Source organism: Micromonospora sp. RP3T, assembly GCF_003027925.1.
Lineage (GTDB): Bacteria > Actinomycetota > Actinomycetes > Mycobacteriales > Micromonosporaceae > Micromonospora.
This window is the reverse complement of record NZ_PYPS01000003.1, coordinates 57672-173014: the sequence shown is the minus strand read 5'-3', so window position 1 is coordinate 173014 and position 115343 is coordinate 57672. Positions and strand designations below refer to the sequence as shown.

91 protein-coding genes, 1 pseudogene and 2 riboswitches (2 of these 94 cut by a window edge) are annotated in these 115343 nt (G+C 73.0%); of the genes and pseudogenes, 47 read left to right on the top strand and 45 right to left on the bottom strand.

What is annotated here, in order from left to right; translation table 11 throughout:
• A protein-coding gene (gene yicI, locus C8054_RS04185) for an alpha-xylosidase (protein WP_107155370.1) crosses the window boundary here: on the top strand, window positions 1-310 show its 3' portion. Its footprint begins 1931 nt before the window's first position; only the last 310 of its 2241 coding nucleotides appear in the window; its start codon lies beyond the left edge, outside the window; the stop codon is at window positions 308-310.
• Window positions 307-1707: a GH1 family beta-glucosidase gene (locus C8054_RS04180; RefSeq protein WP_107155369.1), complete on the top strand. Its 1401-nt coding sequence runs from the start codon at window positions 307-309 to the stop codon at window positions 1705-1707. The genes yicI and C8054_RS04180 overlap by 4 nt, the downstream gene beginning before the upstream one ends.
• A 12-nt stretch (window positions 1708-1719) precedes the next feature.
• On the opposite strand, the gene C8054_RS04175 is transcribed toward C8054_RS04180, so the two are convergent.
• Window positions 1720-2547, bottom strand: coding sequence for an SAM-dependent methyltransferase (locus C8054_RS04175; RefSeq protein ID WP_107155368.1), 828 nt, complete (start codon window positions 2545-2547; stop codon window positions 1720-1722).
• 382 nt (window positions 2548-2929) lie between these two features.
• Between C8054_RS04175 and C8054_RS04170 the strand changes: the two genes are divergently transcribed.
• Window positions 2930-3862, top strand: a complete 933-nt coding sequence (locus tag C8054_RS04170) for a LysR family transcriptional regulator (protein WP_107155367.1) — start codon at window positions 2930-2932, stop codon at window positions 3860-3862.
• Window positions 3859-4779 (top strand): serine hydrolase, encoded by a 921-nt coding sequence (locus tag C8054_RS04165; protein WP_107155366.1) that lies wholly within the window; start codon window positions 3859-3861, stop codon window positions 4777-4779. The genes C8054_RS04170 and C8054_RS04165 overlap by 4 nt, the downstream gene beginning before the upstream one ends.
• Here C8054_RS04165 and C8054_RS04160 read toward each other — a convergent pair.
• From C8054_RS04160 to C8054_RS04145, 4 genes are all read right to left on the bottom strand, one after another.
• On the bottom strand, window positions 4776-4994 hold the full coding sequence (locus C8054_RS04160) for a hypothetical protein (protein WP_107155365.1): 219 nt from the start codon (window positions 4992-4994) through the stop codon (window positions 4776-4778). The two genes, C8054_RS04165 and C8054_RS04160, sit on opposite strands and share 4 nt — an antisense overlap.
• Window positions 4991-5896, bottom strand: a complete 906-nt coding sequence (gene bla, locus C8054_RS04155; protein WP_107155364.1) for a class A beta-lactamase — start codon at window positions 5894-5896, stop codon at window positions 4991-4993. The genes C8054_RS04160 and bla overlap by 4 nt, the downstream gene beginning before the upstream one ends.
• Window positions 5897-6095: 199 nt before the next feature.
• Complete coding sequence (locus C8054_RS04150) at window positions 6096-7400, bottom strand: hypothetical protein (protein ID WP_146179863.1); 1305 nt, start codon at window positions 7398-7400, stop codon at window positions 6096-6098.
• A 203-nt stretch (window positions 7401-7603) separates the two neighbouring features.
• Window positions 7604-10228: a tetratricopeptide repeat protein gene (locus C8054_RS04145; RefSeq protein WP_233219488.1), complete on the bottom strand. Its 2625-nt coding sequence runs from the start codon at window positions 10226-10228 to the stop codon at window positions 7604-7606.
• Between the two features lie 424 nt (window positions 10229-10652).
• On the opposite strand from C8054_RS04145, the gene C8054_RS04140 reads away from it, so the two are divergent.
• From C8054_RS04140 to C8054_RS04110, 7 genes are all read left to right on the top strand, one after another.
• On the top strand, window positions 10653-11825 hold the full coding sequence (locus C8054_RS04140; protein WP_146179862.1) for a ThiF family adenylyltransferase: 1173 nt from the start codon (window positions 10653-10655) through the stop codon (window positions 11823-11825).
• Window positions 11822-13021, top strand: coding sequence for a hypothetical protein (locus C8054_RS04135; protein WP_107155360.1), 1200 nt, complete (start codon window positions 11822-11824; stop codon window positions 13019-13021). The genes C8054_RS04140 and C8054_RS04135 overlap by 4 nt, the downstream gene beginning before the upstream one ends.
• A gap of 49 nt (window positions 13022-13070) precedes the next feature.
• Window positions 13071-16466 carry a S8 family serine peptidase gene (locus tag C8054_RS04130; RefSeq protein WP_146179861.1) on the top strand — a complete coding sequence of 1132 codons (3396 nt, stop codon included), beginning with the start codon at window positions 13071-13073 and terminating at the stop codon, window positions 16464-16466.
• 101 nt (window positions 16467-16567) lie between these two features.
• Window positions 16568-17881 (top strand): serine/threonine-protein kinase, encoded by a 1314-nt coding sequence (locus tag C8054_RS04125; protein WP_107155358.1) that lies wholly within the window; start codon window positions 16568-16570, stop codon window positions 17879-17881.
• Window positions 17882-17966: 85 nt separating this feature from the next.
• Window positions 17967-19757, top strand: a complete 1791-nt coding sequence (locus tag C8054_RS04120; protein WP_107155357.1) for an extracellular solute-binding protein — start codon at window positions 17967-17969, stop codon at window positions 19755-19757.
• A gap of 106 nt (window positions 19758-19863) precedes the next feature.
• Window positions 19864-20712: a CoA ester lyase gene (locus C8054_RS04115; protein WP_107155356.1), complete on the top strand. Its 849-nt coding sequence runs from the start codon at window positions 19864-19866 to the stop codon at window positions 20710-20712.
• Between the two features lie 87 nt (window positions 20713-20799).
• Window positions 20800-22266 (top strand): dihydroorotase family protein, encoded by a 1467-nt coding sequence (locus tag C8054_RS04110; RefSeq protein ID WP_107155355.1) that lies wholly within the window; start codon window positions 20800-20802, stop codon window positions 22264-22266.
• Window positions 22267-22337: 71 nt separating this feature from the next.
• Here the strand turns inward: C8054_RS04110 and C8054_RS04105 are convergent, their stop codons facing one another.
• From C8054_RS04105 to C8054_RS04085, 5 genes are all read right to left on the bottom strand, one after another.
• The gene (locus C8054_RS04105; protein ID WP_107155354.1) at window positions 22338-23693 is read right to left on the bottom strand and encodes an FAD-dependent oxidoreductase; all 1356 of its coding nucleotides are present in this window, start codon (window positions 23691-23693) and stop codon (window positions 22338-22340) included.
• A complete protein-coding gene (locus C8054_RS04100) occupies window positions 23690-24787 on the bottom strand; it encodes an amidohydrolase family protein (RefSeq protein WP_107155353.1) in 1098 nt (365 codons plus the stop codon). Before C8054_RS04100 ends, C8054_RS04105 begins: the two co-directional genes overlap by 4 nt.
• Window positions 24784-25758, bottom strand: coding sequence for an aminopeptidase (locus C8054_RS04095; protein ID WP_088643360.1), 975 nt, complete (start codon window positions 25756-25758; stop codon window positions 24784-24786). The genes C8054_RS04100 and C8054_RS04095 overlap by 4 nt, the downstream gene beginning before the upstream one ends.
• On the bottom strand, window positions 25755-26561 hold the full coding sequence (locus C8054_RS04090; RefSeq protein WP_107155352.1) for an acetoacetate decarboxylase family protein: 807 nt from the start codon (window positions 26559-26561) through the stop codon (window positions 25755-25757). Before C8054_RS04090 ends, C8054_RS04095 begins: the two co-directional genes overlap by 4 nt.
• A 118-nt stretch (window positions 26562-26679) precedes the next feature.
• The gene (locus C8054_RS04085; RefSeq protein ID WP_146179860.1) at window positions 26680-27720 is read right to left on the bottom strand and encodes an amidohydrolase family protein; all 1041 of its coding nucleotides are present in this window, start codon (window positions 27718-27720) and stop codon (window positions 26680-26682) included.
• 97 nt (window positions 27721-27817) lie between these two features.
• Here C8054_RS04085 and C8054_RS04080 point away from each other — a divergent pair, with 97 nt between their 5' ends.
• The 3 genes from C8054_RS04080 to C8054_RS04070 are packed head-to-tail and all read left to right on the top strand — an operon-like array spanning window position 27818 to window position 31447.
• Window positions 27818-29536, top strand: coding sequence for a thiamine pyrophosphate-binding protein (locus tag C8054_RS04080; RefSeq protein ID WP_107155350.1), 1719 nt, complete (start codon window positions 27818-27820; stop codon window positions 29534-29536).
• A 4-nt stretch (window positions 29537-29540) separates the two neighbouring features.
• Window positions 29541-30461, top strand: coding sequence for an isocitrate lyase/PEP mutase family protein (locus C8054_RS04075; protein WP_107155349.1), 921 nt, complete (start codon window positions 29541-29543; stop codon window positions 30459-30461).
• The gene (locus C8054_RS04070) at window positions 30458-31447 is read left to right on the top strand and encodes a D-2-hydroxyacid dehydrogenase (protein WP_107155348.1); all 990 of its coding nucleotides are present in this window, start codon (window positions 30458-30460) and stop codon (window positions 31445-31447) included. The genes C8054_RS04075 and C8054_RS04070 overlap by 4 nt, the downstream gene beginning before the upstream one ends.
• Window positions 31448-31525: 78 nt before the next feature.
• Here C8054_RS04070 and C8054_RS04065 read toward each other — a convergent pair whose 3' ends face one another.
• From C8054_RS04065 to C8054_RS04045, 5 genes are read right to left on the bottom strand one after another with little or no spacing between them, the layout of a single operon-like run.
• On the bottom strand, window positions 31526-32119 hold the full coding sequence (locus tag C8054_RS04065) for a cysteine hydrolase family protein (protein ID WP_107155347.1): 594 nt from the start codon (window positions 32117-32119) through the stop codon (window positions 31526-31528).
• Window positions 32089-33996 carry an ABC transporter ATP-binding protein gene (locus tag C8054_RS04060; RefSeq protein WP_107155346.1) on the bottom strand — a complete coding sequence of 636 codons (1908 nt, stop codon included), beginning with the start codon at window positions 33994-33996 and terminating at the stop codon, window positions 32089-32091. Before C8054_RS04060 ends, C8054_RS04065 begins: the two co-directional genes overlap by 31 nt.
• Window positions 33983-34897 (bottom strand): ABC transporter permease, encoded by a 915-nt coding sequence (locus C8054_RS04055; protein ID WP_107155345.1) that lies wholly within the window; start codon window positions 34895-34897, stop codon window positions 33983-33985. Before C8054_RS04055 ends, C8054_RS04060 begins: the two co-directional genes overlap by 14 nt.
• Complete coding sequence (locus C8054_RS04050; RefSeq protein WP_107155344.1) at window positions 34894-35823, bottom strand: ABC transporter permease; 930 nt, start codon at window positions 35821-35823, stop codon at window positions 34894-34896. Before C8054_RS04050 ends, C8054_RS04055 begins: the two co-directional genes overlap by 4 nt.
• A gap of 13 nt (window positions 35824-35836) precedes the next feature.
• A complete protein-coding gene (locus tag C8054_RS04045; RefSeq protein ID WP_107155343.1) occupies window positions 35837-37438 on the bottom strand; it encodes an ABC transporter substrate-binding protein in 1602 nt (533 codons plus the stop codon).
• Window positions 37439-37610: 172 nt separating this feature from the next.
• Between C8054_RS04045 and C8054_RS04040 the strand changes: the two genes are divergently transcribed.
• Complete coding sequence (locus C8054_RS04040; protein WP_158273803.1) at window positions 37611-38786, top strand: MFS transporter; 1176 nt, start codon at window positions 37611-37613, stop codon at window positions 38784-38786.
• Window positions 38787-38810: 24 nt separating this feature from the next.
• Here the strand turns inward: C8054_RS04040 and C8054_RS04035 are convergent, their stop codons facing one another.
• The 6 genes from C8054_RS04035 to C8054_RS04010 form a co-directional block, all read right to left on the bottom strand.
• Window positions 38811-39668, bottom strand: a complete 858-nt coding sequence (locus tag C8054_RS04035; RefSeq protein WP_158273802.1) for an amidohydrolase family protein — start codon at window positions 39666-39668, stop codon at window positions 38811-38813.
• A gap of 40 nt (window positions 39669-39708) precedes the next feature.
• Window positions 39709-41094, bottom strand: a complete 1386-nt coding sequence (locus C8054_RS04030) for a phenylacetate--CoA ligase family protein (protein ID WP_107155340.1) — start codon at window positions 41092-41094, stop codon at window positions 39709-39711.
• 46 nt (window positions 41095-41140) lie between these two features.
• The gene (locus C8054_RS04025; protein WP_233219487.1) at window positions 41141-41941 is read right to left on the bottom strand and encodes an IclR family transcriptional regulator; all 801 of its coding nucleotides are present in this window, start codon (window positions 41939-41941) and stop codon (window positions 41141-41143) included.
• 83 nt (window positions 41942-42024) lie between these two features.
• Window positions 42025-43470 carry an MmgE/PrpD family protein gene (locus C8054_RS04020; RefSeq protein WP_107155339.1) on the bottom strand — a complete coding sequence of 482 codons (1446 nt, stop codon included), beginning with the start codon at window positions 43468-43470 and terminating at the stop codon, window positions 42025-42027.
• Window positions 43467-44312: a cyclase family protein gene (locus tag C8054_RS04015; RefSeq protein WP_233219486.1), complete on the bottom strand. Its 846-nt coding sequence runs from the start codon at window positions 44310-44312 to the stop codon at window positions 43467-43469. Before C8054_RS04015 ends, C8054_RS04020 begins: the two co-directional genes overlap by 4 nt.
• Window positions 44309-45526, bottom strand: coding sequence for a CaiB/BaiF CoA-transferase family protein (locus C8054_RS04010; RefSeq protein ID WP_107155439.1), 1218 nt, complete (start codon window positions 45524-45526; stop codon window positions 44309-44311). Before C8054_RS04010 ends, C8054_RS04015 begins: the two co-directional genes overlap by 4 nt.
• 217 nt (window positions 45527-45743) lie before the next feature.
• Between C8054_RS04010 and C8054_RS04005 the strand changes: the two genes are divergently transcribed.
• The 6 genes from C8054_RS04005 (at window position 45744) to C8054_RS03980 (ending at window position 50752) form a co-directional block, all read left to right on the top strand.
• Window positions 45744-46514, top strand: coding sequence for an N-acyl homoserine lactonase family protein (locus C8054_RS04005; RefSeq protein WP_107155338.1), 771 nt, complete (start codon window positions 45744-45746; stop codon window positions 46512-46514).
• Entirely contained in the window at window positions 46507-47475 is a 969-nt protein-coding gene (locus C8054_RS04000) for an LLM class flavin-dependent oxidoreductase (protein ID WP_107155337.1), read from the top strand. The genes C8054_RS04005 and C8054_RS04000 overlap by 8 nt, the downstream gene beginning before the upstream one ends.
• Before the next feature lie 105 nt (window positions 47476-47580).
• On the top strand, window positions 47581-48675 hold the full coding sequence (locus C8054_RS03995; RefSeq protein WP_158273801.1) for an ABC transporter substrate-binding protein: 1095 nt from the start codon (window positions 47581-47583) through the stop codon (window positions 48673-48675).
• Window positions 48660-49439, top strand: coding sequence for an ABC transporter ATP-binding protein (locus tag C8054_RS03990; RefSeq protein WP_199199519.1), 780 nt, complete (start codon window positions 48660-48662; stop codon window positions 49437-49439). The genes C8054_RS03995 and C8054_RS03990 overlap by 16 nt, the downstream gene beginning before the upstream one ends.
• 3 nt (window positions 49440-49442) lie before the next feature.
• Complete coding sequence (locus C8054_RS03985; protein ID WP_107155335.1) at window positions 49443-50267, top strand: ABC transporter permease; 825 nt, start codon at window positions 49443-49445, stop codon at window positions 50265-50267.
• Window positions 50268-50278: 11 nt separating this feature from the next.
• A complete protein-coding gene (locus C8054_RS03980; RefSeq protein ID WP_107155334.1) occupies window positions 50279-50752 on the top strand; it encodes a RidA family protein in 474 nt (157 codons plus the stop codon).
• 43 nt (window positions 50753-50795) lie between these two features.
• Here the strand turns inward: C8054_RS03980 and C8054_RS03975 are convergent, their stop codons facing one another.
• The 3 genes from C8054_RS03975 to C8054_RS03965 all read right to left on the bottom strand — a co-directional run bounded on the left by C8054_RS03975 (window position 50796) and on the right by C8054_RS03965 (window position 56508).
• Entirely contained in the window at window positions 50796-51638 is an 843-nt protein-coding gene (locus C8054_RS03975; protein ID WP_107155333.1) for a hypothetical protein, read from the bottom strand.
• A gap of 180 nt (window positions 51639-51818) precedes the next feature.
• Entirely contained in the window at window positions 51819-53255 is a 1437-nt protein-coding gene (locus C8054_RS03970; RefSeq protein ID WP_146179858.1) for a hypothetical protein, read from the bottom strand.
• A gap of 637 nt (window positions 53256-53892) precedes the next feature.
• The gene (locus tag C8054_RS03965; RefSeq protein ID WP_107155331.1) at window positions 53893-56508 is read right to left on the bottom strand and encodes a CHAT domain-containing protein; all 2616 of its coding nucleotides are present in this window, start codon (window positions 56506-56508) and stop codon (window positions 53893-53895) included.
• Between the two features lie 179 nt (window positions 56509-56687).
• On the opposite strand from C8054_RS03965, the gene C8054_RS03960 reads away from it, so the two are divergent.
• The 3 genes from C8054_RS03960 to C8054_RS03950 all read left to right on the top strand — a co-directional run bounded on the left by C8054_RS03960 (window position 56688) and on the right by C8054_RS03950 (window position 59200).
• Complete coding sequence (locus C8054_RS03960) at window positions 56688-57998, top strand: S8/S53 family peptidase (RefSeq protein ID WP_233219485.1); 1311 nt, start codon at window positions 56688-56690, stop codon at window positions 57996-57998.
• 130 nt (window positions 57999-58128) lie between these two features.
• Window positions 58129-58764 (top strand): RNA polymerase sigma factor, encoded by a 636-nt coding sequence (locus C8054_RS03955; RefSeq protein WP_107155437.1) that lies wholly within the window; start codon window positions 58129-58131, stop codon window positions 58762-58764.
• Window positions 58739-59200 (top strand): hypothetical protein, encoded by a 462-nt coding sequence (locus C8054_RS03950; protein ID WP_107155329.1) that lies wholly within the window; start codon window positions 58739-58741, stop codon window positions 59198-59200. The genes C8054_RS03955 and C8054_RS03950 overlap by 26 nt, the downstream gene beginning before the upstream one ends.
• 151 nt (window positions 59201-59351) lie before the next feature.
• Here the strand turns inward: C8054_RS03950 and C8054_RS03945 are convergent, their stop codons facing one another.
• Window positions 59352-60380 (bottom strand): hypothetical protein, encoded by a 1029-nt coding sequence (locus C8054_RS03945; protein WP_146179857.1) that lies wholly within the window; start codon window positions 60378-60380, stop codon window positions 59352-59354.
• 345 nt (window positions 60381-60725) lie between these two features.
• On the opposite strand from C8054_RS03945, the gene C8054_RS03940 reads away from it, so the two are divergent.
• The gene (locus C8054_RS03940; protein WP_107155327.1) at window positions 60726-61115 is read left to right on the top strand and encodes a peptidase inhibitor family I36 protein; all 390 of its coding nucleotides are present in this window, start codon (window positions 60726-60728) and stop codon (window positions 61113-61115) included.
• A gap of 48 nt (window positions 61116-61163) precedes the next feature.
• Window positions 61164-62102 carry a hypothetical protein gene (locus tag C8054_RS03935; protein ID WP_107155326.1) on the top strand — a complete coding sequence of 313 codons (939 nt, stop codon included), beginning with the start codon at window positions 61164-61166 and terminating at the stop codon, window positions 62100-62102.
• A 1-nt stretch (window position 62103) separates the two neighbouring features.
• On the opposite strand, the gene C8054_RS03930 is transcribed toward C8054_RS03935, so the two are convergent.
• Both C8054_RS03930 and C8054_RS03925 read right to left on the bottom strand, forming a co-directional pair.
• On the bottom strand, window positions 62104-64923 hold the full coding sequence (locus C8054_RS03930; protein WP_255562943.1) for a BTAD domain-containing putative transcriptional regulator: 2820 nt from the start codon (window positions 64921-64923) through the stop codon (window positions 62104-62106).
• 137 nt (window positions 64924-65060) lie between these two features.
• Window positions 65061-65798, bottom strand: a complete 738-nt coding sequence (locus tag C8054_RS03925; RefSeq protein WP_107155324.1) for a DUF899 domain-containing protein — start codon at window positions 65796-65798, stop codon at window positions 65061-65063.
• 861 nt (window positions 65799-66659) lie between these two features.
• On the opposite strand from C8054_RS03925, the gene C8054_RS03920 reads away from it, so the two are divergent.
• The 5 genes from C8054_RS03920 to C8054_RS03900 all read left to right on the top strand — a co-directional run bounded on the left by C8054_RS03920 (window position 66660) and on the right by C8054_RS03900 (window position 73715).
• Window positions 66660-67901, top strand: a complete 1242-nt coding sequence (locus C8054_RS03920) for an MFS transporter (RefSeq protein ID WP_107155323.1) — start codon at window positions 66660-66662, stop codon at window positions 67899-67901.
• Window positions 67902-67904: 3 nt separating this feature from the next.
• Entirely contained in the window at window positions 67905-69710 is a 1806-nt protein-coding gene (locus C8054_RS03915; protein WP_107155322.1) for an alpha/beta fold hydrolase, read from the top strand.
• 265 nt (window positions 69711-69975) lie between these two features.
• Window positions 69976-71901, top strand: a complete 1926-nt coding sequence (locus C8054_RS03910; RefSeq protein ID WP_107155321.1) for a RiPP maturation radical SAM C-methyltransferase — start codon at window positions 69976-69978, stop codon at window positions 71899-71901.
• Between the two features lie 41 nt (window positions 71902-71942).
• Window positions 71943-72581 (top strand): DUF5825 family protein, encoded by a 639-nt coding sequence (locus tag C8054_RS03905; protein WP_146179856.1) that lies wholly within the window; start codon window positions 71943-71945, stop codon window positions 72579-72581.
• Window positions 72582-72737: 156 nt separating this feature from the next.
• The gene (locus C8054_RS03900) at window positions 72738-73715 is read left to right on the top strand and encodes a hypothetical protein (protein WP_146179855.1); all 978 of its coding nucleotides are present in this window, start codon (window positions 72738-72740) and stop codon (window positions 73713-73715) included.
• Window positions 73716-73931: 216 nt separating this feature from the next.
• On the opposite strand, the gene cobA is transcribed toward C8054_RS03900, so the two are convergent.
• The 14 genes and pseudogenes from cobA to bluB form a co-directional block, all read right to left on the bottom strand.
• Window positions 73932-75557, bottom strand: coding sequence for a uroporphyrinogen-III C-methyltransferase (cobA, locus tag C8054_RS03895; RefSeq protein WP_107155318.1), 1626 nt, complete (start codon window positions 75555-75557; stop codon window positions 73932-73934).
• Entirely contained in the window at window positions 75554-76150 is a 597-nt protein-coding gene (locus tag C8054_RS03890; protein WP_107155317.1) for a precorrin-8X methylmutase, read from the bottom strand. Before C8054_RS03890 ends, cobA begins: the two co-directional genes overlap by 4 nt.
• Window positions 76147-77247: a HoxN/HupN/NixA family nickel/cobalt transporter gene (locus C8054_RS03885; protein ID WP_233219483.1), complete on the bottom strand. Its 1101-nt coding sequence runs from the start codon at window positions 77245-77247 to the stop codon at window positions 76147-76149. Before C8054_RS03885 ends, C8054_RS03890 begins: the two co-directional genes overlap by 4 nt.
• The gene (locus C8054_RS03880; protein WP_107155315.1) at window positions 77244-77441 is read right to left on the bottom strand and encodes a DUF362 domain-containing protein; all 198 of its coding nucleotides are present in this window, start codon (window positions 77439-77441) and stop codon (window positions 77244-77246) included. The genes C8054_RS03885 and C8054_RS03880 overlap by 4 nt, the downstream gene beginning before the upstream one ends.
• A complete protein-coding gene (gene cobJ / locus C8054_RS03875) occupies window positions 77429-79183 on the bottom strand; it encodes a precorrin-3B C(17)-methyltransferase (protein WP_107155314.1) in 1755 nt (584 codons plus the stop codon). The genes C8054_RS03880 and cobJ overlap by 13 nt, the downstream gene beginning before the upstream one ends.
• Window positions 79171-80382 (bottom strand): annotated as a pseudogene (gene cbiE / locus C8054_RS03870) (precorrin-6y C5,15-methyltransferase (decarboxylating) subunit CbiE); the annotation flags it as partial. The pseudogene cbiE and the gene cobJ, both read right to left, overlap by 13 nt.
• Entirely contained in the window at window positions 80382-81533 is a 1152-nt protein-coding gene (locus C8054_RS03865; protein ID WP_107155313.1) for a cobalt-precorrin-5B (C(1))-methyltransferase, read from the bottom strand. The gene C8054_RS03865 and the pseudogene cbiE, both read right to left, overlap by 1 nt.
• A complete protein-coding gene (gene cobM, locus C8054_RS03860) occupies window positions 81530-82369 on the bottom strand; it encodes a precorrin-4 C(11)-methyltransferase (RefSeq protein WP_107155312.1) in 840 nt (279 codons plus the stop codon). Before cobM ends, C8054_RS03865 begins: the two co-directional genes overlap by 4 nt.
• Window positions 82366-83154 carry a precorrin-2 C(20)-methyltransferase gene (gene cobI, locus C8054_RS03855; RefSeq protein WP_107155435.1) on the bottom strand — a complete coding sequence of 263 codons (789 nt, stop codon included), beginning with the start codon at window positions 83152-83154 and terminating at the stop codon, window positions 82366-82368. The genes cobM and cobI overlap by 4 nt, the downstream gene beginning before the upstream one ends.
• A complete protein-coding gene (locus C8054_RS03850; protein WP_107155434.1) occupies window positions 83151-84512 on the bottom strand; it encodes a cobyrinate a,c-diamide synthase in 1362 nt (453 codons plus the stop codon). The genes cobI and C8054_RS03850 overlap by 4 nt, the downstream gene beginning before the upstream one ends.
• Window positions 84509-85120, bottom strand: a complete 612-nt coding sequence (cobO, locus tag C8054_RS03845) for a cob(I)yrinic acid a,c-diamide adenosyltransferase (protein WP_107155311.1) — start codon at window positions 85118-85120, stop codon at window positions 84509-84511. The genes C8054_RS03850 and cobO overlap by 4 nt, the downstream gene beginning before the upstream one ends.
• A 60-nt stretch (window positions 85121-85180) precedes the next feature.
• A complete protein-coding gene (locus C8054_RS03840) occupies window positions 85181-87478 on the bottom strand; it encodes a VWA domain-containing protein (protein ID WP_107155310.1) in 2298 nt (765 codons plus the stop codon).
• Entirely contained in the window at window positions 87475-91143 is a 3669-nt protein-coding gene (cobN, locus tag C8054_RS03835; RefSeq protein ID WP_107155309.1) for a cobaltochelatase subunit CobN, read from the bottom strand. The genes C8054_RS03840 and cobN overlap by 4 nt, the downstream gene beginning before the upstream one ends.
• 335 nt (window positions 91144-91478) lie before the next feature.
• A riboswitch (cobalamin riboswitch) is annotated at window positions 91479-91608 on the bottom strand.
• Window positions 91609-91861: 253 nt separating this feature from the next.
• On the bottom strand, window positions 91862-92503 hold the full coding sequence (gene bluB / locus C8054_RS03830; RefSeq protein ID WP_107155308.1) for a 5,6-dimethylbenzimidazole synthase: 642 nt from the start codon (window positions 92501-92503) through the stop codon (window positions 91862-91864).
• Between the two features lie 34 nt (window positions 92504-92537).
• Window positions 92538-92741: riboswitch (cobalamin riboswitch) on the bottom strand.
• Between the two features lie 333 nt (window positions 92742-93074).
• On the opposite strand from bluB, the gene C8054_RS03825 reads away from it, so the two are divergent.
• Window positions 93075-93758, top strand: coding sequence for an HAD family hydrolase (locus tag C8054_RS03825; RefSeq protein WP_233219482.1), 684 nt, complete (start codon window positions 93075-93077; stop codon window positions 93756-93758).
• A 77-nt stretch (window positions 93759-93835) separates the two neighbouring features.
• On the opposite strand, the gene C8054_RS03820 is transcribed toward C8054_RS03825, so the two are convergent.
• On the bottom strand, window positions 93836-94012 hold the full coding sequence (locus tag C8054_RS03820) for a Trm112 family protein (RefSeq protein ID WP_255562938.1): 177 nt from the start codon (window positions 94010-94012) through the stop codon (window positions 93836-93838).
• Window positions 94013-94337: 325 nt separating this feature from the next.
• Between C8054_RS03820 and C8054_RS03815 the strand changes: the two genes are divergently transcribed.
• The 11 genes from C8054_RS03815 (at window position 94338) to C8054_RS03765 (ending at window position 102948) form a co-directional block, all read left to right on the top strand.
• Window positions 94338-95258 (top strand): LLM class flavin-dependent oxidoreductase, encoded by a 921-nt coding sequence (locus tag C8054_RS03815; protein ID WP_199199518.1) that lies wholly within the window; start codon window positions 94338-94340, stop codon window positions 95256-95258.
• A gap of 69 nt (window positions 95259-95327) precedes the next feature.
• A complete protein-coding gene (locus C8054_RS03810; RefSeq protein WP_233219481.1) occupies window positions 95328-95633 on the top strand; it encodes a cupin domain-containing protein in 306 nt (101 codons plus the stop codon).
• 4 nt (window positions 95634-95637) lie between these two features.
• Window positions 95638-96144 carry a thiamine pyrophosphate-binding protein gene (locus C8054_RS03805; RefSeq protein ID WP_233219480.1) on the top strand — a complete coding sequence of 169 codons (507 nt, stop codon included), beginning with the start codon at window positions 95638-95640 and terminating at the stop codon, window positions 96142-96144.
• On the top strand, window positions 96144-96728 hold the full coding sequence (locus tag C8054_RS03800; RefSeq protein ID WP_107155304.1) for a hypothetical protein: 585 nt from the start codon (window positions 96144-96146) through the stop codon (window positions 96726-96728). The genes C8054_RS03805 and C8054_RS03800 overlap by 1 nt, the downstream gene beginning before the upstream one ends.
• Window positions 96725-97774 (top strand): hypothetical protein, encoded by a 1050-nt coding sequence (locus C8054_RS03795; protein ID WP_107155303.1) that lies wholly within the window; start codon window positions 96725-96727, stop codon window positions 97772-97774. Before C8054_RS03800 ends, C8054_RS03795 begins: the two co-directional genes overlap by 4 nt.
• Window positions 97758-98156, top strand: coding sequence for an NUDIX domain-containing protein (locus tag C8054_RS03790; RefSeq protein ID WP_107155302.1), 399 nt, complete (start codon window positions 97758-97760; stop codon window positions 98154-98156). Before C8054_RS03795 ends, C8054_RS03790 begins: the two co-directional genes overlap by 17 nt.
• A 54-nt stretch (window positions 98157-98210) precedes the next feature.
• Entirely contained in the window at window positions 98211-98762 is a 552-nt protein-coding gene (folE, locus tag C8054_RS03785) for a GTP cyclohydrolase I (RefSeq protein WP_107155301.1), read from the top strand.
• Between the two features lie 93 nt (window positions 98763-98855).
• On the top strand, window positions 98856-100706 hold the full coding sequence (locus C8054_RS03780; RefSeq protein WP_158273799.1) for an adenosylcobalamin-dependent ribonucleoside-diphosphate reductase: 1851 nt from the start codon (window positions 98856-98858) through the stop codon (window positions 100704-100706).
• A gap of 60 nt (window positions 100707-100766) precedes the next feature.
• Complete coding sequence (locus C8054_RS03775) at window positions 100767-101462, top strand: class I SAM-dependent methyltransferase (protein WP_158273798.1); 696 nt, start codon at window positions 100767-100769, stop codon at window positions 101460-101462.
• Complete coding sequence (locus tag C8054_RS03770) at window positions 101459-101947, top strand: Maf family protein (RefSeq protein ID WP_107155298.1); 489 nt, start codon at window positions 101459-101461, stop codon at window positions 101945-101947. The genes C8054_RS03775 and C8054_RS03770 overlap by 4 nt, the downstream gene beginning before the upstream one ends.
• Window positions 101948-102018: 71 nt before the next feature.
• Window positions 102019-102948: a carbohydrate kinase family protein gene (locus C8054_RS03765; protein WP_233219479.1), complete on the top strand. Its 930-nt coding sequence runs from the start codon at window positions 102019-102021 to the stop codon at window positions 102946-102948.
• 99 nt (window positions 102949-103047) lie between these two features.
• On the opposite strand, the gene C8054_RS03760 is transcribed toward C8054_RS03765, so the two are convergent.
• A complete protein-coding gene (locus tag C8054_RS03760; RefSeq protein WP_107155296.1) occupies window positions 103048-103500 on the bottom strand; it encodes a hypothetical protein in 453 nt (150 codons plus the stop codon).
• Between the two features lie 86 nt (window positions 103501-103586).
• Between C8054_RS03760 and C8054_RS03755 the strand changes: the two genes are divergently transcribed.
• The 3 genes from C8054_RS03755 (at window position 103587) to C8054_RS03745 (ending at window position 112346) form a co-directional block, all read left to right on the top strand.
• Window positions 103587-109412, top strand: coding sequence for a HEAT repeat domain-containing protein (locus C8054_RS03755; RefSeq protein WP_107155295.1), 5826 nt, complete (start codon window positions 103587-103589; stop codon window positions 109410-109412).
• A 137-nt stretch (window positions 109413-109549) separates the two neighbouring features.
• Window positions 109550-111007 (top strand): SDR family oxidoreductase, encoded by a 1458-nt coding sequence (locus C8054_RS03750; RefSeq protein WP_107155294.1) that lies wholly within the window; start codon window positions 109550-109552, stop codon window positions 111005-111007.
• A 358-nt stretch (window positions 111008-111365) separates the two neighbouring features.
• Window positions 111366-112346, top strand: a complete 981-nt coding sequence (locus C8054_RS03745) for a hypothetical protein (RefSeq protein ID WP_146179854.1) — start codon at window positions 111366-111368, stop codon at window positions 112344-112346.
• Between the two features lie 54 nt (window positions 112347-112400).
• On the opposite strand, the gene C8054_RS03740 is transcribed toward C8054_RS03745, so the two are convergent.
• Window positions 112401-113306 carry a phytanoyl-CoA dioxygenase family protein gene (locus tag C8054_RS03740; RefSeq protein ID WP_107155292.1) on the bottom strand — a complete coding sequence of 302 codons (906 nt, stop codon included), beginning with the start codon at window positions 113304-113306 and terminating at the stop codon, window positions 112401-112403.
• An 83-nt stretch (window positions 113307-113389) separates the two neighbouring features.
• Between C8054_RS03740 and C8054_RS03735 the strand changes: the two genes are divergently transcribed.
• Entirely contained in the window at window positions 113390-114310 is a 921-nt protein-coding gene (locus C8054_RS03735) for an AraC family transcriptional regulator (protein ID WP_146179853.1), read from the top strand.
• An 18-nt stretch (window positions 114311-114328) separates the two neighbouring features.
• Here C8054_RS03735 and C8054_RS03730 read toward each other — a convergent pair whose 3' ends face one another.
• Window positions 114329-115343, bottom strand: partial view of an alpha-amylase family glycosyl hydrolase gene (locus C8054_RS03730; RefSeq protein ID WP_107155290.1) — the 3' portion only. It continues 614 nt past the right edge of the window; only the last 1015 of its 1629 coding nucleotides appear in the window; its start codon lies beyond the right edge, outside the window; the stop codon is at window positions 114329-114331.

Genomic DNA, 115343 nt, shown 5'->3' with positions numbered 1-115343 from the left:
CGGGCCGGCCTGGGTGACCGAGAAACACGAGTACGACAGCCTGCCGGTGCTGGTCCGGCCCGGCGCGGTCATCGGGTTCGGGGCGCGCTCCGACCGGCCCGACTACGACTGGGCCGACGGGGTGGAGCTGCGGCTCTACGCCCCGGCGGAGGGGCAACGGCAGCGGGTCCGCATCCCGTCGCCCGACGGGGGGCCGGGCGCGGAGTTCGAGGTGGGCTTCCGCGATGGCGTGGCGACCGCCGAGCTGGTGGCGGGCGAGTCGTCGGCGCACCACTGCGTGGTGGCCGGTACGGAGAGGACGCAACGATGACGGCACGAGACTTCCCGGAGAGCTTCGTCTGGGGTTCGGCGACGGCGGCGTACCAGGTCGAGGGCGCGGCCACCGAGGACGCCCGCGGCCCGTCCATCTGGGACACCTACAGCCACACCCCGGGGCGTACGCTGGGCGGCGACACCGGGGACGTGGCCGCCGACCACTACCACAGGTGGCCGCAGGACCTCGACCACATCGCCGGGCTGGGGCTCGGCGCGTACCGTTTCTCGATCTCCTGGCCCCGGGTGCAGCCCGGCGGTTCCGGCCGGTTCAACGCCGCCGGCCTGGACTTCTACTCGCGGCTGGTCGACGGCCTGCTGGAGCGCGACATCCGACCGGTCGCGACCATGTACCACTGGGACCTGCCGCAGGAGCTGGAGGACGCCGGCGGGTGGCCGGCGCGGGAGACCGCGCTGCGCTTCCAGGAGTACGCGTCGGGGATCGTCTCGGCGCTCGGCGACCGGGTGCACACCTGGACCACGCTCAACGAGCCCTGGTGCTCGGCGTACCTGGGTTACGCCTCCGGCGTGCACGCGCCCGGCCGCACCGAACCGGCGGCCGCGCTGGCGGTGGTGCACCACCTGAACCTGGCGCACGGCCTGGCCGGACGGGTGGTCCGGGAGCTGGCGCCGAGCGCCGAGCTGTCGGTGACGCTGAACCTGCACGTCGTACGCGGCGCGTCCGGCTCGGCCGCCGACTCCGAGGCGGTCCGGCGGATCGACGCCCTCGCGAACCGCGCGTTCCTCGGCCCGATGCTGGACGGGGCGTACCCGGCCGACCTGCTGGCCGACACCGCCTCCGTCACCGACTGGTCGTTCGTGCGCCCGGGTGACGAGAAACTGATCGCGGTGCCGCTGGACGTGCTCGGCGTCAACTACTACGCCAGCACCCTGGTCCGGGCCGGGGACGGACACTCGCCCCGCTCCGACGCCGACGGCCACGGCGCCTCGGCCCACACCCCGTGGGTGGGCGCCGACGACGTCGACTTCCTGCCGCAGCCCGGCCCGCACACCGCGATGGGGTGGAACATCGACCCGCCGGCCCTGACCGAGCTGCTGCTGCGGCTACGGGACGCGTACCCGGGCCAGCCGTTGATGATCACCGAGAACGGCGCGGCGTTCGACGACGTGGTCTCGCCCGACGGACGGGTCCACGACGACCGGCGGATCGACTACCTGCGCCGGCACATCGGCGCGATGGCCGACGCCCGCGCGCGGGGCGCGGACGTCCGGGGCTACTTCGTCTGGTCGCTGCTGGACAACTTCGAGTGGGGTTACGGCTACGACCGCCGCTTCGGCATCATCCGCGTCGACTACGACACCCAGCAGCGCACCTGGAAGGACAGCGCCCACTGGCACCGCCGCCTGGCCACCACCGGCCACCTCGACGGGTGACGCCGCGACGGGCTAGGGCTTGCGGGCGAGCAGACCGACGAAGGTGTGGTAGGTGTCGGTCTGCTTCGGCGCGGGCGTGCCCGGATCCGGACGCCACTCGGCCAGCGGCACCAGCCCGGGTTCCAGCACCGTCAGCCCGTCGGCGAAGGAGAGGATCTCCTCGTCGGTACGCCACCGGCCGGTGCCCAGCGACTCGTTGAAGACCCGCTCGACCTCGCGGGCCTTCCGGGAACCCTCCGGGTCCCGCTCGCCCGGATCACGGAAGTGCGAGATCGCCACGTAACTGCCCGACGGCAGCGCGTCGATCAGCTCTGCCGACACCGCGCGCGGCTCCTCGTCGTCGCCGAGGTGGTGCAGGATCGCGAAGAGCAACAACCCGACCGGCCGGTCGAAGTCGAGGAACCGGCGGACGTCCGGATCGTCGAGGATCTCCTGCGGTCGCCGGATGTCGGCCTGGATCACCGTCGCGGTGCCCTCCGCGGCGAGCAGGGCCCGCCCGTGCGTCAGGACAATGGGGTCGTTGTCCACGTACACCACCCGGGCGTTCGGGTTGTGCTCGGTGGCGACCTCGTGCACGTTGCCCTGGGTGGGGAGCCCCGACCCGAGGTCGAGGAACTGGTCGATGCCGGCCTCGGTGACCAGGAACCGGATCACCCGGCGCAGGAAGGCCCGATTCGCCTGGCCGGCGGCCGGCCCGTCCGGAGTGATCCGCAGGGCGTGCTCGGCGACCTTCCGGTCGACCTCGAAGTTGTCCTTGCCGCCCAGGAAGTAGTCGTAGACCCGGGCCACGCTGGGAACGGTGCGGTCGATTCCGCGGGGTGCGGCCTTGTCGCGGGTCACTGGCGTCTCCATCCGATCCTGGTCGGCGCACCGGGTGCCGGGTGCGGTTCCGGACTCTGTCGGGGAGTGTAGCGACCGGACGATGTGGATCGTCGCCCCGTTGGTATCGCTCCCAGCGGATCGGCCCCGCGACCAGGAAGCACACCCGCAGAGGCGGCCCGGCGTGTCGGGCCGGCGGAACGGGCCGGGCCCTATCCGGGTTTCTTCTGCTGCGAGAGTGGAAGCGCACAGCGGGCAAAGCGGACACCGGATAGGGTCGGCCACCGGCGCGCACGACACGCGAACGATCCTGGTCGCCGCGACGATCGTGCCCGGCGTGAGCCCGACCGCTCGCCCGGGCGGGCGAGCGGTCGCCGCGCGGTCCCGGGTATAGGTTCGGCAGGTGGATGTGGTCGCCGCCTGCCGGGCCTTCGTCGCGGTCGGTGGGCACGGCAGCTTCACCTCCGGCGCCGCCGCCGCGGGCATCCCCCAGTCGGTCGCCAGTCGCCGCGTCGCCGCCCTGGAGGAGCACTTCGGGGCGCGGCTGTTCGACAGGTCGTCCCGGACGGTGCGGTTGACCCCGTTCGGGCAGGACATGCTGCCCTCGGCACGGCGGCTGGTCGACCTCGCCGACGCCATGGCCGACGACGCCGAGCGGGCCCGGCTGCGTCCGCTGCGGGTCGCCGTACCCGAGATCTGTCCGCCGCGCCGCCTCGCCGACCTGGTGGTCGGGGCGCGGCGGCAGCGGATCCACCTGGAGGTACGGCCGGCCGGCCCGCCGGAGCGGGAACGGCTCTGCCGGACCCTGGAGGTCGGTGCCGGGATCGTGGCGGTCCCGGCGGCGACGGCGGCCTGGCGGGTGCCGCTCGGGCTGGCCGCCCGGACCCCGTTCCCGGCGCCGACGGTGTTCCTGGAGACGCTGCGCAGCGGACGGTCCCGGGCGCAGGCCCGCCGGCGGATCCTGATCCAACCCGAGGACGACGTCGCGCACCTGCGGGACCCGCTGACCCGTGCCGGACAGTCGGCCGGCCTGGCGCCGACCCAGGTGACGGTCACGCCGTCACTTGTCGACGCCGTGGCGGCGGCCCTCGACTCCCCCGACCTGCTGCTCTGCTCCCGTCAGCAGGCCGAGGACTTCGACCTGCACTGGCGCCCGCTCGCCGGCCTCCGGCTCCTGCGCGGCTACGACGTCACCGCCGACCTGGGCGAGGACGTCGACCAGCTCGGCACCGTCCTGTACCCGGACCTCGCCCGGTGCCTGGGCGCGTCCGACGGGCACCCGTCGCCGACCGGGGATCTTCCACCCGGCAGCCCGTCGACAGGAGATCCGACATGAGCGCCACCACTGTCGTCCGCCAGGCCCGGGACCTGCTCGACGAGGCGGGGCTGCACGGCGCCGTTCTGGTGCGCGACCTCGACACCGGCGCGGAGATCGGCTTCGACACGGAGATCCCGTACCCGGCGGCGTCGCTGGTGAAGGTGCCGCTGGCGGTCGCCGTGCTGGAGCGGATCACGCGCGGGGAACTCGACCCGGCGAGAGCGGTCGACGTCAGGCCCGGCCGGATCACCGCACCGGGTCCGACCGGGCTGAGCCGCTTCCGCCATCCGGCGCGGATCGCCGTGGATGATCTGCTCTACCTGAGCACCTCCGTCAGCGACTCCGTCGCCGCCGACGCCCTGTTCGACCTCGTCCCGCCGGACGCGGTCGCCACCGAGCTGCGGCGGCTGCGCCTCGACGGCATCGCCGTGCGGCATCGGGCCGGTGCGCTCGCCGACACGCCCGCGGAGCGGTTCGGCCCCGACGAGGTGCACCTGGCCCACTCCCTCGCCATCGGCGCGGTGACCCCCGGGCAGGGCCACCCGGTCGCGCAACTCGACGTCGCCCGCGCCAACACCGGGTCGGCCCGCGCCTTCGTCGACCTGCTGCACGCTCTCTGGCGGCCCTCCGCGATCCATCCGGCCACCGCCGCCCGGGTACGCGCCCTGATGGGCGACAACCTGCACCGGCAGCGACTCGCCCCCGACTTCACCTCCGACGCCTCCCGCTGGTCGGCCAAGACCGGCACCCTGCTGCACCTGCGTCACGAGGTGGGCGTGGTGGACCACGCCGACGGGCAGTCGTACGCGGTCGCCGCGCTGACCGCCTCCCGGGTGCCCGCCGCCGCGCAACCCGGCAGTGAGGCGACGATGGCCCAGGTCGCCCGGTCGCTGCACGACCATCTCCGGACCGGCACCCCGCCCTGGTGGGGCTAGCCGGCACGCGCGGCCACGGTGCGCGGCGCGCCGGACCAGCGCCACCATGGTGACGTCGACGGCGCGCCCCAGCCGGTGAGGTTCGCCGGCGCCGGTGCGAAGTCGAGGCGTGGCTTGCCCTTCATCGCCGCCGCCGGGCTGTCGTGGACCGGCGGGTTGATGCCGTCGCGCTGCTGGTGCCGCACCTGCGTGGTGGTCCGCGGTCGTCCGGTCACCAGTCGGCGACCGCTGCCTTCGTCGCCTCGGCGATGAGGGCGTTGTCGTAGTCGGCGTCCTCCTGGTCGCGGCTGGACAGGATCGCGAGGACGATCGGCGCCCGGTCCGGCGGCCAGATCACCGCGATGTCGTTGCGGGTGCCGTATCCGCCGGAGCCGGTCTTGTCCCCGACGACCCAGCCGGCGGGAACGCCGGCACGGATCAGCTCACCGCCTGTGGTGTTCCCCCGCAACCACCCGTTGAGGGTGTCGCGGTCCGCGGGTTCGAGGGCCGTCCCGACGGTGTACGCCCGCAGCGACCCGGCCATGGCCCGTGGGGTGCTGGTGTCGCGCCGGTCGCCGGGCCTGGCCTCGTTGAGCGCGGTCTCGTAGCGGGCCGGATCGGTGACCTTGTCGCCGATCCCGCGGAGTTCCTTCTCGAACTTCTGCGGTCCGCCGAGGTGACGCAGCATCAGGTTGCCGGCGGTGTTGTCGCTGTACCGGACGGCGGCGTCCGCGATGGCACGCAGCGTCATGCCCGTGGCGACGTGCTGCTCGGTGACCGGGGAGTAGGTCACCAGGTCGTCGGCCGAGTACCGCACCACCCGGTCCAGCTCGGCGTCGGTGGTCCCGTCGAGGACCTCGGCGGCGGCCAGCGCCTTGAACGTCGAGGCGTACGCGAACCGCTCGTCGGCCCGGTACTGCACCGTCCGGCCGGTGCCGGTGTCGACCGCGTAGACACCCAGCCGCGCGTCGAACCGCTCCTCCAGTTGCCGGAACGCCTGCTCCCGGTCGGGTGCGGACGACGCGGGGGCATTCACCGCGCTGTCCCGCGTCGGCTGTGCGGTGGCGTCGGCGGGACCGCAGGCGGCCACTGACACCACTGCCGCCGTGGCCACCAGGCGGCGTGTCGCAGAAACCATGATCACTCCTTGCGGGGAACGGGAACCGGGCGCCGGACAGCGCCGGTCGGCACCATTCGACCCTGACAGCGATCCGGCATGCGGTCGAAGACAGAAGTCGCGGGATTCATGCCGATCCGGCATCAACGGCGCGGGCGGGGCGGTCCGTGGCCGACGGTGATGAGCGCGGGCCACGTCTCGGGGTGGTAGAGGCCGGCGGTCACGCCGGCAGTCGGGTGAGGCGGCCGGCGATGTCAGCGGGAAGACCACGCGTATCGCCGTGTGTCGTCAGGACGAGTCTCAGCGAACCGGCGTGCGTGACGACGCCGAGGATCCGCTCGTCGCGGACCTGCGTCGTCATCGTCGGTCCCCAGATCGCGACCGCGGACGACCCGCCGGGCTCGGACGTTCCCAGATTGGTGATCTCCAGGTCGGCGGCGGTGGCCGCGAGCATCGCCGCCTCCGCCTCCGACGCGTCGGCGGGGTTGAGCGACGCCAGCATCAGCGCCGCGTCCCGGGCGGCCTCCCGGGCAGCTCGCAGCTGCGCCGTCGCGTCCTTCGCGAGGGACCAGAGCGTGCTGCCCGCGGGTACCGGCAACACCACGGTCGTCGCGGTGAAGCGGTTCACGACGTCGTCCTCGAGACCCAGCGCCGAGCGCAGGTCGATGGGAACGTTGATGCGGATGTTCCGGGCCCCGCTGAGCGCGGAGAGCGCCTGCGCGGCGGCGGCACAGATCGCGCCCTGGACCGTCGACCCGTTGGCTCGGGCGGTGGCGCGGAGGTGTCCGGTCGTCGCGGGGTCGAGTTCGGCGGTCTCGATGCGCGGCGCCGTGGCGTCGAACGGACGGATCGTGGCGACGGCCGGCTCCGCCGCCGGGCCCGGGGCGTGGTCGATCGGCTGCCCGCCGCGGGGCAGGCGCTCGAGCAGGCTCTCCTGGTCGAGCGGCACCGGCCGGGCCGGGAGCGTCTGCCCGGCGAGGATCGCGAGAAGGTCGTGTGCGGCGCGGAGCGCGCCGCGTCCGTCGGTGATCTGGTGGGAGAACGTCAGGACGACGGCGGTGCCACGGTCGCCGGCGTCGTTCACGAGCGTCGCGCGGGCCAGCGGACTCCCGTCGGCGTCGACCGGGCGGGTCTGCTCCTGCGCCGCCGCGTCACGCCAGTCTCCCCCGCGGACCTGTCGGACACCGATGAGCTCGGTCGACTCCCGGAAGGTCGGGCGGTCGCCGGTGCGATCGATGCCGACGGCGAGCAGCGGATGCGTCCGCTGCAGCTGCGTGAGCGCCCGCTCCAGTTGGTGCGCCGAAACGGGCGAGGCGAGTTCGACGGCGAGCGAAAACTGTACCGGGTTGCGACTGATGTAGAGGTCGATGATGTGCTCGAACGCCCCCAGTGGGCGCACGATCGGGCGGGCGGGCGAGTGACGCATGGTGTCCTTCGTGTCGATGTGCCGATCCGGTGGGCCGCCGCCCGCAGTGCGTGGACTGCTCGGCCCGTGCCGACGCTCATGGCCGCGTCGGCGGATCACGGCCTCGATGAGACACCCGGCCGTAGCGGCACACTCCACCCCGCCCGGGTGTGATCTTGCCGGCACCGGCTGGCCCACTGCGCGTCCTTCCGTGAAGGTGACCGGCGGCACCGCTGCTCACCACCGGTGTGGATGACGCTACGAAGCGGGAAGGTGTTTCCAGTGCCGGCTGGCCCGCGTCGCCGGACGGCCGCGCCCGACGGTCATCGGCAGCTCCAGGCGCTCATCGTGAGCGCGACGGTGCGGTCCCCGTGCTCGGCGTCGTCGTCCCGGGCGCCGAGGTGGACGATCATCTGCGCGGCCTCGGGCATGTCGAGGTCGCGGTAGAGGGTCACCGCCCGTTGGAAGTGCTGGCGGGCGGAGGCGGGCGCCCCGAGGGCCCGGTGGACGTGACCGAGGCCGGCGTGGGCGCGGGCATGCTCCTGGTGCGCGCCGATGTCGACCGCGACCGTGTGGGCCGCGGTGTGGTGGCGGAGCGCGTCGGCCGGCTCTCCCGCCAGGCGGGCCGCTTCGGCGATGCCGTTGAGGGCGCTGGCTTCGCCGTACCGTTCGCCGGTCTGGCGGAAGATGTCGAGCGCCAGTTGGTGGTGGTCGGTGCGCTGACCGAGGCGGGTGTGCAGCGTGCCGAGGCTGTTCAGGGTCCAGGCCTCGCCGGTGCGGTTGCCGAGTTGGCGGTACAGGGTCAGCGCCTGCCACAGGTGGGACCGGGCCGCCGCGTGCCGTCCCCGTCGGATGTCGACGTCACCGAGGGTGTTCAGCGTCCAGGCTTCGCTGGCCCGGCCACCCAACTGCCGGAAGAGGGCCAACGACTGCTGCACGTGTTTGGTGGCCGGACCGTACTCGCCCAGTTGCGCTTCGACCTCACCGAGGTTGTTCAGCGCGTGCGCCTCCCCGGCCCGGTGGCCGGCCTGCCGGAACAGGAGCAGCGCGTGGCGGTAGTTGTCGGCGGCGGGCCGGTTGCGGCCGAGCTGTGACTCGATGACGCCGAGGTTGATCAGTGCGCGGGCCTCGCCGACCCGGTCCCCGGTCCCCCGGAACAGGACTCTGGCCCGCTGGAGGTGCTCGGCGGCCGACGCGTATCGGCCGAGCTGGGTGTAGGTGGCGCCGAGGCTGGTCGACGCGTGGGCCTGCTCGACCGGGTCGCCGGCCCGGCACGCGGCGTGCCGGGCGTGTTCGTGGATGACGAGCGCGTCGGTGGGATGTCCGCCGTGCAGGTACTGGAACAGGGCGGCCGACAGGTGCGCCGCGTGGGTGGGCCAGCCATGGGCGGCGGCGTGCGCGGCGACGGCCACCAGGGTCGGGCGTTCGGTGTCCAGCCACCTGCGGGCGGTGTCCGGGTCGGCCGGAGCGGCGACGGTGCCGCCGTTCGACGGCACCCGACGGTGCGATCCGGCGGGGTACAGGACATCCACGGCGGCGAGCGTGCCGGCCAGGTAGTAGTCGAACAGGCGGGTCAGCGCGGCTCGGCGTTCCGGTGGCGGGTCCTCGTCGCCGCATCGGCTGGTGGCGTAGGCGCGCACCAGGTCGTGCAGGGCGTAACGGCCGGGGGCGGCATGGTGCAGCAGGTGGTCGCGGTGCAGGTGACGCAGGTGGGCTCGGGCCTCGCAGGTGGAGATGCCGGCGAGGGCGGCGGCGGCCGGGGCGTCGAAGTCGTCGCCGGGATGTGCCGCCACGAGTCGCAGCAGCCGGCGCCGGTCGGCGGGCAGGTGCCGGTACGACAGGTCGAAGGCGAGTTCGACGCTGAGGTCGAGCCGCTGCTGGTGATGCCGTTCGTCGAGCCGGTCGGCGTGGTCGGTCAGCGTCCAGCCGGAGGTGCCGCTGATGTGCGCGGTGACCAGTCCGAGCGCGAGCGGCAGGTGCCCGCACCGGTGGGCGATCCGGGCCGTCGCGTGCGGGTCGGGGCCGCCGGGGAGGTGCGATCCGCCGACGGCGAGCAGGGCCGCCGACTCGTCCGGAGTGAACAGGTCCACCGCGACGTGGGTGGTGTGCGGCAGCTCGCGCAGGTCGCGTCGGCTGGTGATCAGCACGGGGCAGCCCGGGGTGTCGGTCAGCAGCGGGCGGGCCTGCTCGGCGTCGCCGGCGTTGTCCAGCACGACAAGCGTGCGGGTGCCGGCCAGCAGACGCCGGTAGGTCGCCGCGCGGGCGGTCAGGCCGTGCGGTATCTGCTGGCCGGCGACACCCAGCAGACGCAGGAAGCCCTCGAGGACGGAGGACGGGTCGGCCGGCGGCTGGGTCGGGTCGGGGTGGAATCCGCGGAGGTTGACGAACAGGATCCGGTCGAACGGCTCCTCGCGGTGCCGGGCGTGCGCGGCGTGGACCGCCAGTTGGGTCTTGCCGACGCCCGCCATCCCGTGCAGCGCGAGGACCACCACGCCGCCGTGCGCGCCGGGGTCGAGTGCCTGTCGGAGCCGGCGCAGCGCGGTGGCCCGACCGATGAAGCCGGGCAGATCCGGCGGCAGGGTGTCGTACACCCGCACCTGCGACGCCGCGCGGGCCTCGCCGCTGACGACCCGCAGCGCCTGGCGCCACTGCGCCACGTAGCCCACGTCCGGGTGCAGCGCCTGCACCACCGCGATCAGCAGGTCGGCGTTGACCCGTCGTCGACCGGTCCGGAAGCAGTCGGCGACAGTCGTGCGCCTGGCGATGACCGGGCCGGCGGGATGCGCGGCCCGGCAGGCGGCGTTGATCCGGTTCTTGATCGTGTCGTAGGAGGGGTCGCCGGCCCACACTTTCAGGATCCGCAGGGTGCGGGCCACCTCGTCCAGTGAGTCGGCCCGCCCCGGGTCCGGCGGTGCCTCATCGCCGCCACTCGACAGCGACTCGATCACGGCAGCTCCTGGAATATGCATCGGTTGGTGTCCCTACTAGACCCGCCCTGGCCAGCGGCGTCACCAGATGTGTCGTTGATTTGTACCGACGTCGGTGACACCGGCGGGACGTGACGCGGAGCCGTCCGGAGTCGTCCGGGATTTCCCCGCTCACCGCCGACCCGCCGCAGACTTCCTGGTGCCGACCGGCCCCGCCGGCGTCCGCCGGCCACGGTCCGGCCCGCCGCTAGCTGACGAGGGAGGTGTCGCCATGAAGATCCAGATCCGCCGTCTCGAGAAGATCGAGACCACCGTCATCTGCGCTTGCAGCCCCTGCACGGACTGCTGACCCGATGGTCCTGGCCACCGCCGGCGGCGGTGGCCAGGACCGCCTCGACGCCGCGGGGCGACCGCCGCCCCGGCAACACCGAAGGAGCGAGTACGGATGAGGCGACCCCGGATCAAGAGTGTGTTTCCCCCCATCCCGCTGGGCGACGGCCGCATCCGCATCGGCGGCGGCGACTACGGCATCGCCTCGGAGATGGTCGACGACGAGCACGGCAACACCTGGCGCCTGCTGGGCCTGATGGACGGCACGCGCACCCGCCCGGAGCTGGCCGACGCGATGGCGCAGCACCAGCCGGACATCACCGCCGCCGACGTCGACGCGTCCGTCGACGCGCTGATCGACATGGGCTTCGTCGAGGACGCCGCCGTGCCCCCGCCGGCCCGACTGCCGGCGGTGGAACGCGAACGGTACCGGCGCAACCTGGAGTTCTTCTCCTACTTCCACAAGCCGCCGCTGACCGCGGCGGACTTCCAGCTCCGGCTGCGCGACGCCCGGGTCACCGTGCTCGGCATCGGCGGCCTCGGGTCGTACGTGGCCATGAGCCTGGCCGCGATCGGCGTCGGGGACATCCTGCTCGTCGACGACGACGACGTGGAGCTGATGAACCTCAACCGGCAGGTGCTCTACACCGACGCCGACGTCGGGCAGCCGAAGGTGATCGCCGCCGTCCGTCGGCTGACCGAGATCAACCCGCACGTCCGGGTCAGTGGACGCAACGCCCGGGTGGACGGGGTCGAGGCCGCCCGCGCCTGCATGACCGGCCGGGACCTGGTGATCTGCGCCGCGGACCGCCCCCGGCTCACGCTCTACCAGTGGCTGAACGAGGCGGCCCTGCGGGAGGGCACCGCGTGGATGCGCGGCTCCAACGACGGGCTGACGGTCAGCCTCTTCCTGCACGTGCCCTACCGGACCGCGTGTTTCCAGTGCGTCGAGCAGGACGCCGCGGCCAACCACCCGGAGTACACGCCGATGGCCGAGTACGTGGTCGGGGTGATCGGCGACCGCACCATCAACCCGTGCAACGCGCCGATGGCCGGGATGATCGGCAACCTGGCCGCCCTGGAGGCCGTCAAGTACCTCACCGGCATGGCGGAACCGGTCATCGTCGGCCGCAAGCTCGTCGTGGACGTGCACCGGATGGAGACGCAGTTCGCCGAGGGCACGCTGCTCGACGACTGCGCCGCGTGCGGCCCGCAGGGCCGGGTGCCCCGCCCCGACGCCTCGGCTCCCGGCGTACGGGACACGGTCGCGTCGGGAGCCGCGACGTGACCAGCACGCTCGCCGACACCACTGTCGTCCGGCTGTATCCGCTGCACATCGGCGAGAGCGAGGACGGTGTGTGCGAGGTCGGCCGGGTGGACACCGGTGACTTCGTCGAGTTGCCGGTCGAGGGCGTCGACCTCGTCCGGTGGCTCGGCGAAGGGCTCCCGCTGGGCGAGGTCCGCCGGCGGTTCACCGAGCGGTACGGAACGGAGCCGGACCTCGCCGACTTCCTCGACGGCATCGCGTCCTGCGGCTTCGTGCGGGCCGACGCCGCACCGGGCGCGGACGTCGGCCCGGCCGGCGCCGGCGCGCCCCGGCGGGGACTGGCGCTGCTGGCGAACCTGCCGCCGCGGCGCGTCGCCTGGCTGCTCGCGCCGCCGATGCGGCTGCTCTACGTCGCCGGCTGGCTGACCGTGCCGCTGCTGCTGGCGTTCGTCCCCCGACTGCGGCCCACCCCGGCGGACGCGTTCCTCCTGGACGGGGTCCTGGCCAACGCGCTGGTCGTCGCGGCGGTGGCCTGGACGCTGGTGCTGCTGCACGAGCTGGCGCACGCGGCCACCGTGCGGGCGCTGGGCGTCACGGGACGCCTGTCCATCAGCCGACGGCTGTGGTTCCTGGTGGCGCAGACGGAGATGTCGGCGGTGCGCTCGGTGCCCCGCCGTCGCCGCTACGCCCCCTATCTGGCGGGGTTGACCTGGGACCTGCTGCTCATGTCGGCCTGCCTGCTGCTGCAACTCGCCGGGGTGCACGAGCCGCTGGTGCGCGGGATCGTCTACACGCTCACGCTGTCGGTGGTCTACCAGTTCCTGGTGTTCATGCGCACCGACATCTACTTCGTGCTGGGCAACTGGCTGCGGCTGGGTGACCTGATGGGCGACACCCGACGCTGGCTGGCCGACCGGGCCCGGCGGCTGGTCGGCCGCGCCGCCGCGCACGACCTCGCCGGGGTGCCGGCGCGGGAGCTGCGGATCATCCGCTGGTACGCGCCGTGCTACCTGCTCGGGTCGCTCCTGGTGACCGTGGCGCTGCTGACCCTGACGGTGCCCGCCATGGTCACGATGGTCGGCCTGGCCGTCGACGGCCTCGACGCCCCGCCCGACGGGCCCGCCTTCTGGAACGGCGTCGGTTTCCTCGCGCTCGTCGCCCTGCAACTGGCCACCTTCGGCTGGGTCGTCGTCACCGAACGCCGTACCGCCGGCTGACCGGCTCGCCCACCGCTACCCTCCCTCCCCCGGAAGCGAGGACATCATCGTGCTGTTCACCGCGCCGCGCCGCGTACTGGCCGCGCTCCTCACGCCGGCCCTGGCCGCCGTCCCGGTCGGCACCGTGGCCGCGCCGGCGGTCGCGGCCGACGGGCCGACCCGGGCGGTCATCGTCGTGCTCGCCGACCAGCACGACACCGCGCCGGGCCGGCGGCTCGCCGACCGGACCGCCCGCATCGCCGCCGGGCAGCAACCGGTGCTCACCGACCTGCGCCGCGCGGGCGCCACCCGGGTGCAGCCGTTGCGCCTGGTCAACGCCGTCGCCGCCACGCTGCCTGCGCGGGCCGCCACGGAACTGGCGTCCCGCCCGGGGGTACGCGCCGTGCTGCCCGACCGTCAGCTACGACTACGCCAACCGGTCGGCCCGGTCGGCGCGCCCCGCCCCGCGTCCGCGTCGGTGGCCGTCGGGGACGGGGGACGGAGCTGCGCCCGTCCGGGTGAACCGCCGGCGACCGAACCGGAGGGGCTCACGGTGACGCGAACCGTCGGATCGGTCCAGGGTCCCGGCGCGCACGACCTCGCCGACGGGGCCGGGGTGCGCGTCGGGGTGCTGGGCGGGCCGATCGATCCGGGCGCGCCCGAGTTCGTCCGCGACGGGCGGTCCGTCGTCGCCGGGTACGCCGACTTCACCGGCGACGGCCTGGACGCCCCCTCGTACATCCTGGAGTCCTTCGGCGACGCGAGCGTCATCGCCGCCCAGGGCGCCGGTGTCTACGACGCCGGACCGTACGCCCACCCGGTGCACCGCCCGGCGACCCCGTGCCCGATCCGGATCCTCGGCGTCGCGCCGGCGGCCACCGTGCACGTGGCGAAGGTGTTCAGCAACGTCGCCGCGCCGACGTCCGTGGTCCTGCGGGGCATCGAGTGGGCGGTGCTCCACGAACACGTGGACGTGCTGAACGAGTCGCTGGTCGGCTTCGGCTACCCGGACACGGCCGCCAACGCCCTGCGGCTGGCGAACGACGCGGCCGTCGCGGCGGGCGTGACAGTGGTGGTCGCCACCGGGGACGCCGGACCGGACGACACCCTCGGCTCACCGGCCAGCGACCCGGACGTCGTCGCCGTCGGCGCCAGCACCCAACTACGCGCCTACGACCAGCTCGGCTACGGCGGGGCCCCGCTCGGACGCGGCTACCGGTCCGACTCGGTGTCCGCGTTGAGTTCCGGCGGCACCGCCCAGACCGAACCGCGCACGGTCGACCTCGTCGCTCCCGGCGACACCGGCTGGGCCGCCTGTTCCCCGGACACCACCCGTTACCAGAGCTGCGTCTCCTTCTTCGACGGCGGCACCCCCAGCCCGTTCTTCCTGTTCGGTGGCACCAGCGCGGCAGCGCCGTTCGTGGCCGGCGCCGCCGCGCTGGTGATCCAGACGGTACGCCGGCACACCGGCGCCACCCCGACCCCGGCTCAGGTCAAACACATCCTCATGAGTTCCGCGGCCGACCTGCGGCAGCCGGCCGGCCAGCAGGGCGCCGGACGCGTCGACACGCTCGCCGCGGTGCGCCTGGCCGCCGCGCTGACCGACCCGCCGGCCGGCCGGTCCCCCACCGCCGACGCCGATCGACGCGCCGCCCGGGACGCGGCGGGGCTGCTCGTCACCACCTCGACGGCGAGCATCACCGGCGCGCCGCGACGGGTCACCCCGGTCGACGTGCGGGTCACCAACCCGGGTACACGCGCCCGCCGCGTCACCGTCGCCCTGCGGTCCACCGCGCCGGCCCGCCGGTTGGCCACCGGCCGGGTGACGCCCGCCGCCGGCGCCGGCGAGACGTTCGCCGACTCCGACGGGGTGCCGGCGCACGCCCGCCGGGTGCCGGTAACGGTGCCCGACGGAACCGACCAGCTCCACGCCGCCGCGGCCTGGGACCCCCGCTCGCACACCGCCCCGGTCGCGGTGAGCGTCTTCGACCCCGCCGGACGGCTCGCCGGCTACTCGCTGCCGCTGGGCAACGGCGGGTACGCGGCCGCGACCGTGGCCCGGCCGCGACCGGGCCGCTGGAGCGTGGCGATCTGGACCCGCGACGACGGTTCCCCGCCGGTGGGCGCGGTGCGGTACGACATCACCGCGCTGCGGCTGCGCACCCGCACCGGCCCGTCGGCCGTGGTGCCGGCCGGCGGCACGCGGACCGTCCGGCTCCCGGTCGGCCTGCCGGCCGAGGCCGGTGACGCGGTGGCCGCGGTGACCGTCACCGCCGGCACGACCGGGTACGCGGCGCTTCCGCTGGGCCTGCGGACGCTGGTGCCGACCGGCCCCTCCGGCGGCAGCTTCCGCGGCGTCTTCTCCGGCGGCAACGGCGCGCTGGCCGGATGGGCCCTGCTCGGGCAGCGACGCAGCTTCCAGCTCGACGTGCCCGCCGGAAGACCGGCGCTGGCCGTGTCGGTGGCCGTCGGCGACGATCCCGGCCTGGAGGTGTGGGGGCTGCTCGTCGACCCGGACGGCATGCCGCTCGCCGCCAGCAGCTCCCGCTCCGCGGGGGCCACCGCGCCGCCCCGCCTGGACCTGGTCCGGCGGGCCCCGCGGGCCGGGCGGTGGACCGTGGTGCTGGTGCTCACCGCCCCGACCGCCACGGCGCGCACCAGCCAACCGTTCCACGGCCGGGTGGCGTACGCCCCGCCGCCCGTCGCCGCGACCGGCGTGCCGGCGGGTGGCGTGCTTCCCGCCGGCACGCCGGCCCGGGCCACGCTCACGATCACGAACACCGGCGTCGCCCCGGTGTCCTACCTGGTCGACGCCCGGCTGGACACCGTCGGCGAGGTGCCGCTGCGGCCGGTCGTGTCCGCCACCTACCGGACACCGGTGACCGGGACCGACGTCTACCCGCGCTTCTCCGTTCCCACCGGCACCACCGAGCTGCGGATGACCGCCGAGTCGACGCTGCCGCACCTGCTCGACACGCAGCCCTACGGCGAGAACGGTTACTACGTCGGGGACCCGGACCTGGCCGGCACCTCGGGCCGCCGTTCGGAGGTTCTGGTGTCCTCGCCCGAGGTGGCGGCGACGACCTGGATCTGCGACGCCAACCGGTCCGGCCCGTTCGGTGCCACGCCCCAGCCGACGGCCCGGGTGGACTGCGCGGCGACCGCGGTGACCCGGCTTCCCGACCGGCAGGCCACGTCGTCCACCGGCAGCTACTGGCGGCGGGTGGTCGAGGGCGTGACCGAGCCGGACGTGCCGTTGACGCTGGCGCCGGGGCACAGCGGCCGGGTCACGGTGACGCTCACACCCGACGGACCGGTCGGGCACCGGGTCGCCGGATCGCTGACGGTGACCGCGTTCGACGCGCGTACCGGGTTCGGCACGGAGGTGGCGGCGGTGCCGTACGCGTACACGGTGGGTGGCGCACGCCCGGGCCGTGCCGTCGCGCGGCACCGCGGCCAGCGCTGATCTCCACCCGTGGTCGGACGTCTCCGGTCACCGGCGGCGACATGGCACGATGACCGTGTCCTGCGCCGCCGGTGGCCGGGCACGACACTGATGGAGTCGGGATGTCAGAACCGGCCGGCCCGCCGGTGCCAGGATTGGCCAGACTGTGGACGCACGACCCGGTCACCGCCGGCCCCTACCGGCTGGTCGGCCGGCTGGGCGCGGGTGGGCAGGGGGTCGTCTACCTCGGCGAGGACGACGCCGGTGACCGGGTAGCGGTCAAGATGGTCAACGTCGATCTGAGTGATCCACGGGCGCGGTCGCAGTTCGTGAAGGAGATCGCCGCCGCGCGCCGGGTCGCTCCGTTCTGTACCGCGCAGGTGCTCTTCGCCGAGGTGGACGGCGAGCAGCCCTACGTGGTCAGTGAGTTCATCGAGGGGCCGACGCTCCACCGGCAGGTGCGCGAGAGCGGCCCGCTGGCCGGCAACGCCCTGCACCGGCTCGCGGTCGGCACGGTCACCGCGCTCGCCGCGATCCACAGCGCCGGCGTGGTGCACTGCGACCTGAAGCCGGACAATGTGGTGCTGGGCAGGGACGGTCCTCGGGTGATCGACTTCGGCATCGCCCGCGCGTTGGGCGTCACCGAGACGGCGTCCAGCCGGGTCATGGGGACCACCGCGTACATGGCGCCCGAGCGGTTCCGCAACGATGCGGTCGGTCCGCCCTGCGACGTCTTCGCCTGGGCGGCCACGATCGCCTTCGCCGCCGGCGGTCGGCCGCCGTTCGGCAACGACTCGCTCTTCGCCGTGATGCACCGGGTGCTGCACGATCCGCCCGAGCTGCCGCCGTTGCCGCCCGTGCTGGACGAGCTGATCCGGGAGTGCCTGGCCAAGGATCCGGCGGAACGGCCGGACGCCGAGCGCGTGCTGGTGCGGCTGCTCCGGCAGGGTGCCACGGTCACCGCGCCGCTGCGGCGGGAGAGCCTGCTCGAGGCCGGCAACGAGACCGCGGGCGCGCCGACGCCGAACCACCCGCTTCCCCCGGTCCCGCCGACGGCGCCGCAACCACACCCGACACCGCCGACGACGCCGCAACCACACCCGACACCGCCGACGACGCCGCAACCACACCCGACACCGCCGACGACGCCGGCACCGTTCCGGGCCGGGCCGACCCAGCCGGCGTACCTGCCGGTGACGGAGCCCGGCGTCGGCACGGGCCCGGACGGCGCGTTGCGGCGGCTGCGTCGTGAGGCCCTCGACGCCTGGGGTATCTCGACCGCGCTCTTCCTCGGCTCGGCCGGCGCCGCCGCCGGCTACGTCGCGTCGAGCGCGATCGGCCCGGCCGCCGCCGTCGGGGCCGTCGCCTTCGTCGTGGTCTACCTGGTCCGGCTACTGGTCGCGACCGCGCTCGGGGGACGACCCGACCACGGGTGACGCGGTGCGGTGGGGCCCGGGAGGCGGGCTGGCGCCGCATCGATAGGTTGGCTGCCACCAGCCGCCCGCCGAGGAGGACGTCCCGATGACCCCATCCGCTACGCGTACGCGGCAGTGGTTGCCCTACACCGCCGCCGTCACCGCCGGGCTGGTGGTCATCGCCGGGGCGGTCGTGTTCGTCCGGCAGCGCGACGCGGGCAGCACCGGGGCCCGCGCCGACTGCGCCACCACCCTCCAGGTCAACTCCTCGACGGAGAAGGCGGACCTGCTGGTCGAGCTGGCCGAGCGCTACGACCGCAGCAACAGGTCGATCGAGGGTGGCGGGTGCGCCCAGGTGCACGTCAGCGCGTTGAACTCGGGCCAGGCCACCGAGGCGCTGGCCACCGACTGGGCCCGCACCGGCCTGCCGCAACCACAGGTCTGGCTGCCGACGTCGAGCCTGTGGACCGGTCAGCTCCGGCTGCTCGACGAGGCCGCCGGGCGGGCGCCGCAGACCCCGGTCCGGTACCCGTCGATCGCCAACAGCCCGCTGGTGATCGCGATGCCGCAGCCCAAGGCCGAGCTGGTACGCCGGCGCGGGCCGCTGGGCTGGGGGGAGATCCTGGGTCTGTCCGGGCGGGACGGGTGGGCCAGCTTCGGCAAGCCGGAGTGGGGCCGCTTCACCTTCGGCAAGGACAACCCCAACCTGTCCACCTCCGGGCTGGCCGCGACCATCGCCACCTACTACGCGGCGGTGCGACGGTCCAGCGACCTGACCCGCTCCGACCTGGCCGACCCGGCGGTCACCCAGTTCGTCCGCCGGATCGAGGCCAACGTGTCGCACTACAGCGACGACTCGGTGGACCTGCTGCGCAACCTCGCCGAGGCGGACCTGGCCGGCGGCGCGGGCAGCACCGACGACATGAGCGCCATCGTCCTGCAGGAGGAGCTGGTCGACCTCTACAACACGGGGGCGCTGAGCCCTCGGCAGGACGGGCAGGAGCGGGGGCGCCGACCGAACGTTCCGCTGGTCGCCATCCATCCCAAGGAGGGCACGTTCAACCTGGACCACCCGTTCGTGGTGCTGCCCTCCGCCGACGAGCGGCAGCGCGCGGCAGCGGCCGACTTCCAGGCGTTCCTGACCGAGGACGCGCAGCAGGAGAGCTTCGCCCGCCTCGGCTTCCGGGACCACGAGCGTCGGGCGTCGGCGGACCTGCTCGCCAGCGTCGGCGCGGAGCCCACCGCCGGACTGACCTACTTCGAGCCCCCGGACCCGCGGGTGGTCGGCGCGATGCTGGACGGCTGGCGCACGCTCCGCAAGAAGGCCAACATCCTGATCGCGTTGGACACGTCCGGGTCGATGCAGGCGATGGTCGGCGCCCGTACCCGGTTCCAGGTCGCCTCGGCGGCGGCGGGCAAGGGCCTCGCGCTGCTCAACTCCGAGGACCGGGTGGGGCTCTGGTCGTTCTCCTCGGAGACCCCGAAGCGGCCGAAGAGCCCGTACCGGACGGAGGTCCCGCTCGGCGGGTTCGACCAGAAGCGGATCACCAGCAAGATCGCCGGCCTGCACGTCGAGGGCGGCACCGCGCTCTACGCGACGGTCCGGGCCGCGCACCGGGAACTGCTCGACCGGTACGACCCGCAGCGGATCAACGCGATCGTCGTGCTGACCGACGGCAAGAACGAGTACGGCCCGGACAACGACCTGGCCCGCCTGCTCGCCGAAGTCGCCCTGGACCCGCAGCGTCCGGTCAAGGTGTTCTGCATCGCCTTCGACCGGGAGTCGGACTTCACCACCCTGGACCGGATCGCCAAGGCGTCGTCCGGCAAGGCCTTCGATGCCACCGATCCGACAACGATCGACGACGCGTTCGTGAAGCTGGTCAGCAGCTTCTGAGGCTCCCCCGGCCCACCGGAGATCCACTTACCGGGACCGCAGGCCGCGCGCTGCGCCGCGGCCCGACCGGGATAGATTGGAACACCGTTCCAATCGAGGAGGCATCATGGTGTCCCGGTCCTGGCTCTACGTCCCCGGCCACTCCCGCCGAATGCTCGACAAGGCCGCCGGCGTCGGGGCCGACGCGATCATCGCGGACCTGGAGGACGCGGTGCCGGTGGCGCAACGGCCGACCGCCCGTGCGGTGGTCGCCGACTGGCTCGACTCCGGCGCGACCGGCGACGCCGACGCCTGGGTCCGGGTCTCGCCGGACGCCCTCGAGGAGGATCTGCGGGCGGCGGTCCGCCCCGGCCTCACCGGCGTGGTGGTGGCGAAGGTGGACGGGCCGTCCCTGCTGACCCGCCTCGACGCCCTGCTCAGCGCCCTGGAGAGCGAGCGCGGGCTGCCGGCCGGACGGATCGCCGTCTCACCCCGGCTGGAGTCCGCGCGCGGGCTCCGACAGATCGACGCCGTCGCCGCCGCGCCCCGGGTGTTGCTGCTCGGTCTCGGCGAGGCGGACCTCAGCGCCGACCTGGGCCTGCGTCCCGGCCCGGACGGGTGGGAACTCCTCCCGGCCCGGTTCGAGGCGGTCGTCGCCTCGGCCGCCGCCGGGCTGGCCGCACCGGTCGGCCCGGCCACCGTGAACTACCGGGACACCGAGAAGCTGCGAGCCGGCACCGAGGCCCTGCGCCGGCTCGGCTTCTCCGGGCGGACGGCGATCCATCCCCACCAGGTGCCGGTGATCAACGAGGTCTTCACGCCGACCGCCGAGGAGGTCGCCGAGGCCGAGCGGGTGATCGCCGCGTACGCCGAGGGGGGCGGTGGGGCGGCGGCGGTGGACGGCACCGGAACGATGGTGGACGAGGCGGTCGCCCGTTCGGCCCGGGCGGTGCTGGTCCGCGCGCGCCGACAGTAACCATCATTTCGTTCCGCTGGACGGATCAGTGTTGCGCTGAGCGGTCCGCCGGGCTTAGCCTGTGGCCACCGGCAAGGAGGTAGCCCCATGGCTTATGACCTGCTCATCGTCAATGCGCGGGCGGTACGCCCGGGCGAGGACGAGCCCGCACCAGCATCCATCGCGGTCCGGGCGGGCCGGATCGCGGCCATCGGGCCGGACCTCTCCCCCGCCGACGCGCACGAGGTGGTCGACGCCGGCGGCCGGCTGGCCTTCCCCGGTGCGGTCGACGGACACCAGCACTGGGGCATCTACAACCCGCTCGACGTCGACACCGCCAGCGAGTCGCGGGCCTCGGCGCAGGGCGGCGTCACCACCGGGCTGACCTACATGCGGACCGGGCAGTACTACCTGAACCGGGGCGGCAGCTACGCCGAGTTCTTCCCCGAGGTGCTGCGCCTGGCCGAGGGCCGGGCCTTCGTCGACTACGCCTTCCACCTCGCCCCCATGCAGGCCGGCCACATCGACGAACTCGGCACGCTGGTCGACGAGTTCGGGGTCAGCTCGTTCAAGATCTTCATGTTCTACGGCTCGCACGGCCTGCACGGGCGCTCCACCGACCAGTCGTCGTTCCTGATGACCCCGCCCGGTGAGCGGTACGACCTGGCGCACTTCGAGTTCGTCATGCGCGGCGTCCAGCGGATCCGGGAGGAGCGGCCCGAGCTGGCCGACGGCATCAGCCTGTCGCTGCACTGCGAGACCGCCGAGATCATGGCGGCCTACTCGAAGCTGGTGGAGGAGGCCGGGGAGCTGAAGGGGCTGGCCGCCTACAGCGCGTCCCGGCCGGCGCACTCGGAGGGGCTCGCGATCACCATCGCCTCCTACCTGGCCCACGAGACCGGCCTGCCGGCGATCAACCTGCTGCACCTGTCCGGCGAGAAGGCGATGGAGTCCGCGCTGCGGATGGCCGCCGCCTTCCCGCACGTGGACTTCCGCCGCGAGGTCACCATCGGGCACCTGATCGCCACCTACGACACCGCCGCCGGCCTCGGCGGCAAGGTGAACCCGCCGCTGCGGGCCGAGGCCGACCGGCAGGCGCTCTGGCGCGCGGTGCTCGCCGGGCAGGTCGACTGGGTGGTCTCCGACCACGCCTGCTGCCGGGACGAGACCAAGTTCGGCACCGACCGGGACGACGTCTTCGTGGCGAAGTCCGGGTTCGGCGGGGCCGAGTACCTGCTCCCGGCCCTGATCACCGAGGGCCGACGGCAGGGGCTGTCGTTGGGTCGGGTCGCCGAGCTGGTCTGCGCCAATCCGGCGAAGCGCTACGGGCTGTGGCCGCGCAAGGGGGACCTTGCGGTGGGCTTCGACGCGGACATCGTCCTGGTCGACCCGGACCGCACCTGGACGGTGACCGCCGAGGCGAGCGAGTCCACCCAGGAGTACACCCCGTTCGAGGGGTTCGAGCTGACCGCCCGGGTCGACGACGTGTGGCTGCGCGGGCACCGCATCCTCCGTGACGGTGCGGTGGTCGGCACCCCGCGCGGCGAGTACCTGCGCCGCCCGGTCAGCCGCTAGGACCCGCACAGTCGACCGCGCCCCTCACCCGGTGGGTGAGGGGCGCGGTGGCGAGTCGGGCCGGTACCGGCTCAGGCGGTGGCGTGCCGGCCGGCGAGGTAGCCGAGGCCGAGGGCGGCGAGCAGGCCGTTTCCGGCCAGGTACCCGTCCGCCCCGTGGCCGGAGATGCCGACCGCCGCGCCGCCGGCCGCGTACAGGCCCGGCACCGGCTGCCCGGCGCGCAACGCCCGGGCGTGCCGGTCCACCCGCAGGCCGCCCTGGGTGTGGAAGAGCGCCCCGGTGACCCGGACGGCGGCGTACCGCGCACGCAGCGGCGCACCCCAGGCACGCCGGCCGAACGCGTCGGACGCGGTACCGGTGGCCGCCGCGTCGGCGTCGGCCAGGGTGGCCGCCAGCGCGTCGACCGGGGCGCCCACCACGGCGGCGAGCGCGGCGACGTCGTCGGCCCAGCGGACCGCCCCGGCGGCCACCACGTCCTGGTAGTCCTTGAACGCCAGACAGGCGTCGTGGACGCGTTCGTCGTAGACCATCCAGGCCCGGCCACCCGGACGGGACAGCACCGGTACGGCGTACTCGGAGTAGCCGACCGTCTCGTCGCCGAAGCGCTGCCCGGTGGCGTCCACGAGGAAGCCGCCGTGCATGACCGTCGCCCAGGTGAGCAGGATGGCGTCCGGTACGGCCAGCGAGCCGTGTCCCTGGTAGGCGTCGAGGTGGCCGGTGTCCAGGTCGAGCCGTTCGGCCAGCCGCAACGCGTCCCCCCGGGACGCCTCGCCGCCGTGGTAGACGCCGTGGGCGATCTCGGGCAGGTGGCGCCGGACCAGCTCGGGGTCGGCGGCGAACCCGTTGGTGGCGAGCACCACCACCGGGCAGCTCACCTCCTCCCGGGTGCCGTCGGGGCGGGCCAGCACCGCGCCCCGGACCGCGCCGGTGTCGTCGGTCCGCACGTCGACCAGCCGGGCCGGCACGACCAGGTGCAGGTCGTCCCGGTCCGCGGCGGCGTCGAGCAGGGCGCGGTGCAGGGCCGCCCCGGAGCGGTCCGGCACGCTGTGGCAACGCAGCGCCGAGTGGCCCGGGTAGCGGAAGTCGGTGACCAGTTCGAGCGGCACCCCGCAGTCGTCGGCCAGCCACTCGACCAGTTCGGGGGCGACCGCGGTGAGCGCGGCGGCCACCACCGGGTCGGCGGTGTCGTGGGTCTTGGCCCGGATGTCGGCGAGGAACCGACCGGGTGAGTCCTCGACGCCGGCCGCCCGCTGCCAACGGCTGCCGGCGGCCGGGATCATCGAGGTGCTCATCGCGGTGTTGCTGCCCTGCCGGAACGTCTCCCGCGCCTCGACGAGGACGACGGTGCGGCCGGGCCGGGCGGCGGCCAGCGCGGCGGCCAGGCCGGCCGCGCCGGCGCCGGCGACCAGGACGTCGCAGTCGGTCATGAGCCGGCCGTCCCGGGCGGGTCGTCGAGGTCGAGGCCGTAGAAGCGGGCCGCGTTGCGCCAGAGGATCTTCTCCCGGGCCGTGGCGTCCAGGAACCCGGCGGTACGGATCCAGTTCGCCGCGCCGCCGGGGTGGTCCCAGGCGAACGGATGGTCGGTGCCGATGGTGAGCTGGTCCACCCCGACGCGCTCGATCACCAGTTCCAGCGCGCGCTCGTCGTGCACCAGCACGTCGTAGAAGAGGTTGCCGGCGGCGAGGTACTCGCTGGGCGGGCGGGCCATGGTGCGCTGCGCCGGGGAGATCATGTGCCAGCGGTGGTCGAACCGGCCCAGCGAGTGGATCGCGATGCCGCCGCCGTGGGTGAAGCACATCCGGAAGTCCGGGTGCCGGTCCAGCAGCCCGGAGTGGATCACCGTCATCAGCCCGATGCTCGCCTCGACCGGCGCGGCGAACGAGCTCTCGAAGTAGTACCGGCCGAGCCGGTCGCCGGCGCCGAGCTTGTCGAAGAACGCCGGGTGCACGTTGGCGGTCACCCCGGCCTCGGCCATCGCCTCCAGCACCGGCAGGATCTGCGGGTCGTCGAGGTTGCGCCCGTTGACCGCCGGGGTGAGCACGAAGTGTCGCAGCCCCAGCTCCGTCACGGCGTGGTCGAGCACGGCCAGCGCGGCGTCCCGGTCCTGAAGCGGCAGTTGCGCCAGCCCCCGGTAGGTGCCCGGGGCGGCGGCCTCCAGTTCGGCCAGTTCGGTGTTGAGTTCCCGGCAGAAGGCCGCGCCCCGGGCCGCGTCCAGGTGGTAGTTGAACAGGAAGCCGGCCACCTGGACGGCCTCGAAGCCGATCCCCTGCTGCGCGGCGCGGGCGGCGAGCCGGGCCGTCGGGTCGGCCAGGTCCGCCTCGGGCGGGGCGAAGGCCAGCACGGTACGCCCCAGCGCGAACGCCCGCCGGCCGTCGGCCTCGGTGACCGGCCGCCAGCCGTACCAGTCCCGTCCTTCCCGCCCGGCGGCGAGCAGCCCCCGGGGCCAGAAGTGGGTGTGCGTGTCGATGGCCGGCACCCCGGAGACGGCGTCTCCGGGGGCCGGAGCGGATGCGGCGGTCATGCCACCTTCACGATCTTCCCGTCCTGGACCAGGATCTCCCCGTCCACCTCCACGGTCGGGGTGAGCAGCAGCAGGTCGACGTGGATCGGGGCCTTGACCGTCCCGCCGACCACGCTGTTGCCCAGGGCGAAGTGGACGGTGCCGACCTGCTTCTTGTCCTCGGTGATGTTGCCGAGGAAGCGGGCCGCCGGGTTGGTGCCGATGGAGATCTCGCCGAGGTTGTCGCCGTTCTCCACCCCGTCGATCATGCGGCGCAGTTCGCCGGCCTGGTCACCGCCCTCGATCCGGACCGCGCGCCCCTGGTCGAAGTGGACCCGGATCGGTTCGCGCAGCTTGCCGAGCTGGTGCGCGGAACCGTCGGCGACCAGGACGCCCTGCCCGGTGCCGGTGGCCGGGGCGCTCCACGCCTCGCCGCTGGGGTAGCTGGAGATCTGGCCCGGCTCGCGGGCGAAGGACGCGCCCACTCCGCAGGTGACCCCCTCCAGGCTGGCGGTGAGGTCGGAGCCCTGCTGTGAGGTGACCCGGATCCGGGAGCCGGCGGTGATCGCGTCGGCCAGCGGTTTGGTGATCCGGTGGACCTCCTCGTAGTCGGCGATGCCCGCGCCGCCGGTCAGCTCGGCCCGGGTCACCCCGGTCATCACGATCGCCCGGGCGCCCCGGTTGAGCGCCTGCTTGAGTTCGGGGGTGAAGCTCAGCGCGGTCGAGGTCGGCGAGATGATCACGTCCGCGCCGGCCAGCGCGGCGGCGACGATCCGGTTCGCCGGTTCGCCGGCCCGGGCGCGGGCGGGCTGGACCAGCAGGGTGCCCTCGGCGCCGGCGGCGGCGACCGCCGCGAGGAGCGCGTCGACGACCGCGTGGTCGGAGTTGTGGTCGGCGGCGACGGCGACCAGTTCCCCGGGCCGGACGGCCAGGGAGGTGTTGACGATGTTGTCGGCGGCCTTGGCGACCTGGATCGCGGCCCAGTCGGTCATGAGTGGTCCTCTCGCAGCAGGGTGGCGCCGGCCTTGGTGGTCCAGCCGCGCTGGAAGCTGTACGCCTCGACGATCTCCAGGGGCTGGAACCCGTCGAGGTCCTCGTTGATCACGTCGGTGAAGATCTCCACGCCGCCGGTGCCCTTCCAGGCGTCGATGGTGGTGGCCCGGTCCAGGTCGAGCGCGAAGAGCTGCCGCTGGTCGGGGACCTGCGGGCTGGGCGAGGGAATGTGCCGGTAGGTGTAGACGCGGTGCCCGTGCGAGGGCACCGCGTCGTCGTCGATCTTCTCGGTGAGCTGGATGTCCACGTTGAAGATCCGCCGGCCGAACCGGTCCACGGTCCCCCGCATCCGGCTGCCGGGCCCGATCGGCCCGAACGCCGGGTTGGCCGGCTGGATCTTGGTCTTGTGGATGACGCCCTGCTTCTTGGCGAAGCCCATGAAGTGGCCGAAGACCACCGACCAGTCCTCGCTGACGTAGATGTAGGCGCTGAACCGGCCGGGCTGGCCCTGGTAGGTGCAGTAGAGGCCGAGGATGCCCTCCTGGTACTGCGACCACTGCGGTTCGGTCCAGGCCTGGTCGGGGTGGCTGTCGCTGACCTTGACCATGTCGGCGACGTAGGCGTAGGCCAGCGCCTCCGGGTGCAGGTCGAGGCCGTCGGGCAGGTAGGCGCGGGCCTTGTCCGGGTCGACCCGGTAGATCACCTGGATGGCGTCGGCGCTGATGTGGTGCGGGGGGTCGTCGACGAGCGCGGCCCGGCCGGACGGGGACAGGGGATTGCCGAACCCTCGGAGTGTGGCCATCAGATTCCTTCCACTCAGCGAAACGGCGTTCCACAAAACGTAGGGGGGCCCGTCGAACCGTGTCAAGGGCCGGACGGACGCCGTGACCAGCGAATCCGCCGTCGGGCGCGACGGGACGTCAGCCGGCGCCGCCGGCCGCCCGCCGCGCGCCGTCGAGGAAGAGAGCCGCGTTCTCCCGGACCACCATGTCCTTCTCCCGGCTGGTCAGGAACGGCTGGTCGGCGATCCAGCGCACCGCGCCGACCTCGGGGATGTCCCCGCCGTACGGGTGGTCGGTGCCGATCACCACCCGGTCCGCGCCGACCCGCTCGACAAGCAGTTGCAGGGCCCGCTCGTCGTGCACCAGGCAGTCGTAGTGGAACCGGCGCAGGTACCGGTCCGGCGCCTCGGCCAGCAGGCCGCTGTCCCGTCCCTGGAGGAAGCGCAGGTTGAGCCGGCCGATGCCGTACGGCAGCCAGCCGCCCCCGTGCGAGCAGCAGATCCGGGCGCCCGGGTGCCGGTCCAGCAGACCCGAGTAGATCAGCGAGGCCAACGCCAGCCCGGCCTCCAGGGGCACGCCCACCGAGTTGTCGAACATGTGCCGGCAGGTGCGCTCGCGCCCGGCCCGGGTGTACCAGTTGGCGTGGATGACGATCGCCGCCCCGGCGGCCAGCACCTGGTCGAGGATGGCGACCACCTTCGGGTCGTCCAGGTTGGCGTCCTCGACGTTGGTGCCGATGCTGAACGCGTACAGGCCGAGGTCCTTGACGGCGTGGTCGAGCACCCGCAGGGACGCGTCGTGGTCCTGCAGCGGCAGCAGGCCGAGACCGGTGAAGGTGCCGTCGGAGGCGGCCTGCGCGTCGGCCAGGTCCGCGTTGACGTCCCGGCAGTACGCCTCGGCCTCGGCGGCCGGGAGTTCGTACCCCCAGAGGAAGACCGGGACCATCGCCGCCTCGCGGACGATGCCCTCGGCGGCCCGGCGTTCCCGGCGGGCGGTCAGGTCGGTGGAGTAGAGGTCGACCGGGGCGGGGGCGTCCCGGTCGCCGGCCACGATCCGGGGGGTGGCGGCGGTGAGGTCGGCGTCCCAGGCGTGCCAGCGCCGGCCGGCCCGGACGGCCGACGCGAACTCCCGGGGCCACCAGTGACTGTGCAGATCCACGGCCTGACCAGGTCGATGCATGATGGGCACCCCTCTTGTTCCGGTTGATGAAACGGTGTTTCATAAAGTAGCGCAGCCGACGGGGGCGAGACAGGCCGACCGACTCAGGACGTGACACATGGATCTGACATACGGAAGCGACGTGATGGTGGCGCTGCTCCAGCGCCTCGGCATCCGGTACGTGGCAGCCAACCCCGGCGCCTCGTTCCGGGGACTGCACGACTCCCTCACCACAAGCGGCAGCCCCGAGGTGATCTCGGCGCTGCACGAGGGCGTGGCCGTGGCCGTCGCCCACGGCTACGCCAAGGCGTCCGGCGAGGTGATGGCCGCCGCCGTGCACAACCTGGTCGGCCTCCAGCAGGCCGTGATGGCGACCTTCAACGCGTACGCCGACCACGCGCCGGTGCTCCTCCTCGGCGGCTCCGGCCCGGCCGACCAGGCCCGCCGCCGCCCGTGGATCGACTGGGTGCACACCGCGAACCAGCAGGGCCAGGCCGTCCGGGACGTGGTCAAGTGGGACACCGAACCCACGTCCGTGGCCGCCCTGCCCGACCTGATGCTCCGCGCCCACCAGCTCGCCGTGGCCCAACCGCCCGGCCCCACCTATGTGGCCCTCGACGCGCTGATGCAGGAGTCCCCCGCGCCCGCGGTCGACCTGGGCGACTGGGGGCCGGCCCCGCTCGCCCCGCCGACCGCCCCGCTGGACCGCCTCGAAGCCGTCGCCGACCTGCTCGTCGCCGCCGAGTCCCCGGTCGTCCTCGCCGACTTCGTCGGCCGCAGCCGGGCCGGCTTCGACGCGCTGCGCCGGCTCGCCGAGACGCTCGCCGTACCCGTGGTGGACCTCGGCAGCCGGCACAACTTCCCCACCGGGCACTGGGCCGACTGCACCGCCGACCGGGCCGGCCGGCTCGCCGACGCCGACCTCGTCCTGGCGCTGGACTGCCGGGACGTCCGCTGGGCGACGTCCCAGGTGGACAACGACCGGCGCGGCCACCGGATGCTCACCCGGCCCGGCACGAAACTCGCCGTGATCACCCTCAACGACCTGAAACACAACGGCTTCCTCGACCTGGAACCGCCGATCCGGGCCGACGAGTACCTGGTCGCCGACACCGCCGTCGCCCTGCCCGTCCTCGCCGACCTGGTCGCCGAGCGGGTCGCCCGCCGCGCCGACGCCGTCGCCGCCCGACGCGACTGGCTGACCGGTCACACCGCCGCGCTGCGCGCCGCCGAGGGTCCGCCGCCCGAGTCGCCGCACGGCGGGATCACCGAGGGCGTCCTCGCCGCCGCCACCTACGACGCGGTACGCGACGGCCCCTGGCAGATCGGCTTCACCATGTTCCGGGGCTGGCCCCGGCGCACCTGGGACCTGGTCGACTTCAACTGCCACCTGGGCGGCTCCGGCGCCGGTGGCCTCGGCTTCGGCATCGGCGGTTCGATCGGCGCCGCGCTGCACCACCGCGACGACGACACCGTGGTGGTCGACCTGCAACCCGACGGCGACCTGCTCTACACCCCGCAGGCGCTCTGGACCGCCGCCCACCACCGGCTCCCGCTGCTGACCGTGGTGGTCAACAACCGCAGCTACGGCGCGGACTGGCTGCACCAACGTCGGGTGGTGCAGACGCGCGGCGGCGACCTGGACCGGGCCCGGCACGGCATGGACCTGACCGGGCCGGACGTCGACCACGCCGGGATGGCCCGAGCCCAGGGCGTCGAGGCGTTCACCGTGGTCGACCGCGACGCCCTGGCGTCCACCCTCACCGAGGCGGTAAAGGGCGTCCGCGAGGGTCGTCCCGTCCTGGTCGACGTGGTCGTCGACCTGCCGGAGGTGTGATCCGATGCCGGTGCACGCCCCGGTCGGCTTCGCCGACGTCCTCGCCGCCGAACCGCCCGTGTACGCCGCCGGCGTCTGGGACGGGCTCAGCGCCACGCTGGCCGCCGCGGCCGGTTTCCGCTGCCTCTTCGTCTCCGGTTTCGCCGTGGCCGCCTCGCTCGGCCTGCCCGACGCCGACCTCTACACCCGTGCCGACATGACCCGCGCGGTCGGCGTCGCCGCCCGGGCCGGCGGCCTGCCGGTCATCGCCGACCTGGACACCGGCTGGGGCAACGCGGTCAACGCGTACCACGCCGCCCGGGACTTCGAGCGGGCCGGCGCGGCGGCGCTGATGCTGGAGGACCAGATCTCCCCCAAGCCGGGGCCGCTGAGCGAGCAGGCCGGGGTGAGTCTGGTGCCCCGGGCCGAGGCGGCGGCGAAGGTCCGCGCCTGCGTCGACGCCCGGGACCGGGCCGCCGTGGTCGCCCGGACCAACGCCGACACCGTCGACGAGGTGCTGCGGCGCGCCGAGGCGTACGCGGCGGCCGGGGCGGACGTGGTCTTCCCGATGCGCCACGACGAGACGTTCCCGTTCGAGGCGTGGCAGGCCACCCGGGACGCCTGCGGCCGACCACTGGCCGCCGCGGTCGCCCCCGGCAGTTGGCTGGAACGCGAGCTCACCCCCGCCATCGCCCGGGAACTCGGCATCGCCGTGGTCATCTACGGTCTCCAGGGCCTGCTCGCCACCGCCCGCGCGCTCACCGCGGCGTACGCCGACCTGCTGGGCCCGGAGCCCGGCGTGGTCGCCGCCCGGGGCGTACCGCTGCGCGAGTTCACCCGGCTCATCGGCTACGACGAGGTCACCCGGCTCCGCGACCGCTACCTGGGCGCCGGTGGTGTCCCGCCCCGGCCGGGCGGCGTCGACGCCGGGCGGGGCGACACGTGACCGGGCCGGGCGGGACCGGCCGCACCGTCCTGGCCGCCGCGCACGCGCTGATCGCCCCGCTGACCGAGGCACAGGTCGACGCGATCCGCGCCGCCGCCGCACCCGAGAAGGTGGTGGTCGCCCGGGACCCCGCCACCGTGCTGCGGCACGCCCCCGGCGCGGCAGTCCTCTTCGGTGACATCCAGCCGGCGGCCCTCGACGCCGCGCCGAACCTGCGCTGGGTGCAGTCGGTCGGCGCCGGCGTGGACCGGATCGCCGCCCACCTCGCCGGCCGCGACGTCCGCCTGGTCTCGGCCAAGGGCGTCGTCGGCGCGCACCTGGCCGAGCACGCGTTCGCGCTGCTGCTCGCGCTCACCCGGGGCGTGGCGACGGTGCTGCGCGCGCCCGACTGGACCGACGCGTACCGGATCGCGGTGCGGGCCACCCAGTGGGAGTTCACCGACCGGACCATGCTGGTGGTCGGGCTCGGTGGGGCCGGCCGGGCGGTGGCCCGCCGGGCCCGCGGCTTCGAGTTCGCGCGGATCGTCGCGGTCGAGCCGGAATCCGTCGCGGCCGGCCCCGACGTGGACCTGCTGGTCACCCCGGACCGGCTGGACGAGGTGCTGCCCTCCGCCGACGTGGTGGTGCTCACCGTGCCGCTCACCCCGGCCACCCGCCACCTGCTGGACGCCACCCGGATCGCCGCGATGAAACCCGGCGCGATAGTGGTGAACGTCAGCCGGGGCGAGCTGGTCGACGAGTCGGCGCTGCGCGCCGCGCTCACCGGCGGGCGGCTCGGCGGGGCCGGGCTGGACGTGGTGGCCCGGGAGCCGCTCGCCGCCGACGACCCGCTGTGGCGGCTGCCCAACGTGGTGGTCACCCCGCACATCGCCGGCGGGTCGCCGCGCCGGGCCGAACGGGTGGTCGACCAGTTCTGCGCGAACCTGCGTCGCTGGCACGCCGGCGAACCACTGCTCGGCGAGTTCGACCGCGACCGCGGCTACTGAGCTCCCGGGACCGCCCGCGCGACGGCGGGGTCGCGCGGGCGGTCCCGGCGGCCGGTACGGCGGGACGCCCGGTCGGGTTCAGGCGGACAGCACGGCGGCGGCGGAGCCGACGGTGCCGACGGCGTGCGCGAGCGTGGCCAGCGTGGCCCGCTGCACCTGTTCCGCCGGCAGGTCGAAGCCGGCGGCGGTGACCGGCAGCGCGGCGGTCAGGTCGGCGACCACCAGCACGTCGAGGTCGCGGGCGCGGGCGTCCTGGGCCGTGGCCTGCACGCAGATGTTGGTGGTGACGCCGGTGAGCACCACCCGGTCCGCGCCGAGCGTGCGCAGCACCACCGCCAGGTCGGTGCCGTAGAACGCCGACTGGCGGGGCTTGACCACCCGGATCTCGTCGTCCCGGGCGCCGAGACCGGGATGCAGGTCGGCGGCCGGGCTCCGGAACAGCTCGTCGACCGCCGCGCCGTACCCGGCGGTGGTGGCGGCGCCCATCGACACGCCGGGGCGCAGCTCGCGGGTCACCCAGACCAGCGGCACGTCCCGGGCGCGGGCCGCGTCGGCGAACCGGGCGATCCGGTCCACCAGCGCGGCGGCGTCCGGGACGGCCAGCGGGCCGGTGACGTACTTGCGTTGCACGTCGATGACGATCAGGGCGTCGCCGGGGCCGAGGGGACGCACGGCTCCTCCGTCCGGGTCGTCGGGCGGTCCCGGTACCGGCCGAGGTCGGCCTCGGGGTCGAGCACCGCGTCGAGGAGTTGCCGGGTGTAGGCCGCCGCCGGCCGCTGGTAGATCGCGTCGACCCGGTCCAGTTCGACGATCTTCCCGGTGGACATGACCGCCACCCGGTCGGAGATGTAGGCCACCGCCGCCAGGTCGTGCCCGATGAACAGGTACGTCAGGCCGAGCCGGGCCTGGAGGTCGCGCAGCAGGTTGAGGATCTGCGCCTGGATGGAGAGGTCCAGCGCGGCGACCGGCTCGTCCAGCACCATCAGCGCGGGTTCCAGCGCGAGCGCGCGGGCGATGGCGACCCGCTGGGCCTGCCCGCCGGAGAGCTGGTGCGGGAAGCGTCCGGCGTAGTCGCCGTCCAGCCCGACCAGGTCGAGCAGTTCGGTGACCCGGTCCCGCCGCTGGGGCTTCGACCCGCGTTTGTGCACCAGCAGCGGCTCGTCGACGATCTGCCCGATGGTCATCCGGGGGTCCATCGAGGAGTACGGGTCCTGGAAGACCACCTGGAGGTCCCGGCGGACGTCCCGCATGGCCTTGCCGGAGAGCCGGGCGATGTCGACGCCGCCGATGACCACCCGGCCGGAGGTGGGGGCGAGCAGCCCGGACATGATCATGGCGGTGGTGGACTTGCCGGACCCGGACTCCCCCACCAGGCCGAGCGTGGTGCCCTTCGGGATGGTGAAGGAGACGTCGTCCACCGCCCGCAGCACCCGGGCCTTCCGACCGGAGCCGAGGGGATACTCCTTGACCAGGTTCTCGACCACCACGAACGGTTGTTCCGCGTCGCCGGGTCGGGCGTCGACGAGTGGTTCGCCGCCCTCGCGCCAGTAGCCGAGGTCGCCGTCGGCGGTCAGCCGGCCGGTCCAGTGGCAGGCCGCGACCTGGCCGCCGCCACTCGGTTGCAGGACCGGCAGTTCCTCGGCGCAGCGGTCGGTGGCGAACCGGCAGCGGGGGTGGAAGGAGCAGCCGGCCGGCAGCCGGGCCGCGTTCGGTGGCGCGCCGGGAATGGCGGTCAGTGTGGACCGCAGCCGCCGCAACCGGGGCAGCGACCCGAGCAGCGCGGCGGTGTACGGGTGGCCGGGTTCGTGCAGCACCTGCTCCGCGGTGCCGTACTCGACGACCCGGCCGGCGTACATGACGGCGACCCGGTCGGCGACGGCCGCCGCCACGCCGATGTCGTGGGTGATCAGGACGACCCCCATCGACAGGCGGTCCCGCAGCTCGATCATGGTCTCCAGCACCGCGCCCCGGACGCTGGTGTCCAGCGCGGTGGTCGGCTCGTCGGCGAGGAAGAGCGGCGGGTCCAGGGCGATCGCCATGGCGATCATGACGCGCTGGCGCATGCCGCCGGAGAGTTCGTGCGGGTACTGCTTCGCCCGGCGGCCCGGGTCGTCGATCCGGACCACGCCCAGCAGCTCGACCGCCCGCTCCCAGGCGTCCTGCGCCGACGCCCCCCGGTGCACCCGCAGGATCTCGGCGATCTGGTCGCCGACGGTGAAGCTCGGGTCCAGCGAACTCATCGGGTCCTGGAACACCATGCCGTAGTTCTCGGCGCAGAACCGGCGCAGCGGCGCGCCGCGCAGCCCGAGCACGTCACGCCCCTGGAAGCGGACCCGGCCGGCGGTGTGGCCGTTGGCCGGCAGCAACCCGGCGACGGCGTGCAACGAGACGCTCTTGCCGGAGCCGGACTCGCCGAGCACCACCAGGGTCTCGCCCTGGTGCACCGACCAGGTGGCGCCCCGGACGGCGTGCACCGGCCCCCGGAGCGTGTCGAAGGTGACGTCCAGCCCGTCGACCTCGAGCAGCGGTACGGCGTCAGCGCCGGCCATGCGGATCCCACCTCTCACTCAGCCAGTCACCGACGACGTTGACGCTCAACACGACCAGGGTGATGGCCACGCCGGGGACCAGCGGGATCCACCACGCGGTGTCGAGGTAGCCCCGGCTGGCGCTCAGCATCCCGCCCCAGGTGGCGGTGGGCGGCGGCACGCCGAGCCCGAGGAAGCTGAGCGAACTCTCGATGACGATGGACCGGGCCACCACGAACGTCCAGACGACGATGAGCGGACCGGCGATGTTGGGCAGCACGTGCCGGGCGAGGATGCCGACACCCCGACGGCCGATGGCGACGGCGGCCCGGAAGTAGTCGGTGGAGACCACGTTCAGCGTCTTGGCGTGGGCGAGCCGGGTGAACGGCACCCACTCCCAGAGCACCAGCACGATGATCAGCACCGACAGTTTGGCGCCGAAGACCGCGACCACGGCGAGGGCGACGATGAGGAACGGGAACGCGGTGAGGATGTCGACCGTCCGCATGATCACCGACTCCACGATGCCCCGGTAGTAGCCGGCGACGACGCCGAGGACGGTGCCGAGCAGGCCGGCGAAGGTGGCCGCGACGAACCCGACGGTGAAGCTGACCCGGCCGCCGTAGATGGCGCGGCTGAGCAGGTCCCGGCCGAGTTCGTCGGTGCCGAGCAGGTGCGCGCCCTCGCCGCCGAACAGCGACGGCGCGGCGAGCCGGTTGAGCAGGGACTGCTCGTTGGGGTCGTACGGCGAGACGGCCGGGGCGAAGATCGCGGCCAGGACGCCGACGATCAGGAAACCGAGCGCGATCCGGGCGCCGAAGTGTCTCGGCAGGAGGCGTCGGCGCCGCCGGCGGGGCGCGGGGACGACCTCGGCCACGGGTTCGGCCCCGCCAGGCTCGGGAACGGTCAGCACTGTGCTCATCGGGTCACCAACTGCGCCTTGAGTCGGGGGTCGACCACCTGGTAGAGCAGGTCGACGATGAAGTTGATCAGCACGACGAGCACGCCGATGACGAACACGCCCGCCTGGAGCACCGGGTAGTCGCGGGCGGTGACCGACTCGACCATCAACCGGCCCAGGCCGGGCCAGGAGAACACCGACTCGACCACCACCGAACCGGCGATGAACTGGCCGAGTTCCAGCCCGACGAGCGAGAGCATGGGCACGCTGACGTTGCGCAGGATGTGCCGGTAGCGGATCCGCCGGGTGCTGTAGCCGAGCGAGTTCGCCGTCCGCACGTACCCCTTGCTGAGTTCCTCCAGGGTGTACGCCTGCACCAGCCGCATCTGCCGGGCGCAGATGAAGGCGGCGAGGGTGACGGCCGGCAGGATCAGGCTCATCACCCCCTCCCCGCCGAAGCTGGGCAGCCAGCCCAGGCTGACCGCGAAGATCATGATGAGCACCAGACCGAGCACGAAGTTCGGCACGCTCTGCCCGAGGATGGCGAGGCCGTTGACGGCCCGGCCGAGGAGCCCGTCCCGGTGCACGGCACCGAGCACCCCGGCCGGTACGCCGAGTCCGACCGCGATGAGCATCGCGAGGAGGGTCAGCAGCGCCGACGCCGGGAACCGGTCCAGCACCAACGCCATCGCGTCGCTGCGGTACTGGTACGAGTCGCCGAAGTCGAGCACCAGCAGGTCACCGAGGAACCTCACGTACTGGACGAGCACCGGTTCGTTCAGCCCGAGGTTGCTGCGGATGGCCGCCAGGGTCTCCGGGTCCGCGTCCGCGCCGGCGATGGCCGAAGCCGGGTCGCCGGAGATCCGGACCAGGAAGAACACCAGGCTGGACAGTCCGAGGATGACCAGGACCAGCTGCAGGAGCCGCTGTCGCAGAAGCTTCGCCACGGTCGGACCCCGTCTAGCCCGTCACCTTGGTGATCAGCTCCCAGGCCGGGTTGCCCGCCTGGTCCACCTTGAAGCCCCGGATCTTGTCGGAGCTGGCCCAGACGTCCGGCATGGTCATCACCGCCACGGACGGGACGTCCTCCTTGTAGATCTTCGACAACTCGCAGAACGCCTGCTGCCGCTCCGGGGTGCCCTCCTCGGCCGAGCGCAGCTTGCCGAACCACTCGTCGTACTTCGGGTTGGAGTAGCCGATGTTGTGCTGGGGGTAGCCGGTGACCAGGCGTTCGAGCTGCACGGAGGCGTCCACGAACGGTGAGCTGCTCATGCCCCAGGCGAAGAAGTCGGCCCGCTCGGTGCGGTTGTAGTACACGTCGAGGTAGTTGGAGAACTCCATCGGGGCGATCTCCACCGACTCGACAGCGTCCAGCTTGTTGACCATCTCGCCGATCGCCTGGGCCAGCAGCGTGTCGTTGAGGATGAACCCCTGCGAGGTCTGGAACTTCAGCTTGAGCCCGGAGACGCCGGCCTCGGCCATCAGCTTGTTGGCCGCGGCCAGGTCGTACGGGTACCGGGTGACGTCTTTGCAGTAGCCGGACATGAAGCTCGGCGCCAACTGACCCTGGCCGACCTGACCCTTGCCGCCCATCACGCCCTGGACCAGCGCGTCCAGGTCGAGGGACTGGGCGATGGCCCGCCGGACCCGCACGTCGGTCAGCGGCCCGGAGTCGGTGAACAGGTCCACCACGTACGTGCGCGGCTCGACCGCGTCGTAGATCGTGAAGGCGCCGGACTCCAGCGGCTTGATCCCGTCGATCGGGACCTTGGTGATGATGTCCACGTCACCGGCGCGCAGGGCGGCCACCCGGGCCGCGTCCTCCGGGATCGCCTTGAAGGTGATCGAGGCCGGCAGTGCCTTGCCCTGTCCGGAGTTGGGGTTCGGCACCAGCACGAGTTCCTTGCCGGGGACGAACTTCTCCACCATGAACGCGCCCGTGCCGATGGGCTTGACGTTGAACGCCTTCGCGCCCACCCGTGCGTGCTCCTTGGGCGGGACGATCGGCATCGCGCCGAGCAGCCGGGGCAGGATCGCCTCCGGCGCGCTCATGGTGAACCGGATGGTGGTGGCGTCGACCGCTTCGACCTGCTTGATGATGCCGAGCTTGCCGCGGATGCTCGCCTCGTTCTTCGGGTCGAGCATGAACTTGGTGGAGTAGACGACGGCGTCGGCGTCGACCGGCTCGCCGTTGGCGAACTTCAGGTCCTTGCGGAGGACGAACTGCCAGGTCAGGTCGTTGACGCGGGTCCACGACTCGGCGACGCCGGGGACCACCTTGGCGCCCTCGCCGAGCGTGTCGACCCGGGTCAGCAGGGACCAGACCGGGTAGGCGTAGAAGGAACGCGGCGGGGACGTGGCGGAGAATGCGTCCAGGTCGGGGTTGATCACCCCGACCCCGACCACGATGTCCGCCCCGGCTGCTCCCGGGGAGGAGTCCGCCTCCGCCGCACTGTCCCCGTTGGACGAACTACAGGCCGTGGCCAGGAGGGCCACCACCCCGACCAGAGCAGAAACCTTCAGGGCTCTGAACCGGCCGAGAACTCCCGTCTTCGGACTCATCCCGGCACCCCTCTCCCATGCGATTCGCACATTCGATCCGCTTAGCGGAACAGCGTTTCTACACACTAGGTGCGGCTTCTCCGCAGTGTCAACGGCCTGACGTGCCGTTATGGACCCGTGCTCAGGTTTACGGTACGTTCAGCGAAACATCGTTCCGCTGAATGGACCGCTTGTGGCGCCTTCCCTACCGCTCGGTACCGGCGGGATCCTGACCGTCACCGCCCTGTCCGCGGTCGGCGCCACCGGCTACGGAACGCTCGCCCCGGCGATGGCGGAACTCGCCGCCGCGTACCAGGTCTCGGAGGCCGCCGTCGGGCTCCTCCAGGGCGTGATCGCGGTGCCCGGCATCGTGCTGACCGTGGCGCTGGGCGGCCTCTCCGACCGGCTCGGCCGCGGCCGGGTGGCGCTCGGCTGCCTGCTGCTGTTCTCCGTCGCCGGCACCGCCTGCGCGCTGGTCGACTCGTTCGGCACGGCCGTCGCGCTCCGGGCGGTCCAGGGAATCGGCTTCGCCGGCCTGCTCACCATCCCCCCGACCGTGATCGGCGAGACGCTGACCGGCGCGGCCCGGCAACGCGGCCTGGCGGTCAACACCTTCGTGCTGACCACCGCCTCCACCGTCGGACCGATGGCCGGCGGCGCGGTGGCGAGCCTCGGCGACCCACGCGCCGCGTTCTGGCTCTACGCGCTGGGCGCGCTGCTGGTACCCGGAACCGTCCGGGTGCTCGGGCTCGGCCCCGGCCGGCGGCCGACCCGGGGCCACCGCTCCGCCCGGCTCCTGGCCGATCTGCGGCGTGTCGGCGAGCTGCGAACCGTGGTCGGCGCGCTGACCCTGACCACCGTCGTCATCGGCCTGATGACCGCGGCCACCGCGGCGATGCTGCCGCTGGCCCTGGACCGGGTCTTCGAGGTGCCGCTGGCGGCCCGGGGTCTGCTCGTCGGCCTCGGCAACGTGGGCAGTCTCGTCGCCTCGGCGGCCCTGGCCCTGCTCGCCGGGCGGACCGCCGACCGGCACGTCGCACGGATCGGGCTCGGGTTGTGCGCGGTTTCCCTGCTGCTCACCGCCGCCGCCCCGGCCGTGTGGGTGGTGGCGGTCGCCGTGGTGCTCCTCGGCGTCGGGGTGGGCTGCGCGTACAACGCCTCCGTGCACGCCGTCTCCCGGCAGCCGGTCGACGGCCGGGGCATGCTCATCGGCGCGTGGTCGGCGTCGTCGCGGCTCGGCCAGTCCACCGGCCCGGCCGTGGGCGCGCTGCTGGTCGGCGTGGTCGGCCCGATGGCCGCGTTCTCCGTCGGCGGCGCCGCCGCCGCGGTCGCGCTCGTCGCGCTCACCGCGGCCGGCCGGCGTCGGTGACGCACGCCCCGACGGCGGGGCGGATCAGTCGGTGAGACCGTAGAGGCGCAGGGCGTTGTCGCGCAGCACCGCCGTGGCCGACTCCGGCCGCAGGCCCAGCTCGGCGAACTCCGTCATGGCGCGCTCCGGGTCGATCACCGGGTAGTCGGTGCCGAAGAGCACCTTCTCCCGGCCGAAGGTGTTCATGTAGTGCACCAGCGCGGCCGGCCAGTGCTTCGGGGCGTACGCGTCCACCCCGATGTACACGTTGGGGTGCTTGTACGCGACCGCGATCATCTCCTCGGTCCACGGCCACCCGGTGTGGATGCCGACCAGCTTCAGCTCGGGGAACTCGCAGGCGACCGTGTCGAGGGTGATCGGCCGGCCGACACTGCGCAGCGGCCGGGCGTCGTCGTAGCGCAGGCAGTGGCCCACCTGGAGCTGGATCGGCACGTCCAGCTCGGCGCACTTGGCGTAGATCGGGTAGTAGCGCCGGTGGTCCGGGGGCAGCCCGAACCAGTGCGGGTACGAGTGCGCGCCGACGAAGCCGTACTCGGTGACCGCCCGTTCCAGGTGCCGCAGCTCGGCCATGCCGGCGGTCGGGTCCAACCCGACCAGGCCGCTGAACCGGTCCGGATGCGCGGCGACCAGCTCGGCGACGGTCTCGATCTGGAGCGCGAAGCTGTTGACGTCACCGGCCGGGCCGAGCTTCGCGGCGATCAGGAAGGACCGGGCGATCCCGGCCCGGTCCATCTTGGCCAGGTACTCCTCGATCGTCGTTCCGGGCAGCCGGTCCCCGGCGCCGATCTTGCGGCCGAGGAAGTCCTTCGACCAGGCCGGTCGCGCGGCCACGATCTCGGGTGTGTAGGGATTGACGACCACGTCGATGGCACCGGTGTACACGGTCAGTCACGACCTTTCTGAGAGCTACGTGTCGACGACGTCAGCCGACGTGGCGGCGGTCGACGAGACGACGGGGTTTGGCGTCGGCCAGCGGGTCGTAGATGTCGTCCACGCCGACCACCCGCACCTCGGGCGTGAGGTGGGTCAGATCGCGGATCCGCGACCGTACGGCCGAGACCAGCGCGTCGGCGTCGCGGCCGGCGACCGGGGCGACCTCGACCACCACGCCGTCGCCGGAGAGCGTGTCGCCGGGGCGCAGGTGGTCGAGGACCACCCGGTACTCGGCGACGCCGGCCAGGTCGACCAGGGCGTCGCCGAGCACGGTCAGGTTGACCAGCGTGCCGTTGACCTTGACCAGGTCCTTGGTGCGGACCGGCTGGGAGACGATCCGCTCGGCGGTCCGCCCGCAGGCACACCGTTCCCGGGTCAGCCGGACGATGTCGCCGACGGCGTACCGGAGGAAGGCGGTGCCCCGGGCCCGCAGGTGGGTGATGAGCAGCAGGCCGGGTTCCCCGTCGGGCACCGGCTCGCCGCTGGCCGCGTCGACGGTCTCCAGGTGGATCAGGCCCGGGGTGGGATTGTGCCAACCCGCCCCCTCCGCGCACTCGATCATCGACCAGCCCTCGGTCGAGCCGTAGCGGTTGGCCACCCGGGCCGTCTCCGCGCCCACCGCGCGCAGCCGGGCGCGCAGATCGTCGACGCCGGCGGCGCTCGTCGCCTCGCCGGTGACGAAGCACCAGCGGACCGTGGGCAGCCGCAGCCCGCGTTCGGCGGCCCGGATCAGCACCCGGCGGACGAACCCGGCGACCCCCCACAGCACCGTCGCGCCGTGTGCCACCACCAGGTCGATCGCCTCGTCGAGCCGGCGGTGCACCGGCCAGTCCGGCGAGGGGCGGCCGGTGTGTCCCTGGAAGATGGTCGCCCCGATCGCCGCCGCCGTCCGGTCGGCGCGGATCCGGGCGCCCATCGGGAACGGGGTGAGCGGGAAGAGGTTCGCGATCACCTCGTCGGCGCCGAGACCGAGCAGCCGGGCGCAGCGCCGGGCGTGCAGCAGGTAGGCCCAGTCGTCGCTGGTGGTGACGTAGAGCGGGGCGGGCGCGCCGCTGGTGGTGCCGGTCGTGTAGATGACGTACGCGAGGGTGCGTTCGGCCACCGGCAGGTCGGCCGGGGCGGTCAACCGGAAGGACTCGGGGTCACCGAGGAAGTCCTGCTTGCCGGTGACCGGAAGCCGGGACAGGTCCGCGACCCCGCGTACCCGGTCCGGGTCGACTCCGGTGCGCGCGAAGAGTCGCCGGTAGTGGGGGTGGTGCCGAGCCAGCAGCTGGACCTGCGCCGCGATCAGCGGGTCACGTAGCCGCTCCACCTCGCCGGGGTCCGCGTAGAGCACCGAGTCGCCCGATGGGTCGAGCGCGGATGGCACCGACACCGCTGTTCCCTCCCGCGGGGCGGTCCGGCCCCACCGCTGGCGGGCATCACTCCGTGGAGCGTTGCCCGATGATCTCCGACTCCCGGTGGCCCATCAGGGCCGAGAGTCGCCGTACGGCGTCCAGCAGCGCGTCGGCCGCCTCGTCGATCTTCGGTTCGAAGCGGCGCAGCGGGCCGCACACGCTGATCGCCGCGGTCGGCTTGCCCCGGTGGTCGAAGACCGGGGCGGCCACCGAGGCGGCGTCGGCCTGACGCTCCCCCAGCGACCGGGCGTACCCGCGCTTGCGGATGCGCTCCAGGTCGGCGCGGAGCTGCTCGGGCGTGGTGATGGTGGTGTCGGTCAGCCGCTCGAACGGGCCGGTGGCGAGGTAGGCGTCCTGCTCCTCGGGGTCGAGGAAGGCCAGCAGCGCCTTCGACGACGAACCGGCGTGCAGCGGGTACGGATGGCCGAGCCGCACCGACATGCGGATGTCCGTCGGCGGGGTCTCCTGGTCGATGTAGATCCGGGTCCAGCCGCTGCGGATGGAGAGGGTGGAAGTTTCCTGGGTGGCCGTGACCAGCTCGTGCAGGATCGGCTGGGCCATTCGGCGCACGTCGATGCCTTCGAAGTAGGTCAGGCCGAGCTTGAGGGCCGCGTGGCCGAGCGCGTACCGGCGGGTCTGCGGCTCGATCTGGATGTAGTCCTTCTCCAGCAGGGTCGACAGGATCCGGTGCACCACGGCCTTCGACAACCCGAGCGCCTTGGAGATCTCGGTGACCCCGAGGGTGGACTCCCTCCGTTCGGTGAAGAGGGTGAGCACCTCCATCGCACGGCCCACGGTGAGAATCGTCTTGCTGGTCTCGGTCACTGAGAGTCCTTCCGCTGCGGCGTCGGACCACTTCGGTCCGTGACGCGGCGAACGAGATTGTACGCCGGGGGCGACGTAGTTCCTCACAGCGGAATACCGTTCTCGAACATCAGCGGGCTGAGCAGGTCATCCACCGAGGCCGCGTCGGGCAACGCCCGGGCGGCGCGGGCGATCGCGGTCACCCGCTCCGGCGGCAACACCCGACCGGCGTTGTCGCGGAACTTGCCGGCGACCTCGTCGTCGGTGAGCGGGCGGCGCGAACCGCCCCGGTTGGCGAGCACGGCCTCCTCGAGCAGCCGGCCGTCGGTGGTGCGCACCCGCAGCACGGCCGGGAACTGGTGCGGGAAGATCTCGTCGCAGCGCGGGTCGGCGACCACGGTGACCCGGCTCATCAGCCGCCGCCGGACCGGGTCACGGGCCAGGTCGTCGGTGAAGTCGTCCAAGCCCAGACCCAGACCGCCACCGCCGCCGAGCAGCGCGGCCGCGACCGTGTACGGGCCGGAGAACTGCGCCTGGTAACCGGTCTCCGGGGCCTGCTTGACGTCGAGGGGCTCGCCGATGGTGCGGACGGTGGCGGTCGGCACGGCCAGTTCGACGCTGGCCACGTCGTCCGGGCGCAGGCCGGCGTCCCGCAACGCCAGCGCGGCGTCGATGCCGGCGTGCGTGAAGTGGTTCGCCGGGTACGGCTTGAAGAAGATCCCCGGCACCTCCCACCGTTGACCGAGCCCGTCGGTGACCGCCCCGGCGTCGAACTCGCCGCCGAGGAACGCCTGGAAGAAGCCGAAGCGCCCCTCCAGCAGGGTCGCCGGCCCGGTGATCCCGCGTTGGGCGAGCTGCGCGGCGTACACGCCGGCGTGCGCGGCCCAGCCGCAGTGCATCCGCTTGACGGTGCCGCCGGTGCGGTTGCTCTCGATGATCCCGGACGCCATGCTGGCCGCGATGCCCATGGCGTGCAGCACGCCGTCGGCGGAGAGACCGAGCAGTTTCGCGGCGGCGGCGGCCGAGCCCACCGCCCCGCACATCGAGGTGGCGTGCTGTCCCCGGTCGAAGTACCGGTTCGCCCCGGTGGCCGCGTCGTAACCGGCCATCCCGACCCGTACGCAGATCTCCAGGCCGACCGCGATGGCGGCGACCACCTCCGCGCCGGTGGCCCGGGTCGGCTCGGCGACGGCCAGCGCCGCCGGGACCACGCTGGCGCTGGGGTGCAGCACCGACGGCAGGTGGGTGTCGTCGTAGTCGAGCGAGTGGGCGAGCACACCGTGGGCGAACGCCGCCTCGCTGGCCGGCACCCGCTGGCGCAGCCCCACCACCCGGGCGTCCGGCCGGCCGCCCCGCTCGGCGACCAGGTCGAGCACGGCCGCGCTGGTGGGCAGTGCGGTGGCGGCGACCGCGATGCCCAGGACGTCCAGCACCCGTTGGGCGACGCTGCGCACCACCGGCGGGGGCAGGGGAACGCCGGCCGGGCCGTGGGTCGCGGCGAACGCGGCGAGCTGCCCGCCCAGGGTGGCCGCCGGCGACGTGGCGGTCATCCGGACACGACCAGGGCGAGCGGGCGGACCGGGCTCCCGGTCGCGCCGACAATGTTCAGGTGCGCCAGGACGAGTGTGAACTCCCGCACCCCGGACCCGGCCAGTTCCTCCAGGGCCATCGCCTCGATGAGGTTGATGCCGTGTTCGGCGAGCAGCACCCGGTGCGCCGGCAGCAGGGCGTGTCCGGACCCGGCGGCGAGACGTTCGAAGGCGATGGTGTCCGCACCGGCCAGCCGCACGTCGCGGGCGGCGATCCACCGGGCCCCGGCCTCGCCGACGCCGGGCACCCCGGTCGCGTGTCCGATGTATGCCTCCCGGTCGTCGTAGCGGCGGCCCCAGCCGCTGCGCACCAGGACCACGTCGCCCGGTCCCACCGGGGTGCCCTGCCGGGCGACGGTGGCGTCCAGGTCGGCGGGCGTGATCTCGTACGCCGGGTCGAGGGCGGGCACCCCGAGCGCGGCCGGCACGTCGAGCAGCACCCCGCGACCCACCAGCGGGGGCAGTTCGTCGATCGCCCCGGTGGTGAAGCCGCCGCCGGTCTGTGCCCGCATCGCGTCGGCGCCGTCGTGCAACCGGCCGTCGACGGAGACGTGCGCGAGGGCGTCGATGTGCGTGCCGACGTGGGTGCCCAGCGAGATGAGGTCGTTGGCGGCGGACATCCCGTCGGCCCGGTAACTGTCGCCGTGCCGGCGCGGCAGGGTGTGCCAGAACGGCGGGTGGTTCGGCGACTGGGGCATGCCGATGCGCAACGGCCGGCCCAGGTCGAAGACCCGGACGCCCGCCTCGACGGCGGCGAGCAGGACGTCGCCGCGCCGCTCGCTTCCGATGGTCTCCACGGTCATCGCAGCACTCCCCGGTCTCGCAGCTCGGCGAGTCGTTCCGCGCCGATGCCCAGTTCGTCGCCGAGCACCTCGTCGGTGTCGGCCCCCACGCCCCGCCCGGTGAAGCGGATCTCACCGGGGGTGGCGCTCATCCGGAACAGCACGTTCTGCATCCGGATCCGACCCAGGTCCGGATCGGGCACCTGGGTGATCATCTCCAGCGCCCTGACCTGCGGGTCGGCCAGGAGTTCGTCAGGCGCGTACACCGGCGCGACGGCGGCCCCGGCGGCGGTGAACGAATCGATCACCTCGGACCGGGTCCGCGCGCCGATCCAGTCGGCCACGTACCCGTCGAGCAGGTCGGCGTGCCGCGCCCGGCCGGCGCCGGTGGCGAACCACTCCTCGCCGATCACCTCGGCGTGCCCGACCAGGGTCAGCACCCGCTCGGCGATGGAGTTCGCCGAGGTGGAGATGGCCACCCAGTGCCCGTCGGCGGTCCGGTAGGTGTTGCGCGGGGCGTTGTTCAGCGAACGGTTGCCGGTCCGCTGCTGGACCACGCCGAGCTGGTCGACGTAGATGACGCTCGGGCCGACCGCCGTCATGATCGGTTCCAGGATGTCGAGGTCGATCTCCTGGCCGGTGCCGTCGCCGGTGGCCCGCGCGTAGAGGGCGGTCAGCACCGCCGCCGCGCCGGTGATCCCGGCGATGGAGTCGGCCAGCCCGAAGGCGGGCAGCATCGGCGGCCCGTCCGGCGACCCGGTCAGGTGGGCGAAGCCGCTCATCGACTCGGCGAGGGTGCCGAAGCCGGGGCGGGCGGCGTACGGGCCGGTCTGCCCGAAGCCGGTGACCCGCAGCAGCACCAGCGCGGGGTTGAGCGCCCGCAGGTCCGTCCAGCCCAGGCCCCAGCGTTCCAGCGTGCCGGGGCGGAAGTTCTCCACCACCACGTCGGCGGTGCGGACCAGCTCCCGGAAGATCTCCTGGCCCTCCGGGTCGCCCAGGTAGAGCCCGACGGTCCGCTTGTTGCGGCCGATCATCTTCCACCAGAGGCCGACGCCGTCCTTGCTGAGGCCGTGCCCCCGCATGCCGTCCCCGTGCCGCGGGTGTTCGATCTTGATCACGTCGGCGCCGAAGTCGCCGAGGATCTGACAGGTCAACGGACCCGCCAGGATCGTCGACACGTCGAGCACCCGGACACCGTCCAGCGCCCGCCGGCTCCGCGACTCCTGACCACCCACCCGGCCCACTCCCGTCGTCCAGTCGTTCCGTTAGAAGGAACGTCGTTCCTCGAACCGTACCGAGTGCCGGACCCGCTGGTCAAGGAGAGGAAATGGCGATCCGCCAGCGCTGGGCTTCGCTCTCACGCGCTGTTACGGTACCGCTCTCCGGAATGGTGTTCCACCAACCGGTCCGACGGTGAGCGATCGACGGGTGGCCCGTCGGGGCGGGAGGACGATGACATCGCAGATCGTGCCGGTACGGGTGGGCCGCGCCCCCGGCATCCGGCGGGCCGACCTGCTCTGGGGGCAGCACCCCGGGGAGACGGTGGAGAGCCCGCACATCATCTGGGTGATCCGGGACGACGACGGCGACGTCACGGTCCTGGACACCGGCTCGCCGGACGCGGAGTGGGTGACCCGGCACCACCGGCCGTTCGAGCGCACCGCCGAGGAGGAACCGGCCGCCGCGCTCGCCGCCGCCGGTGTCGACCCGGCCGCGGTCCGGACGGTCGTGCTCAGCCACCTGCACTACGACCACTGCGGCAACAACCACCTGTTCCCGAACGCGGAGTTCGTGGTGCAGCGCAGCGAGGTCGCGTACGCCATCGCGCCGTACCCGGTGCACCAGGCCGCCTACGAGGCGCCGGCGCTCGGCTTCACCCCCCGCTGGCTGGCCACCATGGACCGGACCCGGCTGATCGAGGGCGACGTCACGCTCCGTCCCGGCCTGCGGTTGCTGCACATCCCGGGGCACACGCCCGGCATGACCGCCCTGGTGGTGGACACCGCCGCCGGCCGGTACGCCCTCGCCGGGGACCACTGCGCCCAGTTCGAGAACTGGCGGGGCGCCGGGCCCTACCGGGTGGTCCCGTCCCGGACCCACGTGAACCTGGCGGACTACTACCGGTCCTTCGACCGGTTGGCCGAACACGCCGACGTGGTGCTCCCCGGCCACGACATGCGGGTGTTCGACCGGGCCGGCTACCCGGCGGTGGACCGTGGCTAGGCTCCGGCTCGGGGTCCGGCTGCCCGAGGGCGGGTCGGACGTGCGCCGCACCGTCGCCCAGGCGGTCGCCGCCGAGGCGATGGGGTACGACTCGGTCTGGCTCGGCGAGCACCACGGCTACCCCACCTACTGGCCCTCGCCGCAGCTGGTGCTGGCCGCGGTCGCGGCCCGGACCGAGCGGGTCCGGCTCGGCACGAACATCCTGATCCTGCCGCTGGCCGACCCGGTCCGGCTGGCCGGGGAGTTCGCGCTGCTGAGCAACCTCAGCGAGGGCCGGGCGGTGCTCGGCGCGGGCATCGGCTGGGACGAACCGGAGTTCGCCGCGCTGGGCGCCAACGCCCGCCGGCGGGGCGCCGTCACCGACCGCCACCTGGCCCTGATGGACCGGCTCTGGCACCAGGAGTCCGTCTCCTACCGGGACGACGACCGCACCCTGGCCGACTTCACGCTCTCCCCCCGTCCCGCCTGGCCGGTCCCGGTCTGGGTCGGCGGCCGGTCGGTCGCCGCGATGCGCCGGGCGGCCCGCCACGGCGAGGCCTGGTTCCCGGACGCGGCGCTCACCGTGGACGAGGTCGTCCGGGGCTTCACGACAGTGGACCAGCACCGGGCCGCCTCGGGTCGGCCACCGGCCGCGTTCCGGCCCCTGGTCCGACACGTGGTGCTGGGCGAGACGGACGCGCGGGCCCGGCGGGACGCCGAGGAGTACCTGCGCGTCTCGCACGAACTGCACCTGCTGCGCGGCAATCCCATGGTGACCCAGGCCAGCGTCGGTGACTTCGCGAGCCGGCTGGCCGACCGGTACGTGGTGGGTGATCTCGCCACCTGCGTCGACTGGGTGCGACGACTGGAGACCGAGGTGGGGGTGACCGATCTGGTGGTCAAGTTCGCCGGTCGGATCAGCGGCGACGACGCGCTGGCACAGATGGCCGACTTTGCCGCCGCCGTCCGGGCGATGTCTTGACAGCGATCCCGACCACTCCTAGCTTCATCGTCTATAGAAACAATGTTCCACCAAACGGAACATCACAGTCGGGGGCCCATCCGGAACGGTCGTGGAGGTAGTCGGATGATCAGAAAGCGGTTGTTCCTCGCCGGCGTGCTCGCCGTGGCGCTCTCCGCCACCGGGTGCGGCGACGACGGCGCGGGCGGCGGCGCCGACGCGAACGGAGTCAGCAAGGTCCGCTACGTCTACTGCGCCGAGACGCTCGCCGCCAGCGGTGCCCCGTTCTGGATCGGCGAGAAGCTCGGCTACTTCGCCGAGGAGAAGATCTCCCTCGAGATGCTGCCCGTCGCCGGTGGCACCGGCGCCTGCCTGCAACTGCTCGCCGCCGGCCAGGCCGACATCTCCGCGCCCAGCCCGGACGTGCTGGTGCAGGCCGCCGCGGACGGGCGCAACCTGGATCTGCGGTACTTCTACGAGGTCGCGCCGAAGTTCCTCTTCGACGCGACGGTCCTGCCGGACAGCCCGGTCCGGTCCTTCGCCGACCTGAAGGACGCCACCATCGGCCTGGCCTCCCTGGGCGGCAGTTTCGAACTCTTCGCCAAGGCCGGCCTGCGCGCCGCCGGCGTCGACCCCGCCTCGGTCGACTTCGTCGCCGTCGGCACCGAGGCGGCGGCGGCCGAGTCGCTCAAGAAGGGCGACATCGACGCGCTGGTCATCAACGACGTCCGGTACGCCGCGCTGGAGGCCGCCGGATACCAGTTCCGCTACCTGGACAAGCCCGGCGTGACCGCGGACCTCTTCGGCGCCGGGCTGCTGGCCCGCAACGCCTGGCTGACCGAGAACCCCGAGGCGGCGGCGGGATACGCCCGCGCCTACACCAAGTCCGTGCTCTTCGCCAAGGCGAACCCGGAGGCGGCCATCCGCATCCACTGGGAGCAGTACCCGCAGTTCGCCCCCACCGGCGACCGGGCCAAGGCCATGCAGGCCGCGCTTCCGGTGCTCAAACGCCGGATCGACGTGATCGAGGACGACGGCTCGGCGGAGAAGCCGTACGGCCAGTTCACCGCGGAGTCGTGGCAGGCGTACGTCCAGTTCCTCGGCGTCCAGGACAAGGTCAAGGACGTCTCGGCGTTCTACACCAACGACGTGGCCGCCAAGATCGGCGCGATCGACGCGGCGGCGGTCCAGGCGAAGGCGACGTCGTGGCCGACCTCGTGACCCGGACGCCGGTGGTGTCGGCCCGGGGCCTGTCCAAGGTGTACGGCACCCGGACCGGCACCCCGGTCGTCGCCTTGGCGGACGTGTCGTTCGACGTGGCCGAGGGGGAGTTCGTCTCCATCCTCGGCCCGTCCGGGTGCGGCAAGTCGACCCTCCTGCGCATCGTCGCCGGCCTGACCGGCGAGACCGGGGGCACGGTGGACATCAACGCCGCCGGCGCCGGACCGGGAACCGACGTGGGCCTGATGTTCCAGCAGGCGGTGCTGCTGCCGTGGCGGACCGTCGAACAGAACGTCGCCCTGCCCGGGATCGTGGCCGGCCGCCGGTTCCGGGACGTCCGGCCCCGGGCCCGGGCCCTGATCGAGATGGTCGGGCTGGACGGATTCGCCGAGAAGTACCCCGGCGAACTCTCCGGCGGCATGCAGCAACGGGCCGCGCTGGCCCGCTCGCTGTTGCAGGATCCCCGGCTGCTGCTGCTCGACGAGCCGTTCGGGGCGCTGGACGCGATGACCCGGGACCAGATGAACCTCGAGGTGGAGCGCGTCCGGCAGCAGACCGGCAAGACCATCCTGCTGGTCACGCACAGCATCGCCGAGGCGGTGTTCCTCTCCGACCGGATCATCGTGATGACCGGACGCCCCGGCACGATCCGCGAGATCGTCGACGTCACCCTGCCCCGGCCGCGCGAACTCGAGGTCACCGGCTCGGCGGACTTCGGCGCGTACACCAACCAGATCCGTCAGCTTCTCGACCGACCGGAGTGACGCATGGCAGTGTCGGAGAAAGTCCTGTCCGCCCGCAAACTCCCCGGCGGCGCGGAGCCGGCCGAGCGCCGCCTCACCGCGCGACTCTGGTTCCCGGTGTCCCTGGTGCTGATCATCGTCGGCTGGGAGGTCGCGGTCCGGGTCACCCAGGTCAACTCGGTGCTCGTCCCCACCCCGCTCAGCGTCGTGCAGTCGCTCTGGCGCGGGCTCGCGCAGACCGGCCCGGCCAGTTTCTACCCGCACTTCTGGCGCACGCTCCAGGAGGTGCTGCTCGGGTTCGGCGGGGGCGTCGTCATCGGCCTCCTGCTGGGCGGCCTGGTCGCCATCTCCCCCACCGCGCAGGCGATCATCCGCCCGTACATCGTCATGATCGAGGCGGTACCGAAGATCGCGATCGCCCCGCTGATGGTGGTCTGGCTGGGCTTCGGCATCGAGTCGAAGGTCGCGCTGGCGGTCCTCGTCACGTTCTTTCCGATCTTCGTGAACACCGTGTCGGGGATGCGTTCGGTGCCGGCCGAGCGGCTCGAACTCATGCGCTCGCTCCGCGCGGGCCGGGCGCTCACCATCCGCCTGGTGATCGTGCCCAGCGCCCTGCCGTTCATCTTCGCCGGCCTGGAGATCGCCGCGGTCTACGCGGTCATCGCCGCGATCGTCAGCGAGTTCGTCAGCGGCCAGATGGGGCTGGGCGTGCTGATCCTCCAGGCCAACTTCCGGCTCGACATCGCCACCGTCTTCGCGATCCTCATCCTGCTCGGGCTGATGGGCATCGGCATGACGAAGCTGATCGAGCTGGCCCGCAAACGCATCGTCTTCTGGGACGGGAACTGAGGAGCAGCGACATGGAGATCGAGAAGAAGATCGCGGAGCTGGGCCTGGAGCTGCCGGTGCTGCCGGAGAAGCCGGGCACCCGCCGGGTCCGCGCGGTCCGCACCGGCAACCTCGTGTACCTCGCCGGCCACGGTCCGTTCCACGAGGGGGGCTACCCCTTCAAGGGCCCGGTCGGCGTGGCCATCGGCGTCGCCGAGGCGCGGGCGGCGACCCGCTACAACGCGCTCGCGCTGCTCTCCTCGCTGCGCCAGGAGATCGGTGACCTGGACGACGTGGTCCGGATCGTCAAGATCAACGCGTACGTCTACGGCGAACCCGGCTTCAACAAGCCGTCGGTGGTCGCCGAGGGCTGCTCGGACCTGCTCATGGACCTCTACGGCGAGCGCGGGCGGCACGCCCGGTCGGCGGTCACCGTCGCCGCGCTGACGCTGGACATCTGCTGCGAGACGGAGATGATCGTCGAGGTGCGCCCGCCGCAGGCATGACCGTGGTCGAGGGGAGGCAGCCCGGTCCGTGGCGGACGTCGGGTCAGTGCGGCAGCTCGGCGGCGCAGCAGGCCTCACCGTCGGCGGCGAGCAGGCCCGCGAAGTCCGCACACTTGATCTTGAAGCGGCCGTGCTGGCCCCAGCCGCTCCCCCACGAGTTCTGGAACAGGTACGCCTGCTCGGAGTCCAGCCGGTCCAGCATCACGTAGCAGTGCCCGCCGGCCACCCTGCCGGTCGGCCGCACGTAGCCGTCGGCGTCCGGGTGGAACATGTCGTCCGTCCAGTTGGTGCCGACCACCACCGAGCCCTGGGTGTCGATCCACTGGTCGATCTCGGCCAGCGAGTCGGCGAACGCGAACGCCGCGAGCCGGCCCCGGTCGCGCAGCGCCAGCGCCCCGGACCGGACGGTCGAGCCGTTCTCCGCCCGCGGCTCGCCGTCGATCACCTTGCACTCGTAGTACAACGCGTGCGCGTCGGCGTTCTGGAACTCCCCCGGCACCGGCGTGGCGTCCACCCAACCCGTCCAGCCGAAGCCCACACAGTGCCCGGTGTCGCCCTGGTCCAACTGGATCGGCAGCTGCCAGGCCGGGGCCGCGTCACCGGCCGGCGTCGGGCCCGGCGCGGGTGGGGTCCCGCCGGCCTGCTTCTTCAGCCAGCGCCAGAAGACCAGGTACGCCCGCCAGTCGGTGAAGTAGGTGGTCTCGCTCAGCACCTGCTCGATGGTCCGCTGCCGGATCTCCTCCGGCGGCTCGGCGATCTCCATGAGCCGCGGCAGCGACCAGTCCCGCGGGTCCGGCCGGTACACCCGGCCCAGCAGACGGGGGCCGATCACCTCGCTCGCGCTGCGGTCCGGTGGGTCCTGCGCCAACCGCCGGTTCAGCTCCATGACGGCCTCCCTCTCCGAGCAACCTCCAGCAGGGGTGTCCAGCTCCCACGATGCGCCCCGGCCGGCGGCCGGCACAGTCCGGTTACCGACTGCCGGCCACGGAATCCGCGGGCCGGGTGGGCTCGGGCAACGGCTACCGTCGCGTGCCCCGCACCACCGCATGCACGACTGGCGGCCTCGTCATCGGTCCAGACTGCCCGGCTGGCCGCTCAACGCGTGATCGTCGGCCGGGGAGGGCTCGGCCGTCGTCTGCCATACGCTGTCGGCCACGGACATCGCTTCGTGTATGGCGGCGGTGTAGGTCCAGGCGGTACGACGACGCGCGGACCAGCCCTGCCATCTCCCCCAGCCGTACTGAGGCAGATGCACCAGGATCAACGTTCCGTCAGCGACGGGCCACTTGGCCAGCTCGGCGAAAAGCGGATAGTCGCGCACTTCCCGCAGAAATCGATCTACCGCGGCATGCAGGACAGCTTTCCTCCGCCGCGGGCCGAGAACGAGGACCACGCGGCCATGAGGCAGGGCACTGGCGATCATCCTGAGTTCGCTGCGCAAGCCGTCACGCAGCTCGTCGGGAGTTGCGGACACGACCACCGCGTGCGCCTCCATCGCCCACGTCGTCACCTGCTCAAGCCAGCCCTCATGGGGCAGGCGAGTCTTGGCTGCGCCAAGCTTGGAGAACCTGACATTCGGCTGGTCCACGGCGATGACTGGCCCGAACGGGAACAGCGCCCGGGCGAGTATCTCCTCGAACCGACCGCGTCGGACCGGGTTCAGCCATCCCGTCGACACCTGCCACATGCCGCTGCGGCTCAGCGCGGAGATGGGCAGCTTCTGCCGGTCGTCGCCGAAATTACGCAGGTAGAGGATGGGCTTGCGGTGGTCCGCGTCGATCACCTCGTGTGCGTTGCGCATCCGCAGCCGCCGCGCGAGCCGGTCGCAAGAGATGGCCAGAGCCACCATGAGCGCCAAGAGGCCGACAAAGAGCAACCGAGCAAAGTCCTCCGGCAGATGTGCGGCAGGCGCGTGCACGATGATCCCCAGGACCATGAGTACGAGGATCCCGAGCACCGGCAGGGTGGACAAGGCCACCGTCAGCAGCACTGCTGCCACCGCCCCGGCGAGGCGCCGCGGCGAGGTACGCGCGATCCGAAGCCGCTGCCGGATCGGGATCGGCCGCCCGGTTGCCGGGTGCCGGCAGCCGACATGAATCCCGACGGCTATCGCACCGAGCAGCATGAACGCACCGAGGCGCGCGACGAGCGCCACCGGGCCGTCCTGATGGTTCAGTAGTGCGCTGAGAAGAAACAGTGCCGCCAGCACCGCGACCATGTGGGCGGACCGCTGGCCGCGGTGCCGCCACCTCAGGGCTCGAGCCTTTCCATCGACAGCGATCAGACGACCGTCGGCTGGGCCCGGGTCAAACCTCGGCCTTATGACCCACCCGATGAACGTCACCACTCCGATGATCATGATCCACCCCGCCAGCACCGCCGAAACAATCTTGGTGAAAGCGGGCACCAAGGACGTGACCAGCGGCTCGCCAGGCAGTTCGGCCGCGATGGCCCGCGCGGGCGGGCCAGTCAACGGCGCACAGTTTGCGAACACCTCGGTCACGCACCGAAGTGTGAGTTGGGTCAGGTACGAGCCTTGCACCCATCTGCGGACTGCTCCATGGTCACCGAACGGAAACACCACGTCCGCACCGCCGAGATAGCTCTCTACGCCGGAGGTGCGACCCATCCGAAGCCGATCGGCGAACGTCTGATCAGCAAGGTAGCGCGCAACGTCCTCGGGGCAGGCCCACCAGACCAGGGCGAACAGTCGCCCGTCATCTCCCGTCCAGGACCGCCCGACTCCTCGGGCACAGACTCCCATCTCGGTGTCGATTGCGGGAGAAACCCCGGGGCTGCCATCCTCCGTCCAGTTCCCGGGGATGTGGTGGTTCGGCGTAAAGCTCACGAAGATCGCCGGAGCCGGAGCCGGAGCAACCGACGCGGCGGACGCGGCGGACGCGGGCGCTGTGCCGCTCAACGGGACAGCAGCGACCGCGCACGCGAAGACGGCGGCCACGAGCGATGGCAGCCAGGACCGATGCATCACCCAATCCTCAAGATTGAGATGCAGCGGTGAAGGGGAGTGTCGGATAGTTGCCCGAGCCCGTCTCGCCACGGGGCGGCGACGATCGGTCGGCGCAGCCGACGACGCACGCTGCGGCTGACCACGGCGGGCCGAGCGACCGTTCCCGCCCCGATCAGCCGGCGCCGAAGCAGACGAACGCCGCCGCGGTGGCCCGGGCGGGACCGTCGCCTGCCGCACCGAACATCCGCTGCGCGTCGGCGAGGGCTCGCGCCGGGCCGGCACCCGCCCGCATCCGCGCGTGCAGGTCCAGCATCAGTGCCGTGGTGGGCTCGGCCGGCACGGGCAGCACGGTCGCGATCAGGCACCGGGTGCCGAGCGCCAGGAGCACCGCGGTGAACCCCATGACCTCGTCGCCGGGGCGCAGCCCGGTCAGGCCGGAGTCGCAGGCGGAGAGCACCACGCAGCCGGGCGGCCGGGCGACCGCCTCCCACTCGTGGGCGAACAGCGGCCCGTCGGCCAGTTCCAGGGTGGAGAACTGCGGGTTGTCCGCGCGGAACGTGCCATGGGCGGCGATGTGCACCAGCCCCGCCCCGTCCAGCGCGGCGGTCAACGCCGCGGCGGTGGCGTCGGACCCGGTGAGCCGCCGTGCCCCGGGCAGGACCTGGGCGAGCCGGCACACCTCGAGGTGCCCGGCCGGCAGGCGCGGGCCGGCGGCCAGGACCGGCGGCCCGGTCGGCAGCTCCCGCCGGTCCGCGCCGAGCCAGGCGGTGGCCGAGGGGGCGACGGTCACCGGACGCCCCGCGCAGGTGGGCAGCGCCGACCAGGGCACCGCGTGCAGCGCCCCGACCGGGACGATCACCAGGGACCGGTCGGCCAGCCGCGACCGCAGCGGGGCGAACAGCAGCCGGTCCAGGGCGGTCGCGGCGTGGCCGGCCCCCGCCCGCGCGGCGGCCTCGTCGCCGGTGGTGACCAGCCGGCGCAGGGCGAACCGGTGCCGGCGGGCCAGGTCCACAGCGGCGGCGAGCGGGCCCAGGTCGTGCAGGCTCGCCCGGCCGTCGCGGACCAGCACCGCCCGGATCCGGTCGCCGTGGGCCACCAGCTCGACCAGCACCCGGGAGCCGAGCCGCGCGGCCAGCGCGCCCACCCCCGGCGGGGCCAGCACGACGCCCCCACCGGGCACCCGCCGGGCCAGGTCCCGGATGCGCTGCTCCAGCCGGGCCTGCCGGCCGCGCAGGGCGGTTGCCGGACGGCCGGCCAGCACCTCGTTCTCGAGCAGGCCACTGACCAGTCGGAGTTCAGCGAGCGCCGCCACCAGGTCGGGGTCGGCCGGGGGCCGGGCCGGCCGGGCCCGCAGCGCATTGGCCCGCCACCGCTCCGCCCACGCCAGGACCCGCGCCGGCGCGCCCGCCCGGACCGCGATGTCGAGGCCCTCGGCCGCCAGTTCCTGACCGTACGCTCCGCTGTGGGCACGCAGCTCCGTGGCGCCGAGCGACATGCGGTGCCGGTCCAGCACGGCCAGCCCGCGGCGCAGCGCCCGGGCGGCCCCGGGCTCGTCCCCGCCGAGCCGGCGTGACAGGGCCACGGCGTACCAGCCCTGCGCCCGCCGGTCGGCGGTGCCCCGACGGCGGGCCCGGGCGGCCACCGCCAGCAGGTTCCGGGCCCGGCCCGGCCGCCCCAGTGCGGCGGCCACCAGGCCGGCCTCGATCCGGGTGGTCAGCGCCGGACCCGGCCACCCGGCGGCGTCGAGCTGGTCGGCGGTACGCGCCATGGCGGTGAGCAGGGGCGCCGAGCGGGTGCCGCGACGGTACTCGGCGCGCAGCTCGACGTGCCGGGCGAAGACGGCCCAGGTGGGCCGGCCCTGGCGACGGAACCGGGCCCGGGCCGCGGCGGCGGCCTCGGTCGCGGTGTCCAGGTCCGCGGCGAGCAGCGCCGCGCGGGCCCGGGCCAGCAGCGCCTCGGCGAGGTCGGAGGCCATGCCCCGGCGTCCCAGTTCCCGGACGGCCGCTGTCGCGACCACCACCGCCTCGTCGACCAGCGGCACCGACAGCAGCAGCTCGACGCGGTCCAGCAGCAGCGCCGGCCGGGGTACAGCGAGCCGCCGGTACTCCTCGTCGACGGTGGCGAAGCAGCGCAGCGCGCCGGCGATGTCGCCACGCTGGCCGGCCGCGATGCCGCGGTTCCATCGGGCGTCGGCCGCGGCGAGGTCCAGGCCCAGCCGTTGGAAGGCGGCGGCCGCGCGGGACAGGTCGTCGTCGGTGCCGCCGGCGGCGCCCCGGTGGGCGTTGAGCAGCCCTCGGTTGTTGCGCGCCCGCGCCTCCAGCAACAGGTCACCCTCACGCAGGGCGATGTCGACGGCCAGGCCGTAGTCGCGTACCGCCTCGTCGTAGCGACCCCGGTAGTGCAGCACCACGCCCCGCTGCATCCGGGCCCGTCCCGCGTCGGCGCCGACGAGTTGCGGCAGCGCGGCGGTCACCGCGCGCAGCGCCGCGGCGGTCTGCCCGGCGTTGGCCAACACGTAGCCCAGGCTCATCCGGGCCAATGCCCGGGTCCGGGGCGTGCCGGCGGCCCGGACCGCCCGGCGCAGGTGGCGCAGCGCGCCGGGCAGGTCGTTGAGCTCCCGCAGGGCCAGACCGACGGCCCGCTCGGCGGTGGAGCGCTCGTCGGCCCCGGCCGCAGGTCCGGCGGCCAGCACCCGCTGGGCGATCGCGATCGCCTCGCGCGGGTAGCGCTGGACGGCGTCGAGCGCCGCCTGGGCCGTGCCGGCACCGGAACCGGTGCTGTCGGGCATGCCCAAAGAGTCCCCGAACCAATGCCCAACCGTCAATGTCTGCGCGGGCCTGTCGGGAATCCGCACCAGCCCTTAACGTCATTGACATCCGCCTATGCTTTGGAAGAATCGACGGCACCCGGGAAACGTGGCTCACGCCGGCCATTGGCGGACGCTTCTGCCGACCGCATGGAGGACCCGTGTCGCCTGACCATCCCGCCGCGCCGCGCCCGGCCGGCCAACTGTCCCGACGGCGGCTACTGGCCGCGTCCGCGCTGGCCGCCGCGGCGTCGTTCGCCGCCGGGTCCGGTGCCGCCCCGGCCCGCGCCGACGGCGCGGACGACGCCGCCTACCAGCGCGCCTTCGACGAGGCGCTGGCCGCCGACAAGAACGTCCGCCGGCACACCACGCCGGGCCGGGAGTTCCTCTACCGGCCACGGCAGCTGCTCACCGCCGACGCCGACGCCCAGCGGGTCACCGCCCGGCTGCGTGCCCTCGGCCACGTGGTGGTCGCGGGCGACGGCTTCGCCGGGGTCACCCGGCTGCTCTTCGACCGGGAGACCGACGTCCCCACGCTCGTGACCAAGCTGCGCGACCCCCAGCAGTGGCCGGGGCAGCCGGCGCCGAAGGTGCAGCCGCACCACGTGCTGCTGGGCCTCGGCAACATCATGGGCAACCCGGGCGGTCCGCCCGCAACGGTCGCCGCGCTGTCGCCGCCCGACCCGGCCCGGCTGGGTGAGGGCGCCGGAGTGACGGTCGGGATCTGCGACACCGGCATCTGGCGGCAGGCCGGCGGCTACCACCCGCAGTGGCTCGGCGGGGCGTACCTGCCGGAGGTCGACGACGAGGACCCGCTCTACGTGCACACCGACGTGCTCGCCCCGCAGGGCGGGCACGGCACCTTCGTCGCCGGAGTGGTGCGGCAGGCCGCGCCGGGGGTCCGGGTCGACCCGGAGCAGGCACTGACCGCCACCGGCGTCGGCGACGAGGCGTCGGTGGTGGCCGCGACGGCCCGACTCGCGCCGGCGGTGTCCGTGGTCAACCTGTCCCTGGGCGGGTTCACCCAGGACGACCAGCCGTCGCTGCCCCTGGCCAACGCGGTGGCCGCGCTACCCGCGACGAGCGCCGTGGTCGCGGCGGCGGGCAACGCCGGCACCAGCCGGCCGACCTGGCCCGCCGCGCTGGGCCGGGTCGTCGCGGTGGCGGCGGTCAGCCAGGGCGCCGGTGGCGTGGCACCGGCCACCTACAGCGGGTACGGGCCATGGGTCGACGTCTGCGCGGTCGGCGAGCGCCACAGCACGTACGTCGAGGGGCAATTGCCGCTGCCGGGCCGGCCGACGCGGGTGTTCCACGGCTTCGCCGCCTGGGCGGGCACCTCGTTCGCCACGGCGCACGTCTCCGGTCGGCTCGCCGCGCTGATGACCGCCGGCGGCCTGAGCGCCGACGCGGCCCGGCTGACGCTGCTCGCCGCGCCGCGCTGGCACCCCGACTACGGCGTACTCGTCGGATGAGCGCGCGGGACGCGAACGAACCAGCAGCACCGGGCGGTGGCCCCGGCCGGCGGCGGGCGCGGCGAGGCGGCGGGAACGAGCGGTCGCGGGCGGCGGAGCGGTGCCGCGCCGGCCGACGGACGGCGTCGCCGTGACCGACCCGAGCACGACCGGCCTGGTGGCCGCCGCGGCCGGCGGGGACGAGTCGGCGTGGGTGGAGCTGGTCCACCGGTACACCCCGCTCGTCTACTCGGTGATCCGGTCGTACGACCTGAGCCGCGCCGACGCCGCCGACGTCAACCAGACCGTCTGGTTGCGTCTCGTCGAGCAGCTGAGCCGGGTACGCGATCCGCAGGCCCTCGCCTCCTGGTTGGCGACCACGGCCCGACGCGAGTGCTACCGCCTGTCCCGCCTCGGCCGTCGCACCCAGCTCTTCGACCCGTACGACGACGCGCTGGACGCGTACCATGGCTTCTCCCGCACGACGGACGTGGCGGCCCCGGACGAGGAGCTGCTCCGCGCGGAGCGGCGGCAGGCACTGCGGGAGGGCTTCGCGCAGTTGCCGCCGCGCTGCCAGCAGCTGCTGGCCCTGTTGACCGCCGACCCGCCGGCCAGCTACCGGGAGGTCGCCGAACGGCTGAGCGTGCCCGTCGGCAGCATCGGGCCGACCCAGGCCCGGTGCCTGCGCCGGCTACGGGACTGCCCGGCGCTCGCCCCGTTCCTCGGCACGACCGCGACCCGGACGAACGGAGGTGAGCGCGATGGAGCCGTTGCCGCCGGCCGATGACGCGGCCCTGACCGCCGAGCTGGGTGCGGCGCTGCGGGAATCCGGGTCGGTCCCGGAGGAGTTCCTGACCGCCGCGCGGGCGGCGTTCGCCTGGCGAGACGTCGACCAGGAGGTGGCGCTCGCCGAGCTGATGTTCGACTCGGCGTGCGACACGGCCCCGGCGCTGACCCGGTCGGCCGGGTCGACGCGCACGCTGTCGTTCCGCAGTGCCGTGGTGGCGCTGGAGATCGAGGTGTCCGACGCCGGCATCGTCGGTCAGCTCTCCCCGCCCCGGGGTGGGCGGGTGTCCGCGCAGACCGCCTCGGGCACGTACGCGGAGGCGCCGGTCGACGCGGTCGGCTTCTTCTCGCTGGGCGCTCCCCCGCCCGGCCCGGTCCGGCTGCGCGCCCACACCGGCGGCTACGTGGTGGCCACCACCTGGGTCTCGCTGCGCTGACCCACCGCCGGCGCCGCCGCCAACAACCGCGACGGCTCCGCGACCGGCCCCGTCGCCCGGAACGGCGGCGCTCGCCGGGACACCCGGACCGTCCCGGCGAGCGCGCGGGGGCCGCGGGTGCCCAGGCCCGCGACCCCCGCCGGTGGCCGGGCTACTGCCGCCCGACGCCGATCAGGTACTCCACCCCACCGAGGTCGGTCCGTTCCGCCCCGCTCGTGTCCGGGCCGAACTGGGTCACGTCGAGCGTGAACTCCTTGTCCGAGGGGACCGCGGCCGCGAAGGTGAGGGAGAACTCGACCCGCTCACCCGGTTCCAGCAGCAGGTTGCCGAGGCTGGCCTTCGCCGGTTCGACGACCTCCAGTTGGTTCTTGCCGACCTCACGTACGCCGGTGCCGACCTTGCCGCCGGCCTGCCACCGCTCGAACAGAGTCGGCCCGAGGTCGACGACGACCCGGCCGCCGATGTCCTGGATCGGCTCCCCCGGCTGCGTGAAGACCAGGTCGTTCCTGGTCGGCACCCGGAGCGAGTTGCCGATGGCGAACGGCCGTACGACCGGCGTCCCGCCCGCGACGAGCCGCACCGAGTCGACGTTGCGCCAGGCGATGTTGTTGTTGTTCCGGGTGTTGGTGCTGATGTCCGGCCCTTCGAAGGTCATCGGGTCGGTGGCGGACACCCATCTGGCCAGCAGGCAGAAGTGACCCGGTCCGGGCACTCCGGTCCACGGGATCGTCACGGTCGTGGTGCCGGCGAAGGCGGTCACGCTCATCGCGCCGATCTGGGTCCAGTGCGTCGGCCAGACGGCACCGCCACCCGGCGTCGTCCGGTAGACCCGCAGCACGCCGCTGCTGGTGCCGGTGCCGTACGGGCCGGGGTTACGCAGCTTGACGAAGAGGTAGTTGGTGACGCCGACGATCGGGTTCTGGCTGACGGCGCACTCGACGGCGGTCGGGCAGACCTTGATGTCGGGGCTGGCCCACAGCGGGTTGTACGAGTGGGGCTGGACGCCGACGTCGGCGGCGACGTCCCGGATGTAGACGTCGGTGCGGGCCGCCGCCGCCTTGTCCTGCCGCGCCTCGACCGGCGCGGCGGCGGCCGTGGTGACCGCCAGCAGGGCGGCCAGCGCGGTGCCGGTGAGCACGGCCAGCGCCGAGCGACGGACACGTCTTCCTACGTTGCCCATGACAGGCTTCTCCCATCGTCGAGGGACCGCCGACCCGGCGTTGTCGCCTACCCGGCCGACGCGGTGACGTTGTTCAGGAGCGCGGGGCGGCGCGTTTGATACGTCCGGCGGGACCGGTCACCGTCAGATGGAGCAAAGAGCGACGGATCAGACGAATGTCGAACGCCTGCCGGCCCTGCCCGCGCCGCGGCGGAGCAGGAGGGCCGGTCGCGAGCCGGTGACCCGGGTATTTGAGCGCTCTGAAGGAATCGGTTGACTCCGGTCGTCGACGCTGGTGTCCGCCGGCGGCGCGGGACCCCAGCCCGCACCGCCGGAGAGACGAACCGCAACGATCGGAGGAGAGCCATGCGGAAGAGCGTGCAACGTGCGGCGGTCATGTTCGGCGTCGTCGCGGCGGCGGCAACCGCGTTCGCCGCGCCGGCCCAGGCGGACGGCCGCGGAGACTGCCCGGACGAGCATGTCTGCCTGTGGTGGGACCGGAACTTCACCGGCCTGCGCTGGCAGGGGAAGTACGACAACAGCAGTATCGGCACCGCGAACGACAAGGCGTCCTCGGCGTTCAACAACGGCAGGACCTGCTGGGTCTACCTCTGGACGGACCCCGGTTACGCGGGCACCAACCTGCCCATGGCGCTCGGGGCCTACCGGGCCTACATGAACACCGATCCCGGCCCGAGCCCGGTCGGCTCCTGGGAGGACATCGTCTCCTCGGTCCACTGGTGCTCGCCGCGCTGAGCTCACGCTGAAGAGGAAGGCTGGCTGGTGATGCGCGAGGCACGCCGAATGCGGCTCCTGGCATTGTCGGCCCTGCTGGTGGGGGTGCTCTCCGGCTGCGGGGGGCAGCCGCAGACCACCCCCACCACCGCGGCCGTGACCGAACCTCCGGAGGCGGGACCCGAACTGGCGACCGCCGCGATCGACCTGGCCACCAGCTCCGGTGCCTACCCCGACCGGAACTACGTCGTCGAACTGGCCGACGAGCGGGCGACGCAGCGCTGCGTACGCGCCGCCGGGCTCACCTGGTCCGGTTTCGTGTACCGCCCGCCACCGGGCTCGGACGAGGATCGCGCGCTGAACGTGGCAGGTCGACGGCGTGACGGGTACGGACTGGCCGATGCGGGCCGCGGCTCCGCCGGAGAGCGGCCCCGCGCCTCCGGCGGCGCCCGCCTCGACGAGGCGTTGTTCGGCCGGTCGCACAAGGTGGCACAGTTGCGGGTCCCGGGGGCCGGAGAGGTGGGGTATCCCGTGGAGGGCTGCACCGCCCGGGCGCACGCTGTCGTGTTCGGGGATGTCACCACCTGGGCCCGGGTGACCTTTCTGCCGTCGGGGATCAACATGACGCTCGCCCGGACAGTGGCCGCCGATCCGCGGCTACAGGCGCCCCTGCGGGAGTGGGGCCGGTGCATGGCCCAGCACGGTCTTCGGTACGAGAACCCCAAGGAGCTACGGAAACATCTGGTGTCGCAGAAGGTGGACCGGAAACGAGAGATCGCCATCGCGATCCAGGACGCCGACTGCAACCGGGCTGCGGGGCTCGCGCGGACCGAGCTCGACCTGCGGCGGGCCGCCGCGCGGGCGTTGCCGGCGGACCAGCGCGCCGAACTGGCCGGCTTGGCGAGCGCCCTGGACGAGGGGGTGCGGCGGGCGCGGGCCGTGCTCGGTGATCCGCAGGTCGACGCCGCACTCTCGCCGGCCCACGACGGCACCCGGCCACCTGCCTGAGTCAACGGCAGGTGGGAGTCGCGCCGCCGTCCGCCAGCAGGCGCCGGACGGTTCGCGCCTCCGGGCTGCCCAGCCCCTCCAGGATCGCCAGCGCCTCCTGCCACGACCGGACAGCATCGTGACGCCTCGCCCGCGCCATCTCGTTGACACCGCTGTTGATCAGAGCCTGCGCCTGCAGGTAGCGATCGCCGAGTGGCTGGAACAGCTGCACCGCCTGGCGGAAGCACCGGGCCGCCAGGCCGTGGCTGCCGAGTCGGGCGTGGATGTGGCCCAGGCTGTCCCAGGCGCATGCCTGACCATGCGTGTCGCCGAGCCGGCCGAGCCAGACCCGAGCCTGCTCGCAGGAGGAGAGAGCGTGCCGGTGTCGTCCGAGCAGGGTCTGTTGCCAGCCGATGTCGTTGAGCGTGGAGGCGGCGCCGCTGAGGTGGCCGGCGGCGAGGAACAGGGCCAGTCCCTCGCCGTTGCGGCGGAGCGCTTCGGCGTAGCGGCGGCGGCGCTGCGCCACGAGAGCCAGACCGTTCAGTGCCCGGGCCTGCCCCAGGGGGTCACCGAGGCGCCGGTCCAGGCGCAGGGAACGGCGCAGATGCACCTCGGCTTCGGCGTAGCGGTGCAGGCGGAGCAACGCGCGTGCCGTGCCCCGGTGCGCGAGCGCACGCGCCGCACCGTCACCGAGGCATACCGCCGCGCGCAGCGCGATGCGCGCGACGGTGGCCTGGTCGTGCCAGTGCCCATGCCGCTGCAGATAGGTGGCCAGAGCGGCGGCGATCAGCCCGGCCGCCGGGTGGGCACCGGTCGCGTGGGCCTCTCGCGCAGCGCTCACCAGTACGGCCCGGTTGGTGTCCAGCCATTGCCGGGCCGCACCGACGTCGTCCAGGACGACCGGGCACACGTCCGGCCCGGCCGGCGGCACCGGCGGCATCTCGCGGTGCGGTTCGAGCAGGCGTGCGGCGGCGACGGCAGTGCCGGCGTAGTGCGTCAGCAGCCGGTCACGCGCGGCGCTCCGCTCGGCGGCGGTCTCGCTCGCGTGCAGCAGTTCGGTGGCGTACCGGTGGAGAACGTCGTGCTGCCGGAAGCGTCCAGGCGCTGACTCGTCGATCAGGTGCAGGCGGGCGAGGGTGGCCAATGCCCGCTCCGCCTGCGCCGGGGACATCCCGGCCACGCTGGCGGCGGCCGGCACCGTGACCTCCTGCCAGGGCTGGAGCGCGAGCAGCCGGAACAGCCGTGCGGGTCGATCCGTCAGCGTCCGGTAGGACCAGGAGAGGACGGTGCGGACGTCGGTGTGGGCGTCGCCGCCGTCGAGGGCGTCGAGTGTCCCGGCGGCCAGCAGTTCCGCGGCCAGCTGCGGCACCGACAGCAGGGGGCGGGTGGCCAGGCGCGCGCCCGCGATCGTCAGAGCGAGCGGAAGACCGCCGCATGCGGCGACGATGTCGCCGAGCGCATCCGTCGTCGTGCCGCGACGGTTCCCGAGCCGCGAGCCCAGCAGCGCGCGGGCGGCCGGTGGTGGAAGCGGGCCGAGAGCGAGCGGCTGAGCAGCCGTGACCGCCACCAGGCCGGTGAGACAGTCGCGGCTCGTCACCAGCACCACGCTCCGGGAGGCGGCGGGCAGCAGGGGGCGGACCTGGTCGGCGGTACGGGCGTTGTCCAACACGACCACCATGCGCCGGGTGGCGAGCAGGCTGCGGTAGAGGGCCGCCAGCGCCGCCACCCCGATCGGCATCTGCGGGGACGGCACCCCGAGCGCCTGGAGGAAGTCGCCCAGCGCCACCTCGGGCGGGACCGGCACCTCGGCGGGACCGAACCCACCGAAGTCGCAGTAGAGCTGCCCGTCCGGGAACTCACGCGCGGCGCGGTGGGCCCAGTGCACCACCAGGGCCGTCTTGCCCACCCCTGCCATGCCCGAGACGACCACCACCGCCGGGCCGACCACCACCCTGTCGAGCGTCGCCAGCTCGGCCTCCCGGCCGACGAGGCGAGGCACCGCGCGCGGCACCTGCGCCGGCCGGGTGAGTCCGTCGAGGGCCCGGTCGGCCGCACCGCCGCCGAGACCCTCCGGCTCGGCTTGTCGCGGGCGGCTCAGCGCCGACACCGACGACACCGGCACGAGGTCGCCGCGCAGCAGCTTCCCGTGCAGGGCCCGGAGTTCCCGTCCCGGCTCGGTGCCCAGTTGCTCCGCCAGCAATCGGCGGGTCGCCGCGTAGTGGCACAGCGCCTCCGCGCCGCGGCCGGCTGCGGCGTACGCCCGCATCAACGCCGCCACCAGGGTCTCCACCAGCGGATGGTCGGCACTGGCCTGGAGGAGTTCGGGAAGCACCAGTTCCGGGGTGTCGAGTTCCACCGCCGCGGCCGACCAGGAGGTGAGCGCGATGATGCGCTTCTGCTGCCACTGCTCCCGCACCTGCTCGACCCACTCGCCGGAGAGGTCGGCCAACGGACGATCACGCCACAGGTCGAGTGCGGCCCTCAGCAGCTCCGCACGCTCCCGCACCGGATCGCGGCCGGGCAGGGCACGGTCGAGCAGGGATTGGAAGCGGTGCGCGTCGACAGCGTCCGGATCCACCTCCAGCACGTAGCCACCCGACCGATGGGTCAGGGCGGCGGGACAGCTGCTGAGGTCGCTGGCCGCGGCGAGCACCTTGCGGATCCGCGCCACGTAGACGTGCAGGGTGTGGCGTGCCCGTAGCGGTGGCGCCTGCCCCCAGACCCGATCGATCAGCGCCTCCGGTTGCACCGGCCGTCCCGCATCGATCGCGAGCGCCGCGAGCACCGTCCGTTGCCGAAGCGGACCCGCGTCCACTCGAACCCCAGCGGCATGCACCTGCATCGGGCCGAGAAGCCGCAACGTCAGCATGCATCGACGTTTGCACATGCCCGCACGGAACCCACTCTCCCCGGAGGCGGCCGACACCGTCGAAGGTTCGGGCGGGATCGGCCCGCCCGAACCGTTCGGGAGCGAGCCGGTCAGTGGCAGCTGGGCCCGTCCGCCGCTGACTCGTACGTGTCATGGTGCTTGAACAGCATGATTCCGGTGCCGACCTCCTGCCGGCCCAGCGGCGTGAAGTCGAGGTAGTTGTAGGTGCCGAGCACGATGTCCGGTCCTCGCCCGTACGTGGAATAGGTGTGGAAGACGTTCGAGCCGTCCCGGAAGAAGACGCTCAGCCCGTGCTGCTCACCGCTCATGTGGTGGGTAAGGCCCTCACGCTCCAGCGTCGCCTTGTCTTTGTAGTTGTACTCGACCGGGGCGACGGACTCGTCCACGGTGACCTTGAAGTCGTAGTTGAAGTCGGTGCCGAACGAGGACACCCACGGGATCGTCCAGCCCATTCGCGCCTTGAACTTCTCGATCTTCTCCACCGGCGCCCGGGAGACGGCCGCGAACGACGTGTCGCGGGAATGCAGATGCCCGAGGTGCGCCACGTTGTCGACGAGGAACGAACAGCTCACGCAGCCCTCGTCCCAGCTCGGATCGAACATGAAGTGGTACGTGATGAGCTGCCGGCGCCCTTCGAAGAGGTCGAGCAGGCTCTGCTCACCCGACGCGGACCGAAACCGGTAGTCCTTCTCGACCGGTGTCATCGGCAGGGCCCGCCGAGCCGCCGAGACTTCGTCCCGCGCGTCGGTGAGCGCCTTCTCCTTGTCGAGCAACTCGATTCGCGCGCGCAGCCAGTCCTCACGGGACACGATCTGCGGACCACTCATCCGGCCTTCTCCTCCCTTGCAGGGTCGGCGACCCTGCCGAACGGGCTCGGCGCCCGGATCGCGTCGCCACTGGGCGCATCGAGGTGCCCCTGGGCATCGGCGTCGCCCTGGGCCCGGGCCTCACGGCCGGGAGCGCGATCCGGTACGACGCGGGCGCGATCACCAGCGACTGGCCGAGGGCGTCCAGACTCGCCCTTCCGACCCGACACGCCGACCCCTCGCTCACCACGGAACGCGGCCCGCGACAAGGCGTCGCTTCATGCTGATCAATGCCTACCGGGGAAAGATAGTACGGGCCGGTACCCTCATCTTCTTCTGCATTGCTCAATCACACCTTCGCCGAACGGGAGCCGCGCGGACGCGGGTCGCCCGTTCTCGCAGATCAGCCAGGAATGCCACCGGCTACTGGACGACAGCCGCGGGCAACTCGTCAATGACGGAGTGGCCGGTGCCGGCGATCTGTGCTTTCGCGCCCGCCGTGGACGTGTGGCTGCTCGTCCGCGCGCTGGCGCGCAGCACCGCCGGGTCGGCCCAGGAGGCCCGAGCCCGGGGCGCCGGCGTCCGGTGGCGGCGGACTCCAGGACCATGCCGACGGCGCGGTGCCCGCCGGCCGGGTGGGGCACCCATTCGACTCAGGACTATTTCGCCACCAAGGAACAATCGAGCTAAACCGATGCAACCTGGTGCCGGCCGAGAGATTGTCTTGTCAGCCACGCTACCGAGTGTTAGCGTGCGGATACAGCTCGACCCCTTTCGGCCACCAATCAGGACAATGGCTTCCATCAACGCCACAAATTGCCCTGAACGCTTACTTCCTGCTCGCCCGTAGGAGATTCGTGTGCCATCGAAGCGACCGCGAGGATGACCGCCACCTCGGCTCGTGAATCGCCATTTACACTCGATTCCTCCCGGTCCCGCGACTTTCGCCTCTACTGGCTCGCCGGCGGCGTCAACCTGCTCGGTTCCCAGGCCTCCGGTCTGGTGCTCCCGCTGGTGGCGCTGGCGATCAGCGGCTCGCCCACCGCCGCCGGCCTGGTCGGCGGCGTCGGTCTGGCCGGACGGCTGGTCACCGCGCCGGTGGCGGGAGTCCTGGCGGACCGGTTGCCCCGCAAGGCCATGATGGTCACCGCACTGCTGGTGGCGGCCGGGGCGATCGGCATGGTCACCGCCACGCTGGCGGCGGACGCGGCCACCCTCGCCGTCCTGACCGGCGCCGCGTTCGTCGAGGGGGTGGCCCAGGCCGGCTACGAATCGGCCGGCGCGGGGGCCATCCGTCGAGTGCTGCCCGCCGACGACAAGCAGGCACTGGCCCGGCTCGAAGCGCGCAACCACGCCATGCGGATCGCCGGACCAATGCTCGGTGGCGCGCTTTTCCAGGTGGCGCGCTGGATGCCGTTCCTGGCCGACGTGATGACCTATTTAATCGCCGCTGCCTGTGTCGCCGCCATCCGGACGGATCTGTCCCCACAACGGACGGCACGTCATTCGTTCCTCACCGATCTCCGGGCCGGGCTCCGCTTCGTGTGGGGACGAAAATTCCTGCGGTTCGTCACGTTCTGGGCCGCCGGAATCAATTTCGTGCTCGGGGCGCTCGTCTACCACACCATCCTGGTCACCGGCCGTCGTGGCGACCTGCCGGTGTCGATCGGCCTGATCCTGGCGATCGCCAGCGTTGGCGGCCTGATCGGCGCACTGGCCGCGCCCGGGGTGCTGCGTCGGGTCCGCCCGGTGGTGGCCATCCCGGTCGTGTCCTGGGTGACGGTGGGCCTGGTAGCGCTCCTGGCCGTGGCCCGACAACCCTGGAGCTACGGACTCGTCTTCGGACTGATCTTCCTACTCACACCCATCGTGGCCATCGTCTTCCAGTCCCGCGCCATCACCGTCACGCCCGACCATTTCCAGGGGCGGGTGGCGACGGTGATCGGCACCACCGGTGACGTCCTGCGGGTGTTCGCGCCGATCGCCGCGGGCGCCCTGGCCGCCCGGTACGCCCCGGGCATCGCGGCCCTGTCCCTCGCGGTGCTCACGGCCCTGCTCGCCGCATACGCGACAGTCAACGTCCGGCGGTTGCGCACCAGCGCTCCGACCGTCAGGGAGGACTGAAGGATGGCCCGCCCCTTCCGGGTCTACTACCCGGCACTGCCGCTGGTGGCCGAGCACGCACCGCACCGGGCCACCTACATCGGCGACGCGGACGGTCGCTGCCAGGTCTTCGCCTGGGACCGGGCGGCCGGGGTGGCCCACCAGGTCACCGCCCGCGCGGCTGGCACCAACCGCGCGGCCGTCGATCCCGCCGGCACCGCTGTCTGGTGGTTCGACGACGACCTGACCGGGACCGGAGCGTGGCGGATCAGCGACTTCGACCATCCGGAGCGCTCATCCGAGGCGCTGCCGGGGATCGCGCCGGCACGGCCCGCCGGCCTCGCCATGACCGCCGACGGCACGGCCATGGTCGGCCTCTCCGACGAGGAAGGCATGACGCTGTACCGGTGGACCGCCGACGGCAGGGTCACGCCGGTCACCCGGATGTCCGGATACGCCCATCTGGTCGACGTGGATCCGACCGGCGACCTGCTCGTGGTCGGCCGGGACGCCGCGTCGCCGGAGGGGACGACGGTCCTCGACTCCCGCGGCGGACCGGTGGCGGTGCTGTCGGGGGGTGCGGGTCGGCGGATCTGGCCGCTGGGCTTCGCGCCCGGTTCCGGCCCCGCCCGACTGCTGCTGGTCGTCGAGGAGGACGACGAGTACGCGATCGCCACGTGGACCCGGGCCGACGGGCTGAGCCGGCACCGGTGGCGGTTCGACACCGAGATCACGGCGAGTTGGTACCCGGACGGGAACCGGGTCCTCGTCCGGCAGGACCGGCACGCCGGCAGCCGCCTGCACTGCGCCGACCTGACCACCGGCACGCTGACGGGAGTTCCCACGCCGGCCGGCAGCATCCTGGACGCGGCGGTCTGGCCCGACGGCGACGTGGCGTACGTCTGGACGGACTCCACCACTCCGCCACAGATCCGCTCGGTCGCCGGGCTGGAGTTGCCGCGGGGACCGGACGACGGGCCGGCTGACGAGGCGGTGTCGCTGGCCGAGTTCTGCCGGCGGAGCGAGGTCTGGGCGGCGGGAGCCGCCGGCCCGATCCACGCGCTGGTGGCCGCGCCCGCCGACCGGACCGGGCCGCTGCCCGCGGTCTTCCTGGTTCACGGCGGGCCCTTCCAACACGCCCGGGACGCCTACGAACCGCTGGTCGAGGTCCTGGTCCGCGCCGGCTGCGCCGTCGTGCGGGTCAACTACCGCGGGTCCAGTGGCTACGGTGCCGCCTGGCGTAACGACTTCCGGGCCGGGGTGGGGCTCACCCAGCTCGAGGATCTCGCGGCGGTCCGATCCCACCTGAGCGACCGGAGTGTGATCATCCCGCACCGGGTGGCGCTGTGGGGAAGCTCGTGGGGCGGCTACCTGACCCTGCTCGCCCTGGGCCGACAGCCGGAGCTGTGGCGGCTCGGGGTGGCGATCAACCCGATCGCCGACTACGCGGCAGCCTTCGAGGCGGCCACCCCGGCGATCCGCGCGCTCGACACGGCGCTGTTCGGCGGCACCCCGGGCGAGGTACCCCAGCGGTACGCCGAATCGTCCCCGGCCAGCTACGTCGACCAGGTACGCGCGCCCACCTTCCTCGCGGTCGCCACCGACGACGTCCGGTGCCCGCCGGCACCGGTGGAGCGGTACGCCGGAACGCTCATGCGGCGGCGGGTTCCGGTGAAACTGCTGCGGACGCGAGCCGGGCACGAGGACTTCGACGCTCGAGGTCACGTCGCCCTGATGCAGGCGGTGCTGATGTTCATGCAGCAGCACTTCGACGGCGCACGGAACGAGGGGACACCGGTCGCGCTCGCCATGGCGCGGCCGAGGGACTGACGTACCGGGCGGCGGCCTGACGGACTACCACGACGAGGGGAGGTGAAGAGCATGCGTAAGAACATCATCGAGAACGACCCGATCAGCGGCAACCGCGACCAGGGCCGTTCCGACGTCTCCGTGACGGTGACGGTCTCTGTCAGTTTCTGACGCAGCACGGTGGAGTGGGACCGACGGTCCGGGCTCTCGGCCGGCGACCTGCGGTCCCACTCCACCCCCACCCCCCACCGTCCTGCCCGAGGCATGGTGAGCAAGGAGAGACGACGTGCGGATTCTGCTGGTCAACATGCCGTGGGCGTCCATCGATGTCCCGTCCCTGGCGTTGGGGATCCTCACCAACAGCGTCCGCCGGAGGTATCCGGACGCCGAGGTGGAGGTCCTGCACGCCAACCTCGACTACGTCGACTGGGTGGTCGACCGGACCGAGTTCGGGCTACGCGACTACCAGTACTACTCGTTGTTCACCTACTTCGCCGGCTGCGGTGACTGGGTCTTCTCCTCGGCCCTCTACGACGACCCGGAGTGGCGGGTGGAGGAGTTCACCAGCCGGGTCCGCGACCAGATGTCCGAGCGGGAGTTGGCGCTCAACGTCGAACTGCACCGTTGCGCCCCCGAGTTCATCGGCGACCTCGCGGCCAGGATCCTCGAACGGGGACCGGACCTGGTGGGCTTCACCTCCACCTTCCAGCAGAACACCGCCGCGCTGGCGGCGGCCAAGCACGTCAAGCGGCTCGATCCGACGATCCGTACCGTCTTCGGCGGCGCCAACTGCGACGGCGAGCAGGGCGCGGCCCTGCACCGCAACTTCCCCTTCGTCGACCTGGTCGTGCGGGGCGAGGGCGAGGCGGCGTTTCCCGGCCTGCTCGCGGCGCTGACCGGCGGCGACCGGGCCCTGGCTGCCGTCGAGGGCCTGTGCTGGACGGACCGCGACGGCCGGCGGACCGCGAACCCGATGAGCACGAAGCCGCTGCCGCCGGCCGAGATCGTCTCCCCCGACTACACCGGCTACTTCGAGCGGCTCGCCGCGTCCCGGGCCCGCAACTGGGTCGAGCCGAAACTCGTCGTGGAGGGAGCGCGAGGCTGCTGGTGGGGCGAGAAGCACCACTGCACGTTCTGCGGGCTGAACGGATCGTTCATGGAGTTCCGCAGCAAGCACCCGGGCGCGTTCTACGACGAGATCATCGGGCTTGCCGAGCGGCACCAGGTGCTCGACATGTTCGTGGTCGACAACATCCTCGACATGAGCTACGTGTCGACACTCCTCCCTCGGCTTGCCGAGTCCGGATACGACCTGCGGTTGCAGTACGAGATCAAGTCGAACATGAAGGGCGCGCAGGTGCAGGCGCTGGCCGACGCCGGCCTGGTGAGCGTGCAGCCCGGCATCGAGAGCCTCAGCGCCCGGGTACTCAAGATCATGGACAAGGGCGTGACCGGCTGCCTGAACGTGCGGATGCTGCGCGACGCCGAGACCAGCGGCATCACCGTCGCCTGGAACTACCTCTACGGCTTCCCGGGCGAGACCGGGGAGGACTACGAGAGCATCCTGGCGCAGTTCCCGGCCCTGCACCACCTGTCCCCGGCGGGTGGCAGCAGCCGGATCGCCATCGAGCGGTTCAGCCCCTACTTCAACCGGCCGGAGCTGGGTTTCGGCGAGCTGCGACCGGCTGCGCAGTACCTCCTGAACTATGACCTGCCCGAGTCGGAACTGATGAACCTGGCGTACATCTTCGACGTCCCCCAGCGGGGCATCGGCACCGACCTGGCCGCCCGGCTCGACGCGGCGGTCACCGAGTGGCAGGACGAGTATGCCCGCAGCCGTCTCACCCACCTCGACCTCGGGCACGAGATCGTCCTGGTCAGCCGCCGTCGCCACTTCGACTGGCACGTCGTCCGGCTGACCGACGCGGGGGAGGTCGCCGCGTTCCGGCTGCTCGACCAGCCGCACAGCCTGGGCTCCCTGGCCCGCCGGCTGTCCCGCCCCGAACCGGAACTGGCGGCCCTCCTGGAACGCTGGCGGGAACTGGGGGTCGTCTTCACCGACGGCGGGCAGTTCGTGCACGTCGCGCCCCGCTCGATGAACCAGCACCTGCTGCGCATCGACCACCTGCACCCGGAACGTGTCGGCGCGCGGCCGGGGGCCGACAACGCCGAGATGCGGTCGGCCGAGCCGGCCACCCTGACCACCGTCTGAGGAGAACCACAGTGGCCATCGCCGGACCCACCCTGGCCCCCGTGCCCGTCCGTCTCGCCCACGACCACGACCGCGAGGTCGGCGACGTACCCGGAATCGACCTCGGTGTCACCGAGCTGCAGGGGTCCCCCGGCGAGGCCGTCGCCGGCTGGTTCGACGCGGGCGTCCGCCACGTCACCCTGATCGACCCGGTGAACCTGGCCGTCGAGGACGACACCGCGTCCCGCGACGCGGTCCGCCGCCTGGTGCTGGTTCGGGAGCTGACCAGTCACGGGATCGGCGTCGAATGGCGGCTGCTGCTGCCGGTCGACGGCGGGGCGGACTGGCGGGTCTTCTGCCACCTCTATCCGCCGGCCGAGCTCTCCCCGGCGGCCGGGGACGAGGAGCCGCTCGACGCGTGGCGACGGTCCTACTACATCGACAAGTGCACCTTCCGGCGCGGCCCGGGGTTCGTGCAGGTCCGCGACCGGCGGTCCAGCCGGCTCAACCTGCTGACCATCGACGACCCGGCATATCTCGCGATGCTGGCACAGGTCATGGAAGGCGCTCCGATCTCCGACATCGACCTGGACATCGCCCGCGACTTCGCGGCCGAGGGCCTGGTCGTGCAGGTGGGCACCATGCTGGTCTGGCTGCCGTATCGGCTACGTCGCTGGCCGCTGCCCTCGATGATCATCTAGTACGCCGACACGGGCGGCCGGTGACGTCCGTGACCCATGTCCCGTTCGGAGCCGCACGGTCGGTGTCATCTATCCGTCTCGGTCGATCCGACGATCGGTCCGGGCCGGCGTGCGATCGTGAGGACCGACGTGACGCAGACCAGGTGGGGGCGGCAAGTGCGCGGATCGACTTTGCGGGCGCGCCTCGGCGCGTTGCTGGTACTGCTCATGCTGGCCGGCTCGGCCACCCCCGCCGTCGCGGGCCCGGCGGACGGCTCCCCTGCCGGCGGCGCCCGGTCCGAGCGCATCGTGCCGACGGACACGCGGTCCACCAGCATCCACGACTCCGCCAACCGGGCCAGCCTGGCGGCGTCCTGGTCGACCGGACCGGTGGCGCCCGGCGACACCCAGGGCTGGGTGTGGAACAACGCCAACCCGCTCACCGTCGCGTACCAGGTGGGCTTCTCCCCCACCGGGGCGAACGCCGGGCTGCCGTGCCAGTTCGAGGTGACCCGCCGCTGGTACTCGCAACAGCCGGGCGGAGAACGACGCTTCCACTTCCAGCTCCGCAACAGCGGCGCCATCACCTGCACGACGACGGTCCTGCTGTCCGCCCAGACCTCGACGTACGACTGGACCATCGCGCCGCTCGCGCCCGGCACCTCGGGCAACTACCGGTGGGTCGAGCAGGTGGCGCCGACGGTCTCCTACCTGCTCGGGCTGAGCCCGAACGGCGCGAGCGGAGCAGCCGCCTGTCAACTCGAGATCACCCGCACCTGGTACCTCCAGGAGGCCGGCGCGGTCCGCAAGTTCGCCTTCGTGATCCGCAACATCGGCACTGTCACCTGCGGCGCGCAGGTCCGCCTGGCGCAGTTGTCCGTGCCGACCACCTGGTACGTCGGCACCCTCGCCCCGGCCGGCTCGTCCACCTGGACCTGGAACAACGCCAACCCGCTCACCGCCGTCCACCTGCTCGGCCTGTCCCCCTGGGGCGCGCAGCTCACCGACCCGTGCCAGATGGAGATCACCCGCACCTGGTACGTGCAGCGGGTCAACCCGGACGGCACCACCCAACGCCAGCTCGCCCTGACCGTGACGAACGTCGGCGCGATCAGCTGCACCGCCACGGTGTTCCTCACGCCCCTGACCACCTGAGACCGGGTGCCCCGGAACACCGCACGGCGGGCGGGTGGTGGCCCGGTCCGCGCCGTCGACCGGTGTCCGGCTCCGCCTCGTCCCGGCAACGGCGACATCGACGACTGGCACGTCTACCCGGGGCCGGACTCGCCGGCGCCGTCGAACAGCCGGATCGCCCTGCTCGGCGGGTTCGGCGGTCTGGGCGGTCGTCGCCCACGTCCCACCGCCCGCCGGTCAGCCCAGCGCGGCCACCTGACCCACCACGAACACGGCCGGCGGACGGATACCCTGCCGGGCGGCGACCGCGCCGATCTCGTCCAGCCGGGCCGGCACCTCGCGCTGCCCGGGGTGCCCGGCGTCCTGCACGGCGAGCACCGGCGTCTCCGGGGCCCGGCCGTGCTCGACCAGCACGGCGGCGATCTTGGCGATGGTGTCCACCGCCATGAGGAGCACCAGCGTGCCCCGGGCGCGGCCCAGCGCCGCCCAGTCGACAAGCGAGCCGGGGTGACCCGGCGGCAGGTGCCCGGAGGCGACGGTGACGTCGTGCGCGACGCCCCGGTGGGTCACCGGCACACCGGCCAGCGCCGGCGCGGCGAACGCACTGCTCACGCCGGGCACCACGGTCACCGGCACACCGGCCTCCGCGCAGGCCCGCACCTCCTCGTGGCCGCGACCGAACAGGTACGGGTCGCCGCCCTTGAGCCGGACCACCCGCCGGCCGGCGCGGGCGTGCGTCACCAGCGCCGCGTTGATCGTGTCCTGCGCCATCGACGGACCGCGGGGCACCTTGGCCGCGTCGACCACCAGCACGGCGGGACGCAGCCCCGCGAGCAGCCCCTGCGGGGCCAGCCGGTCGACCACCACCACGTCCGCGGCGTCCAGCAGGGCCTTTCCGCGTACCGTGATCAGGTCGTCCGGGCCGGGCCCGCCGCCGACGACCGCGACCGACCCCGCCGTCGCCTCGTGGTGGTGATGGTGGCCGTGGCCGTGGCCGTGGTGGTGGTGACCGTCGACCGGGTCGTCCGGGTGGTCGTGCGGGCGCTGCGGACGGCCCACCTTGTCGGCGAAGCCCGGCATCAACACCCGGTACGCGCAGGTGTCGCAGTTCATCCGGATGTCCCCGGCCAGCGCCTCGGCGTGCCGTTCGAGCACCAGGTCGGCCAGCGCGTCGCAGTCGCCGATCACCTCGGCCACCCGCACGTCCAGATCCGGGTGCGCGGCGGCGAACTCGGTCGACCGGGCGACGATCCGGTCCGGCAGCACCCCGGCGAACAGGAAGTACGGCGCCACCACGATCCGCCGCGCCCCGAGCCGGCGCAGCCGCTCCAGCACCGCCGGCACGGACGGCTCCGCGAGGGAGATGAACCCCGGCTCGACACCGGCGTAACCGCGTCCCTCCCAGAGCAGCCGCGCGACCTTCGCCACCTCGGCGTTGGCGTCCGGGTCGGTGGAGCCCCGGCCGATCAACGCGATCCACGTACCGGCCCGGTCGGCGCCGGCCAGCGCGGCGTCGATCCGCTCCTCGATGGCGGCGTGCAGCAGGGGATGCGGGCCCAGCGGACGGCCGTAGCGGTAGGTCAACCCGGGGTGGCGCTGCTGCTCGCGGGCCATCGCGGCGGGGATGTCGCCCTTGCCGTGCCCGGCGGCGGTGAGCACCAGCGGCAGCGCCACCAGCGCCCGGTGTCCCCGCTGCGCCAACGCGGTCACCGCGTCGGTCAGCGGCGGACGGGACAGCTCGATGAAGCCACCCTCGACGTCTGCGACGACACCGCGTCGACGAACCCGCTCGACGAGCGCGGCGAACTGGTCGACCCCGGCCGCGCTGCGCGTACCGTGCCCGACGATGACCAGAGCGGTCATGGCATCTCCTCGATGTAGAGCAGGGCGTTGAGGGCGGCGGCGGCAACCGCCGAACCGCCCTTCTCCCCCACGTTGGACACGGCGGGCAGGCCGCTGGCCCGCAGCGCCGCCTTCGACTCGGCGGCGCCGACGAAGCCGACCGGCATACCGACGACAAGCGCCGGCGCGGCGGCCAGCGTGAGCAGTTCGACAAGCGCGGTCGGCGCGCAGCCGACCACCCAGACCGCGCCCGGACCGACCCGGTCCAGGGCGATCCGCACGGCCGCCGCCGACCGGGTGATCCCGGCGGCCCGGCCCAGCTCGGCGGCGGCCGGCTCGGCGACCGGGCAGACCAGGTCCAGGCCGGCCCGGGTGATCCCGGCGGCGACCATCGCCACGTCGGTCACCACTGGCACGCCGGCGCGCAGCGCGGCCAGCCCGGACGCCAGGCCCGCCTCGTCGCAGACCAGCTCGTCGACGTACGCCAGGTCGGCGCTGGCGTGCACCACCCGCTCGGTCACCGCGCGGGTCAGCGGCGGCAGGTGCGTGAGGTCGACCCGCTCGCGCAGGATCCGGTACGACTCCGCCTCGATCGGGTGCACCACCCGGTTCACGGCTGCTCCCCGGTGCCGGCGGGCAGCGTACCGGCGTAGCGGCGGTCGTAGCCGCGCAGCTTCCACAGCGCGACCGCGCCCACCCAGGAGGCCACGAAGAGGCCCACCACGACGTACCCGAGCTGCTCGAAGTGGTCGGCGACGGCGGCGTACCCGGCGAGCGCGGTCATCCCGAGTTGGTCGACCAGCAGCCCGGCCAGGTAGACGCTGGCCACCACGGCGCCCACCAGCACCGTCATCGCGGTGGTGGCCAGGTTGTAGAAGAGCCGTCGGGCCGGCTGCCGGTACGCCCACGAGTAGGCGCGGCTCATCAGCAGACTGTCCGCGGTGTCCATGGCGGACATCCCGGCGGCGAAGAGCAGCGGCAGGGTGAGCAGGGCCAGCACCGGCAGGCCCCCGGCGGCGGCGGTGCTCGCCGACAGCGCCAGCAGGGTCACCTCGCTGGCGGTCTCCAGGCCGAGGCCGAACAGGAAACCGACCGGGGCCATGTGCCACGAGGAGCGCACCAGCGCCCGGGCCCGACCGCCGAGCACCCGCTGCATGAGCCCCCGGTTGAGCAGGTGCAGGTCCAGCTCCCGCTCGTCCAGGCCACCGTGGCGCAGCCGGCGCCACAGCCGGGCCAGCCCGCTCAACACCACCGCGTTGAGCACCGCGACCAGCGCCAGGAACACGGTGGCGGTGACGATCGCGACGGTGGCGCCCAGCTCGCGGGCCCGCACCAGCCCCGCGCCGCTGAGGTTCGTCGAGGCCAGGCCGACGACCAGGGCCAGCAGCAGCACCACCGCGCTGTGCCCGAGGGCGAAGAAGAAGCCGACGCCCACCGGCCGCCGACCGCGCAGCAGCATCAGCCGGGTGGTGTCGTCGATGGCGGCGATGTGGTCGGCGTCGAACGCGTGCCGCACCCCGAGCACGTACGCCAGGGTGCCGGCGCCGGCCAGCCCACCGGCCGCCACGGGCTGGTTGTTCCAGTACAGGTAGAGGCTCCAGCCGGCGACGTGCAGCATGGCGACGGCGAGCACGATGCCGCCGAGGCGGACCCGTTCGGCGCGGCTCCACCGGCCGACCGGGGGTGCGGTGCTGACGGCGGTCGTACTCATCGGGTTCCTCCACGTTCGTCGGGACCGGTGACCCGGATCGCGTCCACCGGGCAGATCTCCACGCATTCCAGGCAGCCGGTGCAGCGGTCGGCCCGGACGGTCAGGCCGCCGGCCACCGGCCGGATCGCGTGCGTGGGACAGGTGAGCAGGCAGGCGCCGCAGCCCTGGCAGGCGCCGATGGTCACGAGCGCCACCGGTACCCCCGGGGCGTGACCATCCGACCGGCGACCAGGCGGGTGTCGCTGCTGCCCACGACGACCACGCTGAACATGTCGACCACCTGCGGATCGAGGGTGGCCAGGGTGGCCAGGTGCACCCGCTCGCCGGCGCGGCTGGCGTTGCGCACCACGCCGACCGGGGTGTCCGGTGAGCGGTGCGCGGCGAGGATCGCCAGGGCCCGGCCGAGCTGCCAGTCACGGGCCCGGCTGCGCGGGTTGTAGAACAGCGCCACGAAGTCGCCCTCGGCCACGGCGGTCACCCGCCGCTCGATGACCTTCCAGGGGGTGTGCAGGTCGGACAGGCTCAGGTACGCGTGGTCGTGGCCGAGCGGGGCGCCGAGCAGCGCGCCGGCGGCCAGCGCCGCGGTCACCCCGGGCACGCCGACCACGTCGATCCGCTCGTCGGCGTACTCCAGGGCCGGGCTGGCCATCGCGTACACCCCGGCGTCGCCGGAGCCGATCAGCGCGACCGCCCGTCCGGCGGCGGCCTCGGCGACGGCGGCCCGGGCCCGGGCCTCCTCCGCGCCCAGCCCGCTGGCCAGCACGCGGGTGCCCGGGCGCAGCACGCCGCGCACCTGGTCGACGTACTGGTCCAGGCCGACCACCACGGCCGCCCGGCGCAGCTCGGCGACCGCGCGGGGGGTCCGCAGGTCGGCGGCGCCCGGCCCGAGCCCGACCACGGCCAGCCGGCCGCGCGGCGTGTGCCGGGCCACCGCCACGGTGGCCATCGCGGACGCCGTCTTGGGCACCAGCAGTTCGGCGTCGCCGGACCGGCCGTCGACGTCGAGCAGCGCGGCGGCCTCCGCGACGCTGGGTGTGCCGACCGCGGCGCGCACCACCTCGCTGGGGTGCGGCACGTCGACCGCCGCCAGCGTCACCGCCGGATGCGTCACCAGCGGTACGCCCAGCGCGTCCGCGGTCGCCACGATGCCCGCCTCGTCGGCCTTGACGTCGACGCTGGCCAGGCAGCGCAGGCTGGCCGGACTGAGCCCCGCCGACGTCAGCTCCCGGTGCAGCAGCTCGCGCACCTCGTCGGCGGGCACGCCCCGGCTGGCCCCGACGCCGGCGACCAGTGACGGGGGTCGCAGCACGGCGGTCCGATCGTCCGGCGGCACCAGCCGGTCGGTGACCAGCAGCCGGTAGCCGGCCGGCGCGACGTCCGCGACGTCCGCGACGCCGGCGACGTCCGCGGCGGACGGGCGGACGTTCGGCGGCAGGGCGGGCAGTGGCCAGTCGGCGTCGGCGACCAGCCGGACCGGTTCGCCGTCCAGCACGGCCCGGGAGACCGCGGCGACGGCCCCCTCCACCGGCCAGCCCAGGGTGTCCAGGCCGGGCAGGCCGACCGCGTCGGTGGCGGTGGTGACCACCGGCCGGGCGTCCACCAGCGCGCCGACCGCCTCGGCGAGGGCGTTGCCGCCGCCGGCGTGCCCGCCGAGCAGCGCCACGGCGTGCCGGGCCGCCTCGTCGACGACCACGACGGCCGGGTCGGTGCGCTTGTCGCCGAGCAGCGGCGCGAGGATCCGGACCACCGCGCCGGTGGCCAGGAAGGCGATCACCGCGTCGCAGTCGGACCAGGCCGTTCGCAGTGCGTCGGCGAAATTCTCCCCCGGCACCAGCCGGGCGTGCGGCCAGGCGGCGGCGACGGTCCGGGCGTGGCGTCGGCCGGCGGCGGTGGCCGCGACGAGCCCGATCCGGGCGTGCGAGGTCAGGTGGTGCACGTGCGCTCCCCGGTGAGGACGACCACCGGGTTGGTGGCCGCGAGACGGATCGACCCGCCGGGCAGGTCGGCGAGGCGGGCGGCGGAGAGCTGGCTGCCCCCGGCCCGGTAGCCGGCGGCGCGCAGCAGCGCCATGGCCGGCGCGACCCGGTCCAGGGCGACCAGCGTGAGCACCACCCGGTCGGGGCGGCGGGCCAGCACGGCGGCGAGGACGTCGGTGCCCCCGCCGCCGACGAAGACCGCGTCCGGGTCGGGCAGGCCCGCCAGCACCGCCGGGGCACGCCCGACGACCAGCCGTACGTCGACGGCGTGCGCGGCGGCGTTGGCCCGGATCGTGTCGGCGGCCCCGGCGTCCCGCTCGACGGCGAGCACCGCCGCACCGAGCAGGGCGCACTCGACGCCGACCGATCCGCTGCCCGCGCCGACGTCCCAGACCAGCCGGCCCAGCCGGGGCCGCAGCCGGGCTACGACGAGGGCGCGTACCTCCGACTTGGTGATCATGGAGTCGCGGTGGGCGTAGGCGCTCTCCGGCAGGGCCCACCCGTCGACCGGCGCGGCGGCCGGCTGGTTGTCCCACCGCATCCCGCCGGAATCGGGCGCGGCGACGCTGAGCAGCACGTGCGGGTCGGCCCACGTCCCGGCGGCGGCCTGGGCCGGGGTGACCTCGCGGATCCGTTCGGCGTCGGTGCCCAGGTGCTCGGCGACCAGCAGCCGGCGGGACCAGCCGACCAGCCCGGCGCCCAGCTCGGCGGCCCCGGCGCCGGGGGCGGTGAGCACCGCCACCAGTGGCAGCGCCCGGCAGGCGTTCAACGCCGGCCGCGGGTCCCGCCCGTGCGCGGTGACCACCGCGGCGCCGTCCCAGGGCAGCCCGGCGCGGGCGAACGCGGCGGCCACGCTGGACACCGCCGGCACCACCCGCAGTGGCAGCCCGGCCGCGCGCAGCCGGCGGACGATGCCGAACAGGCCGGGATCGCCGCTGGCCAGCACCACGGCCGGTACGCCGGCGGCGACGGCGGCGGCCAGCCGGTCCACGGCGGGGGCGAGCGGCCCGAGGACGACGGTGGCCGCGCCGGGCGGCACGGGCACCGCGGCCAGGTGCCGGGCCGCGCCGACGACCAGCCCGGCGGCGGCGAGCGCCGGTGTCAGGGCGGGATGCGCCGGCGCACCGGCCGCGTCCAGGCCGACCACTGTCACCGTGCTCATCGCGCCCACCGGCCGGTGGCGGCGACCGTGCGACTCCCGGCGAAGTCGACCATCGCCACGTCCACCGTGACGGCGTGCCCGGCGAAGCGCAGCAGCACCTGCCGGACCCGCTGGCAGAGCAGGTCCCCGGCCGGGCCGAGCAGCCCGGCGGCCTCCCACAGCTCGTACGCGTGCCGGCCGGTGTTCGCCCCGGTCACGGTGGCGACCAGTGCCGGGTCGCCCCCGGCCTCGGCGGTCACGGCGCCGAGCAGCGACAGGTCCACGGCCGAGCGGGTGTAGTGGGTCATCAGGACGCCGGCGGCGAGCTTGGCCAGCTTGCCGGCCATGCCGACGAACACCACGCCGGTCAGGCCGACGGCGGCGGCGGCCCGGACCGCCGCGCCGGTGAAGTCACCGACCTCGACGAAGCAGACCTCGGGCAGCTCCGGCAGCAGCGCGCGGGCGGCCCGCTCGGTACGCCCACCGGTGCAGAGCACCACGGTCCGCTCGCCCTGCGCGGCCATGACGTGCACGGCCTGCACGACGCTGGCCCGCCAGGAGGCGGTGGAGAAGGGCCGGACGATCCCGGTGGTGCCGAGGATCGAGATGCCGCCGAGGATGCCGAGCCGCCGGTTGGTGGTCTTGCGGGCCATGATCTCGCCGCCGGGGACGCTGATCACCACCTGGACGCCGACCTCGGCCAGGTCGACCACCTCGGCCACCGCCGCGTCGATCATGCGGCGTGGGGTGTCGTTGATCGCCGGGCCGCCCACGGCGAGCCCCAGGCCGGGTTTGGTGACGGTGCCCACGCCCGGCCCGCCGGCCAGGCGCAGCCCGGGGGCGTCGGTCCAGTCGACGGTGGCGGTCAGCTCCGCGCCGTGGGTGACGTCCGGGTCGTCACCGGCGTCCTTGACCACGACCGCCTCGGCGCGCCGTGGCGGGACGCCGGTCAGCTCGCAGCGGGCGACCGGGAAGCGGACCCGTCGGCCGGCCGGCAGCCCGATCTCCACCTCGGGCTGCCGCACGCCGGTGACCAGCGCGGTCACCGCGGCCTTCGCCGCGGCCGTCGCGCAGGCCCCGGTGGTCCAGCCGGTACGTAACGCGGTGGGCCGCACCTTCGCGGTACGCGGCAGGTCCGGCTCCCGCAGCGGCGGTTCCGGGTACGTCACCGGGAACCGTCCGTCGGCCCGGTGGGGCGGGCCGCGGCGCGGCGGCGCAGTTCAGCCCGGGCGGCCGGCTCCGCGCGCCGGTAGGTGTGGAAGTGCCCGGGGTGGTAGAGGTGGGAACGCGTCCCGGCGGCGGCCAGCGCCGGCCCGACCAGGAAGAGCGTGTGCTTCCAGAGCCGGTGCTCCTTGACCGTCGCCGCCAGGGTGCCCACCGTGCAGCGCACCACCAGCTCGTCCGGCCAGGTCGCCCGGTACGCGACCACCGCCGGGGTGTCCGCCGGGTAGCCGCCGGCCAGCAGCTCGGCCTGCGCCTGGCCGGACCGTGCGGCGGAGAGGAACAGCGCCATCGTGGTGCCGTGCCGGGCGAAGTCGCGGACCCGTTCGCCGGGCGGCATCGGGGTCTTGCCGCCTTCGAGACGGGTGAGGATCACCGACTGGGCGACCTCGGGGACGGTCAGTTCGCGTCCGGCGATCGCGGCGACGGCGGTGAACGACGAGACGCCGGGAACGATCTCGACGGCCAGACCGAGCGCCCGGCACAGGTCCAGTTGCTCCTGCACCGCGCCCCAGAGCGCCGGGTCGCCGGAGTGGATCCGGGCCACCGTCAGCCCGCGCCGCGCGGCCCGCTCGTACAGCGGCAGCACTCCCTCGACGGGCAGTTGCGACGAGTCCACGATCTCCGCGTCGGCGCGGGCGTGGCCGAGCACGTCGGCGTGCACCAGGCTGGCCGCCCAGATCACCAGGTCGGCGTCGGCGATCACCCGGGCCGCCCGCAGGGTCAACAGGTCCGCCGCGCCGGGGCCGGCCCCGACGAACCACACCTTTCCGGAGCTGGTCACAGTTTTCCTCCTCGGCGGTCCCGGCGGGCGGGAACCAGCAGCGTCGACAGGTACGGCAGGTCGTGCGCGGCGTCGTCCACCGCGCCGATCCGCTCGTCGGGCAGCCCGAGGCCGCACCCGAGCACGGCGTCGCCGAGGCGGCCCTGCCGGCGCAGCTCCCCGACCAGCTCCGGGTGCCGCCGCCAGCCCTTGTAGGCGACCACGGTGCCGGGGCCGGCCAGCGCGTCGGCGAAGAGCGCCAGCCCGGCGGTCGCCGGGAGCAGGGTCAGCGGCTCGCGTCCCTCGCAGAGCGGGGTGCCGCTGCGCGCGGCCAGCTCCTGCATGGCGGTGATGCCGGGCACGGTGGCGACCCGCACCGCCGGGCGCAGCGCGCGGACGCTCTGCGCCAGGTAGCCGAAGGTGGAGTAGACGTTGGGGTCGCCGATGGTGGCGAAGGCGAGCGCCCGCGCCCCGGCGTCGACCGCCTCGACCACCACGCGGGCGGCGGCGTCCCAGGCCGCCGCGCGCCGGGGGCTCACCCCGCCCCGGTCGTCCAGGGCGAACGGCAGCCGGCGCAGCCGGTCCGCCCCGACGTGCGCCAGCACGGTCCGCTCGGCCCGCCCCGTGCCCTCGGCCGGGTCCGCGCCGTCCGCGGTCCGGTCCGCCATCACGGGTACGAAGACCAGGTCGGCCGCGCGCAGCACCCGCACCGCCTTGAGGGTGAGCAGTTCCGGGTCGCCGGGCCCGACGCCGACCCCGGTCAGCACCGCGTCGACCGGCGCGGCGGCTCCGGTTCCGGCGGTCATCGGCACGCCTCGACCAGGCGCCGGGCGGCGTCCGGATGGCCGGCCCAGTGGGTGTGCAGGTAGGAGGCGTGCACCCGGCCGGCCACGAAGCCGTGCGCCGCGCCGTTCCAGCGCCACGCCGGCCGCTCGCCGTGGCCGGGGTCGGTGGTGGTGCGGTGGAACTCGTGGCCGCGTACCGCGTCGCCGGTCCGGGCCACCGGGGAGTTCGCGGCGGCGACCGCCTCCCGGTAGCCGAGGGTCAGCCGACCGGTCATCCGGGCGGTCAGGTCGAGCCGGCCGCACATGGGCGCGCCGTCCAGGGACCGGCCGAGGTAGAGCAGCCCGGCGCACTCGGCGACGATCGGGCCGTCGAAGGCGGCCACCTCGGCACGAAGTGTGGCGTTGCCGGCCAGCGCCTCCGCGTACGCCTCGGGGAAACCGCCCCCGACGATCACCGCGCGGGTGCCGGCGGGCAGCGCCGGGTCACGCAGCGGGTCGACGGTGACCACGTCGGCGCCGGCCGCGGTGAGCAGTTCGGTGGTCTCCGCGTACGAGAAGGTGAAGGCCGGACCACCGGCGACCGCGACCAGCGGACGGTCCCCGCCGGCCGGGCCGCCGACGGCGGCGACCGGATCCCAGGCGGGCACCCGCAGCGGGGCGGCGGTGCGGGCCAGGTCGAGCACGGCGTCCAGGTCCACCGTGGACTCGACCAGTTCGGCGAGGGCCGCGACGATCGCGAGCGACTCGGGCGCCCGCTCGGCGACCGGGACGAGCCCCAGGTGCCGGGCCGGGGCGGCCACCTCGGCGGCCCGGGTGACCGCCCCGAGCACCGGCACGCCCACCTCGGCGAGCGCGTCGCGCAGCAGCGTCTCGTGCCGGGGCGAACCGACCCGGTTGAGGATCACCCCGCCGATGCGCACCGTCGGGTCGAAGGCGGCCATGCCGAGGGTGAGCGCGGCGGCCGACCGACCCTGCGCGGTGGTGTCGAGCACCAGCAGCACCGGCGCGTCGATCAGCCGGGCGACGTGCGCGGTGGAGGCGAAGTCGCCCCGGCCCACGGCGCCGTCGTGCAGGCCCATCACGCCCTCGACCACGGCGACGTCGGCGGGCGTGGGGACGCTCGCGCCGTGCCGCAGCAGCGGGGCGATCCGGTCCGCGCCGACCAGGAAGGGGTCGAGGTTGCGGCCGGTCCGGCCGGCGGCGAGCGCGTGGTAGCCGGGGTCGATGTAGTCCGGACCGACCTTGTGCGGGCTGACCGTCAGGCCACGACGGCGCAGCGCGGCGAGCAGCCCGGTGGCCACCGTGGTCTTGCCGTGCCCGCTGGCCGACGCGGCCACCACCAGCCGGGGCAGCGCCCAGGGCGTCGTCGGGCCGGTCACCACTCGATACCCTTCTGGCCCTTCTGACCGGCGTCCATCGGGTGCTTGACCTTCGTCAGTTCGGCGACCAGGTCGGCCGCCTCCACCAGCCGGGGGTCGGCGTCCCGTCCGGTGATCACCACGTGCTGGAAACCGGGCCGGTCGGCGAGTGTGGCGACCACCTCGTCGACGTCCACCCAGCCCCACTTCATCGGGTAGGTGAACTCGTCCAGCACGTACAGCCCGTACCGCTCGGCGGCCAGGTCGCGCTGGATCTGCCGCCAGCCCTCCAGCGCGTCGGCGGCGTGGTCGGCCGTACCGTCGCGCTGGATCCAGGACCAGCCCTCGCCCATCTTGTGCCAGGCCACGGATGAGCCCTGACCGGTGCGCTCGTGCACCTCGCCGAGCGCCCGGAAGGCGTTCTCCTCCCCCACCCGCCACTTGGCGCTCTTGACGAACTGGAACACCCCGATCGGCAGGCCGGCGGTCCAGGCCCGCAGCGCCAACCCGAACGCGGCCGTCGACTTCCCCTTCATCTGTCCGGTGTGGACGATGAGCAGTGGCCGGTGCCGCCGCTGCCGGGTGGTCAGCCCGTCGTCGGGCACCGTGCTCGGCTTCCCCTGTGGCATCAGCGATCTCTCCTCGTCGGCACTCCGGTCGGACGGTCGGTCATGGGCGCGCGTCGTCCGCTACGCACGGGCAGGGCCGCGGGCGGGCGGCCGGGTGACCGCGTGCAACGGGTGGCAGGGGGCGTCGAGCTGGGTGGCCAGGCGGTGGGCCAGGCGCAGGCGGACCGGACCCGACTCGCAGTCGACGACCACGCAGGGGACGCCGGTGGCGGCGAGCATCGTCGCCGCCGTGGCCGCCCGCTCCAGCGGGCACCGGCCCGCGGTGGCCCGACCGTCGGTGACGACCAGCACCAGCGGGCGGCGCCTCGGGTCGCGCAGCCGTTCCCGGCGCAGCAGGTCGGCCGCGGCGAGCAGGCCCTCGGCCAGCGGGGTACGCCCACCGGTGGACATCTCGGCCAGCCGGATCGAGGCGGTCAGCACCGACGAGGTGGCCGGCAGCAGGGTGCGTGCCCGGTCACCCCGGAAGGCGATCACCGCCACCTTGTCCCGCCGCTGGTACGCGTCGGTGAGCAGGGCGAGCACGGCGTCCTTGACCGCCGTCATCCGCTCGCGGGCGCCCATCGACCCGCTGGCGTCCACCACGAACAGCACCAGGTTGCCCTCGCGTCCCTCGCGGACCGCCTCGCGCACGTCGTCCGGGCGCAGCCGCAGTGGGCCGGTGAGCCGACCCCGGGCCGCCTGGTGCGGCGCGCCCGCGCGGACCGTGGCCGGCAGGTGCAGCGCGGCCACCCGACCGGCCGGCACCCGGGCGCCCGTGGTGCGGCCCCGCCCGGTGCGGGCGCGGGACCGCCGACCGGGCACCCCGTCCCCCACCCCGGGCGCGGTGAGCAGCCGCGCCGTCAGCCCACCCCGGGGTACGGCCACCGGCTGACCGGCGGCGGCGTCGCCCGGACGCGGCCGACCACGACGCTGGTCGTCGACGTCGCCGTCGCCGGGCCCGCCGCCCTCGGCCCACCCGGGCCGGCCGTCCGCCGGCCGTCCGGCGGGACCGTGCGACCCGTCCCCGGCGGACGGCTCTCCGTCGGGTCCGCCCCGGTCGGCGTCGGGTCCACGACGCTCGGCGTCGACGGTCTCGCGCCCGCCGGAACCGTGCCGCCCCGGGCCGGCCCCGTCGGGACCACGACCGTCCCCGGCCGCCGGGTCTCCGCCGCGCCCGTCCGGGCCGCCCCCGCCGAAGCCGGGACCGTCCCCCGCCGCCCCACCGGGACCGCCCGGACCGCCGGAACCGCCCGGACCGCCGGGACCGCCCGGACCGCCGGAACCGCCCGGACCGCCGGAACCGCCCGGACCGCCGCCCCGCGGGCCGTCGCCGTCGGGGCCGCCGTCGTCCGGGTCGTCGGGGTGCTCGTCCTGGGCGCGCTGCAACGCCTCGTCGAGGCGCTTGTCGTCCAGGCCGGGAGTGTCGAACGGGTCGCGGCGACGCCGGTGCGGCAGGGCCAGCCGGGCGGCCACCCGCACGTCGTCGACGGTCACCCGGTCCCGCCCGTGCCAGGCGGCGTGCGCCATCGCGGTACGGGCGGTGACGATGTCGGCGCGCATCCCGTCCACGTCGAACGACGCGCAGACCTCGGCGATCTGGCGCAGCGAGGAATCCGGCAGTCGCACCCGGGCGAGCCGCTGCCGCGCGACGGCCACCTGTCGGGCGGTCCGCGCGTCGGCCTCGGCCCAGCGGGCGGCGAAGCCGGCCGGGTCGGCGTCGGCGGCCAACCGGCGACGGACCACCTCGACGCGGACCGCCGGGTCCCGGCTGGCGCCCACCTCGACGGTGAGCCCGAACCGGTCGAGGAGCTGCGGGCGCAGCTCACCCTCCTCCGGGTTCATCGTGCCGACCAGCAGGAACCGGGCGGCGTGGCTGACCGAGACGCCCTCCCGCTCGACGTGGTTGCGACCCATCGCGGCGGCGTCGAGCAGCAGGTCGACCAGATGGTCGTGCAGCAGGTTCACCTCGTCGACGTAGAGCACGCCACGGTGCGCGGCGGCCAGCAGGCCCGGTTCGAAGGCGCGTACCCCCTCGCCGAGGGCCCGCTCCAGGTCCAGCGAGCCGACCACCCGGTCCTCGGCGGCGCCGACCGGCAGCTCGACCAGCCGGGCCGGAGCGGTCTCGGCGGCGGCGCCGGCGGGGTGCGGACCGTCCGGGCAGGCCGGGTCCGGCGCGGCCGGATCGCACCCGAACCGGCAGCCCGCCAGCCGCCGCACCGGCGGCAGCAGTGTGGCGAGGGCCCGTACGGCGGTGGACTTGGCGGTGCCCTTCTCGCCCCGCACCAGCACCCCGCCGATCGCCGGGGAGACGGCGTTGAGCAGCAGCGCCAGCCGCATGTCGGCCATGCCGAGCACAGCGCTGAACGGGTAGGTGCTCATGCGCGTTCCTCCAGGTCACCCTCGCTGGCGAGGTACGTGTCGCGGAGCCGGTCCAGGGTCGCCGGCTCCGGTTCGGCCCACAGCCCCCGGTCGGCGGCCTCCAGCAGCCGCTCGGTGATGCCGCGCAACGCCCACGGGTTGGACCGCTCCAGGAAGTCACGGGTGGTGTCGTCGAAGACGTAGGCGGCGGCCAGGTGCTCGTACATCCAGTCGTCGACCACCCCGGCGGTGGCGTCGTAGCCGAACAGGTAGTCCACGGTGGCGGCCAGCTCGAACGCGCCCTTGTAGCCGTGCCGGCGCATGGCGGCGATCCACTTCGGGTTGACCACCCGGGCCCGGAACACCCGCCGGGTCTCCTCGCCCAGCGTCCGGGTGCGCACGTCGTGCGGCATCGCCGAGTCGCCCACGTACGCCTCCGGCGAGGCGCCGGTCAGGTGGCGGACCGTCGCCACCATCCCGCCGTGGTACTGGAAGTAGTCGTCGGAGTCGACGATGTCGTGCTCGCGGGTGTCCTGGTTCTTCACGGCCACCGCGATCCGGGCGAACGAGCGTTCCATGTCGGCCCGCGCCTCCCGCCCGTCGAGACCACGGCCGTAGGCGTAGCCACCCCAGACCGCGTACACCTCGGCGAGATCGGCGTCACTGCGCCAGGTGCGGGCGTCGATCAGCGGCAGCAGTCCCGCGCCGTACGCGCCCGGTTTGGAGCCGAAGATCCGGGCGGTGGCCCGCCGCTCGTCGCCGTGCTCGGCCAGGTCGGCGGCGACGTGCGCGCGGACGAAGTTCTCCGTGTCCGGCTCGTCCAGCGCGGCCACCCGCCGGACGGCGTCGTCGAGCAGCGCCACCACGTGCGGGAACGCGTCGCGGAAGAACCCGGAGATGCGGACCGTGACGTCGACGCGGGGCCGGCCCAGTTCCACGGTCGGCACCACCTCGACACCGGTGACCCGCCGCGACCGGTCGTCCCACACGGGTCGGCAGCCGAGCAGGGCCAGCACCTCGGCGATGTCGTCGCCCTGGGTCCGCATGGCGCTGGTGCCCCAGACGGACAACCCCACCGACCGGGGGTACGCGCCGGTGTCGGCGAGGTACCGCGCGAGCAGCGAGTCGGCCAGCGCCGTGCCGACGTCCCAGGCGTTGCGGCTGGGAATGGCCTTGGGATCGACGGAGTAGAAGTTGCGACCGGTGGGCAGCACGTTGACCAGCCCTCGGGTGGGCGAGCCGGACGGGCCGGGCGGCACGAACCGGCCGTCCAGGGCGCCGAGGGTGTTGGTCAGCTCGTCGGTGGTCCGCGCCAGGCGGGGTACCACCTCGGTGGCGGCGAAGCGGAGCACCGCGGCGGCGTCCGGGACGGCCCGGCCGGTCACCTCCGTGACCACCGCCTCGACCGCGTCGGCGTCCCAGCCGAGGGTCTCCATGCCGACCACCAGCCGGCGCGCCAGCGCCTCGATCAGGTCGACGGCGTCGGCGGCGGTGACCGACGGCCCGTCGACGACCTCGGTCAGCGCGGCCGGCAGGGCCATCCGCCGCCCCGGCGACGCGAGCAGCTCCTGCTCGTCGAGACCGTACGCGCCGGCGAGGGCCTGCCGCAGGCCGGGCAGGGCACGGGTGCCGCCCCAGACCTGTGGGGCGCGTAGCACCGCGAGGACCAGGTTGACCCGCGGTTCGCCGGTGGGGGCGGCGGCGAGGACGTGCAGCCCGTCGCGGATCTGCACGTCCTTGACCTCACAGAGGTAGCCGTCGAGGTGCAGCACGAAGTCGTCGAAGTCGTCGGCGGCGGGCATCGCCTCGGTGTGCAGGTCGTGGTGCAGTTCGGCGGCGCGGACCAGGTCCCAGATCTGCGCCCGCACGGTCGGCGCCTTGGCCGGGTCGAGGGCCTGCACGGTGGCGTACTCGTCGAGCAGTTGCTCCAGTCTGGCCAGGTCTCCGTAGGTCTCGGCGCGGGCCATCGGCGGCACCAGGTGGTCGACCACGACAGCGTGGGCACGCCGTTTGGCCTGGGTGCCCTCACCGGGATCGTTGACGATGAACGGATAGACCAGCGGCAGGTCGCCCAGCACCGCGTCGGGGGCGCAGTCGGCCGCCAGGCCGAGGCCCTTGCCGGGCAGCCATTCCAGGGTGCCGTGCTTGCCCAGGTGCACCACGGCGTCCGCGCCGAACCCACCGTCGGCGACCGGCGCGCCGAGCCAGCGGTACGCGGCCAGGTAGTGGTGGCTGGGCGGCAGGTCCGGGTCGTGGTAGATGGCGATCGGGTTCTCCCCGAAGCCGCGCGGCGGCTGGATCAGCAGCACCACGTTGCCGAAGCGCAGCCCGGCCAGGACGATGTCCCCACCCTCGGTGTACAGCTCGCCGGGTGGCTCGCCCCAGTGCTCCCGCATCCGCTCGCGCAGCGCGGCGGGCAGCTCGTCGAACCACCGCCGGTACGTGCGCCCCGGTATCCGGGCCTCGGCGGCGCGCTGCTGCTCCGGGGTGAGCCACTCCACGTCGTGGCCGCCCGCGGCGATCAACGCATGGATCAGGGCGTCGCCGTCGTCGGGTGGCGGGGCGTCGCCCAGGTGGTAGCCGGCGTCGGCCATCGCCGCGAACAGCCGGACGGCGGAGGCCGGGGTGTCCAGGCCGACCGCGTTGCCGACCCGGGAATGCTTGGTCGGGTACGAGCTGAGCACCACCGCGACGCGCTTGTCGGTGGCGGGCACGTGTCGTAGCCGGGCGTGGCGGACCGCGATGCCGGCCACCCGGGCGGCCCGGTCGGGGTCGGCGGCGTAGACCGAGAGCCCGTCGGCGTCGATCCGCTTGAACGAGAACGGCACGGTGATGATCCGGCCGTCGAACTCGGGGATGGCCACCTGCATGGCGGCGTCCAGCGGGGACAGTCCGGCGTCGCTGCCCGCCCACTGCTCGCGGGTGCTGGTGAGGCAGAGGGCCTGGATGACCGGCACGTCCAGCGCCGCGAGGGCGCCGACGTCCCAGGCGTCCTCGTCGCCGCCACCGGAGGCGTCAGCGGCCACCGCTCCGCCGGCGGCGAGCACGGTGACCAGCAGCGCGTCGCACCGGCCGAAGAGTCCGAGCGGACCGGCGCCGGTGGTCAACCCGCGCAGCGAGCCGCAGAAGATCGGCAGCGGGTTCCCGCCGGCGGTCCGTACCGCGTCGGCGAGCACGTCGACGAAGCCGGTGTTGCCGGCGAGCGCGTGCGCGCGGTAGAAGACGATCCCCACGGTGGGCCGGCCGGGGACGATCTCCGGATCGCCGTGCACGCCGTAGGCCGGGGTGGGCGCGGGCGGGGCGAAGCCCTCGCCGGTGAGCAGCACCCGGTCGGACAGGAACCGGGCCAGCCGGCCCAGGTTCGCCGGGCCGCCCTCGACCAGGTACGCGAGCGCCGCGGTGACCACACCGGACGGCACTGTGGAGACCGCCATCAGCTCCGCGTCGGGCAGCGCCTCACCGCCGAGCACCACCGTGGGGACGCCGCTGGCCAGCACGGCGGCCAGCCCGTCCGGCCACGTCTGCCGGCCGCCGAGCAGGCGTACGACGGCGAGGTCGACGCCGTCGACGAGCGCGGGCACCGCGTCGGCGGCGACCCGCGCGGGGTTGGCGAGCCGGTAGTCGGCGTCGCTGGCGCGGGCGGCCAGCAGGTCGGTGTCGGCAGTGGACAGCAACAGGATGCGCACGGGAAACTCCGGAGAGTGACGCCTCCGGTCGCGCGAAGGCGACCGGGGCGAAGCGGGATGGGAGCGGCGTCAGCGGATGCGGCGACCCGCGGCGCGACTCACCGGGACGCGGGCCGGCGAGCGGTCAGCGCTGGCGGCACGCGCCCCGGCCGAGGGGATCCACGATCCCGGGTGCGCCGGCACGGGGCACGCCGGCACGACCGGCGGCATGGCAGGCAACGGGTGCGGCGGAGCGTCCACCGCGCAGTTCATGACGATGCTCGTCGATGGAAGAGATTCCGTGCGTCATCGGGTCCTCCTCGGGTGTCCACGCCCTGGGGTACGTCCGACGGCCGAAGTATCCTGGCTCCCGGATCAACGCTCACCCCCGGCCTTCCAACCGCGCACGCACGGTCGTGACTCGCAAGGGGGGATCACTCCCCGGTGACAGTGGCGGGACCGCGCCGGAATCGCACCGGCTTCCTTCACTGCCGTCAGGCCGCGAATGCTGCCACACCTCACGACCTGCGGTCAACGGCACTCCACCACGGGCAACCGTTGCCCGGACCATCGAGACAGGTCGATCAGCGCCCCCGCTGCCCGCCGGGGCCACGACACTCCGGACCAGCGCTCCGCCGGGCCGTCTCGATCGCACCGCCCGGACAGGCCGCCGACCGAGAGCGATCAGGTAGCGCGAGCAGGGGCGGTCCGGCACCGCCCCTGCTGCGCGGCAACGACGTCACCTCGTGGCGGATGCGGGGTTCCAGCGGTCGTGGTGGATCGCCGCGGACAGGGGGCGGCGGTGGCGCCAGCCGTGTCGTTCGAGATCGGGCACCGCTTCGAGGTGGGTGACAGGGCCGAGGCAGAGCCAGGCGACGGGTCGGATGCCGGCCGGAGTGGCGAGCAACCGCTGGAGGAACTGCTCGCGATAGAACGACACCCAGCCGAGGCCGAGGTCTTCGGCGGTGGCGGCCAGCCAGAGGTTCTGGATGGCCAGACAGGTCGAGTACAGGCCGGTGTCGGAGATGGCGTGGCGACCCAGGACCGCCGGGCCGCCACGGTCGGGGTCGTAGGTCACCACGATCGACAGTGTCGACTCCAGGATGCCGTCGATCTTGATGCCGGAGAATCGTCGAGCGTCCGGGACGCCGAGGGTGGCGGCGAACGTGTCGCGCTCGGCACGGACATGCCGATGGAACGCTTCACGCAGGCCCCGGTCACGGATCACGATGAAGTCCCAGGGCTGGGACAGCCCGACACTGGGTGCGGCGTGCGCCGCCGCGAGGACGCGATCGAGTACGCCAGGGGCGAGGGGTTCGCCACTGAACTGGCCACGGACGTCACGGCGACGGTGGATCACGTCGTAGATGTCGCTGATCATGGGCAGGCTCCCGCTGCGCTCATGCCCCACCCGGGTGGGGCCGATGACGCGAGGCCGGTCTTCGGACTCCCAGATCAACGCCCGTCCGCCCGCCTTCCCAGCCGGTTCGGCCAGTGACTGCGCACAGGTGCGCGTGGGCGGCAGCTCCCTGGTCACCGCGGCGGGCCCGTGCCGGAGTCACACCGGCTTCCCGATTCTCCCCACCACCGGGTGGGGCACCTCGCAACAGTTCGTGCCGCTCGGCACAATACCCGTGTCCGAAACCGACCCCGGTGAGGACGGCGACGACTGTCGGACGCTGACACTCCTGCGCCGCTGACGTCCTGCCGGCCCGGACATCACTGCAGCGTTTGCGAGCCCTCCGGAGCTGGACGACCCGAGAACTCATCCCAGCCGATTTCGCGCAGCGCCCCGCCCCACCCTTTATCCGTGCTGGTCCGAGTGGCGCAGGCCAGCCGAGTGGGTAGTGCCGCAGGAGCCCGGCTCGCCACCGTTCTGACGCGGTAGACGGACCGCGAAACTCCCCTTCCCGAAGAGGGCGTGCGACCGCCGGGGCCGTTAGGCTTGGCTCGTGATTCGCGCTGTGATTGTGGACGTCGACGACACCCTGTGCCTCACTCAGGCCGCCTCGTTCGCATTGGAGAACGAAGTCCTGGCAGAGATGGGCCGGCCCCCCATACAACGGGAGGTGCATCTGTCCACCTGGGGCGAGCCACTGCTGGACGCCATGCCCCGACGTTCACCCGGCCTGGACCTGGCCCAGTTCTCGGCGCTCTATCAGGGCGCCCTGGAAGGGTACATCGCAGACGGCCGTCTGGATCTGATCCCCCCTGAGAACCTTCGCGCGTTGGACGAATTCGTGATGGCCGGCCGGTCGGTGTTCCTGTTGACCTCGCGGACCGAGGACGAGGTTCGGCACATGCTGGCACCGGATCATGTCCTGGCCGAGCGGGTCAGTGGCATCTACCACGCCGGCAACACGCTTTTCCGCAAACCGGATCCGCGCGCCTTCGATGAGTTGCTGGCAGCGACTGACATTCCACCCGGGCAGTGCGTCTACGTCGGGGATTCGCCGGGTGACGCGCTAGCCGCCGGGGGAGCCGGCATGCATTTCGTCGGCTGCCTGCAGAGCGGGGTCCGGCAAGCGGCGGACTTCGATCCCCGCTACGTCGATGCCTTCATTGACGCTTTTCCCGACATCGTCGACGCGGTCAAGCAGCTCGACCAGCATTCACTGCCGACGTCTGGTGGCTAGCGCACCGCCGGGCGCCCGATCCTCCGTCGACGACCGACCGGGCGAGCGAGGTCGCCCGGTTCGCCAGCCGGGTCGACTCACTTGAGGAGCAGGGCCGGGATGCCGTCACGGACCGGAAAGCACAGTCCACAGCGGTCGCAGCGCAGGTCCTCGCTCTCTGCCGAGTAGCTGAGGCCGCCGCGGTCCGCCGGACAGCACAGGATTTCGAGAAGCTCCTGATCGACGTTCACGATTCCTCCCAGGGTGGCGTACACGTCGCGATGGCATGCCGAACGGACCACAAGCTTCCGGACCAGGGGGCCGGCCACGGCTCGGCGGTCGTCAGCTGGGGGCCAAGGGTAGCGCGAGCTGAATGGCTTGCCTAGCTGTCCGCACTCCCCGGGGAACTGCCGAATCCCAATGGCCGAACAAAGCGGATTCCGCCCTTGCGCTGATCCAAATTTGTCGAGCGCGGGAATTGCGTCCAACGTTCCCGGGATCGAATTTTGCGTTGACCGACGTCGATAGGGACGCTAGGGTTGGCCGCGGGATGCAAGTTCCACAAAGGGTCTCAGTTGAAGGACACGCTCCGTACCCACGATGCACGACGATGATCGGGGAAACCGTATGCCGGAAAACCGATTGCACCGTCCGATGAAGTACGCGGTTTCCGTTCCTCCGCACGGCGACTACGGTGATCCGCGATTTCTGGCAACTCTCGCCAAAGAAGCCGAGGAAGCCGGCTGGGACGGCTTCTTCCTCTGGGACCATCTCGCTTTCATGCGAGGATTTGACGGCCCTATCGTAGATCCCTGGATCAGCCTCGCCGCGATTGCCGCGTCGACCACCCGCATACGGCTCGGTCCCATGGTGACACCTTTGGCGCGACGACGGCCTTGGAAGGTCGCTCGGGAGACCGTCACCCTCGACCACCTGTCGCAGGGACGACTCATCCTCGGTGTTGGGCTCGGGTACCCGGCCGATTCCGAGTTCGAGGACTTCGGCGAGGACGGGGACGAACGTGTTCGCGCCGAGAAACTGGACGAGGCCCTGGACGTCATCGAGGGGTTGTGGTCGGGGAAACCGTTCAGCTACGCGGGTCGCCACTTTCAGGTCCGAGACTGCACGTTCCTGCCCCGGCCCGTACAGGAACCCCGCATCCCCATCTGGGTGGGCGGCTACTGGCCGAACCGCCCGCCCTTCCGCCGGGCCGCCCGATGGGACGGCGTGCTGCCCGGCCGGCTCTCTCTCGAACGTCGGCGCGCCTGGACCCCCACCATGATCCCCGTCGACCAGTACCGAGAAATGGCCTCCTTCATCTCCGATCGGCGAACGAGCGACGCGCACTTCGACTTCGCCATCGGCGGGTACAGCGACGGCGATGGTGGACCCGCCGACCACGACCGGGTGAAGGCGTACGCAGACGCCGGCCTGACCTGGTGGGTCGAGAACCTGCACGGTTTCCGTGGCGACCTGTCGCAGATGCGCGGCCGGATCGCCCTCGGGCCTCCCCGGCTCTGACCGGGCCCGGAGCTCAGTCCACTTCTCGGTGGTACCAACCAGCCGTCAACGCTTCCACGGAGGACACCCATGCAGTCGGACATCGTTGAGGTGGGCACCGAACTGGTGTACCAGGACGACCGGGTCCGGATTTGGACGCTGGATCTCGCCCCCGGGCAGGAAACCAACATCCATCAGCACCCCTGCGACTACGTGTACGTCGTGCTGAGCCCCGGCCAGACGGAGACGGTTTGCATCGACGGCACGGTCCTGCCGGGCGACGACAAGGTCGGCGACGCCGTCTACCACGAGGCCGGGCTTCCTCACCTGCTCCGCAACGTGGGGCCCACACCGTATGCGAACGTCATCGTCGAACTCGTCTCCACCAGGCGGTGACGGCGTGGGTGCGGAGAACGTCTACCGGGCGCTTGTCGACAGTGAGGTCGACCTGATCACCGCCGTCCCCGACTCTTTGCTGGCGCCCCTGCACCGGTGCGCGGCCGAGCGCGACGACATCCCGTACATCCAGGTCTGCGACGAGGCGACGGCGGTGGGAATCGCCGCCGGCGCCCGCCTCGCGGGCAGTCGAAGTCTGGTGCTGATGGAAAACTCCGGATTGCGGCGGGCCTGCGAGACCCTGGCCCGATTCGCTCTCAGCCACCGTCTGCACACGGTGCTGCTGCTGGCCCGACGCGGCGCCTTCGGGGAGGCCAACTGGTGGGGCCTGCCGCACGAGGAGGGCATGCACCCACACCTGCGGATGCTTTCCGCGGCGACAGCGGAGGTCGACTCAGTTCACGCGTTGCCCGATCTGCTCAGGAAGGCGTACGACACACTCGACACCGGCCAACGCACCGTAGCGCTGATCGCCAACCCGCCGTTCATCGAAGAACTGCGGAGCCAGTAGTGCGGACCTCCGAATTCATCGCCGCCCTGCTCGACCGACTGCCGCCGGACAGCCTGCTCGTCTCCGCGCTCGGCCGCACCAGCGAGGAGTTGTATCAGCTTGCCGCACATCGCACGCTGGTCACGGACACCATGGGCGATGTCGCCGCGCTCTCGACCGGGCTGGCGATCGGCGCTCACCCGCTGGCCGTTGTGGGAGTCGACACCGACGGCAGCTTCCTGATGAACCTCTCGGTCCTGACCGCGCTGGGTGCGCGGCTGCCCGGTCTCGACAACCACACGCTGGTCATTGTCGACAACGCGCGCTACGAGTCGGCCGGTGGTATGCCGAGCCGCCTCGTCGAGCTCGACTGGCACCAGCTCTTCGGCGCGGTGGGTCTGCGTGTGGTGGGCGTCCACACGCCGAGCGACCTACCCGAGCGGCTCCCGACACCCGGCGTTGTCGTCGTGGGTCATGTCACCAATGACGACCCGGCCCCGTCCGCGACGAAGCCGGTCGACGGCGTGGAGTCCGCGTACCTGATCGAGAAGTACATCGCCCGCCGGCGCGGTGTGCCATACCGGCTGCCGGCGGTGAAGACATGAGACTCATCGCCACCGGCGACGCCACGGCTCTGTACGAGCATCCCCATCCGGGCCCTGCCCGGGTGCTGCTCTGCTCGACCGCGTCGTCCCGGCGGCTGCTGACGGACCCGGTGGTCATCGGCAGCGCCTACCGGCACCTGGTGCGTACCGCGGTGGTGGAGGCTCTGATGATGTTCCGCGCCGACCGGGCCGGCGGCGAGGTGCTGTCCACCGACCGGATGTCGGTGGTCACCATCCTCCGGGGCGGCCTGAGCTTCGGCGTCGAGGAGGCGGTCAGCACCGCCTACGGCGCCGAGGCCGACGTGAGCTTCGTCGGTACCGAACGGTCCGCGGACGCGCCGCTCAAGGTCGTGTACGAGCGCTGGGAACTTGACGCCGACCCGGTCCTCGCCGGTGACATCATGGCCAGCGGCGGAACCATGACAGCGGTGCTGTCGCGCCTCCTGGCGGCCTCGACCCCTCGACGGCGTCGACCCCGGGCGATCGTGCTGGTGGTGATCGGCTCGGCCGCGGGCGTCGACGCGGTCCAGCGCTGTGTCGCCGCCGTGGATCCATCCGAGAGGCCGCAGGTCACCCTCATCCTCTTGGAGGCCCTGTTCGTGTTGCCGACACCCGGCACAGTGCCCTTTCCGCGGTTCTCCTTCGACCTGCTCCGGTCGGCGGCCGGCTCGACGCCCGAATTCGAGGCAGCCCGCCTGGCCTCGGTCGGAAGCCTCTTCGAACGATGCGTCATCTACGACGGCGGCGTACGGGCCTTCACTCCGTCGGCCCATGTCACCGATCGCTCCTCCTGGTGGTCGACCGTTGTGGACCGAGGCGTACCGCTGTCGGCGCTCGGCAAGCACGCCGCAGGGCTGTCCTCCTACGCGCTTCCACCACCCCGATGGCGTCGACACCTACCCTGGGCCTCGCAATCCGGCGTTGACCTGGATCTCATCCACGACCTTGGCAGCCGCGCGCTGCGCTATGCCGAGAGAACAGCCATCGCCGACTACGTGCACGAACGGCTCGCCGGAGGACTCCACAACGATGACGCACGAGATTGACAAGATCGCCTGGATCCACCTCGCCGACGGCCGGGTGCTCTCCACCAGGTCACACGGCCGCGAACGCTACTACCTCCCCGGCGGCAAGCGGGAAGCCGGCGAGAGCGATCTCGACACGCTGGTGCGTGAGGCAAAGGAGGAACTCACGGTCGACCTCGACCCTCTCACCGCCACCTTCTTCGGCGAGTTCCGCGCTCAGGCCGACGCGCACCCGGAAGGAGTCGTGGTGCGCATGCGTTGCTACGAGTCCGCCTACCAGGGCCGCATCGAGGCGTCGGCGGAGATCGCCGAGGTGGCGTGGCTGACCTACGCGGACCGGCGCCTGACCTCACCTGTCGACCAGCTCATCTTCGACCACCTGCGCGACCAAGGACGCCTTTAGACCACAACCACAGCGCACCGTCTGGGCGTAGACCCCCACCTCCAAGGAGGAAACGTGACCATCGCCGAATGGCTCGAGCAGAACATCACCACGGACAAGCGGGCGCTCGACTGGTACACCGGGCCCGAGTGCGAGCCGCGCATCGTCCGCGCCTACAAGGAGCTGCTCAGCGGCTACGACATCGACACCTCGAAGGTCCTCAAGACGACCTGTGTGGTCGAGGACGAGCACACCGGCGTCGTCGACATTCACGACATCAACTACTTCTCGATCTGCGCACACCACTTCCTGCCCTTCTTCGGCAAGGTGGACATCACCTATGTTCCCGGCCAGCGGATCCTCGGGCTGGGCAAGTTCCCCCGGCTGGTGCAGGCGTTCAGCAAGCGGTTCCAGATCCAGGAGTACCTGGTCAAGGACATCGCGATGGAGATCATGAACAGCGGTGGCGCGCGGGCTGTGCGGGTCTCCTCGACGGGTCGGCACATGTGCATGTGCAGTCGCGGCCCGTCGGACCAGACGGCGATCACCGACACCTCGTTCGTCGCCGGCGACACCGACCTGCTGACCGAATTCGGCGCGCCGCGGTCGGTCGTCCGGCGCGGTTGATCATCTCCGCTCCTCCTGTCACCGGCCCCGTCACCCATGTGGGTCCCGCAGTCACGGTCGCCATGCGCCGCCGCTCCCGGGAAGGCCAGATTCATGCCCGTCCAGACGTCCAAGCTTTTCGAATCAGTCCTGCACGACCTTCTTCTCACCCGGACCCCACAGGCTGCGTTCGCGCAGAACGCCCAACTGCTGTTGCAGGAGCGGTACCTGGCACGGGATGCGGCCGGCCAGGTGGTGGAGACCCCGGAAGCGATGCTGCAGCGGGTGGCCCGGGCCCTCGCCCGGGCCGAACAGCCGGACGCCGCCGGGCCCTGGGCGACGGCGTTCTACGAGGTGATGGCTCGCCTGGAGTTCCACCCGGGCAGTCGGACCCTCGCCAACGCCGGCACGCACCGGCCCCAGCTGGCCAACTGTTTCGTCTTCCCGGTCGACGACTCCCAGGAAAGCGTGCTGCGGACCTTTTCCGAGTCGTCGATCGTCAAAAGTTATGGCGGCGGGTGCGGCTTCAACTACTCGAATGTCCGGCCCCGCGGCGACGACGTTCGCGGCAGTTCCGGGCTCGCCGTCGGCCCGGTAGCACTGCTCAAGCTCTTCGACGACGCGACGAAGCTGTTCCGGCAGCGCGGCCGGTACGAGAGCGGCAACATGGCCATCCTCGATGTTGACCACCCTGATGTGCTGGAGTTCGTTGCGGCCAAGCGGCAGGACGGCTGGCTGAGCATGACGAACATTTCACTCGGAGTGAGCGACGCCTTCATGCGGGCGGTCGAGGCGGACACCGACTGGACGCTGGTCAACCGCCGCACCGGCGCAGTGGTCCGGACCCTGCCCGCACGGGAGCTCTTCGCCGTGGCCTGCGACCTGGCCTGCGAAACAGGCGATCCCGGGCTGATCTTCCTCGACGCGATGAACCGGAACAACCCGCTGCGCGACTCCATGGGCGACATCGCCGCCACCAACCCGTGTGGTGAGATCGGGCTCTATCCCTACGAGGCCTGCAACCTCGGCTACGTGAACCTTCCCCGGCTGCTCCTGCCGGCGGACCGTCGAGACGCCGCCCATCTGTTCGACCTCGACCGGCTACGTGCGGTCATGGCAGCCGGCGTACGGATGATCGACAACGCCATTTCCGAGTCATGGTTCCCGGTGCCGGAGATCCGGGAGGCGGTGGGCGGCAACCGGCGTATCGGCATCGGGGTCACCGGCTGGGCGGAAAGCCTGGCCGAGGCCGGCATTCAGTACGATTCGGACGAAGCACTCGCGGCCGCGACAATGCTGGCCCGATCCATGCGCGAGTTCGCCTATGACGCCTCGGTCGCGCTGGCGAGGGAGCGGGGCCCCTTCCCCAACGTCCACCGGTCGGTCTGGAAGGACGCCGACGAGCAGCCACGCAATGTGGCCCTACTCGCCATGCCGCCGAGCGGCAACAACGCTGTCATCTTCGACACGAGTTTCAGCATTGAGCCGTTCTTCGCGATGTCCTACACGCAGCGGGTGTTCGGCGGCCGGGAGATCCGCTCCGTCAACCGGCTACTGCTGCGGGAACTCGCCGCGCACGGCGTGCGGGAGGCGGACCTCCTCCAGGAGATCGCCGGCAATGGTGGCGGCGTTCAGGGACTGTCTCTGGTGCCGGAGCGGATCCAGCGCGTCTTCAAGACCGCCCACGACATCAGCCCCGAATGGCACGTCCGCATGCAGGCAGCCTTTCAGGAGCACGTGGACAACGCCGTCACCAAGACGGTCAACCTCCCGCGTACCGCAACGCCCGGGCAGGTGGCCGAGCTGTACCGGCAGGCGTGGCGGTTGGGTTGCAAGGGGATCACCGTGTACCGGGACACGTCCCGCGCCGACCAAGCGATCGAGGCGACCCGGCCGGCAGAGGCTGCCGAGACTCAGCACGTGAGCTGCGACCCGACGGACGGCACGTGCGCTGTCTGTGAGTGACCACACCGAGTCTGCCGCGCGGCGCGGTCCCGCCTGACCTTTCCCGAATGGAGTTTCCAATTGAGCCGCGATCTCTGGGAACGCGAGTACGTCAGCCACTCCATCTCGTCGTCGACCAACAACAGGCCGTCGCATGGTGCCGATTTCCTCCGCCGGCAACTGCCAAGGATCGCGCGAGTGGCCGGGCCGCCGCGCCTGCTCGACCTGGGGTGCGGCGGCGGCCGGAACACCACCGTGCTCGCCGAGACCGGGCTTGCCTTCTTCGGTATGGATTTCGCTCACCGGCCGTTGCTGGCGGCCCGTGCCCGTCCGGGTGTCGGGCCCTCGCGGCTGGTGCAGGCGTCAATGAAGGCGCTGCTGCCGTTCCGAGACGACACGTTCAGCCTCGTGACCGCCTTCACCAGCCTTGAGAATGTGACCGAGGACGAGCGGCTCGAAGGGCTTGCGCGGGAGGTACGGCGTGTCCTGTGCCCTGGCGGGTTGTTCTTCGCGTACTTCCTCACCCCTGATGATGGCTACTACCTGCCGCTGATCAACCGGGACAGCATGGGGCGGAACCTTACCTACGATCCGGTCACGGACCTGCGCCAACGGGTGTACCGGGTTGAGGAGCTCGGCGCGCTGTTCGAGCCGTCCTTCTCGCTGCTGGAATCCGAGACGTTCTCCTTTCCGGACGTCCGCTCGGGAGCCGTGCACCAGCGACGGTTGGCCAGCGCGATCTGGCAGCGCCGAGCCGAGGCGGGAGAGCCGGCATGACGAGAATCGTGCTCGGTTCCGGTTCCCCGTCGCGGCTCGACCTGCTGCGCCGCGCAGGCCTTGATCCCGTCGTCCCACCGGGCGGTGCAGCCGAGATACCCCGGCCGGGTGAGACACCCCCGCACCTGACCGAGCGGCTGGCGCACGCGACGGCCACGGCAGTCGCTGCCACCGTTGACGACGCGCCCGTCATCGGTGGTGACCCGGTGCCGGAGTTCGACGGCGTGACGGACGGCAAGCCACACAAGCCGGACTTGACGCTCGACATGTGGCGGCGCGTCTCGGGGCGGGCGGCTGTCCTCCCCGCCTACGTCGCCACCTCGGAGCCGCTACGGGTGGCTGACGCCGCCACGATCAACGGGCGAGGCGGGTGGTTCGTGGACCACGTCGCGGGCCATCCGTCGAACTGGGAAGGACTGTCGCCGCCCGTCCTGAGACGCCTTCTGCGCCGGTTGGACGTTCACACCGTTCGGCTCTGGACGTGAGCATGCGACTAGGACGCGGCGCGCCGAGCGCCCCCACGCCCCCGTCTGCCACCGGCCACCCGTCCCGACCGGTGCGGATTGTCGTCATCGGCGACGTGACCACCGATGTCGTCGCCCTGTTGAAGGCTCCGCTGGCTTTCGGCTCAGACACACCAGGCACGGTGCGGACGCTACCCGGCGGGCAGGGCGCCAACACCGCCGCCTGGTTGGCCTGGCTCGGCCGCCAGGTCGCCCTCGTCGGTGCCGTCGGTGACGACGACGCCGGGCAGGCGCGGGTACGTGAGCTCACCGCGGCGGGGGTGCGGTGCGTCGTGCGCCGGTGCCCCGGCGTCCCGACCGGTACGGTGCTGGTGCTGTCTCACCGCCACGAACGGACGATGGTGTCCCAGCGTGGTGCCAACCTTCACCTCGACGGCCACGACATCACCGAGGCCCTCGCCGCAGCCACCGACGCGCGCCACCTTCATCTGTCCGCATACCCGCTCCTCGACGAGGCGTCGCGGACGGCCGGGCTGAGGGCGCTCGCCGAGGCCCGCCGACGCGGCATGACGATCAGCGTGGACGCCGCCTCCGCTGAGCCACTGCGCCAAGTCGGGCCGGACCGCTTCCTGGAATGGGTGGCCGACGTCGACATTCTGCTCGCCAACGCCGACGAGGCAACGGTCCTCACCGGCAAGGCGAATCCCCACGAGGCAGCCCTGCACCTGGCCCGTGTCGTTCGCAACCCGGTGGTGAAGCTGGGTAGGGACGGCGCGATCTGGTGCGAGGGTGGCACCGGTATCTACCGCGTCGAAGCCCCGACCGCCCCGGTTGCGGACAGCACCGGAGCCGGCGACGCCTTCGCGGCCGGCCTCGTCGCCGCGTGGGTCGACGGATCCGCGCCCGCGGCGGCCCTGCGCCGAGGCTGTGAACTCGGCTCCCTGTGCGTCACTCTGGTGGGCGGCCGACCAGGCCCCGCCCCTCAACGGGCCGGAAATGCTCCAGAGTCGCTTTCCCGGTAGCCCTCTGAAGAATTGTCTTGGGGTGCCAACGCCTGTTGCCGAACGCAGTGCGGTGGAACACGGCCGGGTATTCACCTCAGCCGGATTCTGATCCCGCAGTCACGGTGTGATCGCTGGGGGCGCCGACCGGTCAGGGCGGGCGTTCGAGCCCTCTTCCGGCACGGCGTCGAGAGCCGGGCCCGTCTCCGAGAGCAGCCGTTGGACCGCCTCGTGCACCGTCCTCTCCGCGATGTTGTCACCGCTGATCTCGATCCGCAGCGGATGCTCGTCGGCGCGCCACGCGGTGAGCGTGAGCGACCGACGGCGGTCCCGGCTGAGCCACAGCCGCATCGCGGTCACCGCTCCCGCCACCACGCTCGGTCCGCCGAGTGCGATCACCAGCTCCGTCCACTGACCCTTGTGGCCGATGACCGGGGTGCCCTCCTCGGTCGCCCGCAGGCCGTCCACCTCGCGCAGATCCATGACCAGTTCGGCGGTCGCCGCCTGCAGCGGCTCGTCGTCGGGGGTGAGTGTGGAGAGGCCGGGGAGCAGGATGATCCGGGCGGGTGGCATGAAGGGACCTCCAGACTTGCGACTGTGGTCGGCCGGTGGACGTAGGGTAAGGCACTCACCACAGGAACGTTGGCCAGGAGCCGCCGATGTATCGGGCACTTCTCGTGTGCAACTCCCTGTACGAGGCCGACCCGAAGCTGCATGCCCTGCACGGCCCGCGTACCGACGGGCGGCAGCTCAGCGCTGCGTTGACCGACGACGAGAGGGGCATGTTCGTCTCGGCGCACGTCACGATCCTCTTTGACGCGTCACGCGCCGAGATCGCGGAGGCGGCCAACCGGTTCTTCAGCGACGCCGAACCCGACGACGTGCTGCTCTTCTACTTCAGCGGGCACGGCCGTAGCCGAAACCAGAAGCTCTATCTCTGCGCGCGGGACACAACGGCCAGCCTGCTGCCGGGCACCGCGGTCTCCAACGACACGCTCAACGACATCATCGGCGACTCACTGGCCCGAGCGAAGGTGATCGTCCTGGACTGCTGCCACAGCGGTGCGTTCAAGGGATCGGTCGCTGTCGAGCGGCTGCTGGCCGGCAAGGGTCGGTTCGTCCTCACCGCCACCGCCGCGTCAGAGACGGCTGCTGACGCCGATGGCGAGGACCTGCCGAGCCCGTTCACCAGTGCACTGGTCGACGGACTGTTGCACGGCGCCGACGACAAGGACGGCGACGGCATGGTGGATCTCGCCGACCTGTATGCCTACCTGCAGATCGCCCTGCGGGGCTCATCGGAGCCTCGGCACCGCTTCGACGGGTTCGCCAACGTGCCGATCGCCCGGCGGCCCGGGCCGGTCGCCGGCGACATGCCCGACGAGCGGAGTGAGGCCGAGCGGCCTTCGACGCCCCCCGAGGACCCGGATCACCCCTTCCTGGACGGTACGACCACCGCCACCGTCCTCAGCCCGCGGCGGGTTGGTCGGTTCCGAGCAGCCATGCGCAAGGATGTGGGCCGCCCGGTGCCGCGTCGCGGGTCGGCGGCCGACTTCATGCGGGCCGCCCTGCTGATGCGCGAGGGCCGGCTGACCCGGGCCGGTGCGCTGCTGTTCGGCGAGGATCCGACCGCAGTGGTGCCCACCGCCACTGTCCAGTGCACCCACTACCACGGTCCCGACAAGGACGCGCCGATGGACAAGCGCACCTTGGGCGGGACGATTCCCGAGCAGATCAAGCAGGCCCGTGACTTCGTCGCCGAACTCGCTCGACTCGGCGAGGTGCCCACCGCGGGCGCGGCCGTCACCGAGCCGGTCTACCGCTACCCGATGATTGCCGTCCGCGAGATCATCGCGAACGCGCTCGCCCACCGCGACTACCAGCAACGCGAGATGTGCGTACACGTCCGGGTCTTCTCCGACCGGATCGAGGTGACCAGCCCAGGCGCCTGGACCGGCGCCGAGGTGGCCGACGGCGAGCAGTGCCCGCTCAGCGAACTGCGCGGCGAGTCGCGGCAGCGCAACTTCTGGCTGGCACATGTGCTGAGCTGGAACAAGCTGGTGGAGAGCGAAGGGGCCGGAATTCCCCGGGCGGTCGAAGACTGCCGCCGGCAGGGCGCCGCCGGACCGATCGTGGTTCGTTCCGGGGAGGCGGTCACGGTCAAGATCTTCCCGTCCGCCCCGCTCCGCTCGGCCGTCTTCCGGGACGACTTCGCGGCCACGGCGACCGGTGCGCCGGCCGACGTGCACGGTGGAGCCCCGTCGTCGCTCAGGGTCTACATTTCGGCCACCCATCCGGACCTGCTGGACTATCGCGCTGCCGTGCACGCCGTGGCACGTCGGCTGCAGATCGAGGACGTCGCCATGGAGGCGTACGGCGCCGACGTCCGGCCGCCCTTGGAGCGCTGCCTGACCGACGTACGACGCAGCGACCTCTACATCGGGCTCTTTGCCTGGCGGTACGGGTACCGTCCGCCCGGCCAGGAGTCCTCCGTCACCGAACTCGAGTACCGGCAGGCACTCGCCGCCGGCAAGCCCTGCCTGATCTTCCTGCTCGCCGACGACACGCCCTGGCCGGCCAACATGATCGACCGGAACGCCGACGCGCAGCGAATCTTCGATCTGCGCCGGGAGCTCCAGGAACGCCACCTGTGCGTTTTCTTCTCCGGTGTGGACGACCTCACCGCCAAGGTGATCGCGGCCCTGACCGACGTCCGCAGGTATCGATCGCCGAGCCATGAGTCCACCGACCCGGACAGCCACCTGCCCGAGGCCCTGCGCAACCAGTACTCCAAGCAGTTGGCGACGAGGTACCAGGCGGTGTCCTTGGACGACGTCTCACCGCGACCCACCAGCGGCTACCTCACCGTGGGACTGCCACAGGTGTTCGTGGAACCACTGGTGCACGAGGACGCCCGGCCGGAGATGCCCCTCGCCTGGTGGCGCTGGGCCAGCTCCACATCTCACGGCGATGCTGGCGGGCTGCCCCACGTGGTGGATCCAAACAATGTGGAACGGCTCCGGGAGGAATACGCGGCCAAGGACTCGCAGGCGCTGTTCGACGTGATGTGTGACCCGGTCCGGCGGACCGTCGTGCTGCTCGGCGACCCCGGTGCCGGCAAGTCGGCGGTCGCCCGCTACCTGGCGCTGGCGCTGGCCGGAGCCTGCGCCGAGCCCCGACTGGCGGCGCTGGACCGGTACCTACCGGTCCTGATCGAACTGCGCTCGTACGCCGCGCACCTGGGCGACGGGCGGTGCGACGGCCTGCTGGACTACGTGGGTCACCGCCACCAGCAGGGGCTGGTCGGGTTCGACCAGGACATCCTGACGGCGTACCTGCGACACGGCGGCCAGGCGCTGTTCCTCCTCGACGGCTTGGACGAGGTGTTCGACCCGGCGCAGCGGGAGGTCGTGGCCGCCCAGATCGCCGCGTTCGCCGACGAATACGCGGGAGTGCGTGCAGTGGTCACCTCGCGGGTGGCCGGCTACCAGCGGCACGTCTTCGCCAACGCCGGCTTCGACCACTTCACGCTGGAAGACCTCGACGACGATCAGGTCGCCCGGTTCCTCGGCAACTGGTACCGCTACGTGATGCCCACCTCGGCGACCGAGGCGGAACGGCAGCGGCGGCAGATTCTCGACGTGGTCCGCAGTTCCCGGGCGATGCACGAGATCGCCGGCAACCCGCTGCTGCTGATGCTGATGGCGATCGTCGGCCGGGGCCATCCGCTGCCCCGGAACCGGCGCCGGCTCTACGCGCACGTCACGGACGTGCTGATCTCCGAGTGGGACGTGACCAAACAACTGCGGGAGAGCCACGGCGACGTGCCGTCGCTGGACCTGCAGGCGAAGCGCCGGTTGCTGCGCCACCTGGCATATCGGATGCAGTTCCGGGAGTCCGGCCTGGCCGGCAACTACGTCGAGTCCGACGAACTGGCGCGCATCTTCTCCGACCATCTCGTCGCGTTCTACGGTTTCGAGAACGAGCGGGCGCTCGCGATGGCCCACTCGATGATCGACAAGCTGCGCGAGCGTAGTTTCATCCTGGAACGGTATGGTTTGCGATTTTTCGGGTTCGTGCACCGCGCGTTCCTGGAGTTCTTCTGTGCCGAGGAGATCGTGGACCGGATCGAGCACGATTCCGACGTCTGGGGCCTCGGTCGACTGCGCGCGCTCTTCTGCGATCACTGGGCCGACCCGTCGTGGCGGGAGGTGCTCCGGCTGGTCGCCGGCGCCCTGCCCGCCCGAACCGCCAACGACCTGGTCACCCTGCTCGCCACCGAGGTCAACCAACCGTGGCCGCCGCTGAACCTGGCCGGCCCGCCCTGGAACCTGGTGCTGGCCGCGCAGTGCGTGGCGGAGGCTCCGCAGCCCGCCGAGCTGGTCGACGCGGGCGGCGCCGTGCTGCGCCAAGTCGTCCTGCTGGTCGAACACGGCATCTCCGCCGACGACCCCAACCTGGTGGAGCTCACCGAGCAGGAGTTGCTGTCCCCCATTCGGGCGCTCGGGCCGCTGTGGCCCGGCAGGGACACCTTTCTGCACTGGTATCGGCGACGTGGGGTACGGACCAGTTGGCGCTCCGGCTCCACGTTCGCCACCCGGGCCGCCGTACTGTTGGCCTCCCCGCCGGAGCAGCTGGCGGAGCTGCTGGTCAGGGAACTCGGGCAGAACCGCGACCGGCAGGCCGGTGTCATCCTGGTCGCAGGGCTGGCCGAGGCGGCAGCCCAGCTGGACACCACGAGCCCCGGCCGGCGGTACTGCAGGGACCAACTGTTCGTCCAGGCACGGGCAGAGGTCTCCACGGCGGTACGGCAGGCCGCGGTACGGGCACTGGTCACCCACTTCAGCGCCGACCCCGACCTCATCGGCATGCTCCGCGACCTCGCCGATGCACCGGACCCCGCGGTACGCGCCATCGCCGTCCAGTCGGTCGGCGGCCTGGCTGAATCCTCCGAGGACATCCGCCAGTTGCTACTGGCGCGGGCCACCGAGGACTGGAACGCCACGGTACGGCGGGCCGCCGCGGAGATGCTCGCCGCACACCCCGACCTGCCGGGCGTACCCGACGTGCTTCAGCGACTGCTGGACACCGACACGGACCCCGGGGTGGTGCGGTGTGCGCTGACACGCCTGTCGGCACTGCCCCCGCACACCGAGGCGGCCCGCGCGCGGGCCCGGACGCGGATGGTCAGCGACGACCGGGACGACGTGCGGCGCTGCCTCGTGGCCGAACTGCTGCCCGGGAGTCACGACTCGGAGGATACCGAACTGCTGCTGACTCTGGTCGGCTCGGACTCTTCCGCACGGGTCCGCGCGGTCGCCGTGCAGCGGCTGGCGCTCATGCCTGACCCGGACGGGCGCTGCCGGGCCCGGCTGGCGGACCGGATCGAGTACGACGACGACGCGTCCGTCCGGGCCGCGGCGGTGACCGCGCTGGTCAACCGGCACCAACCGGACGACGACGGGTGGGCGGTGGCGGCGCACGTGGCGCACGTCGACGAGGACGCGACAGTGCGCCTCGCCGCGGTACGCGCGCTGGCCGAGGCTTACCCGGACGACCGCACCGGGGAACTGCTGCTGGACCGCGCCCGCCGGGACCCCACCGCGAGCGTCCGGCTCGCCACGGTCGACCTGCTCGCGGACCGCCCGCTGCTCGGGCGTGCCACGCGCGATCTGCTCATCAGCCGGGCCGCCCGCGAGCGGGACCCGATCGTCCGGCTGCGGGTCACTCGCGGTCTCACCCGTGCCGGTGAACCGTTGGACGCCGAGGTGCGGGAATGCCTCGCCGAGCAGGTCCGCCGGGACCCCGACCCCCACGTGCTGCGCGCGGCCGCACAGGCCCTCGCCCGCCAGGGCGACACCGACGACCTGGTGGCGACGTTGTGCCGGCGGGCCCGCAGGGACAGCTACGCCGGCAGCCGGCTGGCCGCGGTGCAGACCCTCGGCGCGTACGGGAGCGATGCGGTGACCGATGTGCTGCTGGAGTGCGTCGAGACCGATACTGATCCGGCCGTGATCGAAGCGGCGCTGCGCGGCCTGGCCCAGCGGGACCTGTCATCCATTGCCGCGGCGGTCACGATGCGGCTGATGCGTCGCCTGGCCGACGGCGACCCGGCCGTCCGCGCCCGCACCGCCGTTGCGCTCGGCGAACACTTCGGTACCGATCCCGAGGTGCGCGCACTGCTCGTCGGGCTGGTCCGCGACGACCCGGACCTTGATGTGCGACGCCGTGCCGTAGCGCAGCTGGCGACCATGCTGACCGACTGGGTGGAGGGGCGCGAGCTGCTGACCCGGCTGGTGGATCACGACGACTGGGAGATCCGCCGGACGGCGCTGCTCGCGATAGCGCGCCACAACGGCGCCGACCCCCGGACCCGCACCGTGCTCGTACGCCTCGCTCATCAGGAAGGCGACGACACCGTACGGTGGTTGGCCGGGCAGCTGCTGGCCACGCTGCCCGGTACCAGCCCCGACGATTTCCCGTGACCGGCGTCGGTCGCGCTGCAGCCGAGGCTGCGAGGTTGGCGCGGATGCGTCGGAGGCCGTGCGGTGCGTACAGTTCCGGGTCGGACTTGGGGTGGGCCGGTGGATCCGGCGCAGGGAACGGGACGAGACAGCGACGCATGACAGCGGACAACATTACCGAAACCGGGCAAGAAGGCATCGACCGCGGACAGCTGGAGACCTGCCTCAGCGTCTTCGAGGCGTTGGAGGACCTGCCTACCGATCACCCCGACGTGGTGCGGGTGCAACGGGCCACCGCGAAGCTCTACAAGGCGATCAAGCAGCGGCGACGCGAGGAACGGCGGGATGCCGTCGCGGCGGCCGACCGCGCGGTGACGGCGGCCACCGCCACCGGCGCCCCGGGCCGGATCGACGACGAGACCCAGGGCATCCCGCTCGCCTCCCCCACCGTCGGCGCCACCGCCGGCTTCCTGCACAATCCGCGCGGCTGCTACGTCTGCAAGCAGCGCTACCGCGAGGTGGACGCCTTCTACCATCAGCTCTGCCCGCCCTGCGCCGCGCTCAACCGGGAGCGCCGGGACGCCCGTACCGACCTGACCGGCCGGCGGGCGCTGCTCACCGGCGGCCGAGCCAAGATCGGTATGTACATCGCGCTGCGGCTACTGCGCGACGGCGCGCACACCACGGTAACCACGCGGTTCCCGCACGACGCGGTCCGCCGATTCACCGCGATGCCGGACAGCGGGGACTGGCTGCACCGCCTGCGGATCGTCGGTATCGACCTGCGCGACCCGGCCCAAGTGATCGCCCTCGCTGACTCGGTCAGCGCTCAGGGACCACTCGACATCCTGATCAACAATGCGGCGCAGACCGTCCGCCGCACGCCCGGGGCGTACGCGCAGCTCGTCGCCGCGGAGGCGGCGGCCCTGCCGGACGGCCCCCTGCCGGAGCTGATCACGTTCGCCAAGCCGGCCGGTCAGGGCGACGCGTCGGGCATGATCGCCTCGCCGCAGTCGACCTCGGTCACCCCGCAGGCGCTCACCGCGTTGGCGCTGACCAGCGGCTCCGCCTCGCCGGAACGGATCGCGGCAGCCACCGCCATCGACGCGGGCGGCCTGGTGCCGGATCTCGACCCGGTCAACAGCTGGGTGCAGCGGGTGCACGAGGTGGACCCGGTCGAGCTGCTCGAAGTACAGCTGTGCAACGTGACCGCCCCGTTCGTGCTGGTCAGCCGACTGCGACCGGCGATGGCGGCCGCAACCGCCCGCCGGAAGTACGTGGTGAACGTGTCAGCGATGGAGGGCCAGTTCGCCCGCGGCTACAAGGGGCCGGGGCATCCGCACACCAACATGGCCAAAGCCGCGCTGAACATGCTCACCCGAACCAGCGCCCAAGAGATGCTCGCCGACGGCATCCTCATGACCAGCGTCGACACCGGCTGGATCACCGACGAGCGGCCCCACCCGACGAAGATGCGGCTGGCGGAAGCCGGCTTCCACGCCCCACTGGACCTGGTCGACGGCGCGGCCCGGGTCTACGACCCGATCGTCCGCGGCGAACAGGGCGAAGACCTCTACGGCTGCTTCCTCAAGGACTACGCGCCCTGCGCCTGGTGATCAGCGCCCCCGCGTTCACCCAAGCCGGCCGCGCCAAAGAAGACAACCACGGCGTGGGCTGGGATCGACGCCGAGCAGTTGCCGGGCCCAGGCGAGCTGTGGGCAGCCCCGTGGCGAGCACCGCGCGCACGCCCCGGGCCGGTGGCGGCAACGTCTTCCGGCTTCGCCTCCCGACCGAACTACCGCCGCTGTGGGTCGGCTCCCACCGTGCCGGCGGGTGACCTGTCACCCTGCGGTTCGCCTTCCGTCGTACCCGTACGTGGGGACCGCAACTGGTTGAGCCGGCCCGCCGGTGTGCACGAAGGCGAGTTCCGCGCCATCTATTTGATAATGTATCCAGAACTGAAGGGTGAAGACGATGAAGAACGCGACGAACCGCTGGTCCTCCGTCGGATGGCAGGAACTCGACCGCTCCGCCGACCGGTCCTGGGTCCACGGCGCCGTCGCCCCGCTACGCGACGGGCGGTTGGCGGTCACCGATCCCGGCGGACGCGCGGTGTCGCTGCGACACCCGGACGGGCGGCCCGCCGGCCTGATCCCGACCGGTGGCACCGAGGTCCACGGCCTCACCGTGGTCGACCACGAGGGCGCCGACGCGCTCTGGATCGCCGATCCCGGCCACAAGTTCGTGCCCCGCGCCGGCCGGTACGACGACCACCTCGCCCCCGGCCGGGCGCTCCTGGTCGACCTGAACGGAAACACCCTGCTCACCCTCAGCGCACCCGCGCGCCCCGAGTACGCCACGGAGCCCTGGCGGCCCTGCGCCGTCGCGGTGGACGAACGCCGGCTCGGCGGCTCGGGCGCCGTCTGGGTGGCCGACGGCTACGGCGGCCACCTGGTGCACCGCTACGACGCGGACGGCACCTTCCGCCACACCCTCGACGGGACCGGCTCCGGCCGGCGCTTCGACACCCCGCACGGCATCCTGGTGGACCGCCGAGGCAGCGAGCCGGTGCTGCTGGTGGCGGACCGGGGCAACCGACGACTGGTCACCTTCGACCTGGCCGGCGCCTTCCTCGGCGAGCGGACGGTGCCCGGCCTGGCCGGTCCGTCGGGCCTGGCGGTACGCGGGGACGACCTGCTCGTCACCGACCTGTACGGCGCGGTGTGGTGGCTCGCCGCGGACGGGTCGGCCGTACCGCTGGGGACGAGCGAGGATCCGCCCCGGCGTCCCGGCTGGCCGAACCGGCTCGACGACGCGGGCGCTCCGGTCGCCGCGGCGCAGCACGACCTCGCCTTCGGCGCGCCGCACGGGATCGCGGTGGACGGGCGGGGCGATGTCCTGGTCACCGAATGGGGCATCGGCGCACGTCTGATCCGGCTGACCCCGCACAGGTGACCGGACACGGTGCGACCCCGGCGTGAGCCGCCGGGGTCGCGCCGGAGCGTCGGGTCAGCGCTTGCAACCGCCCTGCCGGTCGGGTCGCACCTGCGGCACCGAGATCTCCTGGTAGCCCCGGTAGGCGTACGGGTCGGTGCCGGCGACCTGGACGACGTCCCGGAAGTCGGTCTTTCCCATGTAGACCTCGGGCTGGTGGAACCAGGGCAGCAGCGACTGCGCGCTCATGTAGTGGTGCACGAGGGCGCGGCGCATCCGCGTGCTGGTGTTGGGCAGGGACTTGTGCAGCAGGTAGCCGTTGAAGAGGACCACGTCGCCCGCGTCGACCTCCAGCGGCACCGCGTCGTCCTGCGTGTACGGGAAGTCGTACGCCTCCCAGGTGCAGTCGTAGTTCGGGTCTTCGTGCTCCCGCTCCGGGTAGAGCACGCCCGGGCGGTGCGAGCCGGGCAGCGCCCAGAGGCAGCCGTTGTCGACGCGGGCGTCGTCCAGCGCGATCCAGGCCGCGGTGAGCGAACGGTCCCGGGTCGGGATGAACAGCTCGTCCTGGTGCCATGCCTGCCCCGGCTTGCCCTCTGCCTTGAGGAAGAGCATCGACTGCATCGCCTTCACGTCCGGCCCGATGATCCGGGTCAGCGCGTCGACGATCCGGGGATGCCGCAGCGCCTGTGCCATCAACTCGGAGAGCTTGTGCGGGAAGTGCACGCACAGGTACCGGCGCAACACCTCGGCGTCGGAGTCGCCGGCGGCCGGCGACGGGACCGCCGCGGGCGCGACGCTGCCGTCGGGGGTGGTGCCGTCCCCGACCTCGTGGTCGAAGTCCATCCGGCACAGGCGCAGCGCCTCGGCGTTGATCGCGTCGACCTCGGCCCGGCTCAGGGCGCCCCGCAGCACGGTGAAGCCGTCGCGCAGGTACTCGTCGAGTCGGAGGGGGGTGTCCGTGGCAGTTACCGTCGCGCTCATCGATGACCTCTCTTCCGCTTGTTCATTTGTGTCAGTGTGCTGGCCGTTTCAGGCCGCTGGCCATGTCGGATTAGGCTTGACGCATGTCTGATCGTGATGTGGTCGGCGGGGTGTCCGAAACCGGCGGCCTCGGGTGGGATCCGCCCGTGGTGCGGCGACGGGATCCGGCGCTGCTGGCCGTCTCGCCGGCCGGCGCCACCATCGCCGAACGGGTGCTCGACGACCACGAGCTGCTCGTGGTGCTGGCCGGCGGGGGCACCTGGCGCTCCGACGACGTGTCGGCCGACCTGGCACCCGGGACCGTGCTGCTGGCGCCCGCCGGCAGCCGGGACGCCTACCGCTGGCACCCGCGGCTGCCCACCCGGCACGCGTACCTGCACTTCTCTGTCGCCGACGGGCTGACCCTGCCCCGGGTGGCGCGACCCGGGTCGCCCACCGGGATCACCGCCCGCCTGTTCCGCTACCTGGTCTGGCTCGACGCCCGTGCCGATCCGGCCGCGGTGCCGCTCGCCGCGGTCACCTTCGACCTGCTGCTCCGGACCGCGCTGACCGGGCTGACGCCCGACGCCGCGCGGCCGGGTGACATCCCGGTGCCGTTGTGGCAGGCGGTGCGCCACGTGCGGCAGCGCTGGGCCGACGGGGTGTTGCGGCCGGTGAGCCAGGCCGAGCTGGCGCAGGCCGCCGGGATCTCGGTCGGGGCGTTCAGCCGGCTGTTCCGGCAGCATCTCGGCCTGCCACCGGCCCGCGCGGTCGAGGGGGTCCGGCTGGCCCGGGCCGCCGCGCTGGTGCGGTCCGCCGGCCAGCCGCTCGCCGTGGTGGCGGCCGGCTGCGGCTTCGCCGACGCCTATCACCTGTCGCACCGGTTCCGCGCCGTCTACGGCGTCACGCCCAGCCGGGTACGGACCGGTCACCCGGTGGCGGTGCCGCCGGACGTACGCCGATTGCAGGAACTGCTGCTCGGCGTGGACCAGGACGGTGACGCCCCGGACCTGCTCGCGGGGTGAGCGGCGGCGAAGGCCGGGTCAGCCGGGGCCGTCGAGCAGCCACCAGGAGGACACGTCGGTGGTTGTCGCGCCGCCGACCAACGGCGCACTGGCCAGCAGCGGGCGCCCGCCGGCCGGGGCCGGCACCGGGTCGGGTCCGAGATTGGTCACGCAGAGCACGCGACCCCGGCGCAGCACGAGCGCGTCACCGCCGTCGTCGAGCTCGACCAGGTCGTCGGCGCCGGTCAGGTGCGCGGCGCGTAGCCGCAGGCCGGTGCGGTAGAGGCGCAGCGTGGAGGTCGGATCGTCCTGCTGCCGGTCGACGGCCAGCTCGGCCCAGGCGGTCGGCAGCGGCAACCAGGGCGTCGCGCCCGCCGGGCCGAAGCCGAGGTTGGCCGCGTCGGCGCGCCACGGCATCGGCACCCGGCAGCCGTCCCGGCCCGGGCGGGCGCCGCCGGAGCGGAACCAGGCGGGATCCTGTCGCACCTCGTCGGGCAGGTCGAGCACCTCCGGCAGGCCGAGCTCCTCGCCCTGGTACAGGTAGACCGCGCCGGGCAGGAAGAGCATCAGCAGGGCGGCCGCCCGCGCCCGCCGCAGCCCGGTGGGGCCGTCGCCGTAGCGGGTGACCACCCGGACGACGTCGTGGTTGCCCAGCACCCAGCTCGCCGGGGCGCCCACCCGCCGGACCGCGTCCAGCGACTGCCGCACCGCGGCCCGCAGCGCGCCGGCGTGCCACGGGGCCTGGAGGAAGTGGAAGTTGAACGCCTGGTGCAGCTCGTCGGGGCGGACGTAGCGGGCCAACGCCTCCGGTTCGGTCACCCACGCCTCGCCGATGGCCATCCGCGCGCCCGGGTAGGCGTCCAGGATCCGTCGCCACCGTCGGTAGATCTCGTGCACGCCGGGCTGGTCCCACTCGTGCCCCTCGGGCCGGTAGACCCCGGGCGGCGGGGCCGGCCGCGGCGGGTTGTCCGGCAGTCCGTCCCGCTTGACCAGGCCGTGCGCCACGTCGATGCGGAAGCCGTCCACGCCCCGGTCGAGCCAGAACCGCAGGATG

Excerpts from the sequence above, each read along its gene's own strand:
- C8054_RS04085 (WP_146179860.1), bottom strand. The coding sequence starts at position 27,720 with ATGCATCGACCTGGTCAGGCCGTGGATCTGCACAGTCACTGGTGGCCC.
- C8054_RS03810 (WP_233219481.1), top strand. The coding sequence starts at position 95,328 with ATGCAGTCGGACATCGTTGAGGTGGGCACCGAACTGGTGTACCAGGAC.
- C8054_RS04115 (WP_107155356.1), top strand. The coding sequence starts at position 19,864 with ATGGTGTCCCGGTCCTGGCTCTACGTCCCCGGCCACTCCCGCCGAATG.
- bla (WP_107155364.1), bottom strand. The coding sequence starts at position 5,896 with ATGGTTTCTGCGACACGCCGCCTGGTGGCCACGGCGGCAGTGGTGTCA.
- C8054_RS04015 (WP_233219486.1), bottom strand. The coding sequence starts at position 44,312 with ATGACCGTGGAGACCATCGGAAGCGAGCGGCGCGGCGACGTCCTGCTC.
- C8054_RS04100 (WP_107155353.1), bottom strand. The coding sequence starts at position 24,787 with ATGACCGCCGCATCCGCTCCGGCCCCCGGAGACGCCGTCTCCGGGGTG.
- C8054_RS04055 (WP_107155345.1), bottom strand. The coding sequence starts at position 34,897 with ATGAGCACAGTGCTGACCGTTCCCGAGCCTGGCGGGGCCGAACCCGTG.
- C8054_RS04165 (WP_107155366.1), top strand. The coding sequence starts at position 3,859 with ATGAGCGCCACCACTGTCGTCCGCCAGGCCCGGGACCTGCTCGACGAG.
- C8054_RS03935 (WP_107155326.1), top strand. The coding sequence starts at position 61,164 with ATGCGGCTCCTGGCATTGTCGGCCCTGCTGGTGGGGGTGCTCTCCGGC.
- cobO (WP_107155311.1), bottom strand. The coding sequence starts at position 85,120 with ATGCCACAGGGGAAGCCGAGCACGGTGCCCGACGACGGGCTGACCACC.
- C8054_RS04180 (WP_107155369.1), top strand. The coding sequence starts at position 307 with ATGACGGCACGAGACTTCCCGGAGAGCTTCGTCTGGGGTTCGGCGACG.
- C8054_RS04020 (WP_107155339.1), bottom strand. The coding sequence starts at position 43,470 with ATGACCGCCACGTCGCCGGCGGCCACCCTGGGCGGGCAGCTCGCCGCG.
- C8054_RS03985 (WP_107155335.1), top strand. The coding sequence starts at position 49,443 with ATGGCAGTGTCGGAGAAAGTCCTGTCCGCCCGCAAACTCCCCGGCGGC.
- bluB (WP_107155308.1), bottom strand. The coding sequence starts at position 92,503 with ATGATCAGCGACATCTACGACGTGATCCACCGTCGCCGTGACGTCCGT.
- C8054_RS04140 (WP_146179862.1), top strand. The coding sequence starts at position 10,653 with ATGAGGCGACCCCGGATCAAGAGTGTGTTTCCCCCCATCCCGCTGGGC.
- C8054_RS03965 (WP_107155331.1), bottom strand. The coding sequence starts at position 56,508 with ATGCCCGACAGCACCGGTTCCGGTGCCGGCACGGCCCAGGCGGCGCTC.
- C8054_RS03760 (WP_107155296.1), bottom strand. The coding sequence starts at position 103,500 with ATGCCACCCGCCCGGATCATCCTGCTCCCCGGCCTCTCCACACTCACC.
- C8054_RS03755 (WP_107155295.1), top strand. The coding sequence starts at position 103,587 with ATGTATCGGGCACTTCTCGTGTGCAACTCCCTGTACGAGGCCGACCCG.
- C8054_RS04090 (WP_107155352.1), bottom strand. The coding sequence starts at position 26,561 with ATGGCCACACTCCGAGGGTTCGGCAATCCCCTGTCCCCGTCCGGCCGG.
- C8054_RS03995 (WP_158273801.1), top strand. The coding sequence starts at position 47,581 with ATGATCAGAAAGCGGTTGTTCCTCGCCGGCGTGCTCGCCGTGGCGCTC.
- C8054_RS03920 (WP_107155323.1), top strand. The coding sequence starts at position 66,660 with ATGACCGCCACCTCGGCTCGTGAATCGCCATTTACACTCGATTCCTCC.
- C8054_RS03945 (WP_146179857.1), bottom strand. The coding sequence starts at position 60,380 with ATGGGCAACGTAGGAAGACGTGTCCGTCGCTCGGCGCTGGCCGTGCTC.
- C8054_RS03980 (WP_107155334.1), top strand. The coding sequence starts at position 50,279 with ATGGAGATCGAGAAGAAGATCGCGGAGCTGGGCCTGGAGCTGCCGGTG.
- C8054_RS03950 (WP_107155329.1), top strand. The coding sequence starts at position 58,739 with ATGGAGCCGTTGCCGCCGGCCGATGACGCGGCCCTGACCGCCGAGCTG.
- C8054_RS03745 (WP_146179854.1), top strand. The coding sequence starts at position 111,366 with ATGAAGAACGCGACGAACCGCTGGTCCTCCGTCGGATGGCAGGAACTC.
- C8054_RS03915 (WP_107155322.1), top strand. The coding sequence starts at position 67,905 with ATGGCCCGCCCCTTCCGGGTCTACTACCCGGCACTGCCGCTGGTGGCC.
- C8054_RS03750 (WP_107155294.1), top strand. The coding sequence starts at position 109,550 with ATGACAGCGGACAACATTACCGAAACCGGGCAAGAAGGCATCGACCGC.
- C8054_RS03770 (WP_107155298.1), top strand. The coding sequence starts at position 101,459 with ATGACGAGAATCGTGCTCGGTTCCGGTTCCCCGTCGCGGCTCGACCTG.
- C8054_RS04045 (WP_107155343.1), bottom strand. The coding sequence starts at position 37,438 with ATGAGTCCGAAGACGGGAGTTCTCGGCCGGTTCAGAGCCCTGAAGGTT.
- C8054_RS03780 (WP_158273799.1), top strand. The coding sequence starts at position 98,856 with ATGCCCGTCCAGACGTCCAAGCTTTTCGAATCAGTCCTGCACGACCTT.
- C8054_RS03735 (WP_146179853.1), top strand. The coding sequence starts at position 113,390 with ATGTCTGATCGTGATGTGGTCGGCGGGGTGTCCGAAACCGGCGGCCTC.
- C8054_RS03925 (WP_107155324.1), bottom strand. The coding sequence starts at position 65,798 with ATGAGTGGTCCGCAGATCGTGTCCCGTGAGGACTGGCTGCGCGCGCGA.
- cobI (WP_107155435.1), bottom strand. The coding sequence starts at position 83,154 with ATGACCGCCGGAACCGGAGCCGCCGCGCCGGTCGACGCGGTGCTGACC.
- C8054_RS04075 (WP_107155349.1), top strand. The coding sequence starts at position 29,541 with ATGCCGGTGCACGCCCCGGTCGGCTTCGCCGACGTCCTCGCCGCCGAA.
- C8054_RS03975 (WP_107155333.1), bottom strand. The coding sequence starts at position 51,638 with ATGGAGCTGAACCGGCGGTTGGCGCAGGACCCACCGGACCGCAGCGCG.
- C8054_RS04005 (WP_107155338.1), top strand. The coding sequence starts at position 45,744 with ATGACATCGCAGATCGTGCCGGTACGGGTGGGCCGCGCCCCCGGCATC.
- C8054_RS04080 (WP_107155350.1), top strand. The coding sequence starts at position 27,818 with ATGGATCTGACATACGGAAGCGACGTGATGGTGGCGCTGCTCCAGCGC.
- C8054_RS03740 (WP_107155292.1), bottom strand. The coding sequence starts at position 113,306 with ATGAGCGCGACGGTAACTGCCACGGACACCCCCCTCCGACTCGACGAG.
- C8054_RS04125 (WP_107155358.1), top strand. The coding sequence starts at position 16,568 with ATGTCAGAACCGGCCGGCCCGCCGGTGCCAGGATTGGCCAGACTGTGG.
- C8054_RS04095 (WP_088643360.1), bottom strand. The coding sequence starts at position 25,758 with ATGACCGACTGGGCCGCGATCCAGGTCGCCAAGGCCGCCGACAACATC.
- C8054_RS03795 (WP_107155303.1), top strand. The coding sequence starts at position 96,725 with ATGAGACTCATCGCCACCGGCGACGCCACGGCTCTGTACGAGCATCCC.
- C8054_RS04120 (WP_107155357.1), top strand. The coding sequence starts at position 17,967 with ATGACCCCATCCGCTACGCGTACGCGGCAGTGGTTGCCCTACACCGCC.
- C8054_RS03815 (WP_199199518.1), top strand. The coding sequence starts at position 94,338 with ATGCACGACGATGATCGGGGAAACCGTATGCCGGAAAACCGATTGCAC.
- C8054_RS03885 (WP_233219483.1), bottom strand. The coding sequence starts at position 77,247 with ATGAGTACGACCGCCGTCAGCACCGCACCCCCGGTCGGCCGGTGGAGC.
- C8054_RS03840 (WP_107155310.1), bottom strand. The coding sequence starts at position 87,478 with ATGAGCACCTACCCGTTCAGCGCTGTGCTCGGCATGGCCGACATGCGG.
- C8054_RS04060 (WP_107155346.1), bottom strand. The coding sequence starts at position 33,996 with ATGGCCGGCGCTGACGCCGTACCGCTGCTCGAGGTCGACGGGCTGGAC.
- C8054_RS04110 (WP_107155355.1), top strand. The coding sequence starts at position 20,800 with ATGGCTTATGACCTGCTCATCGTCAATGCGCGGGCGGTACGCCCGGGC.
- cobA (WP_107155318.1), bottom strand. The coding sequence starts at position 75,557 with ATGACCGCTCTGGTCATCGTCGGGCACGGTACGCGCAGCGCGGCCGGG.
- C8054_RS03940 (WP_107155327.1), top strand. The coding sequence starts at position 60,726 with ATGCGGAAGAGCGTGCAACGTGCGGCGGTCATGTTCGGCGTCGTCGCG.
- C8054_RS03790 (WP_107155302.1), top strand. The coding sequence starts at position 97,758 with ATGACGCACGAGATTGACAAGATCGCCTGGATCCACCTCGCCGACGGC.
- C8054_RS04105 (WP_107155354.1), bottom strand. The coding sequence starts at position 23,693 with ATGACCGACTGCGACGTCCTGGTCGCCGGCGCCGGCGCGGCCGGCCTG.
- C8054_RS03930 (WP_255562943.1), bottom strand. The coding sequence starts at position 64,923 with ATGCAGGTGCATGCCGCTGGGGTTCGAGTGGACGCGGGTCCGCTTCGG.